Annotated in this window: 93 protein-coding genes and 1 pseudogene; 51 read left to right on the top strand and 43 right to left on the bottom strand. The window is 70.5% G+C overall.

What is annotated here, in order from left to right; translation table 11 throughout:
- Positions 1-96: 96 nt before the first annotated feature.
- A complete protein-coding gene (locus ACWEPG_RS06160) occupies positions 97-555 on the bottom strand; it encodes a carboxymuconolactone decarboxylase family protein (RefSeq protein ID WP_450112942.1) in 459 nt (152 codons plus the stop codon).
- A gap of 77 nt (positions 556-632) precedes the next feature.
- Between ACWEPG_RS06160 and ACWEPG_RS06165 the strand changes: the two genes are divergently transcribed.
- Genes ACWEPG_RS06165 through ACWEPG_RS06175 form a run of 3 tightly spaced genes read left to right on the top strand, consistent with a single transcriptional unit; the run spans position 633 to position 3,155 of the window.
- Positions 633-1,538, top strand: coding sequence for a sigma-70 family RNA polymerase sigma factor (locus ACWEPG_RS06165; RefSeq protein WP_452594078.1), 906 nt, complete (start codon positions 633-635; stop codon positions 1,536-1,538).
- 56 nt (positions 1,539-1,594) lie between these two features.
- Positions 1,595-1,978: a nuclear transport factor 2 family protein gene (locus ACWEPG_RS06170; protein WP_450112940.1), complete on the top strand. Its 384-nt coding sequence runs from the start codon at positions 1,595-1,597 to the stop codon at positions 1,976-1,978.
- A gap of 46 nt (positions 1,979-2,024) precedes the next feature.
- Positions 2,025-3,155, top strand: a complete 1,131-nt coding sequence (locus ACWEPG_RS06175) for a winged helix DNA-binding domain-containing protein (protein ID WP_452594079.1) — start codon at positions 2,025-2,027, stop codon at positions 3,153-3,155.
- Between the two features lie 267 nt (positions 3,156-3,422).
- On the opposite strand, the gene ACWEPG_RS06180 is transcribed toward ACWEPG_RS06175, so the two are convergent.
- A complete protein-coding gene (locus tag ACWEPG_RS06180; RefSeq protein ID WP_452594080.1) occupies positions 3,423-4,763 on the bottom strand; it encodes a WS/DGAT domain-containing protein in 1,341 nt (446 codons plus the stop codon).
- A gap of 143 nt (positions 4,764-4,906) precedes the next feature.
- Here ACWEPG_RS06180 and ACWEPG_RS06185 point away from each other — a divergent pair, with 143 nt between their 5' ends.
- Genes ACWEPG_RS06185 through ACWEPG_RS06195 form a run of 3 tightly spaced genes read left to right on the top strand, consistent with a single transcriptional unit; the run spans position 4,907 to position 7,455 of the window.
- Positions 4,907-5,566: a hypothetical protein gene (locus ACWEPG_RS06185; RefSeq protein ID WP_452594081.1), complete on the top strand. Its 660-nt coding sequence runs from the start codon at positions 4,907-4,909 to the stop codon at positions 5,564-5,566.
- Positions 5,563-6,747: a PrsW family intramembrane metalloprotease gene (locus ACWEPG_RS06190; RefSeq protein ID WP_450112936.1), complete on the top strand. Its 1,185-nt coding sequence runs from the start codon at positions 5,563-5,565 to the stop codon at positions 6,745-6,747. Before ACWEPG_RS06185 ends, ACWEPG_RS06190 begins: the two co-directional genes overlap by 4 nt.
- A gap of 36 nt (positions 6,748-6,783) precedes the next feature.
- Positions 6,784-7,455: an AIM24 family protein gene (locus ACWEPG_RS06195; RefSeq protein WP_452594082.1), complete on the top strand. Its 672-nt coding sequence runs from the start codon at positions 6,784-6,786 to the stop codon at positions 7,453-7,455.
- A gap of 60 nt (positions 7,456-7,515) precedes the next feature.
- Here the strand turns inward: ACWEPG_RS06195 and htpG are convergent, their stop codons facing one another.
- Positions 7,516-9,453, bottom strand: a complete 1,938-nt coding sequence (htpG, locus tag ACWEPG_RS06200) for a molecular chaperone HtpG (protein WP_452594083.1) — start codon at positions 9,451-9,453, stop codon at positions 7,516-7,518.
- A 196-nt stretch (positions 9,454-9,649) separates the two neighbouring features.
- Between htpG and ACWEPG_RS06205 the strand changes: the two genes are divergently transcribed.
- The 3 genes from ACWEPG_RS06205 to ACWEPG_RS06215 all read left to right on the top strand — a co-directional run bounded on the left by ACWEPG_RS06205 (position 9,650) and on the right by ACWEPG_RS06215 (position 11,159).
- Positions 9,650-10,270 carry a hypothetical protein gene (locus ACWEPG_RS06205; RefSeq protein WP_450112933.1) on the top strand — a complete coding sequence of 207 codons (621 nt, stop codon included), beginning with the start codon at positions 9,650-9,652 and terminating at the stop codon, positions 10,268-10,270.
- A gap of 68 nt (positions 10,271-10,338) precedes the next feature.
- Positions 10,339-10,680, top strand: a complete 342-nt coding sequence (locus ACWEPG_RS06210; protein ID WP_452594084.1) for an ArsR/SmtB family transcription factor — start codon at positions 10,339-10,341, stop codon at positions 10,678-10,680.
- A 2-nt stretch (positions 10,681-10,682) separates the two neighbouring features.
- Positions 10,683-11,159 (top strand): SRPBCC family protein, encoded by a 477-nt coding sequence (locus ACWEPG_RS06215; RefSeq protein ID WP_450112931.1) that lies wholly within the window; start codon positions 10,683-10,685, stop codon positions 11,157-11,159.
- Here the strand turns inward: ACWEPG_RS06215 and ACWEPG_RS06220 are convergent.
- Positions 11,156-11,713, bottom strand: a complete 558-nt coding sequence (locus tag ACWEPG_RS06220; protein ID WP_452594251.1) for an O-acetyl-ADP-ribose deacetylase — start codon at positions 11,711-11,713, stop codon at positions 11,156-11,158. The genes ACWEPG_RS06215 and ACWEPG_RS06220 overlap by 4 nt on opposite strands.
- A 66-nt stretch (positions 11,714-11,779) precedes the next feature.
- A pseudogene (locus ACWEPG_RS06225) lies at positions 11,780-12,622 on the bottom strand (ADP-ribosylglycohydrolase family protein); the annotation flags it as partial.
- 191 nt (positions 12,623-12,813) lie between these two features.
- Here ACWEPG_RS06225 and ACWEPG_RS06230 point away from each other — a divergent pair.
- A complete protein-coding gene (locus tag ACWEPG_RS06230) occupies positions 12,814-13,605 on the top strand; it encodes a 3-oxo-5-alpha-steroid 4-dehydrogenase (RefSeq protein WP_450112929.1) in 792 nt (263 codons plus the stop codon).
- Between the two features lie 18 nt (positions 13,606-13,623).
- On the opposite strand, the gene ACWEPG_RS06235 is transcribed toward ACWEPG_RS06230, so the two are convergent.
- Positions 13,624-14,436 carry a thioesterase family protein gene (locus tag ACWEPG_RS06235; protein ID WP_452594085.1) on the bottom strand — a complete coding sequence of 271 codons (813 nt, stop codon included), beginning with the start codon at positions 14,434-14,436 and terminating at the stop codon, positions 13,624-13,626.
- Between the two features lie 250 nt (positions 14,437-14,686).
- Between ACWEPG_RS06235 and ACWEPG_RS06240 the strand changes: the two genes are divergently transcribed.
- The gene (locus tag ACWEPG_RS06240; protein ID WP_450112927.1) at positions 14,687-15,316 is read left to right on the top strand and encodes a TetR/AcrR family transcriptional regulator; all 630 of its coding nucleotides are present in this window, start codon (positions 14,687-14,689) and stop codon (positions 15,314-15,316) included.
- A gap of 354 nt (positions 15,317-15,670) precedes the next feature.
- A complete protein-coding gene (locus ACWEPG_RS06245; RefSeq protein WP_452594086.1) occupies positions 15,671-15,814 on the top strand; it encodes a hypothetical protein in 144 nt (47 codons plus the stop codon).
- 12 nt (positions 15,815-15,826) lie between these two features.
- On the opposite strand, the gene ACWEPG_RS06250 is transcribed toward ACWEPG_RS06245, so the two are convergent.
- From ACWEPG_RS06250 to ACWEPG_RS06275, 6 genes are all read right to left on the bottom strand, one after another.
- A complete protein-coding gene (locus tag ACWEPG_RS06250) occupies positions 15,827-17,206 on the bottom strand; it encodes an MFS transporter (protein ID WP_450112925.1) in 1,380 nt (459 codons plus the stop codon).
- Positions 17,207-17,311: 105 nt separating this feature from the next.
- Positions 17,312-17,728, bottom strand: coding sequence for a YbaB/EbfC family nucleoid-associated protein (locus tag ACWEPG_RS06255; RefSeq protein WP_450112924.1), 417 nt, complete (start codon positions 17,726-17,728; stop codon positions 17,312-17,314).
- Between the two features lie 5 nt (positions 17,729-17,733).
- On the bottom strand, positions 17,734-18,306 hold the full coding sequence (locus ACWEPG_RS06260) for a hypothetical protein (RefSeq protein ID WP_452594087.1): 573 nt from the start codon (positions 18,304-18,306) through the stop codon (positions 17,734-17,736).
- The gene (locus ACWEPG_RS06265) at positions 18,303-20,000 is read right to left on the bottom strand and encodes an alpha/beta hydrolase (RefSeq protein WP_452594088.1); all 1,698 of its coding nucleotides are present in this window, start codon (positions 19,998-20,000) and stop codon (positions 18,303-18,305) included. The genes ACWEPG_RS06260 and ACWEPG_RS06265 overlap by 4 nt, the downstream gene beginning before the upstream one ends.
- Positions 20,001-20,002: 2 nt before the next feature.
- On the bottom strand, positions 20,003-20,287 hold the full coding sequence (locus tag ACWEPG_RS06270; protein WP_450112921.1) for a hypothetical protein: 285 nt from the start codon (positions 20,285-20,287) through the stop codon (positions 20,003-20,005).
- A gap of 79 nt (positions 20,288-20,366) precedes the next feature.
- Entirely contained in the window at positions 20,367-20,489 is a 123-nt protein-coding gene (locus ACWEPG_RS06275) for a hypothetical protein (protein ID WP_452594089.1), read from the bottom strand.
- 291 nt (positions 20,490-20,780) lie between these two features.
- Between ACWEPG_RS06275 and ACWEPG_RS06280 the strand changes: the two genes are divergently transcribed.
- Positions 20,781-20,969, top strand: coding sequence for a hypothetical protein (locus ACWEPG_RS06280; RefSeq protein WP_450112920.1), 189 nt, complete (start codon positions 20,781-20,783; stop codon positions 20,967-20,969).
- 9 nt (positions 20,970-20,978) lie between these two features.
- Here the strand turns inward: ACWEPG_RS06280 and ACWEPG_RS06285 are convergent, their stop codons facing one another.
- Both ACWEPG_RS06285 and ACWEPG_RS06290 read right to left on the bottom strand, forming a co-directional pair.
- Positions 20,979-21,191 (bottom strand): DUF4287 domain-containing protein, encoded by a 213-nt coding sequence (locus ACWEPG_RS06285; RefSeq protein ID WP_452594090.1) that lies wholly within the window; start codon positions 21,189-21,191, stop codon positions 20,979-20,981.
- 59 nt (positions 21,192-21,250) lie between these two features.
- Entirely contained in the window at positions 21,251-22,270 is a 1,020-nt protein-coding gene (locus tag ACWEPG_RS06290; protein ID WP_450112918.1) for a sucrase ferredoxin, read from the bottom strand.
- Between the two features lie 107 nt (positions 22,271-22,377).
- Here ACWEPG_RS06290 and ACWEPG_RS06295 point away from each other — a divergent pair, with 107 nt between their 5' ends.
- A complete protein-coding gene (locus ACWEPG_RS06295) occupies positions 22,378-23,313 on the top strand; it encodes an ABC transporter substrate-binding protein (protein WP_450112917.1) in 936 nt (311 codons plus the stop codon).
- A gap of 4 nt (positions 23,314-23,317) precedes the next feature.
- On the opposite strand, the gene ACWEPG_RS06300 is transcribed toward ACWEPG_RS06295, so the two are convergent.
- Positions 23,318-24,922, bottom strand: coding sequence for an MFS transporter (locus tag ACWEPG_RS06300; RefSeq protein ID WP_450112916.1), 1,605 nt, complete (start codon positions 24,920-24,922; stop codon positions 23,318-23,320).
- Positions 24,923-25,146: 224 nt separating this feature from the next.
- On the opposite strand from ACWEPG_RS06300, the gene ACWEPG_RS06305 reads away from it, so the two are divergent.
- Positions 25,147-25,569 (top strand): hypothetical protein, encoded by a 423-nt coding sequence (locus tag ACWEPG_RS06305; protein ID WP_452594252.1) that lies wholly within the window; start codon positions 25,147-25,149, stop codon positions 25,567-25,569.
- Between the two features lie 8 nt (positions 25,570-25,577).
- Here the strand turns inward: ACWEPG_RS06305 and ACWEPG_RS06310 are convergent, their stop codons facing one another.
- Positions 25,578-27,344: a GNAT family N-acetyltransferase gene (locus ACWEPG_RS06310; RefSeq protein WP_452594091.1), complete on the bottom strand. Its 1,767-nt coding sequence runs from the start codon at positions 27,342-27,344 to the stop codon at positions 25,578-25,580.
- Between the two features lie 58 nt (positions 27,345-27,402).
- On the opposite strand from ACWEPG_RS06310, the gene ACWEPG_RS06315 reads away from it, so the two are divergent.
- From ACWEPG_RS06315 to ACWEPG_RS06335, 5 genes are all read left to right on the top strand, one after another.
- On the top strand, positions 27,403-28,182 hold the full coding sequence (locus tag ACWEPG_RS06315) for an alpha/beta fold hydrolase (protein ID WP_452594092.1): 780 nt from the start codon (positions 27,403-27,405) through the stop codon (positions 28,180-28,182).
- Between the two features lie 53 nt (positions 28,183-28,235).
- Positions 28,236-28,505, top strand: coding sequence for a GlsB/YeaQ/YmgE family stress response membrane protein (locus tag ACWEPG_RS06320; protein WP_450112913.1), 270 nt, complete (start codon positions 28,236-28,238; stop codon positions 28,503-28,505).
- Between the two features lie 70 nt (positions 28,506-28,575).
- Positions 28,576-29,553 (top strand): pseudouridine synthase, encoded by a 978-nt coding sequence (locus ACWEPG_RS06325; protein WP_452594253.1) that lies wholly within the window; start codon positions 28,576-28,578, stop codon positions 29,551-29,553.
- Between the two features lie 63 nt (positions 29,554-29,616).
- Entirely contained in the window at positions 29,617-30,912 is a 1,296-nt protein-coding gene (locus tag ACWEPG_RS06330; protein ID WP_452594093.1) for an HNH endonuclease, read from the top strand.
- Positions 30,913-30,936: 24 nt separating this feature from the next.
- Entirely contained in the window at positions 30,937-31,506 is a 570-nt protein-coding gene (locus tag ACWEPG_RS06335; protein WP_452594094.1) for a YdeI/OmpD-associated family protein, read from the top strand.
- A gap of 16 nt (positions 31,507-31,522) precedes the next feature.
- Here the strand turns inward: ACWEPG_RS06335 and ACWEPG_RS06340 are convergent, their stop codons facing one another.
- The 10 genes from ACWEPG_RS06340 to ACWEPG_RS06385 all read right to left on the bottom strand — a co-directional run bounded on the left by ACWEPG_RS06340 (position 31,523) and on the right by ACWEPG_RS06385 (position 39,554).
- On the bottom strand, positions 31,523-32,509 hold the full coding sequence (locus ACWEPG_RS06340; protein ID WP_450112910.1) for a glycoside hydrolase family 43 protein: 987 nt from the start codon (positions 32,507-32,509) through the stop codon (positions 31,523-31,525).
- Positions 32,506-32,958 carry a DUF6389 family protein gene (locus tag ACWEPG_RS06345; protein ID WP_452594095.1) on the bottom strand — a complete coding sequence of 151 codons (453 nt, stop codon included), beginning with the start codon at positions 32,956-32,958 and terminating at the stop codon, positions 32,506-32,508. Before ACWEPG_RS06345 ends, ACWEPG_RS06340 begins: the two co-directional genes overlap by 4 nt.
- A gap of 21 nt (positions 32,959-32,979) precedes the next feature.
- Positions 32,980-33,471: a hypothetical protein gene (locus tag ACWEPG_RS06350; protein WP_450112908.1), complete on the bottom strand. Its 492-nt coding sequence runs from the start codon at positions 33,469-33,471 to the stop codon at positions 32,980-32,982.
- Positions 33,471-33,683 carry a hypothetical protein gene (locus ACWEPG_RS06355; RefSeq protein ID WP_450112907.1) on the bottom strand — a complete coding sequence of 71 codons (213 nt, stop codon included), beginning with the start codon at positions 33,681-33,683 and terminating at the stop codon, positions 33,471-33,473. Before ACWEPG_RS06355 ends, ACWEPG_RS06350 begins: the two co-directional genes overlap by 1 nt.
- Before the next feature lie 25 nt (positions 33,684-33,708).
- On the bottom strand, positions 33,709-34,089 hold the full coding sequence (locus tag ACWEPG_RS06360) for a hypothetical protein (RefSeq protein WP_450112906.1): 381 nt from the start codon (positions 34,087-34,089) through the stop codon (positions 33,709-33,711).
- Between the two features lie 32 nt (positions 34,090-34,121).
- Positions 34,122-34,559 (bottom strand): VOC family protein, encoded by a 438-nt coding sequence (locus ACWEPG_RS06365; protein WP_452594096.1) that lies wholly within the window; start codon positions 34,557-34,559, stop codon positions 34,122-34,124.
- Positions 34,560-34,714: 155 nt separating this feature from the next.
- Positions 34,715-36,535, bottom strand: a complete 1,821-nt coding sequence (locus ACWEPG_RS06370) for a DUF4209 domain-containing protein (RefSeq protein WP_452594097.1) — start codon at positions 36,533-36,535, stop codon at positions 34,715-34,717.
- A gap of 57 nt (positions 36,536-36,592) precedes the next feature.
- A complete protein-coding gene (locus ACWEPG_RS06375) occupies positions 36,593-37,699 on the bottom strand; it encodes a DUF4238 domain-containing protein (protein ID WP_452594098.1) in 1,107 nt (368 codons plus the stop codon).
- 138 nt (positions 37,700-37,837) lie between these two features.
- Positions 37,838-38,917, bottom strand: coding sequence for a redox-regulated ATPase YchF (gene ychF / locus ACWEPG_RS06380; protein ID WP_450112903.1), 1,080 nt, complete (start codon positions 38,915-38,917; stop codon positions 37,838-37,840).
- A gap of 55 nt (positions 38,918-38,972) precedes the next feature.
- Entirely contained in the window at positions 38,973-39,554 is a 582-nt protein-coding gene (locus ACWEPG_RS06385) for a class I SAM-dependent methyltransferase (RefSeq protein WP_450112902.1), read from the bottom strand.
- Positions 39,555-39,715: 161 nt separating this feature from the next.
- Between ACWEPG_RS06385 and ACWEPG_RS06390 the strand changes: the two genes are divergently transcribed.
- The 7 genes from ACWEPG_RS06390 to ACWEPG_RS06420 all read left to right on the top strand — a co-directional run bounded on the left by ACWEPG_RS06390 (position 39,716) and on the right by ACWEPG_RS06420 (position 47,849).
- Positions 39,716-40,282, top strand: a complete 567-nt coding sequence (locus ACWEPG_RS06390) for a LysM peptidoglycan-binding domain-containing protein (protein WP_450112901.1) — start codon at positions 39,716-39,718, stop codon at positions 40,280-40,282.
- Positions 40,283-40,370: 88 nt separating this feature from the next.
- Positions 40,371-41,948, top strand: a complete 1,578-nt coding sequence (locus ACWEPG_RS06395) for an FMN-binding glutamate synthase family protein (RefSeq protein WP_452594099.1) — start codon at positions 40,371-40,373, stop codon at positions 41,946-41,948.
- Between the two features lie 91 nt (positions 41,949-42,039).
- Positions 42,040-44,340: a carbon starvation CstA family protein gene (locus tag ACWEPG_RS06400; RefSeq protein ID WP_452594100.1), complete on the top strand. Its 2,301-nt coding sequence runs from the start codon at positions 42,040-42,042 to the stop codon at positions 44,338-44,340.
- A complete protein-coding gene (locus ACWEPG_RS06405) occupies positions 44,340-44,522 on the top strand; it encodes a YbdD/YjiX family protein (protein ID WP_452594101.1) in 183 nt (60 codons plus the stop codon). Before ACWEPG_RS06400 ends, ACWEPG_RS06405 begins: the two co-directional genes overlap by 1 nt.
- A gap of 76 nt (positions 44,523-44,598) precedes the next feature.
- The gene (locus tag ACWEPG_RS06410) at positions 44,599-46,080 is read left to right on the top strand and encodes a DNA-3-methyladenine glycosylase 2 family protein (protein WP_452594102.1); all 1,482 of its coding nucleotides are present in this window, start codon (positions 44,599-44,601) and stop codon (positions 46,078-46,080) included.
- Positions 46,077-46,580, top strand: coding sequence for a methylated-DNA--[protein]-cysteine S-methyltransferase (locus ACWEPG_RS06415; RefSeq protein WP_450112896.1), 504 nt, complete (start codon positions 46,077-46,079; stop codon positions 46,578-46,580). Before ACWEPG_RS06410 ends, ACWEPG_RS06415 begins: the two co-directional genes overlap by 4 nt.
- Positions 46,581-46,613: 33 nt before the next feature.
- Complete coding sequence (locus ACWEPG_RS06420) at positions 46,614-47,849, top strand: AI-2E family transporter (protein WP_450112895.1); 1,236 nt, start codon at positions 46,614-46,616, stop codon at positions 47,847-47,849.
- On the opposite strand, the gene ACWEPG_RS06425 is transcribed toward ACWEPG_RS06420, so the two are convergent.
- Positions 47,846-50,824 (bottom strand): AAA family ATPase, encoded by a 2,979-nt coding sequence (locus tag ACWEPG_RS06425; RefSeq protein ID WP_450112894.1) that lies wholly within the window; start codon positions 50,822-50,824, stop codon positions 47,846-47,848. The two genes, ACWEPG_RS06420 and ACWEPG_RS06425, sit on opposite strands and share 4 nt — an antisense overlap.
- A complete protein-coding gene (locus tag ACWEPG_RS06430) occupies positions 50,821-52,002 on the bottom strand; it encodes a metallophosphoesterase family protein (RefSeq protein WP_450112893.1) in 1,182 nt (393 codons plus the stop codon). The genes ACWEPG_RS06425 and ACWEPG_RS06430 overlap by 4 nt, the downstream gene beginning before the upstream one ends.
- Before the next feature lie 129 nt (positions 52,003-52,131).
- On the opposite strand from ACWEPG_RS06430, the gene ACWEPG_RS06435 reads away from it, so the two are divergent.
- Positions 52,132-53,100, top strand: a complete 969-nt coding sequence (locus ACWEPG_RS06435; RefSeq protein WP_450112892.1) for a DUF6542 domain-containing protein — start codon at positions 52,132-52,134, stop codon at positions 53,098-53,100.
- Here the strand turns inward: ACWEPG_RS06435 and ACWEPG_RS06440 are convergent.
- Complete coding sequence (locus ACWEPG_RS06440; RefSeq protein ID WP_450112891.1) at positions 53,091-54,095, bottom strand: 4-hydroxy-3-methylbut-2-enyl diphosphate reductase; 1,005 nt, start codon at positions 54,093-54,095, stop codon at positions 53,091-53,093. The two genes, ACWEPG_RS06435 and ACWEPG_RS06440, sit on opposite strands and share 10 nt — an antisense overlap.
- Positions 54,096-54,194: 99 nt before the next feature.
- On the opposite strand from ACWEPG_RS06440, the gene ACWEPG_RS06445 reads away from it, so the two are divergent.
- The 3 genes from ACWEPG_RS06445 to ACWEPG_RS06455 are packed head-to-tail and all read left to right on the top strand — an operon-like array spanning position 54,195 to position 56,304.
- Positions 54,195-54,815 (top strand): lipid droplet-associated protein, encoded by a 621-nt coding sequence (locus ACWEPG_RS06445; RefSeq protein ID WP_450112890.1) that lies wholly within the window; start codon positions 54,195-54,197, stop codon positions 54,813-54,815.
- Positions 54,812-56,098: an exodeoxyribonuclease VII large subunit gene (xseA, locus tag ACWEPG_RS06450; protein WP_450112889.1), complete on the top strand. Its 1,287-nt coding sequence runs from the start codon at positions 54,812-54,814 to the stop codon at positions 56,096-56,098. The genes ACWEPG_RS06445 and xseA overlap by 4 nt, the downstream gene beginning before the upstream one ends.
- Positions 56,095-56,304 (top strand): exodeoxyribonuclease VII small subunit, encoded by a 210-nt coding sequence (locus ACWEPG_RS06455; RefSeq protein ID WP_450112888.1) that lies wholly within the window; start codon positions 56,095-56,097, stop codon positions 56,302-56,304. The genes xseA and ACWEPG_RS06455 overlap by 4 nt, the downstream gene beginning before the upstream one ends.
- An 18-nt stretch (positions 56,305-56,322) precedes the next feature.
- On the opposite strand, the gene ACWEPG_RS06460 is transcribed toward ACWEPG_RS06455, so the two are convergent.
- A complete protein-coding gene (locus tag ACWEPG_RS06460; RefSeq protein WP_450112887.1) occupies positions 56,323-56,892 on the bottom strand; it encodes a DUF4245 domain-containing protein in 570 nt (189 codons plus the stop codon).
- 97 nt (positions 56,893-56,989) lie between these two features.
- On the opposite strand from ACWEPG_RS06460, the gene ACWEPG_RS06465 reads away from it, so the two are divergent.
- The 3 genes from ACWEPG_RS06465 to ACWEPG_RS06475 all read left to right on the top strand — a co-directional run bounded on the left by ACWEPG_RS06465 (position 56,990) and on the right by ACWEPG_RS06475 (position 60,930).
- Positions 56,990-58,270 (top strand): hypothetical protein, encoded by a 1,281-nt coding sequence (locus tag ACWEPG_RS06465; RefSeq protein WP_452594103.1) that lies wholly within the window; start codon positions 56,990-56,992, stop codon positions 58,268-58,270.
- Between the two features lie 113 nt (positions 58,271-58,383).
- On the top strand, positions 58,384-59,418 hold the full coding sequence (gene glpX / locus ACWEPG_RS06470) for a class II fructose-bisphosphatase (protein ID WP_450112885.1): 1,035 nt from the start codon (positions 58,384-58,386) through the stop codon (positions 59,416-59,418).
- 99 nt (positions 59,419-59,517) lie between these two features.
- On the top strand, positions 59,518-60,930 hold the full coding sequence (locus ACWEPG_RS06475; protein ID WP_450112884.1) for a class II fumarate hydratase: 1,413 nt from the start codon (positions 59,518-59,520) through the stop codon (positions 60,928-60,930).
- Positions 60,931-60,970: 40 nt separating this feature from the next.
- On the opposite strand, the gene ACWEPG_RS06480 is transcribed toward ACWEPG_RS06475, so the two are convergent.
- Positions 60,971-61,909, bottom strand: coding sequence for a glycoside hydrolase family 16 protein (locus tag ACWEPG_RS06480; protein ID WP_450112883.1), 939 nt, complete (start codon positions 61,907-61,909; stop codon positions 60,971-60,973).
- An 82-nt stretch (positions 61,910-61,991) separates the two neighbouring features.
- Positions 61,992-63,347 (bottom strand): ricin-type beta-trefoil lectin domain protein, encoded by a 1,356-nt coding sequence (locus ACWEPG_RS06485; protein WP_450112882.1) that lies wholly within the window; start codon positions 63,345-63,347, stop codon positions 61,992-61,994.
- Between the two features lie 324 nt (positions 63,348-63,671).
- On the opposite strand from ACWEPG_RS06485, the gene ACWEPG_RS06490 reads away from it, so the two are divergent.
- The 6 genes from ACWEPG_RS06490 to ACWEPG_RS06515 all read left to right on the top strand — a co-directional run bounded on the left by ACWEPG_RS06490 (position 63,672) and on the right by ACWEPG_RS06515 (position 71,378).
- On the top strand, positions 63,672-64,631 hold the full coding sequence (locus tag ACWEPG_RS06490; RefSeq protein WP_450112881.1) for an NAD-dependent epimerase/dehydratase family protein: 960 nt from the start codon (positions 63,672-63,674) through the stop codon (positions 64,629-64,631).
- A gap of 7 nt (positions 64,632-64,638) precedes the next feature.
- Positions 64,639-65,874, top strand: a complete 1,236-nt coding sequence (locus ACWEPG_RS06495; protein ID WP_450112880.1) for a hypothetical protein — start codon at positions 64,639-64,641, stop codon at positions 65,872-65,874.
- Between the two features lie 95 nt (positions 65,875-65,969).
- On the top strand, positions 65,970-67,994 hold the full coding sequence (locus tag ACWEPG_RS06500) for a glycosyltransferase family 2 protein (RefSeq protein WP_450112879.1): 2,025 nt from the start codon (positions 65,970-65,972) through the stop codon (positions 67,992-67,994).
- On the top strand, positions 67,991-70,249 hold the full coding sequence (locus ACWEPG_RS06505; protein ID WP_450112878.1) for a hypothetical protein: 2,259 nt from the start codon (positions 67,991-67,993) through the stop codon (positions 70,247-70,249). The genes ACWEPG_RS06500 and ACWEPG_RS06505 overlap by 4 nt, the downstream gene beginning before the upstream one ends.
- Positions 70,246-70,446 (top strand): hypothetical protein, encoded by a 201-nt coding sequence (locus tag ACWEPG_RS06510; RefSeq protein WP_450112877.1) that lies wholly within the window; start codon positions 70,246-70,248, stop codon positions 70,444-70,446. The genes ACWEPG_RS06505 and ACWEPG_RS06510 overlap by 4 nt, the downstream gene beginning before the upstream one ends.
- Positions 70,443-71,378: a glycoside hydrolase family 16 protein gene (locus tag ACWEPG_RS06515; RefSeq protein WP_450112876.1), complete on the top strand. Its 936-nt coding sequence runs from the start codon at positions 70,443-70,445 to the stop codon at positions 71,376-71,378. The genes ACWEPG_RS06510 and ACWEPG_RS06515 overlap by 4 nt, the downstream gene beginning before the upstream one ends.
- Before the next feature lie 7 nt (positions 71,379-71,385).
- Here the strand turns inward: ACWEPG_RS06515 and ACWEPG_RS06520 are convergent, their stop codons facing one another.
- Positions 71,386-72,699, bottom strand: coding sequence for a lipopolysaccharide biosynthesis protein (locus ACWEPG_RS06520; RefSeq protein ID WP_450112875.1), 1,314 nt, complete (start codon positions 72,697-72,699; stop codon positions 71,386-71,388).
- Positions 72,696-73,547, bottom strand: coding sequence for a glycosyltransferase family 2 protein (locus ACWEPG_RS06525; RefSeq protein WP_450112874.1), 852 nt, complete (start codon positions 73,545-73,547; stop codon positions 72,696-72,698). Before ACWEPG_RS06525 ends, ACWEPG_RS06520 begins: the two co-directional genes overlap by 4 nt.
- Before the next feature lie 201 nt (positions 73,548-73,748).
- Between ACWEPG_RS06525 and ACWEPG_RS06530 the strand changes: the two genes are divergently transcribed.
- The 9 genes from ACWEPG_RS06530 (at position 73,749) to ACWEPG_RS06570 (ending at position 84,396) form a co-directional block, all read left to right on the top strand.
- Positions 73,749-74,939: a 4-hydroxybenzoate 3-monooxygenase gene (locus ACWEPG_RS06530; protein ID WP_450112873.1), complete on the top strand. Its 1,191-nt coding sequence runs from the start codon at positions 73,749-73,751 to the stop codon at positions 74,937-74,939.
- A gap of 138 nt (positions 74,940-75,077) precedes the next feature.
- Positions 75,078-75,905 (top strand): 2-amino-3,7-dideoxy-D-threo-hept-6-ulosonate synthase, encoded by an 828-nt coding sequence (locus tag ACWEPG_RS06535; RefSeq protein WP_450112872.1) that lies wholly within the window; start codon positions 75,078-75,080, stop codon positions 75,903-75,905.
- Positions 75,906-75,953: 48 nt separating this feature from the next.
- On the top strand, positions 75,954-77,138 hold the full coding sequence (locus ACWEPG_RS06540) for a 3-dehydroquinate synthase II family protein (protein ID WP_450112871.1): 1,185 nt from the start codon (positions 75,954-75,956) through the stop codon (positions 77,136-77,138).
- A 6-nt stretch (positions 77,139-77,144) separates the two neighbouring features.
- On the top strand, positions 77,145-78,272 hold the full coding sequence (locus ACWEPG_RS06545) for an LLM class flavin-dependent oxidoreductase (protein ID WP_450112870.1): 1,128 nt from the start codon (positions 77,145-77,147) through the stop codon (positions 78,270-78,272).
- Entirely contained in the window at positions 78,265-80,775 is a 2,511-nt protein-coding gene (locus ACWEPG_RS06550; RefSeq protein ID WP_450112869.1) for an AMP-binding protein, read from the top strand. Before ACWEPG_RS06545 ends, ACWEPG_RS06550 begins: the two co-directional genes overlap by 8 nt.
- Positions 80,772-81,662 (top strand): beta-1,6-N-acetylglucosaminyltransferase, encoded by an 891-nt coding sequence (locus tag ACWEPG_RS06555; protein ID WP_450112868.1) that lies wholly within the window; start codon positions 80,772-80,774, stop codon positions 81,660-81,662. Before ACWEPG_RS06550 ends, ACWEPG_RS06555 begins: the two co-directional genes overlap by 4 nt.
- The gene (locus ACWEPG_RS06560; RefSeq protein WP_450112867.1) at positions 81,659-82,945 is read left to right on the top strand and encodes a lipopolysaccharide biosynthesis protein; all 1,287 of its coding nucleotides are present in this window, start codon (positions 81,659-81,661) and stop codon (positions 82,943-82,945) included. The genes ACWEPG_RS06555 and ACWEPG_RS06560 overlap by 4 nt, the downstream gene beginning before the upstream one ends.
- Positions 82,946-83,248: 303 nt before the next feature.
- On the top strand, positions 83,249-83,737 hold the full coding sequence (locus tag ACWEPG_RS06565; protein ID WP_450112866.1) for a hypothetical protein: 489 nt from the start codon (positions 83,249-83,251) through the stop codon (positions 83,735-83,737).
- Positions 83,738-83,982: 245 nt separating this feature from the next.
- A complete protein-coding gene (locus ACWEPG_RS06570) occupies positions 83,983-84,396 on the top strand; it encodes a Rieske (2Fe-2S) protein (RefSeq protein WP_450115858.1) in 414 nt (137 codons plus the stop codon).
- Between the two features lie 57 nt (positions 84,397-84,453).
- On the opposite strand, the gene ACWEPG_RS06575 is transcribed toward ACWEPG_RS06570, so the two are convergent.
- Positions 84,454-85,374, bottom strand: coding sequence for a TIGR03564 family F420-dependent LLM class oxidoreductase (locus tag ACWEPG_RS06575; protein WP_450115857.1), 921 nt, complete (start codon positions 85,372-85,374; stop codon positions 84,454-84,456).
- Positions 85,375-85,458: 84 nt separating this feature from the next.
- Here ACWEPG_RS06575 and ACWEPG_RS06580 point away from each other — a divergent pair, with 84 nt between their 5' ends.
- Both ACWEPG_RS06580 and ACWEPG_RS06585 read left to right on the top strand, forming a co-directional pair.
- Positions 85,459-86,292, top strand: a complete 834-nt coding sequence (locus ACWEPG_RS06580) for a TauD/TfdA dioxygenase family protein (RefSeq protein WP_450115856.1) — start codon at positions 85,459-85,461, stop codon at positions 86,290-86,292.
- Positions 86,289-86,849, top strand: a complete 561-nt coding sequence (locus ACWEPG_RS06585; protein ID WP_452594104.1) for a nuclear transport factor 2 family protein — start codon at positions 86,289-86,291, stop codon at positions 86,847-86,849. Before ACWEPG_RS06580 ends, ACWEPG_RS06585 begins: the two co-directional genes overlap by 4 nt.
- A 14-nt stretch (positions 86,850-86,863) precedes the next feature.
- Here ACWEPG_RS06585 and ACWEPG_RS06590 read toward each other — a convergent pair whose 3' ends face one another.
- The 8 genes from ACWEPG_RS06590 to ACWEPG_RS06625 form a co-directional block, all read right to left on the bottom strand.
- Positions 86,864-87,760: a glycosyltransferase family 2 protein gene (locus ACWEPG_RS06590; RefSeq protein ID WP_450115854.1), complete on the bottom strand. Its 897-nt coding sequence runs from the start codon at positions 87,758-87,760 to the stop codon at positions 86,864-86,866.
- Positions 87,757-88,740, bottom strand: a complete 984-nt coding sequence (locus ACWEPG_RS06595; protein WP_450115853.1) for a glycosyltransferase family 2 protein — start codon at positions 88,738-88,740, stop codon at positions 87,757-87,759. The genes ACWEPG_RS06590 and ACWEPG_RS06595 overlap by 4 nt, the downstream gene beginning before the upstream one ends.
- Entirely contained in the window at positions 88,737-89,729 is a 993-nt protein-coding gene (locus ACWEPG_RS06600) for an endonuclease/exonuclease/phosphatase family protein (protein ID WP_450115852.1), read from the bottom strand. The genes ACWEPG_RS06595 and ACWEPG_RS06600 overlap by 4 nt, the downstream gene beginning before the upstream one ends.
- Positions 89,730-89,738: 9 nt before the next feature.
- Positions 89,739-89,942 (bottom strand): phosphopantetheine-binding protein, encoded by a 204-nt coding sequence (locus ACWEPG_RS06605; protein WP_450115861.1) that lies wholly within the window; start codon positions 89,940-89,942, stop codon positions 89,739-89,741.
- A 57-nt stretch (positions 89,943-89,999) separates the two neighbouring features.
- Positions 90,000-91,262: an enterobactin transporter EntS gene (entS, locus tag ACWEPG_RS06610; RefSeq protein WP_450115851.1), complete on the bottom strand. Its 1,263-nt coding sequence runs from the start codon at positions 91,260-91,262 to the stop codon at positions 90,000-90,002.
- 2 nt (positions 91,263-91,264) lie between these two features.
- Positions 91,265-92,311, bottom strand: a complete 1,047-nt coding sequence (locus ACWEPG_RS06615; RefSeq protein WP_450115850.1) for an ABC transporter substrate-binding protein — start codon at positions 92,309-92,311, stop codon at positions 91,265-91,267.
- A gap of 92 nt (positions 92,312-92,403) precedes the next feature.
- Positions 92,404-104,613, bottom strand: a complete 12,210-nt coding sequence (locus tag ACWEPG_RS06620; RefSeq protein ID WP_452594105.1) for an amino acid adenylation domain-containing protein — start codon at positions 104,611-104,613, stop codon at positions 92,404-92,406.
- 73 nt (positions 104,614-104,686) lie between these two features.
- Positions 104,687-115,336, bottom strand: a complete 10,650-nt coding sequence (locus tag ACWEPG_RS06625) for an amino acid adenylation domain-containing protein (RefSeq protein WP_452594106.1) — start codon at positions 115,334-115,336, stop codon at positions 104,687-104,689.
- Between the last annotated feature and the right edge of the window lie 7 nt (positions 115,337-115,343).

A 115,343-nucleotide genomic window follows, 5' to 3' on the forward strand; every position in this document is an offset into this window, starting at 1 on the left:
GCGGTTCCTAGACAGCTCCACTTCACAACCGGAGGCTTTCACCTGTCAGCTCGACTCACCGGACAGAGTCCGGACCAACCTCCCTGGACATCACACCTAGCCCCAACTGGCCCCGGCGACCTGCTTGACCGAGGCGTTGAGCCGGTTCCAGACGTTGATCAACGAGATCTGCATGATCAGGGCCGCCAGTTGCTGCTCGTCGTAGTGGTCGGCGGCGTCGTCCCACACGTCGTCCGACACCGGGTCGGGCCGATCGGCGAGCCGCGTGACCGCCTCGGTGAGTGCGAGGGCGGCGCGTTCGGCGTCGGTGAAGTACGGCGACTCCCGCCACGCCGCCACCGCGAACAGGCGCTCGACCGTCTCCCCGTCCTTCATCGCCAGCTTCGGATGCATGTCGACGCATACGCCGCAGCCGTTGATCTGACTCGCCCGCAGATGCACCAGGTGCACCGTGCTCGCCGGGAGTCCGGTGTTCTCGGTCGTGTGCCCCACCGCCTGCAGCGCCGCCACGGCGCCGGGAAGGACCAGTGCGGGGTTGTTCATTCGTGCCTGCATCGTCGTCGCTCCTGTCACAAAGGTTGTTTCGTGTTCGTCATTGCACTGACGGATCGGCACGAGAGAATGTGACAGCAATGAGCGACGAATTTCTGGCCCGGCGTTTCGAGGAGCACCGCGAGCACCTGAGGGCGGTGGGATACCGCATGCTCGGCTCGAGCGCCGAGGCCGAGGACGCGGTGCAGGAGACGTGGCTGCGGCTGAGCCGATCGGACACCGACGCGGTGAACAACCTCGGGGGCTGGCTCACCACCGTGCTGAGCCGGGTCTGCCTGGACATGCTGCGCTCGCGCACCTCACGCCACGAGGTGGCCCTGGACGGGCCCGCGGTACCGGCCACACCCGAGACGCGCCCCGAATCGTCACCGGAGAATCAAGCGGTTCTCGCCGATTCGATCGGGATCGCGATGATGGTCGTCCTGGACACCCTGACCCCGGCCGAGCGTCTGACGTTCGTGCTGCACGACATGTTCGCGGTGCCGTTCGACGAGATCGCCCGGATCGTGGGCCGCACCCCCGCGGCTACCCGGCAACTCGCGAGCCGCGCCCGGCGCCGGGTCCAGGGCGCCAGTGCCCCGGACCCCGATCGGCTCCGCCGCCGTCGCGTGGTCGAAGCGTTCCTCTCCGCGTCGCGCGAGGGCCGGTTCGAGGATCTCCTCGCGCTGCTCGATCCCGACGTGGTGCTGCGCGCGGACGACGCCGCGGTCACCGCGGCAAGCGCCGCGCTGGCACACGGTGCACCGGCCCTGTCCGCCCGGCTGCACGGTGCGCACGCGGTGGCCGAATCGTTCCGCGGTCGCGCCCGGCACGCCCAGGTCGTCACCGTCGACGGCAGGGTCGGGGCGGCGTGGGCACCGGGCGGGCAACCGCGCTCGGTGTTCACGTTCACCATCGTCGAGGACCGGATCGTCGCACTCGACGTCGTCGCCGACCCCGCAGTGATCGCCGGATTGGACATCGATTTGGCCGCAGCGGACGTGTGACGCCACGTCCGGTGCCACGATGGAACGGACCGCGCCACGACCTGCGAAGGAGTGTCATGGAACCGGAGATGTCCGAATCCGATCCGTCGCTGTCGCCCAACAAACGGGCCGTCGCGGCGTATGTCGACGGTTTCCGCTCGGGCGACCACGAGGCGATCCTGTCGCTGCTCGCCGACGACGTCGTCTGGGAGATGCCCGGCGACTTCTCGATCACCGGCAAGGACGCCTTCGACCGGGAGATCGACAACGACGCGTTCACCGGCAAGCCGACGCTGACGGTGATCCGGATGGTCGAGGAGGACGACGTCGTGGTTCTTCTGGGCACCGTCGAGGCCCGGTTCGCGGACGGCGGCGAACTGCGGGGGATCTTCAGCGACCACTTCCACTTTCGCGACGGGAAGATCCAGCGGATCGAGTCGTACCAGGTCGACAACCGCTGAGCTGCGGGGCCCGGCGCCTGTCGGTGACCGCTCCTACACTCTCGCCATGGCCACCGAGGTGACGCGCGCGCAGGTGCTCTCGTATCGCTGGCACGCCCAGCAACTCGACCGGCAGCCGGGTGTCGCCGCCGACGCCACCGACTGCGACCTGCTCGACCTCGGCATCCAGAACACCGGTCCGGACGGCGCGGCCTGGGCGTTGCGGCTGCGGGGCACCCCGGACACCTCCCCCGGCGACCTCGCGCTCGCGTGGACGCTGCGCGGGGCGCCGCACTGCTACCGCCGGGCAGACCTGCCCGGGGTGGCGGTGGCGACGGCGCCGTTGTCGGAGGCGGACGCGGGCAAGCGCATCTTCGACGCGAACCGGCCGCTCAAGGCCGCCGGGATCCAGGCGATCGACGCACTGCGTGCCGTCGCCGACGCGATGCGCGACATCGTGCGCGAGCCCACCGTCAAGGGCGTCATGTCGACGGAACTGACCGCCCGGATGAGCGAGCCGTACCTGCGGTTCTGCCGACCGTGCAACACCACCCACGTGTACGAGATGCCGTTCCGGCTCGCGGCGCTGCATGCCGGACTCGAACTGCGTCCGGGCACCTCTCCGCCGGTTCTCGAACGCATCCCGGGTTGGCGGCGGAAACCGTATGCCCGTCTCGGCCCCGACGCGGACCCCCGCCTGGACGTCATTCGCGGATACCTGCGCTTCCTCGGGCCGAGCGACCCGCGGACCGTCGCCGCGTACGTCGACGCCCCGGTCAAGGACGTCACGCGGAACTGGCCGACGGACACCGTGGAGGTGTCGGTGGAGGGCACCACCCGGTCGATTCTGGCCGGCGACGCCGACGCACTGCTGGCCCCGCCGGCCGACGGATCCGTGCGCCTGCTCGGGCCGTTCGACCCGTACCTGCAGCTGAAGGATCGCGACCTCCTCGTCCCCGACGAGGCTCGGCGCAAGGCACTGTGGCCCACCCTCGGCCGGCCGGGTGCGATCGCGGTCGGCGGCGAGATCGTCGGCGAGTGGCGCCCGCGGACGTCGGGGCGGAGGCTGGCGATCGAGGTGACTCCCTGGCAGACGGTGGCGGAACCGTTGAATTCGGGTGTCGAGGAACAGGGGGCGGCGCTCGCCCTGTTCCGGGGCGTGGAGTTCGGCGGTGTCACCGCCACGGAGAGCCGGTGACCGGTGTGAACACGAACGGGCCCGGTGGACCATTTCGCTCCACCGGGCCCGGGGTGTCCGAGGCGCCGAACTCGACTACGGTCCGACGGCCAGCAGGTTGGCCAGCTCAGCAGCGGTCTTGTCCCCGATGTAGGGAAGCAGCGCATCGTAGATGAGGGTCGACATGTCGGACTCCGTTCGCTTGGTGCAGGTGCCGGGTCAACTCCGGCACCGGCCACAGTAGCGGGACGGCGGCGAGTTCGCCACGATTTCGCTGCCCTCGAAGCGTCACCGAACGGGTGTGTACCCGGTCAGCGCGGCGTGTACCCGCCCGACCGCCTCGCGCAGCAGACGGACGTATCGGTCCAGGTCGAGCACCGCGGGTGAGGTGGCGACCGAGATCGTGACCCGGTCCCCGATGCCGTGCACGCCGTGGGTCAGCCCCATGAAGTTCGACAGCGCCGGGAAACCGGCCGTGAACACCACCCGCCCGCCGCCGAGCACGAGGTCGGCGGGGCCGCGGTCGACGCTGGAGACCACCGTGTGGCCGGTGACCTCCTCGGGCACCGCGGTGAAGTCGAAGTGTTCGACGCCGTGCCGCAGCAGCGGAGCGGGGACGACGGCCAGCGCGCGGTCCTCCGCCGCGCCGGACGGGTGGTCGGCGCGCATCCGGCGCAGGCGCAGCGTCGTGGCGATCGCGGCGGCCCGCTGCGGGAGGTCCTCAATCTCGGGATGCAGATCCACCGAGACGTTGCGGAAGTGATTGCGGGCCAATCGCTCCCCCGGCTTCGCGACCGTCACCTCGGCGGCCGGTCCGGACCCGGGGTCGGATCCCTGCTCGCCCAGGTACTGCGACAGGGCCAGTGAGATCGCGGTCATCGCGCCGACGGTGACGCTGATTCCGGGGCCGCGCAGGTACTCCGCAGGGACCACCACCGTGTCGATGCTGCGTCGCTCGTCGGGCGCGCTGTTGGTGGGCAGCTTCGGCCGGCTCGGGGGCGGTGGCGGGACCAGTCCGGCCGCAGTGTCCTGTTCGAGTTGCCGGTGGGCCAGGTGGGCGGGCCGGGCCCGCCTCAGCATCTGCCCGACCTGGACGGGCAGGCGCAGCACCGCCCCTGCGCAGGCGAGGCGGGGGCGCCACGGCGCAACGGGCGGGCCGGTCACGAGCGGGGCCGCGCCGAACAGTTCGCGGGCCGCCGCGGACGCGCGCCGGCCGTCGCCGAGTGCGTGCGCGACCTGCAGCACCGCCACCACGGTGCGGGAGTCACCGCACTCGGGCGCACCGGTCACCGGACCGAAAAGGTGTAGCCGCCAGGGCGATTCGAGGGGATCGAGCCGGTCGGTGAGCAGTGCCGCCACGTCCGTGCGGCAACTGTCCCAGTCCGTCGGCCCCTCGTGCAGCCGGACGAGCGTGGCATCGGGGACCATCGGTACCCAATGCGGAAAGTCGACACGACCGGGGACCTCACGGACTCTCAGCCGCAGATCCGGGACCGCCGAGGCCCGCTCGATCACGCCCTCCCCGATCTCCGTGAGCGGCGCCGTGGCATCGGCGAAGCAGTACAGCAGGAACTGGTCGGTGGGAATCTTGTGGGAGATCCAGTACGACTGCGCATCGGGGGCGCTCATCCGCGGCACCGGCCGACGATAGCAGCGCGCGGGACCGCGCCGACCCGCCGGATGCAGTGGGCGAACCGTCGCGTGGTGTCGAATGCACGGAACGTCCGCCAACGCCTAACGTTGCAGCCATCTGTTCAGGTCACGGAGGCGAGATGATCCAAGGAGTCCACCCGAGTTCGACGCCGCCCCACGGCGGCTACGACCCCGGGGACAGATGGGTGCCGGTGGACCGCCGCCGGCTCGGCCTGGACGGGGCCACGTTCCTCCCGGCGTTCGTGGTGCTCGCCCTCGCATTCGTTATGGGAGCCGTGTTGCCCGCGATCAACAGCGCGGTCGCGTATGACGACAGGGTCGTCGCCGGCGACGTGATGGGAGTCGCGGGCGACATCACGTTCGTCCCCGCCGCCGGATGGGGCATCACATCCGGTGTCCGGGTCGGTGACGCCCCCGCCACCGGGTACCCCCGGTCCGCGAGGGTCGAGGACGGCGACCTGTCGTTCACCGTGCGCACCGGTGACTTCTCCGGTGACGCGCGTGCCCTCCTCCAGCAGATCAAGGACACCACCGAAGCACTCGACGAGAACATCCGCATCGACGGGGCACCGGTGGCGATCACCACCGACTCCGGCGAGCGCGGACTGGTCGCACGCTACGCGGGCCCCAAGCTCGACGGGGCGCTGGCGGCATTCGTCGTGAAGGGCCGCGGCATCGAGGTTGTCGCGGTCGGCCCGCCGGACACCGAGCATCATCAGGCCGAACAGATCGCCCAGATGATCTCGAGCATTCGACACACCGAGGAGGGCACCCGATGACCACCGTGATCGAGGATCTGCACGAACGACGTGCGGCCGCGATCGAGAACTCGGGTTGGGGCCGGGCGTTCACCTTCTACCAGCCGCGCAACGCGGCCTTCTGGGTGTACCTGCTGCTCGTGTCCAGCGGGGTGTTCACCTTCGTTACGGTGTTGGCGAGCGCCGCGGGCGCGTACGGGCGCGCGATCGTCGTGTCGGTGGTGCTGTTCGTGGTCTACGGGGCCATCTTCTGGTGGTTCACCCATCACATCGATCGCTACGCCCGGCAACCGGTGAAACTGGCTGTCGCCGCGTTCGCCTGGGGTGCGTTCGCAGCGACGTGGGTCCTGGCCGCCGGCGCCAACGACGCGCTGCGCGCGCTGTACGCGAAGGCGTTCGGGCAGTCCTGGGCGCTGGACTGGGGTGCCGGTCTGACCGCGCCCTTCACCGAGGAGGTCGCCAAGGGCATCGGCCTCGTCCTGCTGATCGCGTTGGCGCCGCGCCTGATCCGCACCGCGTTCGACGGCTTCATCGTGGGCGCCTTCCTCGGCCTCGGCTTCCAGATCGCCGAGGACATCGTGTACGCGCTGAACTCGGCGGGCACCCAGTTCGGCGCCAACCAGGTCGCCGCGGCGATGAGCACCGTGTGGCTGCGGATGGGTGTCGGTGTCGCCGCCCACATCCTCTACAGCGCCGTCTTCTGTGCCGGGCTGGTGTATCTGCTTGGCCGGCCCGCCGAACCACGGCAGGTCGGGCGCGGGCTCACCCTGATGGCCACCGCGATGCTGCTGCACGGGGTCTGGAACTCGATGGCGGTCCTCGTCCAGGGGAACGTCGCCCTGATGATTCCGGCGTGGGCGATCGTCATCGTCGTTGCGCTGTGCATCGTCGTCCGGGTGTTCCGGATGACCGTTCCCCGAGAACGGGAGTTCATGCGCGACGTCCTCGCACCCGAGGTCGACCACGGAGTGGTCACCGAACCGGAACGCGACGCGATGTGCGGTGACCACAAGGCGCGCAGAGCGTTCCGCAGATCCGGGGCCACCCGCCGCGACCGCAGGCGAAACGGGTACGTGCTCGAGTCCGTCGCAGACCTCGCGGACGCACTGGCGACCTCGCACGGCCGGGACACCGCCGCCGTCGAGTTCGCCCGCGCAGAGGTGGGGCGGATTCGTGCCGGCGTCCCCTCGACACCGCGCTGACCCCACTCACCGCTCACACCAACCCGGAGGCCAGACATGCGCAGTGACCTGATGAACAACGTCGAACGAAGCGGTGCGCCCGGTACCTTCGTGCTGCAGAACCAGTGGATGCTCAAGGTCGATCTGGCCGGCACCAGCGGGCACTTCTTCGCCCGACAGGGATCGATGGTCGCCTACCAGGGCGACGTCGACTTCGCTTACCAGGGCAGCGGCGGAATCGGAAAGCTGTTCAAGAAGGCACTCCCCGGCGAGGGCATGCCGCTGATGAAGGTGTCCGGCAGCGGTGACGTCTTCCTCGCCCGCGACGCCGATGTGATCTTCCTCGTCGAACTCGAGGACGAGTCGGTGACGGTCAACGGCGACAACGTGCTCGCGTTCGAGAGTTCGCTGGAGTGGGACATCCAGCGGGTCGAGGGCGCATCGATGCTCAGCGGCGGACTGTTCAACACCACGTTCAGCGGTCGTGGCACGCTCGCGCTGACGGTGTACGGCATGCCCGTCGTTCTGAACGTCGACCGGCCCACCTACGTGGACATGCAGAGCGCGGTCCTGTGGTCCACGTCGTTGAAGTCCGGGATCCGCAAGACCGCAAAGCTCGGCGCGGCGATTGGCCGGGGTTCCGGTGAGGCATACCAGCTGGAACTCACCGGGGACGGAGTCGTGGTGGTGCAGGCGTCGGAAGGGCATCCTCCGATCCCCAAGCAGTGACGCCCGGGGCCCAGCGGCGCGGGGCCGGCCGGTTCTCACCGACCGGCCCCGCGCGTGCGGTCACACGCTCGCGGCCAGCCGGTTCGCGAGCAGCGTGGTGAAGCGGGCCGGGTCGGCGAGTTCGCCGCCCTCCGCGAGCAGCGCCATGCCGTACAGCAGTTCCGCGGTCTCGGCGGCCGCGTCGTCCTCGGGACGCTCCGCCCGGGCCGTGCGCAGCGCCAGCACCAGCGGATGCTCGGGGTTCAGTTCGAGGATCCGCTTCGTGACCGGGACGGGCTGTCCGGAAGCCCGGTACATCCGCTCGAGCGCCGGGGACATGGAGAAGTCGTCGCCGACGATGCAGGCGGGAGAGGTGGTCAGCCGCGTGGACAGGCGCACCGACTTGACCTGCTCGCCAAGGGTTTCGGTCAGCCAGCCCAGCAGGTCCGCGAAGTCCTTCTCCCGTTCCTCGCGCGCGGCCTCGGCGGCTTCCTCGTCCTCCTCCGCGTCGAGGTCCACCTCGCCCTTGGCGACGGACTGGAAGGTCAGGCCCTCGAACTCCGGCACCTGCGAGGTCCACACCTCGTCGACCGGGTCGGTGAGTAGCAGGACCTCGAGCCCCTTGGCCTTGAATGCCTCGAGGTGCGGCGAGTTCTCCAGCAGCTGACGGGATTCACCGGCCGCGAAGTAGATCTGCTTCTGGCCGTCCTTCATCCGCTCGACGTACTCGGCGAGGGTGGTCTGCTCCTCGTCGCTCGCAGTGGACGCGAACGACGAGATCTGCAGCAGCACATCGCGATTGTCCACGTCGGCGATCAGGCCTTCCTTGAGTGCCCGGCCGAACTCCGCCCACAGCGCACGGTAGTCGTCGGGCCGGGTGGCCTGGATCTCCTTGATCGTGGTGAGCACCTTCTTGGTCAGGCGCCGCCGGATCGCGCGAATCTGCCTGTCCTGCTGCAGGATCTCGCGGGAGACGTTGAGCGAGAGATCCTGGGCGTCGACGACGCCCTTGACGAACCGCAGGTACTCGGGCAGCAGTTCGTCGGCGTCGTCCATGATGAACACCCGCTTGACGTACAGCTGGACGCCGGTCTTGCCTTCGCGCATGAACAGGTCGAACGGCGCGTGCTTCGGGATGAACAGCAGCGCCTGGTACTCGAAGGTGCCCTCCGCCTTCATCGGGATGGTCTCGAGCGGCTCGTCCCAGGCATGGGCGATGTGCCGGTAGAACTCGGTGTACTCCTCCTCGGTGACCTCGTCCTTCGACTTGGCCCACAGTGCCTTCATCGAGTTCAGGGTCTGGGTCTCCACCGTGACCTGTTCGGGTGCGTCGTCGGTGGCCGGGGTTGTGCGGGTGACATCCATCCGGATCGGCCACGCGATGAAGTCCGAGTACCTCTTGACCAGTTCCTTGATCTTCCACTCGGCGGTGTAGTCGTGGAGGTGGTCCTCGGTGTCGACGGGCTTGAGGTGCAGCGTCACCGACGTGCCCTGCGGCGCGTCGTCGACGGTCTCGATCGTGTAGGTCGCCTCGCCGCTGGACTCCCAGCGGGTGGCCCGCTCCTGGCCTGCCTTGCGGGTCAGCAGGGTGACCTTGTCGGCGACCATGAACGTCGAGTAGAAGCCGATCCCGAACTGGCCGATCAGTTCCTCGCTGGCGGCCGCGTCCTTGGCTTCCTTGAGCTTTCGGCGCAGTTCGGCGGTGCCGGACTTGGCGAGGGTGCCGATCAGGTCGACGACCTCCTCGCGGGACATGCCGATGCCGTTGTCACGGATCGTCAGGGTGCGGGCGTCCCTGTCGACGGCGATCTCGATGTGCAGGTCGGAGGTGTCCGCGCCCAGGTCCTTGTCCTGGAACGCGGCCAGCCGCAGCTTGTCCAGCGCGTCCGAGGCGTTGGACACGAGCTCCCGCAGGAAGGAGTCCTTGTTCGAGTAGATCGAGTGGACCATCAGGTCCAGCAACTGGCGGGTTTCCGCCTGGAACTCCAGCTGCTCACGTTCTCCGGTGTGCGCGTTCAATCCGATTCCCCTTACGACTGCCGACGGGCACATGTTCGCCGGGATTTTACGCTCAGGACCCGGTCGGCGGACCTACCGCCCGGTAGTGGAACAGGGGGCTCCGAACCCATTGCCTCGGGCATGGGTGGGGAGGAAGGTGAAGGTCGGGGGCAACCGGTGGCGCCGCCGGGGCGCCGCCTCAAGGAAGGGATAGACCGTGTACGCACGTTCAACCACGATCCAGGCGCACCCGTCCTTCATCGACGCCGGCATCAAGCACATGAGCGACACCGTCATGCCCGCACTCGCGGACTACGAGGGCTGCGCGGGGCTCTCCCTCCTCGTCGACCGCGACAGCGGCCGCTGCATCGCCACCAGTTCCTGGATGGACGAGGACGCACTGCGCGCGAGCGAGGGACCGGTCCGCGAACTGCGTGACCGTGCGACCGAGATGTTCCACGGCACCGCCACCGTCGAACGCTGGGACATCGCCGCCCTGCACCGGGACCATCACTCGAGCCGGGGCTCCTGCGTTCGCGTCGCATGGCTCAAGCTCGAGCCCGGTCACATGTCACGTGCGATCGACGTGTTCAAGCTGACGTCGCTTCCGATGATGGAGGACCTCGAGGGGTTCTGCAGCGCCAGCATGATGGTCGACCACGCCGCCGGCCGCGCGGTGGTGTCGGTGACGTTCGACAGCCGCGAGGCGATGGACCGGAACAGGGAGCAGTCGGAGTCGATGCGCGCCGCGGCCACCCGTGAGATGGGCGCGACCGTGCTCGAGGTGTGCGAGTTCGAACTGGCCATCGCGCACCTGCACGTACCCGAGATGGCCTGATCGGCATCTGCCCGCTTGTCGGCCCGAGGGGTTGACAGCGGGCAGGTTTCGGAAAGACACTGAACTAGATGGTTCAGTATCAGCCGCTCGACGCGACGTTCGCGGCACTCTCGGACCCCACCCGGCGCGGGATCCTCGAACGCCTCGACCGATCGGACGCGACGATCACCGAATTGGCGGATGCCTTCGAGATGACCCTCACCGGCATCACGAAGCACGTCCACCTCCTCGAGCAGGCCGGGCTGGTGGTGACGGAGAAGCGGGGCCGGGTACGGCACTGCCAACTCGGGGCCAACCCCCTCGACCTCGAAATCGCATGGCTCAACCGCCACCGCCGCGCTCTCGCCGGTCGCCTGGACCATCTCGGACAGTTCCTCGACCGTACGGCCGAGCCCAACCACGAGGAGTAGTCATGACCAGCACCCATCACGCCGCCGTCACCACGTCCGGCGACCGCGACTGCCGCGTCGAGCGGGTCTTCGACGCGCCCCGCGCCCGCGTCTGGGCCGCCTACACCGAACCGGACCTGATCGCGCAGTGGTGGGGTCGAGGCAACCCCCTCGACGTGGAGAAATGGGAACTCGAGGTCGGCGGACACTGGCGATTCGTCGAGCACCACGAGGGCGGCAGCGACGGCTTCGAGGGCCGGTTCCGCGAAGTCGTCCCGCAGGAACGGCTCGTGTACTCCTTCGAGTGGGACGGCATGCCCACCCACGCGTCCATCGACGCCGTCGACTTCGTGGATCTCGGCGACGGACGCACGAAGATCGTCGTCGAATCGCTGTTCCTCACCGCCGAGGACCGGGACGGCATGCTCGGGTCCGGCATGGAGGAGGGCATGAACGCCAGCTACGCGGCCCTCGACGCGCTGCTGGCGCGGACGGCTTAGTTCACGCGCAGCGCGCGGCGCAACCGTTCTGCGGTCGCGCGGTCGTAGGCGACCAGAAGGACCCGCTCGACACCGGTGTCCGCGCCGGTGACGGCGGCGACGGCCTGCCGGACCGCGTCCTCGAGCGGCCACCCGTAGGCGCCCGAGGAGATCAGCGGGAACGCGACGCTGCCGACCCCGAGGGTGTCCGCGACCGCGAGGCTGCGGGTGTACGCGGCCCGCAGCAACGCCGAGCGGTCCTCGTGGCCGGAGTACCGCGGACCGACGGTGTGGATCACGGCCTGCGCAGGCAGGCTTCCCGCGGTGGTCGCCACCGCGGCGCCGACCGGGAGACCGTCGGGCAGGGTGGTGGCACGCAACTGCCGGCACTCGGCCAGGATCCGCGGCCCGCCGGCGCGGTGGATCGCGCCGTCGACGCCCCCGCCGCCGAGCAGGGTCGAGTTGGCGGCGTTGACGATCGCATCCGCCGGCACCGCGGTGATGTCGCCCTCGACCACCTCGATCACCGGCCCGGACCGCCGGGCCGGCCCGCCGGCAACCGTCTCCTCGGTCATCCGCACCAGATCTGCCGCGGTGTAACCGGGCCAGCCGTGCAGTATCCGGCGCCACCGGTCCGGAACGGCGGAGGCACCCCACCGCGCGCCGAGCAGACCACCGGCAATCGCGGCCGTGGTGTCGGTGTCGCCGCCGGCCCGCACCGCCGCCTCCAGGGCGCGCGGGAGGTGGTCGGGGGCGGCGGGATCGGTGGAGGTGATCGCCCACCACGCGGTCTGCAGGGCGTGCACCACCCAGCCGTTCTTGGAAAAGTCTGCGGGCGAGCCGGTTTCGGACATATCGAGCAACGGACCCCACTCGGCGGCTACCTCGGCCGGCGCGGTCTTCAGGTAGCCACGGACGCCGTCGAAGCTGCCGTGCAGGACGGCGTGCCGGATGGCGTGCGTCCACATCCGGCACGCTTCGATCGCCTGCGGGTCGTCGTGGGTCAGCGCCGCGACGGCGGCCGCCGCGTCGACGCAGCCCCGCTCGTCTCCGAGGTGGGCCAAGGCGACGGGGGCGGTGCGCATCAGGGAACCGTTGCCGCCCTTGCGTCCGGGGATCGACCGGGCCCGGGCGCGCATGGCGTCCGCGCTGCCCGGCCGCGCCGACAGCACGGCGCGGGTCTGGTTCCCGACGTCCGGGGGATTCGAGTCGAACCAGGCGACGAACCGCGCGGCGACCGCGTCCAGCCCGGTGCCGCGGCCGATGTCCGCTCCGGTGGCGGCGACCTCGGCGATCGCGACCGCCATCGCGGTGTCGTCGGTCCACTCTCCCGGCGCCCAGGCGAATGTGCCACCGCCGATCATGTCGATCGGCGTCCCCGGAGCCGGATGGGTGAACTCGTATCCGGCGCCGAGTGCGTCGCCCGCGGCGGTGCCGAGCAGAACGCCCGCCGCGCGATCGGCCTGCTGCGTTGTCAGGTTCATGCCATCCCCTAGCCGTACCGAATAAATCAATATTGATCTAACCCTAGGTCACGGTCGCGCCTGCCCGCAAGCACCCGCGCCGGGACCGGCTATTCAGTTAACCGATTGCGACACCAACCCCCGTGCCACGTGGTAGAACACGTTACAAATTCGTCGGCCGATCCGCCCGACGTCACCACCGAAGGACCTCGATGCACTGGTACACCGGTAACACCGTCTACGACACCGTCCTGACCGCCGCGTTCGCGTTCGCCGCGTTCGTGATCATCGGCGGCTTCTTCGCCCAGAGTTCGTACGGGCGGTTCTCGTCGACCAACCTCGGGTTCAACCTCAACCCCAAGCTCGGCTGGTGGTTGATGGAGATCCCCGCGACCGTGGTGTTCCTGGTCTTCTACCTGACCGGGCCGAACCGGTTCGAGCCGGCGTCCCTCGTTCTCGCCGGAATCTGGTTGCTGCACTACGCGAACCGCGGCTGGTTCTTCCCGCTCGCCATCCGTCAGGTGCCCGGCAAGCGCAGCACCTTCAACGTCTCGGTGATCGTGATGGGCATGCTGGTGACTGCCATGCACGGCTACCTCAACGGCGCACTCTTCAGCCACGACTACTTCGGGCAGTACACCACCGACTGGCTGACCGACCCCCGGTTCCTGATCGGTCTCGCCGTCTACCTGTGCGGCTTCGCACTGCTGGTCAGCTCCGAGTCGATCGTGCGCAACCTGCGCGACAGACACAATCCCGGAGCCGCCGAGTACCGGGTCCCGTTCGGCGGCGGTTTCCGCTACGTCACCAGCCCCGCCTACCTCGGCGAGCTGATCGCCTGGTCCGGGTTCGCGCTGCTGACCTGGGCACTACCCGGGGTCGTCATCCTGCTCATCACCGCGGGCAACCTGATCCCCCGGGCACTGGCCACCCACCGGTGGTACCAGGAGAAGTTCACCGACTACCCCACCGACCGCAAGGCCCTCGTCCCCTACCTGGTGTGACGGGCGCCCCGCGTTCAGTCACCCCTGCAGCTCCGGCTGCGGACGAACAGTGAGGATCTGCTGGGCACATCCGACGGGTCCACGAACGTCGTGCAGGACCGTACTCGTGAGCCCCTGCCCGGTCCGCCCGAAGGTCACGCCGGTGTCGAGCCCCGTCCACCGCCCCTCCGGCTGGCGGTACAGGTGGATGGTCAGGTCCATGTTGGGGAACATCCAGTCCGCGGGATCCTGCCGGACGGCGATGCCGTTGGCGGTGTCGACCAGCGCGATGTAGGACGCCAGGTCACTCGCGTTCTCGCCGGCGACGAGATCCATGGGCGTGGACACCCACGCGGCGGCGCGCCCGGGCCGCGGTTCCCCGACCGCCCGGGTGTCGATCGAGGCGATGTAGCCCCCCTTCCACACCGAGGTGAGCGACCACACGGGCAGCGATTCGGGCGCCGGAAGCGGTTCCGGTTCACCGCCCGCAACCTCCGCGATGTCCTGGGCGGACAGGAACCATGCCCGAACCGCCAGCACGGAGCGGCCGCCGATGTCCACCGTCGCCTGGACGAGCTCGACCGTGCGGCCCGGCCGGACGACATCCACACAAATGTCGAACTCCTCGAATCCGATACGCCCGAGAATGTCGAAGCTGACGCGGCTCATCAGCAGGTCCGGCCGCGCCTGCTGCGCCCGCACCCTCTCGATCTCGTGCACGACCAGCCCGGCAAGGGGGCTGACGTGCTGTTCGTCGTCCGCCCAGGCCCCGCCCGCGTGCACGGTCGGCACGAAACGGTGGGCACCGACGCGCTCGAAATAGCTGGACCCGGGTCCTGTCGAATCGGTCACCGAGATCCCCTTCCGGTAAGTGGCTGCGATCCGGGCCGAACGTCCGGTCGGGTGTCGACCATCCAATTTCTCGACCCCGGGGTCGAACTCTAGCCTATCGGGTCGATAGAACGTCCCGACGGACGACAACCGGAAACGACGAACCCCAGCGAGAAGCGCACCGATGCGGCCTCGGGAGCGCGTCACCCACCCGGCCCCCGATGGCGTTCGCCGAGGATTGGCCCAGCACTCCCCCGGCTATGATCGGGCGGTGACTTCGACCGTGGACGCGCACGCCACCGCTCCGGGAGGGCGGGTGGCGCGCCGACGCGACCGGCGCAAGGCGGAGATGATCGCCGCGGCCCTGCAGATCCTGTCCGGCAGCGGCTATCAGGGCATGCGCTTCGAGGACGTGGCCGAGCGCACCGACATCGCGAAAGCCACTCTCTACCACTACTTTCCGAGCAAGGACGCCCTGGTCTCCGCAGCACTCGAGAAGCTCACCACCGATGTCCTGACGCGCCTCGGCGAGGCACTCGAGGCCGCGGCCGGCCGCACCGAGACCGACCGGCTGCGCGCGCTCGTCACCGAGCAGCTGCACATTCTGACCGTGCTCTACCCCGAGGTCGGCAAGCTGTTCTCCTTCCCCGCGCCCTGGCCGAGCGAGCACATCGAGGCGATCAAGACGATGCGGCACCGCCACGACCAGATCTTCCGCGACGTGGTCGACCGTGGACTGGAGGCGGGCGAGTTCGACTGCCCGGACCCGTCGGTGGCGCTGCACTGCCTGCACGGCATCCTCAACCATGCGTCGATCTGGCTTCGCCCGGACGCCGACCCGGACGGCCGGATCGGCGACGCCGTCGTCGACGAGGCGCTGCGACTGTTCGTCCGCGCCTGAACCATCACCCGCACCCGAACCACCAACAGCAGGGGCACCCCCGTGCCCACTCCCGCCCCGTTCAGCCCTTCGGCAACTTTCTCGACCCTAGGTTTGAATAGCCGAACTACCGGACGGTAACGTGCGCCTACAGAGAGGCAGCGCCGACCGGAGGAAGCAACATGAGTACGGCGTCCGAGGTAATGAACGAGCGGGTGGAATGGGCGCTGGAGGGACGCGTCGCACGGATCACCCTGATCCGGGAGTCGGGCAATGCGCTGGACATGGCTGCGGCACAAGCGATTCGAGAGGCCGCCTGGCGCATCGCACGCGGAGCCGACGAGGGCACCGTCCGGGTCGCGGTGATCGGGGCGCGTGGCGCGACGTTCTGCGTCGAGCCGCGACCTGGCCGCCCAACTGGACGACGAGGCGAGGACGGTCGCGGCGCTGTTCAGCGGAGAAGACGGCACCGAGGGCGCAAACGCCTTCCTCGCCAAGCGAACCCCGTCGTTTCGGTGACTCCTCCTGGCATCAGTCCTCGAGGGCGACGCCCCGGCGCTCCGGCAACACAAGCGCGGCCCCGGCGGCCAGCACGAAGGCCACGGCGAACACGGTGAACACCAGTGCGTTCCCGCCGGCGTCGAGCAGCCACGGCACCATGAGCGGTGACAGGATCGAGGCGATCCGACCGAAGGCTGCGGCCGCTCCAGTGCCCGAGCCGCGGACCGGCGTCGGGTAGAGCTCCGGCCCGATCGCGTACAGGGCGCCCCAGGCGCCGAGGTTGAAGAACGACAACGCCATCCCCGCCGCAACGATCTGGGTGGGCGTGTCCGCCAGTCCGAAGAGTCCGGCCGCCACCGCGGAGCCGGCGAGGAAGGTCGCCAGGGTGCTGCGTCGGCCCCAGGCCTCGATCAGCCACGCCGCGACCGCGTATCCGGGGAGCTGCGCGAGGGTGATGACGAGCGTGTACTGGAACGACTTGACCAGATCGAATCCCTGGTTCACCAGCAGGCTCGGCAACCAGATGAACGCGCCGTAGTAGGACAGGTTGACGCAGAACCAGATCGCCCACAGTGCGGTCGTGCGGCGCCGGAGCCGGGCCGACCAGATCGACTCGCGCACCGGTGTTTCCGTCGGTTCCGCGGGTTCGGGCGGTTGCGAGGTGTCCGGCGGTTGCGACGCGTCCGACACGGTTGCGGAGACCGGCGCCTCGACGCCGGCCGCGGCTTCGAAGTCCCGGACCGCGACCTCCGCCTCGGCGTCCCGGCCGCGGCTCTCGAGGAACCGCACCGATTCGGGCAGCCCGAGCCGGACCACCACCGCGTAGGCCGTCGGCACCAGGCCGACCGCCAGCGCCCACCGCCACCCGTCGTCGCCGAGCGGCACCACGAAGTAGCCGATCAGCGCGGCAAGCACCCAGCCGACCGCCCAGAACGCCTCCAGCGCAACGACCATGCGGCCGCGCAGTTTTCGCGGCGCGTACTCGCTGACCAACGTCGACGCGACCGGCAGTTCGGCACCGAGACCGAGTCCGACGACGAACCGCAGGGCCATCAGGACCGCCACCGACCCGGCCAGCGCGGCGGCACCGGTTGCCAGCCCGTAGACGAGCAGCGTCGCCGCGAACACCTGGCGCCGGCCCAACCGGTCCGCGAGCAGGCCACCGAGGCTCGCCCCGACCGCCATGCCGACGAACCCGATCGACCCGATCCAGGAGAGCTGCGTGTTGCTCAGATTCCACTGCACCGCCAACGCGGCCATCACGAACGAGATCAGGCCGACGTCCATGGCGTCGAGCGCCCACCCGATCCCCGACCCGACGAGCAACCGGCCGTGGCGGCGGGTGAAGGGCAGCTCGTCGAGACGCTCGCTGCGGGACTTCGCGCCGGGTGTGCTCGGGTCGGTGTTCATCGGGTCACGCCGATCTCGTCGATCCCGCATTCCGCCAGGTGGCGGTGTCTGTCGCCGCGTGCGCGACAAGGGCATTCGGCCATGCCGTCAGCGTACGGCCCGGTGCTACCGCTGCCGGTCCGGGTCCGTCCCGAACACCGAAAAGGTGGCGTAGTAGCGGTCGGGGTCCGGATCGGGACCCGGATCGGGTTCCGGTGCGCCCCGCCCCTCCAGCCGGGCGAGGACCCGGGCCACGCGACGGTCGGTGAGCAGCTGCTCCCGGAGCGGTTCGGCGGCGGCCACGGCCTCCGCCTGGGCGGCGGCGTGCACCTCGACGATCAGCCGCGCGAGCCGATCGGCGCCCAGGTGCAGTGCATCCGGGTGGATGTCCAACGCCGACATCCTGCCGTCCACCCCGGCTTCGACACGCACCGCGCCGTCCGGAGCGTGCGCTCGCCCGCGCACCCGCTCGACGGCCTGCTGCACCCGGCTCGCCGTCACGGCCAGCTCCGCCAACTCGCCGTCGGGTGACGGGGACACCATGCCGGTCACCGCCGTTCGATGACGTCGGGACCGGCCACGGGGCCGGGCTGCGCACCGTCCGTCCGCGGGAAACACGGCGAGACGACGGCGACCGCCAGGTCTCCGCGCGAATTGACGTCGGCGGTGAGCCGGAACCCGTCGGGGGACTCGCCGTTGACGCCGCGGGTGTCTGTGCGGGACCGGTCCGTCATGGGCCATCCCCGGTCGGTCCACAACCGCACCAGGATGTCGTGGTAGCGGTTCGCCTCACCCCGGGGAACCCCGCTCACCCAGTACGTGGCGGTGAGGAACAACGGCCCGTCCCTGACGGTGTTGGAGTCGTCGCAGGGGATGGTGTGCGCCGGCCCGAAGGTTCCGGTGCTCAGTTCGGGGTGCGCCCGGGTCAACGACGTCCCCGGGGGCAGCGCCGCGAGCGTGTCGTCAAGGTGCGCGAAGAGCCGCTGCTGCGCGACCTCCCGGGTCAGTGCGGTCTCCACCGCGTCCTCCGTCCTGTCGTTCCCTCCGCACCCGGCGATCAGCGCCAGCGCAAGCGCCGGCACCGCGAGCACGGCCCCGGCTCGCAGCCGATGTGTTGTCATGGTTCCTGCCCCACGATGATCCGTCCCATCGCTTCGAGCGACGGGTTGCCGCTGTCCCAGTAGTCGCTGTGGCTGCCCGGGTCGATGCCGATGTCCCCGAGGATCGGCAGATGCCACGGGGTGCCGGGATCGCCCTCGAACACCTGCGCGCCGAACGCGTCGCGCGCGGGATTCGGCCCATGCGCCGCGTTCCCGAACATGTCCCCGATCAGGGGCACCGGGTCGCCCTTCGCCGCGGTGACGTACACCCTGGCATGGTTGCCGGCCGGGTCGACGCCGTCGAGCCGTAGGTGGTCGACGTCCGGCACGGTGACACCCGGACTGCCGACGAACACGAGTTCGTCTACGCCCAGCGAACTTCCGTGCGCGGCGGCGGTGCCGATGACGGTGGTGCCGTAACTGTGCCCGATCACCACGGCATGTGCGGGCGGACCGTCGTGCGCGGCCCGCAGCCCGTCCTGGAACGCGTCCAGACGCGGCGCCCCGGCATCGGCGAAACTTCGCAGGGCGGCGTCGGGCACGATGCTCTGCGGCGCGTTGTAGCCGTACCAGGTGATCACGGCTGTCGCCGCGGGATCCGCCAGGTTCGCGGCGTCGAGCATGCTCTGGGAGCGCTCGACGTCGCCACCGATACCCGACAGTGTCGATCCGGTTCCGGGCACGAAGGTCGCGACGTTCATCGCGGTGTCCGGGTTGTTCACGGCGATCGCCGCTCGCCCCTCGTCGTCGATACCCAGCAGGTAGAGCGTGTCACCGCCCGCCTCGATCTGTCGGGCGACGGCGTCGTAACCGGCGACCTCGTCCGCCACGCCGTCCCGCGACTCACACCAGTCCTCGTACTCGCGCCGGCGTAGCTGCGTCGGCTCGTCGACCACTCCCTCGTCCGGCGGCACGTCCTCGCCGCGCGCCCAGTCCGGGTGCCGCCGGTCCAGGTCGTCGAGCCGGACCCGGGCACCTTCACGCAGGTCGTCGAGGTGGATCGAGTTGTAGTGGTGCTTGTCGACGGCGGGCAGGCCGTCCCGGTTGCCGATCGCCGGGTCGAGGGCGAACAGTCCGTCCTTCTCGGCGGGTGTCAGCGTCGCCCAGAGGTCCCGCAGGGCCCGCGGCTGGTCGGGCAGGGCGGCGCGGCCGTCGAGGATCGCGGCGATCCGGGTACCCGGCGCCGCGCCCGGGGCGGGGTCGAGCTCGGCGAGCGCCGTAGCGAGAGCGGCGGCGGCGCGGACGTCGGCCTCGCCGGCTGCGTCCAGCGCGGGGGCCAGCCGGGACTCGAGCACCCCGGCCTGCTCCCGGAGCTGCGCCTGGAACAGCAGATCGAGCACGGGGACGCCACTGGCGAATACCGGGGCGGTGACCCGCCCGTCGTCCGCGACCGCGAAGCCGGCGATCGTCGCGTCGTCCGCGATCGCGAGGGCAGTCGCAGCCGCCGGTCCGAGCGCGCCCGCCGCATCGGTGAGGGCGTCGGCGACGGCCCGAACGGCGGTTCCGGTGTGATCGCCCACCTCTCGTGCCGCGAGTACGTGTGCCGTCGCCGCCGTCGCCGCCGATCCCGACCAGTGGGTCGTGGCGGCGTCGACGCGGCGCCGCAGCGGCGCCACGGTGTCGTCGAACTCGCGGTTCACCCTCTCGATCCGGCCACCGGCGACAGCGAGGGCACCGGGTTGCCAGCGGCGCAGCTGCGTCAGCGTGGCGGCCACCGCTACGGGCCCGTTCCACTCAGCCGGTCCCGCAGTGCCCCATCCGCGGCCTCGTACCCGGCGGCGGTGTCGTCGGCAGTGGCCGCCATCGTCCGCATCCTGTCGGCGGTGCGCCGGTATCCGGCGAGGATCGGATCGGCCGCGCGGGCGAGAACCGCCCCGACCGCGGAGTCGGGCATCGCGGCGGCGGCATCGGCGCAGGACCCGGACGGGTCGAGGCCGACGACGGTGTCCGCGTCCGCCCGCAACGATGCCGCCAGCGCACGCAACGCCGCCACGTCGGCCACAAGAATTTCCCCCACGATCCCCCCGATCGCCCACCCCAGTGTTCGAAGGGTAGCAACCGGTTGTGGGGGTGGGGCGCGACTACGCGGCCTCGGCGACGGCCTTCAGCTTCGCGAGGCCCCTCTCGAAGTCCTTGCCGACCATCTTGTCCATGCTCATCACGAACCCGAACACCTTGAAGAACCACGATTTCGGGCCGGTCATCTGCCACCGGACGGTGGTTCCACGAGGAAGGTTTCGGCGGCCATGCGGAGAGTCAACCATTCCGACGCGGCCGTCCGGCGACGACACGACGACGGATTCCTGCACAGAGTGGACCGGCCGGTCTGGACGTCCGTTCATGAATACCCGCTGGTCGGGTACTCGCGAGTATTAAGGATCATCATTTACGCTCGCGTTGCGTCGTGTCGCCCCTCCGCGAGCGGCGAAGGCTCGCCGGCCCACCCTCCCCCTCCTGGGTCGGCGGGCCGTCCCTCGGCCCAAGGAGGAGTGTTGATGAGAATTCCGTTGTGGATCGGCGGTCCCGTGCTGATCGCCCTGTCGGCAGCCGACGCGGCGCTCGAACTTCAGGCCCGGACCGTCCGCGGCCTGACCCGGACGGTGATCCGCACCATGAGCGCGGACGCACCCGTCCAACTGATCACTCCGGAATCGGACGCGGGCCGCGCCTCCCGAACGGCCTGACCCGACGGCCTAACCGGCGGCGTCGTCCTTCAGCGTGTACGCGACGAGTGCGTTCGCGTGGCCGTGACCGAGCCCGTGTTCGGCCTTGAGCCAGTTCACCAGCTCCATGTGCTTGGTCAGGTCGCTGGCCCGGATCAACGCCTGCCATTCACCGATCGGACGCCCGTACTTCTCCTCGATCGACGGGAAATACGACGCGGGTCCCTTCACCTGCTCGCTCATGGTCGCCAACAGTAGGGCAACGGACCCGATCGCGAAGCACCTCGACGCATGCGGTCCGCCTATCCGACCGTGCGTTCGTCGAACCTGTCCACGATCCATCGGTGCCAGGTGGCCGCGGTATCCGGTATGCAGCCGTGCCGGAACGGCTGCTCCGGCGGTCCGGGCCGCACCACGACGCGGAAGTCCCGCGATGCGATGCGCATGTCGACCGTGGTGCCGGAGTCGGTTGTGGTTGCCACAGAGACGCTTTCGAGCGCGCCGAGGGCGAAGACACCCGTCGCCTCCCGGATCACGTGTTCGGCGACCTGCGCCGGCTGCGGCAACGCGGCCCGGCCCCGCAGGTGGGTCGGCGACATGCGACCGGCGAGATGGTCACGGACCGCGGCCCGTGCCGACTCCGCGCCGAGTCGGCTGAAGTACAGCCCCTCCGGCAATGCGATCATGTTGGCGGCGAACCGGTCTCCTCCGATGTGGGTGCACTCCCACACGTCCGCGCCGTCGACCTCGGACAGGGCGCTGACGATCGGCCGGCCCAGCTCGGCGCAGCAGGCGTCCTTCTTCCCGTGGGTGCACACCACGAACAGCGGACTGGTACGCGCCTCTCCGACGTCCGGTTCCGTCCCGGCGGCGCTCGTCTCGAACGACAGGTCGGCAAGGTCCTCGTAGCCGGCGACGACCCCTTGGCGCATCCAATGGCTCACCCCGTCGGACCAGGCGAGAATCCAGCGCGGTTCGGTGACGCGCCGACGGCGGGGGCGACGGATCAGCACGAGCCGGGCGGGGCCGTCGAGTGCCGCGATCCGGTCGAGCAGGGCGTCGGGCAGGACTCCGGTCGGTGCGGTCTTCGGCCACGGCCCGGGATGCTCGATCAGCACCCACAACCGGGTGAGGGTGGCGCGCGCGACCATCGGCTCGCCGACCGCGGACGACCGCCACGAACACGCGTCGGGCCGGCGACTCACCTGGGGATTCTCGATCACCGATCCCATTGCGGCAAGGTCGATGTCGGATTCGGCCCCGTGCGACCGGCCGCGCGAGGTGCACGGCACGGCGCAGGCGCCGTCGGGGCGAGCAGACACGGCATTTCCCCCACTCGGTAAGTTAGCCTTACCAATCTTAAGGGACGCCATTTCGGCGGCCGCGCGGCACCGACCGGGCGGGGCAGCGAGTGCAGTCAGGAGTGCGAATGAGACAGGATGCCACGCGGGCGGGTCGAGTGTTGATCGGCGTGCTCGCCGCGACAGTGGCACTGACCGCCTGCGGCAGTGCCGACGACGATTCGACCGATCAGGCGACCTCGGTGCGCACGGTGGCGCACGCCCACGGCTCGACCGAGGTCCCCGCCGATCCGCAGCGCGTCGTGGTCCTCGAACCAGTGCACCTCGACACCTCCATCGCACTGGGCGTGATCCCGGTCGGCGCAGCGGTTCTCAGCGAAGCGACCGGAGTGCCCGCATACCTCGGCGACAAGGCGTCGTCGGTCGCGCTGACCGGCACGGTCGCCGCACCCAACGTGGAGAAGATCGCCGCACTGAAGCCGGACCTGATCCTCGGCACCGAGACCCGGCACGCGGACCTGTACGACCAGCTCGCCGCGATCGCCCCGACCGTGTACATGGCGTCGCAGGCCGATCCGTGGCAAGACAATGTTCGCTTCGTCGCCGACGCCCTCGGCAAGGGGTCCGAGGCCCAGACGCTGCTCGACGGCTACACCGCGCGCTGCGAGGAGGTCGCGACCGAGCACGGCACCGCAGGCAAAGCGGCGCAACTGATCCGCCCCCGCGAGGACGTCCTGACCCTCTACGGCCCGACCTCGTTCGCGGGCAGCACCCTCGAATGCGCCGGGTTCACCATCCCGCCCCGTGACTGGCAGAACTCGATCTCCGTCGACCTGTCCCCCGAACTCGCCAGCGAGGCGAAGGCCGACCTGGTCCTGGTGACCAGCGCGAAGCCGGCCGACCCGACATCGGTCCCCGCGGTGGTGACCGACCGGGCACTGTTCCCGAACATGCACGTCGTCGACATGTCGTACTGGATCACCGGCGTCGGCCCGCTCGGCGGCATGACGGTCCTCGCCGACCTCGACGGCATCCTGTCGGCTGCGCCCACCAAGAGCAACTGAGCCGTCACGCCGCGCCGGACTCCCCGTCACCGCCAGTGGGTGACGGGGAGTCCGGCTCCCGCACCATGCGGAACGAGTTGAGCAGCCCGAGAAGGCCGGCCACGATCGGAACGAGCAGTGCCGCCTGCAGGGCGATGGGGCGCGCGTCGGTGTTGATGCGGACGATCTCGTCCTGGACCGCCGGGGGCTGGCCCACGAGCAGGGCCTCGAGTTCCGCGTTGCTCATGACCTGCGCGTCGTCCTCGAGCACCTTCGCCACGCGCTGTTGGTCGGCGGGCGGGAGCACGGTGCTCGACTGCGCCATCGCGGTGAAGGTGATCGACAGCGTCGCCAGCATGATGGCGCCCGCGAAGGCCAGCCCGAACGAGAGCCCGAACGACCCGGCCGCGGAGTTGGTTCCGGCGGCTTCGCTGACCCGCTCCTCCGAGATCGGGGCGAGCGTGTAGTTGTTCAGCTGAGACACCAGCATCCCCAGCCCCGAACCTGCCATGACGAGCGGCACCACCAGCGCCCACCCGAAGTCCGCCCTGGGCACCAGCGGGATCAGGATCGCGATGCCGACGGTGACCAGGACGAAACCCCACCGGATGATCCCGGCCGGGGGTCGATCGCCCGCCTTCTTCCCCACGAGCAGGGCCACCGCGAACATGCTCAGCGACAGCGGTGCGAGGGACAGGCCGGCCAGCATCGCGTTGTACTCGAGCACCATCTGCAGGTAGATCGGCAGCGCGATCATCGTGCCACCGAGGGCGATCTGCTGGAGCATCTGCTGCGTGACGCCTAGCCGGAAAACCTTGGACCGGAACAGGTCCGGATCCAGCAGGGCCGGTTCCCCACGCTGCTTCCGGCGGATCAGCCAGTACGCCAGAGCGCCCAATGCCGCGGCACCGATCACCAGGAGCGCGGCGACCGCCTCACCGCCCTCCTGCCACACCAGAATTCCCAGCACGATCCCGCCCATGCCCACGACCGAGAGCACCGCACCCCCGACATCAACACCCCGGGGACCGGTGTACGGCACGTCGCGGACGAGACCGATACCCGAGAGCACGACGACGATGATCACCACCTCGAGCGCGAACGCGATCCGCCACGACAGGTAGGTGGTGACGAAGCCGCCGAGCAGTGGTCCCACCGCGGCGGCGATCGCGGCCGCGGCGCCGACCAGTGCGTAGACCTTCTTCTGCATGTCGCCCTCGAAGTTGCCGTGCACGAGAGACTGCATCGCGGGCAGCAGCAGCGACGCCCCGATTCCGCCCACCACGGCCCAGAACACGATCACCGTGGTCAGGCTCTGTGCGAATGTCATCGCCGCCGCTCCCGTCGCGTAGCCGAGCAGGCCGAGGACGTAGGCGCGTTTGCGGCCGATGAGGTCGCCGACCTTGCTGCCGATCAGGATGAAGGCCGCCGACACCAGCGCCTCGAGCGCGATCGCCGTCTGCACCCCACTGACGGTCGTGTCGAGGTCGCGAACCACGGCCGAGATCGACACGTTCATCAGTGACGTGTCCACGACCAGGACGAACATTGCCATCGCGAGCAGGACGGCGAGCAATCGCGTGTGCCCGGACGCGCGATCGGAATCGCTGGCAATCACCCCATCGGTCATGGCACCCCACCACCTCGGCAGTCGTGAACTTCTCCGCAACAGGTACCGCGACATCCACCGCTGACGCCGGAGCGTATCGCAGCAGGCAGCGGAGCGCCGACCGCCGCCACGCCGCGTTCGCCACTCACCCTCCGATAGTGGCCGAACCGTGCAACGATCGGGTTCCAAGGGGAGGATGGGGTCGACACCGGGTCGGGCCCCCTGCACCACAGGAGGTCTCCATGATGAATCTCGCTCGCAGACTCGGCATCTGCGCAATTGCCGTTGCTGCATCGGGTTTGTCGACCGCAGGAGTTGCCGCCGCGGCGGTGACCATTCCGTTCCAGATCGACCCCGCGCCGTTCGGAAACCCGAACGGGAGCTTCGACGCGCCACCGGTTCGCTGCGCGGCCGTCGTCGGTGACCAGCCGGGCAGCGTGACGATCACCGGTGGGAAGCCGGGTCGGTGGGGCTGCCTGCTCTCGGCCGAGGTGTTCTGGGTGAACTTGTCGACCGGGACCTCCGGCACCGCTCGCTTGTCCGACGGGCTGAACGGCATACCCGCCGCTGCGACGGTGCACACGGGAACCGGGCAGGTGGCCATCGTCGTCAATTCCACGGTGCCGGGACCGATCACCCCCGGCGCCGCCACGTTCTTCGTGCCGTAGGCCAGGCGTCAGAGTGCCCGCTTGAGCCCGACGTGACTGTTGTCGTACCCGAGCCGCGCGTAGAAGGCGTGCGCCCGCTCGCGGGCCTGGTCGGTAGTGACCTGCGCGAGCGTCGCGCCGCGGTGCCGGCCGTGGTCGTGCGCCCACTCGAGCATTGCGGTGCCGACACCGCGGGAGCGTTCGGAGGCCGCCACCCGAACCCCCTCGATCTGCAGACGCGTGGTGCCGCCGCGGGACAACCCGGGAATGACGGTGAGCTGCATGGTGCCGACGATCCGGTCGTCCTCGTCGCGGACCACGGCCAGGTACTGCCAGGGGTCCCGTGCGACCGCGTCGTACGCCTCCTCGTACCGGGCGATCTCCGCACCTTCGCGGGTGCGTCCGATCTCGTCATCGGAGAGCAGTGCGACGAGCGCCGGCACGTCGGCGCGGCAGGCGCGCTGCACCCGATAGGTCCGGTCACCGAGTCGGAGCCGCCCACCGACCGATGCCCGTGCCCGCGAACGCAAGCGGGCCACGAGCGTGTCCAGCCAGTTGCCGACATGTCGCCGAGCCTCGGGGGTGTCGGGGTAGCGGCACCGCAGGTGCAGTCCGGACTCGTCGAAGATGAACCAGAGCATCACGCCGTCGGTCCGGATCGTCGCCCCGACGTACTGCGCCTCCAACCCGGTCGCGTCGACCCGGACCGGTAGCCGGCGCAGGTCCAGCCACGAAATCGCGAACATCCCTGGCGCCTCGGGCATCCCGCCCCATGGACGCAGAACGTCCTCCAATGGCCAGGACCCCATCCGGACGGCCTCCTTGACCGCCTCCGCACTGGCACGCGGCTCGGGAACGGTCGATTCCAGCACCGAGTTGGTGATGAACCAGCCGACGGAGTCGTGCCAGGTGGCGTCGTACCGGCTGTGCACCGGGAAGACCGCCCGCAATGGGCTGCCTGCCAACTCGCGGGTCACCTCGGTCATCGCGGCCACCACCAGTGCCAGGGTCGAGACACCGTCGTCCCGGGCCTGGGCCGAGAACGCGGCACTGTCGTCGACGTCAAGCACGTCGCGCACCTCGACCCGTTCCTCGTGCAGCGCCGCCGCGCCCAGCGGCAACGGGAACCGAGGCATCACATCACCGCTGGCAGCCAGCACCTCCGCCCACCGGCGGCGTACATCGTCGGGTGCGGACGGGCGGCCCCGCAGCGCACGGGTGTGCTCGGCGAAGGCGGGAACGGGCGGCAGCGACGGCACTCGGCCCTCCTGCACCGCGGCCAGCGCGGCGAGCAGGTCACGGGCGATCACCAGCATCGACCACATGTCGACGTGAGAGTGGTCGGCGGCGATCACCACCGTCGGCCCCACCGCGGTCTCGAGCACGCAGAGCCGGTGCGACGGACGACCGTAGGGCGAGCACGCGCGGTCGAGCACTTCCCGCAGCGCATCGTTGACGGCCTGCCCTGGGGCGATCGAGTGCTCGACCCAGTCACCGGGGAAGACCTCGACCTCGTGCAGCCGCGGCTCGCCGTCCTCGCCGGGCACGAACACGGACCGTAGCGTGCCGTGCCGCGCGATTACCGCCAGCCACGCGGCCGCGAGCTCGTCGGGCGGCACCGGCTCGGCGAGTCTGAGGGACAAGGCCATCCAGGATCCGGCCCGGTCCCCTGCTCCGACGTGTCGGCGCTGGTCGAAGGAGACGGGAAGGGATCGGCCCGGCTGTCCGACATTCACGTCGTAGCCCAGCAGCCGGCCGAACGGGAGGCGCAGGTGCGCGACGTTGGTCAGCCGCATGGCGGTATCCTAGGCGCCTTCCCAGCCACCGCGCCCTTCGAAACCCACAGGAGCCGCCGTGCCGACGTTCAGTGTTCCCGGCGCCGAGCTCGACGTGGAGCTGAGCGACGAGGGCGGCCACCCGGTCGTCCAACTCCACGGCCTCACCTCGAGCCGCCACCGCGACCGCCTGATGGACCTCGATCTCGGCCGCGGGCTCAGCGGAACCCGGCTGCTGCGGTACGACGCGCGCGGTCACGGCCGCTCAACCGGCCGTGCGGCCCCCGAGGACTACCGCTGGCCGGTTCTGGCCGACGACCTGCTGCGGCTGCTCGACCACTGGTTCCCCGGCGAGCAGGTCCATGGCGTCGGCCCTTCGATGGGCACCGGTACCCTGCTGCACGCGGCCGTGCGCGATCCCGGCCGGTTCGCCGGCCTCACCCTGCTGGTGCCGGCGACCGCCTGGCACACCCGCGCAGCCAAGGCCGACACCTACCGCCGAAATGCCGCGGTGATCGAGGAGCAGGGGCTCGACGCCTTCCTCGGAGCCGACCTCGCCGCCCCGCGTCCCCCGGCGACCAGCGGGGCGCCCGACACCGTGCCGGATGTCACCGAGCACCTGCTTCCTTCGCTGTTCCGCGGGGCCGCGCTGAGCGACCTGCCCGACCCGGACGACGTCGCGAAGATCGACGTTCCGACGACGATTCTCGCCTGGACCGACGATCCCGGTCACCCGGTGTCCACCGCCGAGGCGCTGCTGGATCTGCTGCCCAGGGCCACGTTGGAGGTGGCGCACACGCCGGCCGATCTCGCCCGCTGGCCGAGCATCCTGTGCGAGGACGTGGCGCGGCACGGATAGCGCGGGCGCCCGGCTACCAGGGATGGGCGGGTATTGCGCCCTATACTCCCGCCATGTTGATCATCGGGATGATCCTGTTCGGATTGCTCGTCGGCGCTGTCGCCCAGCTCATTCTGGGGAAGTCCAAGTCCGGAATCGATTGGACTCTGGCGTTTGCCGCAGGCGTCGGCGGTTCGTTCGTGGGCGGACTGCTCATCAGCCTGCTCGCCGGGGACGGCCTCGAGCTGCGCCCGAGCGGCATCATCGGCTCCCTCGCCGGCGCGATCATCGTCACCGCCGGGTGGCACTGGTGGAAGAGCCGGTCCGCGGCGCCGGTCGACTGAGGCCACCCGGGCGCACCAAGCGCGTCACGTCGCGGCCCGCGGCGCGGCCGTGCCAGCAGCCGGTGGAATGATGAAGCGCGTGCCGATGCCCTCACCGCTGCCCGTCAAGAACGGGGTCGGACCGACGCGGCTGCGCGTCCCGACGTCAGGGCCGTGGGCGACGGTCGCCGAGTACGTCGTCGAGAGGTTCGACCACCTGGACGCGGATGACCTGCACCGGCGGTTCGACGCCGGCGAGATCGTGGGCATCGACGGCAGCCCGGTCGGCCGCGGCACGGCGCTGGGCGAACACCGGTTCGTCTGGTACCACCGCGACCTGCCGGTGGAGGACCCGATCCCGTTCCACGAGGAGATCCTGCACGTCGACGACGACCTCGTCGTGGTCGACAAGCCTCACTTCCTCCCCACCACCCCGTCCGGGCGCTACGTGCGCGAGTCCGCGCTCGTCCGATTGCGGAATCGCCTCGACAATCCGGACCTGACGCCGATCCATCGACTCGACCGCGCGACCGCCGGCCTGGTGATGTTCTCGGCCCGTCCCAGCACGCGCGGCGCATACCAGTCGCTGTTCGAGAAGCGGCAGGTCCTGAAGGTCTACGAGGCGGTCTCGGCGCGACCGCCCGGGTGGGACCCGAGCGCGCCGGCGCTTGCCGGGCGCGCGGTCCCCGTCGTCCACCGCAACCACATCGAGGTCAAGCGCGGCGAGTTGCGGGTCGTCGTCGACGACGCCCGTGAGCCCAACGCCGAGACGTTGGTCGACGTGCACGGGACCGGCGTGAGCGTCTCCGGCCGCGCTGTGCTGCACACGATCCTGCGTCCGCGCACCGGCCGGACGCACCAGTTGCGGGTGCATCTGGCAGCGCTCGGCATCGGAATCCTCGGCGACCGCTGGTATCCGGACCTGCTCCCCGAGACGCCAGACGACCATTCCCTCCCACTCCAATTGCTCGCGCGGGAACTGGAGTTCACCGATCCGCTGTCGGGGACGCCGCGACGGTTCGTCACCCGCCGGACATTGAGCGAGGCACCCGTGTCGCCTGTCGCCTGAGGCCACCGCGAGAGTTCCACGGAACCGCCGAATCTGTCGGTGGCGCTCGATACAATCGAACACATGAGCGAACAGGGGCGCTTGACCGACACGGTGACCACCACCGACGTCGAACAGTGGGTCCAGTCCCTCGCCGCCGCGGCCTGCCCCGACCACCAAGCCGAGCGCATCGACCTGCTCCGCGCCCTCGAACGGCTCGCCTGCGCCGCGGCCGGCCTTCAGGCCCAGGTCACCGCCGATTTCGCTGCGCAACAACGCCGCACGGCCACCGATGCGCGCGTGGCACGCGAGCGTCGAGACCGGGGCATCGCCTCCCAGATCGCGCTGGCCCGCCGCGAGTCCCCGCACCGCGGCGGCATCCACCTCGGCCTGGCCACCACCCTCACCTCCGAGCTGCCCCACACCCTTCGTGCGCTGCGCGAAGGGCGGATCACCGAGTGGCGCGCCACCCAGATCGCACGCGAAACCGCTTGCCTCTCAATCGAAGACCGAGCCGAGATCGACCGGAAGCTCGCCGCCGATCCCCAACGACTCGAGAAGATGAGCGACAGGGACACCGTCGCCAGCGCACGCCAGATGGCGTACGAGGCGGACAAGCCGGTCTGGGTTCGACGGAAAGCCAAGGCGCACACCGAGCGGCGGGTCTCGATCCGCCCCGCCCCGGACACGATGGCCTACGTGACGGCGCTGCTGCCCATGGCGGAGGGCGTCGCCTGCCACGCCGCACTCTCAGCAGCGGCCACGTCGGCAACCGCCACCGGCGACGAGCGGACCCGCGGGCAGATCATGGCGGACACCCTTGTCGCCCGCATCGTCACCGCACCGACCGACGACACCACCGCGCCGGCGCCACCGGTTCGAGTGCATCTGACGGTGTCCGATCGCACACTCTTCGGCGGCGCCGACGAGGCGGCACAGGTGCGCGGCTACGGACCGATTCCCGCAGACGTGGCAAGGGAACTCGTCCACGCCGCCGCGACCGCCGGTCTCGCCGAACTTCGCCGCGTCTACACGCGGCCCGACACCGGCGCGGTGGTCGCGATGGACCGCAGCACCCGCCTGTTCCCCACCTCCCTGGCCGAGCTGATCCGGCTGCGTGACCCCGTGTGCCGAACACCCTGGTGCGACGCACCCGTGCGGCACACCGACCACATCCACCCCGTCGCCGACGGCGGACCGACCACGTTCGAGAACGGCCAGGGACTGTGCGAGGCATGCAACTACGCCAAGCAGGCACCCGGATGGGTCGCCGAAACAATCGACTCACCCGATGGCAGACACCTGGTCCGGATCACCACCCCCACCGGACACATCCACCACAGCCTCGCCCCGCCGGCACCAAGGCCGGCGGTCGCGTGACGGCCGGCGCTTAACCTTGTCCCCATGGCCAACTCGAACGCCGAACACCTGCATCCCGAATCCCTCGACGAGTGGCACGCGTGGCTGCGAGACAATCACGATGGATCCGAAGGCGTCTGGCTTGTGTTCTGGCGCAAGGAGTCCGGGAACACGCCCCTCGACTACGACCAGGTGGTGCGGGAGGCGCTCTGCTGGGGATGGGTCGACGGGCACACCCGGACCATCGACGAGCACCGGCGCGGTATGTGGTTCACCCGACGCGGCCGCAACAGCGCGTGGGCCGCCTCCAACAAGGCACGCGTGACCGACCTGCTCGCCGAGGGACGCATGCAGCCAGCCGGACAGGCCGTCATCGACGACGCCAAACAACGTGGTCTGTGGACCCTGCTTGACGACGCCGAGGCGCTCGTCGAGTCACCGGAACTCGCCGCGGCCCTCGACGCCACCCCGCAGGCACGTACCCACTGGGACGCATGGCCACCGAGTGTCCGCAAGTTCGCGCTCAGCCAGATCGCGTTCGCCAAGCAACCGGCGACCAAGACCCGGCGAATCGCCGGCATCGTCGAGAAGGCCGCCCGCGACGAGCGCCCGTGATGTCACCGAGTCGGTGTCATGCCGGCTCTCGCAACACGCCGACGTGACGCACCGTCCCGGACAGGCCGGGAAGCTCTTGCCGGGGCGACCAGGTGTTCAGCCCATCCGTGCTGTCGGAGTAGAAGTACTTTCCTTCGGTGTAGGCGTCGAAATACATCCGCCAGGTGCCGTTCGGCAACTGGACGACGGCCGGTCCCTCGACCAGCGTGCCCCAATCTCCGGGTGCGACGAACGAATAGGGTCCGGTCGGCGACGGCGCGACCGCATGCTCGATGACCTTCTTCGTCTCGTTCTTGGTGAACGCGTGGTAGGTCGATCCGACCTTGACCACGGTGGTGTCGATGTGGTCGGCGCCGATCCCGGCGAGCGGAACGGGCAGGCTCCACAACCGGAGCGACGGCTCGAGCGCCGTCATCAGATACGGCACGAAGCCGCCACCGGTCGACATGGACAGGATGACGTTGACGCGGTCACCGTCCACGAACCATTCGGGCGCCCAGGCCTTCGTGGTGAACGGCGACAGCGACGGTCCGTCGCTGAACCCGGCCGACCCCGAGAAGCCAGGCGGGCTCGCCGAACCGGTGCCGTCCCCCGTGCCCGGCAGGAAGGCGCAGCAGAACGGGACCGGCCAGTTCGCCAGATGCGTCCAGTTGACGAGATCGCTGCTGCGCGCGAAGCCGACGTTCGCCCCGTCCACTGTCGTGTAGGTGACGTAGTAGAACCCGTCCGTGTGCCGGAAGATGCTCGGGTCACGCACCACCCCTGACGGAGGCCGATACGCCGACAGTCGGAGGGGCTGGAACTGAGTGCCGTCCCCCGACTGGTACACATCCATGTCGCGGTCGCTGACGTTGCTGAACGCCACCATCGTGTATCGCCAGTCCGGCGGCGGTGCGGCGCCACTGCTCCCCGAGGCCGCGACCAACAAGCCCGCGACAACGAGCATCACCATCGATACGGCGTACAAGCTTCGCTTGGTGAGCGTCACCGGTGCAGTATTCATGACGTCGACTGGTGGCGCACTCCGAGTGGACGAGGGTCGACCGTGCCTTCCGGCGAAGTGACCTCCCAGCGAAGGCCGGGGGACGACGTCGGGATGAGCGGGGCGAGCCACTCGGCGACGACCTCGACGATGATCTCCTCGAGTTGGTCACGAGTCCATTCCCGCGGGCAAGGCGGCACCTCCGGCTTCCAGCCCCGCTCGCCCCAGGTCACCCCGAAGAGCTGTCGCTCGTCGTCGAGTCGACGGTCGAGTGTGAACCCGTCGGCACCTTCGAACCGCGCCCAGACGTCGAACGGGCCTTCGCCGTCCTGGCCGACGAAGACGTCGATCACGACCGCATCGGTCCGTTCGGTCGCGGCATCGTGGATCGTCACGAGCCGGGTGGCCACGTCAGCCGACGCCGCGCCCAGGATTCGTTTCACTTCAGCGCGGTACTCGGCTGCGTCCATGCCGCCAGCGTAGAGCCGTCGTCAGTGGCGCAGGAGCGGCACGTCGAGCGTCCGCTGCACGACGCCCTCCATCAGCGCGGTGAGACCCGACGCAACCACCGTAGCGTCCTCGAAGTCCGGTTCGGCGCCGTGGACGACGACACCGCTCGTCCTGCTGATCGCGAGGAACTCGTAGTCACCGGCGACGCTGACGAGAATCGGCAGGTACTCCGTCCAGAACGCCTCGACCCCCGCACGGTCGGCGGCAGTCCCTGCCGCGTCGAGTCCGATCGCGCGGAACTCGTCCCACGCGAAGGCACTGTCGGACAGACCCGCATAGTCGAGGGCCGAGAGGAACCAACGGGAGTCGTCGCCACTTGCGAGAACCGAGAATTGCCGGAAGAACTCGACGTGGCCGGCGGGAATCGCGACATCGGCCACCGCGGCGAGCGCGGACAGATTGTCGTCGCGTGGGGGCTCGAACGTCCACCCGGCCGCCACGAGGCGGTCGATGAATGCGCCTGCGATTGTCATCAGAAGTCGATGAATCCCGCGACGACGTCGCGAACGACGCCGCCCGCTTCGGGTGTCCCATAGAAGTACACCGATCCGTACCCCCACAGGTACTCGTCGAGCACGTCCTCCAACTCACCGTCGACGGGCCATCCTTCCTCGTCGATCTGGAAGAGGAAGCGGTGCCCACCGTCCGCGCGATCGGGGAGCGACGGCACGAGGAACAGCGACATGACCGCATCCTATGAGCGGCAGCTCCTACGGCTGAACAAGGAACGCGAGCTTGCGGATCTCGGCGTCCGCGTCGACGGTCTTGTCCTTGGCCGCGACCCGCTCGATCATCCGTTGCACCGCGCGATGGATCGTCTGCCGCAGGAATCCACGCAGGTCCGGCGCATCGAGGACGTCGGCGCGGTTGATACGAATCTGCGCGGTCATCCTGCGCTGCGCCACCGACACGCGCGGCGCGTACAGCCCGGTCGGGTCCGTGGTCGAGGAGATGGTCCCGCCCATGTGCAGGAGGATGTCGAGCTCGTATGGCAGCTCGACGTCACGCAACTCCTGCTTGATCGCGGTCGTTGCCTCCACCACGTCCGGATCCGGCCCGCCGTAGACGGTACGAAAGACGATCGCGCTCAATCCCGGAACCTCCGCCTCACCGATCGCCGCCCTCAGCTCTTCGTCAACTCCTCAGCGAGCATCACGATGATCCCGCTGGGACCGCGGACGTACGTGAGCTTGTAGATGTCCTGGTAGTTCGCGACGCCGCGGAGCGGATGGCAGCCGTGTCTCGCGGCGATCGCGAGGGCCTCGTCGATGTCGTCGACGGAGAATGCGACGCGGTGCATGCCGATCTCGTTGGGAAGGGTCGGGCTCGTCTCGATCGCCTCGGGATGGATGTACTCGAAGAGCTCGATGCGACCGTTCCCGTCCGGCGTCTGGAGCATCGCAATCTTGGCGTGGTTGCCGTCGAGCCCAACGGCGGTGTCGGTCCACTCCCCACTGACCGTGTCGCGTCCGACGACAGCGAGACCGAGGTCCACGAAGAAGGCGATCGCCGCTTCGAGGTCGTCCACGGCGATGCCGACGTTCTCAAGTTTGATGGCCATCCGCTCACGCTAGCGAGCAGGGCGGCCCCCTGCCGCCTCGCGGCGCTACGCGTTGAAGCGGAACTCCACCGCATTCAGGCACCTAGACATCTGGGTCACGAGACACCTGCGCCCGACGGAACGAAGTCGCCGTCGCCGCCCTTCGCCATCGAGTCTCAGCCAGACTCTGCTGCCTGCGTCCGAGCGCGGTTCATCATCTCGATGACCGGCACCGTCACCAGCCGCAGACAGAACCACCACATGTAGAGCGCCGAGTAGCTCCACGCCGAGTTGTCATCGATAAGGCCGTGCGCGACGTCGTTCCGCAGATTCGGACCACCTTGGACGACCAGCATCGCCTTCATCTCCATGACCATCCCTGCACCAAAGATGTCCTCGGTCTCGGTCATGTCGAGCAGTGCGTTCAAGCTCTTCTCGCTCTCAACGCCGTGCTCATCGACGTACAGCGTATGCACGTCGTGCCGCCTCAACATGACCCGCACGACTTGCTCCAACTGCGGGACCAGAACAGAGACCGCAGCGCCGTAGTTGCCACCCAAGCCGAGCGCCAGCCCGTCCCCCCACAACGTCTCGTGCCCTTCGGGCACCGTCGGCGACTCCACGCACAGCGACACAATGTACTGCCGGCTGAACCGGTGCTCAGTAGTCAGGACCTCTTGCGCAGGCTGAATGATGCCCTTTCCGAGCAGTTGGGAGTGAAAGTACACCGTGCGGACCATCTCGGCCCACACCGCATTCTCGTCGGCCTGACCAGAAGACCCCGGCCGCGATGCGACCTTCCGGAGGTCAGAGGAAAACGTAGAGGACCCGAAGATGTGGCTGATGGAGCCCTCCAGCACCTTCGAGGCGTTTTCGCGCGTACTGGCTTCGTCTAGCGGCGGTGCGAGCGTCGCGAACGCAGCGAGCGCGTCGAACTTGTCCGCATGACCCGAGACCTGCGACCGTGCGTAGGACACGGCGTCAGTCAGATCGACCGGGTCCGACTTGATGCGCGTCATCTGCTCCATCGCCGACTCTCGGCTGGCACGCAGGCGAGCGCGGAGGTCGTCGACGAGCTTGTCGAGTCCGTTCTCGAGCCGGTAGGAGCGCGGGATGGTTCGGAGGACTGCGATGGCTTTCTCCAGGAAATGGCCCTCGACCAGCGCGCCAGCCTTTGGGTCCGCCTGGATGCGGGAATCGGCTTCTGCGATGTAGGTCCGCGCGACGCGTTCGGTCGCAGCGTTCGCAGCCGCCACGTCCGAACCCCCAAGCCATGCGAGCGCCTCACGCTCGAGGTGGCGCGACAGGCGAGGGTTCACCGACGACGCCTGTGCCGCGAGCGCGAACAGCGCTTCGCGCACCTCAGCGCGCCCGGCCGCGTCGACACGACCGTGCTGGCGCAAGGTTTCCGCGAACCCGACTGTTCTGAAGTTGTCGGTCACCTGGCCGACCATGACCTGAGCCTTCAATGCCTCCGACATCTCCTGCACACGGCCCTGGCCGTCCGGGCCGCGCCGCGCTGCAAGCGCGAAGGCCCGAACCCACGCGTCCTTCCCCGCACTGAACCACACATCGCCCGTCAGCGGCGCGGCCCGGTAGGCATCGATGGCTCGGTCCAACATCGCGATGTCCGACCGATCCCCGTAGACCCAGGCGACATCAGCCACCCGAGCCCGCAGATCGTCACGTTCGACCAGGGGAGCGGTACGCGCCAGCAACGCCACCTGGTCAGGCCCCAAGTCCGCCGGTACCACCGTCCGTTTGCCACCGAACTGCATCGCGGGTGTGAACGGCTCCAACCAGTCCTCAGCGTTCAGCATCGCCGACGAAGCCATCGCCAACACCTGCAGCACTAGTCCGCGAAGCCCCATGGCAGCCGGATCGGCAGCCGCCTGTTCGAGACGTGTGGATAACAACTCTGGCGGCGCATATGGGGCGTCGTGCGACGCCGCCGCCAGCACGTCCTCCCACCACGTCGGGTCGATCGCGTCGCTCACCGAATCTCCCATGCTAATCCGCCACACTCCCCTACCGGAACATCATCGCCGACGAACCTAGACCCAGCCGTCCGAGGTCGTCATGTCTTGGCGCTCCGCACTTCCCCTCGTATCCCGTCGGCCCTCGTGTCCATTGGGCGCGAACAGCGGCTCACCGTCGAAGTCCATGTCGACGAGTCCTCCCATCGGTTTGATGATGACCAGATCCGGTTCGGGCAGATTTGCAGGGACGTACCGCTCGTCCTCGGGGTGGTGAAAGATGTACTCCCTGGCCGACTCCGCGGTGTGCAGGTTGAACAGTTTCTCCATTGCTGTGGTCCCGGACTGGATTCGGTCGACCTGTCCGGCAAGCACCATCTCGCGGAGCTGCTGGACACGCGGATCGTCCGCTCCGACACCCTCCAACATCGCCATGGGATCGCTCATGAGCAGCCCCAACTTGCGCGTGAGCGGGAACGTGACGCCCCATGCCGTCGCGAAGCCAACTCCCTCCCACGGCTCGTCGTCCGGTCGGCGCACCAGACTGACCGGAGCATCCGATGTGATGAGGGAGCGTCGGTCGAAGCGAACGAGTGCCCAGGGGCGGGTCGCAAGGTAGGGCGTCAGCTCGATCGCGGTCTTGACTGCGTTCTGGATGTGAGCCAGGTTGGAGAATCCGATCGGCGGACCGCCGGGCTGGGTGGCCTCGTCCCAGATTCGGTCCTCTTGCTCCGGCGTCGGGTCGAATCCGAGATTGTCACGGATCCAGGCACCGACGTTCTTGCGACCACCGGCACCCAGCTCCAGCCGGACCATGGTCGCGCGGAGGTGCTCGGTCGTCCTCCGTGTATCCGGCCCGCGCACGCTCTGCAACGCCGTGTAGTGGGCGAAGGACCACCTGATCTCCTCGGAGGGAGGAAACTCACCGTTGGCGAAGCCCTTGATGATGCCGAGGGCCTGGCCCTCGACCTCGCTCAGCACCTTCTCGAATGCATCCGGCTCCTCGAACTCACCGACCGTGTGGAAGTGGTTCTGCGCAGCCACGTTCTTCACGCTCGGCGTGTATGGCTGCCGGGAGCGGTCGAGGGGTACGACCCTGATGCGCTCTTGGCCCGTCGCGAAGCCCCGAAGGTACCCCTGCGGCACATAGTGATGGAGCTTGGCCGTGCTCTTCTTGCCGGTCATGCGCGCACCATCTCTGCGGTCGCTCCTCAGACGCGAGACCGGGACCGAAAGCAGATGTCAGACGGGCACGTGACTCGCATTTCGCCACCTACAGACCTCATACTGTTTCCGCAGTTCAGCAGCTATCCTTGGCGGTTTCTAGACATTGAATCTAAATTCGACGACGTCGCCGTCCTGCATGACGTAGTCCTTGCCCTCCATGCGCACCTTGCCTGCGGCCTTGGCGGCGTTCATGGAGCCGGCGGCGGCGAGGTCGTCGAAGGAGACGATCTCGGCCTTGATGAAGCCGCGCTCGAAGTCGGTGTGGATGACGCCGGCGGCCTGCGGGGCGGTGTCGCCCTTGTGGATCGTCCAGGCGCGCGATTCCTTCGGGCCGGCCGTCAGGTAGGTCTGCAGGCCGAGGGTGTGGAAGCCGGTGCGAGCCAGCGCGTGCAGGCCGGGCTCGGACTGGCCGATCGACTCCAGCATCTCCTGGCGATCTTCCTCGTCCAGTTCGAGGAGTTCCTGCTCGACCTTCGCGTCGAGGAACACCGCATCGGCCGGTGCGACGGACGCGCGCAGCTCGGCGACCTTCGCCTCGTCGGTGAGCACCGCCTCGTCGGCGTTGAAGACGTACAGGAACGGCTTGGTGGTCAGCAGGTGCAGCTCGCGCAGCAGACCGAAGTCCAGGGTGTCCTTGACGCTGAACAGGGTCTTGCCCTCTTCGAGGACGGCCTGAGCCTTGACGGCCTCCTCGTGCTGGGGCTTGAGTTCCTTGTTCTTCTTCGCTTCCTTCTCGAGACGCGGCAGCGCCTTCTCGAGGGTCTGCATGTCGGCGAGGACAAGCTCGGTCTCGATGATCTCGATGTCCGACGCCGGGTCGACGCGGCCGTCGACGTGCACCACGTCGTCGTCGGAGAACACCCGGACCACCTGGCAGATGGCGTCGGCCTCGCGGATGTTGGCGAGGAACTTGTTGCCCAGGCCGGCGCCCTCGGACGCGCCCTTGACGATGCCGGCGATGTCCACGAACGACACCGTGGCGGGCAGGATGCGCTCGGAACCGAAGATCTCGGCGAGCTTGACCAGCCGCTCGTCCGGCAGCTCGACCAGGCCGACGTTCGGCTCGATCGTCGCGAACGGGTAGTTCGCGGCGAGCACATCGTTCTTGGTCAGGGCGTTGAAAAGGGTCGACTTGCCGACGTTGGGCAGTCCGACGATTCCGAGGGTAAGGCTCACGGTCAACAGATTCTACGGACCGCGTCCCGCCCTGGTCACGCCGGTCGCCCCCACGTCACGCCGCGGGTTTGCGCGCGACGGTCACCGCCCACCCCGCATCGGGTCGCCAGGGACGCAGATCCCAGGTCGCGAAGCGGTGCTCGTGGACCAGTCCGGCGGCCGCGAGGTCGGCGTCGAAGTCGTCGACCGAGTAGCGGTAGTCGGTGGCGAACCCGGCGACCAGCACCCCGCCCGGGGCCAGCTGGTCGGCGAGCCGGCGGCACACCGCGGCCTCGGTGCCCGGCGCCAGGAAGATCATCACGTTGCCGGCGACGACGACGGCGTCGAACCCGGGACCCGGGAGGTCCAGCTCGGCCAGATCCGCCTGCACGACGGTCAGCACACCGGTCGCGCGTGCCGCGTCGAGCAGGACCGGGTCGAGGTCCACGGCGGTGACCCGGTGGCCGCGGCGGGCCAGTTCCGCTCCCACGCGCCCGGTTCCGCACCCCGCGTCGAGGACCCGCGAATTCGGAGCAATCAACGCGTCGACGGCCCGGGCCTCGCCGTGCAGGTCGACGCCGGACGCGGCCAACTCCTCGAACCGGCGGACGTAGTCACGCGCGCCCTCGACTCCTCGCTCGTCCTGCCATCTCGTCACGCCACCACCCTAGGCGTCACACCGAATGCTCCGGCGTGGCGCCCGCGCCGATCCGGCCCCGGACCGTAGGGTTCGCCCGGATGCACGCACCGGCTCCGCCGGTCACGGGCATTCCGAACACCATTGCTCCACGCAGAATTCACCATTCGAAAGGAAACACCGTGGCTGACACCTTGCAGGCCGGTTCCACCCTCACGGCCGGGCAGTCGCTGACGTCGAACAACGGCGCTTACACGCTCTCCCTGCAGGACGACGGCAACCTCGTGCTCAGTGAGGGCGGCAACGCGGTGTGGGCCACCATGACCAACGGCAAGTCCGTGGCCAAGGCCACCGTGCAGGACGACGGCAACTTCGTGCTGTACACCGGCGACGACGACGCGGTCTGGGCCTCGCAGACGTCCGGCAACTCCGGCGTCCGCCTGGTCGTCCAGGACGATCGCAACGTCGTGCTGTACGCCGGCGACAAGGCCGTGTGGTCGAGCGACACCGCCGTCGAGGCCGCCCCGGCGCCCGCCGCCGAGCCCGAGCCGGCCCCGGCCCCCGCTCCGGAGCCCGCCCCGGCCGCCCCGGCGCCGCGCACCCACACCGTCGCCTCCGGCGAGAGCCTGTGGGTCATCGCCGAGCAGTACTACGGCGACGGCAACCAGTACCAGCGGATCGCCGACGCCAACGGCATCGCGAACCCGGACCTGATCAACGCCGGCCAGGTCCTGAACATCCCGGCCTGATCTGCACCACTGAGCGGCCCCGACCCCGAACCGGGTCGGGGCCGTTTCGGTACCACCGTCCGACACACTCACCTGGAGGCACACAGTCATGACGAGGTTCCTGATCGTCGGGGTCATGTGGGCGGCCGGGCTCGCCCTGGCCGGTCTCGCCGTCGCCGCCGGCTGGGGGTGGTCGATCCTTGCTGTGATCCTGCTGGCCCTCGCGGCGGTCGGGACGCGGGACCTGACCCAGCGCAGTCACAGCATCCTGCGCAACTACCCGATCCTCGGGCACGCCAGGTTCCTGATGGAGAAGATCCGCCCGGAGATCCAGCAGTACTTCATCGAATCATCCACCGACGGAACACCGTTCGACCGGGAAACCCGGGACCTGGTCTACGAGCGCGCCAAGGGCACCAAGGACGACGAGCCGTTCGGCACCGAACGGGATGTGCACGCCCCCGGCTACGAGTTCATGGTGCACTCGCTGCGCGCCCGGCACGCCACCGACCTCGCGCCGACGGTGCGACTCGGGGGACCACACTGCACGCAGCCGTACGACATTGCGCTGCTGAATGTTTCGGCGATGAGCTTCGGCTCGCTGTCCCCGAATGCGGTCGAGGCGATGAACGCGGGCGCCGCCCTCGGCGGGTTCGCGCACGACACCGGCGAGGGCGGCATCAGCCCCTACCATCGCAAGCACGGCGGCGACCTGATCTGGGAGATCGGGTCCGGCTACTTCGGCTGTCGCACCCCCGACGGCAGGTTCGACCCCGACGCCTTCGCGGCGAAGGCCGTCGACCCGCAGGTCAAGGCGATCTCGATCAAGCTCTCGCAGGGCGCGAAACCCGGTCTCGGCGGCGTCCTTCCGGGCCCGAAGGTGTCCCCCGAGATCGCCGAGACCCGAGGGGTTCCGGTCGGGCAGACCGTCATCTCGCCACCCGCGCACAGCGCGTTCGGCACACCGATCGAGCTGGTCGACTTCGTCGCCACCCTGCGCACGCTCAGCGGAGGCAAGCCCGTCGGGTTCAAGCTGTGCGTCGGGTCCCGCAGCGAGTTCCTCGGCATCTGCAAGGCGATGATCGACCGCGACGTCGCCCCGGATTTCATCATCGTCGACGGATCCGAGGGCGGAACCGGCGCGGCCCCGGTCGAATTCGAGGACCACATGGGCATGCCGCTGACCGAGGGCCTGATGCTCGTGCACAACTCGCTCGTCGGCACCGGTCTGCGCGAGAGGATCCGGATCGGCGCGTCCGGCAAGGTCGCCAGCGGCAGCGACATCGTCAAACGCGTCATCCAGGGCGCCGACTTCACCCTCGCCGCCCGAGCGATGATGTTCGCGGTCGGCTGCATCCAGGCGCAGGCCTGCCACACCAACCACTGCCCGGTCGGCGTCGCCACCCAGGATCCGGCTCGGGCCCGCGCGCTGGTGGTGCCGGACAAGGCGGCCCGGGTGCACAACTTCCAGAAGTCCACCGTGGCCAGTGCCGCGCAGATGGTCGCCTCGATGGGGCTGGACGGCTTCCACGAACTGCGGCCGTCGATGCTGAACCGTCGGGTCGACGCGCACACCTCCAGGACCTACGCCGAACTGTACGAGTGGCTGCAGGACGGGGAGCTGCTCGACGATCCCCCTCAGAGCTGGCGCAGCGACTGGGTGGACGCCTCCGCGAAGCGCTTCTGAAGGCCGTGCGGTCGGTTTTCTCCACCGGGCGGCGTCGGCACCGGAGTCCTAGTGTGAGGACAGCCACATCCGCTCCGGAGGGAGGTCCGCCATGACGACGGCAACGAGTCCCGGCAAGCCGAGTGCCGACCCGAACATCGAGTTCCTGTACACCGATCCGGACCTGCCTCCCGTCGGTGTCGTCGATCGGAGTCCGATCACCCCGGCGAAGAAGCTGATCTTCGCCGCGATCGGCCTCCTCGGCGCGGTGGCCTGGACGATGATCGCGATCGTGCGGGGCGAGCACGTGAACTCCGTGTGGTTCGTCATCGCGGCGGTGTGCACCTACCTGATCGCCTACCGGTTCTACGCCCGGCTGATCGAGAACAAGATCGTCCAGCCACGCGACGACCGCGCGACGACCGCCGAGGTGCTCGAGAACGGCAAGGACTACATGCCGACCGATCGGCGGGTGCTGTTCGGCCACCACTTCGCCGCCATCGCCGGCGCCGGTCCCCTCGTCGGTCCGGTGCTGGCGGCCCAGATGGGCTACCTGCCGGGCACCCTGTGGATCATCATCGGCGTCGTCTTCGCCGGCGCGGTACAGGACTTCCTGGTGCTGTGGATCTCGTCGCGACGCCGCGGCCGCAGCCTCGGTCAGATGGCCCGCGAGGAACTCGGCGTCGTCGGCGGCACCGCGGCCCTGATCGGCGTCTTCGTCATCATGATCATCATCATCGCGGTGCTCGCGCTGGTGGTGGTCAATGCGCTCGCGGAGAGCCCGTGGGGCGTGTTCTCGATCGCCATGACCATCCCGATCGCGCTGTTCATGGGCGTCTACCTGAGATTCCTGCGGCCCGGCAAGGTCTCCGAGGTGTCGCTGATCGGCGTCGTCCTGCTCCTGCTGGCCATCGTCGGCGGAGGGTGGGTCGCCGAGACCGATTGGGGAACAAGCTGGTTCACCCTGTCGAAGGTGACCATCGCGTGGCTGATGATCGCCTACGGATTCGCCGCCTCGGTACTGCCCGTCTGGCTGCTGCTCGCCCCGCGCGACTACCTGTCCACCTTCATGAAGATCGGCACCATTCTGCTGCTCGCTGCCGGAATCCTGGTGGCGCAGCCCGCGATCCAGATGCCGGCCATGACCGAGTTCGCGAAGAACGGCGAGGGTCCCGCGTTCGCCGGCTCGCTGTTCCCGTTCCTGTTCATCACCATCGCCTGCGGCGCGCTGTCCGGATTCCATGCGCTGATCGCCTCCGGCACCACCCCGAAGCTGCTGGAGAAGGAACGACAGACCAGGATGATCGGCTACGGCGGCATGCTCACCGAGTCGTTCGTGGCGATCATGGCACTGGTCACCGCGTGCATCCTCGACCAGCACCTGTACTTCGCACTGAACGCTCCGGCCGCCCTCACCGGCGGCACCGCCGACGCCGCGCCCGCGTACCTCAACGGCCTCGGCCTTCCCGGCGCCGACATCACCACCGCGCAACTGAACGAGGCGGCCGCGGCCGTCGGCGAGGAGTCGATAATCTCGCGCACCGGCGGCGCCCCCACCCTGGCGTTCGGCATGTCCGAGGTGATGCACCAGGTCATCGGCGGCGAGTCGCTGCGGTCGTTCTGGTACCACTTCGCGATCATGTTCGAGGCTCTGTTCATCCTCACCACCGTCGACGCCGGTACCCGCGTCGCCCGGTTCATGCTCTCCGACTCGCTCGGCAACTTCGGCGGCGCGGCACGACGTTTCAAGGATCCGTCCTGGCGCCCCGGCGCGTGGCTGTGCTCCGCGATCGTGGTCGGGCTGTGGGGCGGGGTGCTGCTGATGGGCGTGACTGATCCGCTCGGCGGCATCAACACCCTGTTCCCCCTGTTCGGCATCGCCAACCAGCTGCTCGCCGCGATCGCGCTGACCGTGGTCCTGGTCGTGGTGATGAAGAAGGGCCTGTTCAAGTGGGCCTGGATACCCGCGATACCACTGGTGTGGGACCTGATCGTCACGATGACCGCGTCGTGGGAGAAGATCTTCTCCGACGTGCCCGCGATCGGATACTGGGCGCAGCACAACGCCTTCCGGGACGCGAAGGCAGCGGGCGACACGTCGTTCGGGACAGCGAAGACCCCAGAGGCCATGGACGCGGTCATCCGCAACACCTTCATCCAGGGCACGCTGTCGATCGTGTTCGCGGTTCTGGTCCTGATCGTGGCAGTGGTCGGAGTGATCGTGTGCGTCAAGGCGTATCGCGCGGGCGGCCTCCCCGACACCGAGGCGCCGACGGTCCCGTCGAAGATCTTCGGGCCGGCCGGGTTCGTCCCGACCAAGGCAGAGCGGCAGATCCAGCACGAGTGGGACACGCTGATCGCGGAGGGCAAGGTCCGCGCGCCCGGCGCCGCACACACGACGGGACACCACTGATGCCCGGCGTGGTACGCGGCGTGCTCTGGTGGCTCACGTCGGTGATGGGTGACCACGACTACCAGCGGTTCGTGGCGCACCACCACCGCGCGCACCCGGGCGTCCCGGTGCCGTCCGAACGCGAGTACTGGCGCGAGCGGCACGCGGCCGCCGACCGCAACCCCGGCGCCCGCTGCTGCTGACAGGAGAACCGGTCGCGCGACGGCGATGGCCGATTTCCGCTAGCGTCGGAGGCGGGGCGCTGACACCCTGGAGGACATGAACCTCGACTTCGACCGCTGCTACCGGGCCGTCTCGTCCCGGGACACGCGCTTCGACGGGCAGTTCTACACCGCCGTCCGCACCACCGGCATCTACTGCCGCCCGTCCTGCCCGGCGATCACCCCGAAGCGGGCCAATGTCACGTTCCTGCCCACCGCGGCCGCCGCGCAGCAGGCGGGCTACCGGGCCTGCCGCCGCTGCCGCCCGGACGCCGCACCCGGCTCCCCACAGTGGAACGTCCGCTCCGATCTCGCCGCCCGGGCGATGCGGCTGATTCGTGACGGCGAGGTGGAACGCGGCGGGGTGGAGGGGCTGTCTGCCGCGCTGGGTTACTCGGCTCGGCAGCTCACACGCACACTCACGGTCGAGCTCGGTGCAGGTCCACTCTCCCTTGCCCGGGCGCACCGCGCACACACCGCGCGCCTGCTGGTCGAAACCACCGCAATGCCGATGTCGGACATCGCCTTCGCCGCCGGGTTCTCCAGCATCCGCCAGTTCAACGACACCGTCCGCGAGGTGTTCGCAGCGACACCGACACAGATGCGGGCCGACGCCGCGCGCCGCGGCTCCGGCCCGCCCTCGGCCGCAGGCACCGTCTCGCTGCGGTTGCCGTACCGTCCGCCCCTCGACCGCGCCTGGTTCGGCTGGTTCCTGTCCGCCCATGCGGTCCGGGGCCTCGAACAGGTCGTCGGCGGGCAGTACCGGCGGGTCTTGCGGCTCCCGCACGGCGCCGGGGTTGCGGCGGCCCGGCTCGCCGACAACCACGTACGCGCCGACCTGACTCTGCACGACATGCGTGACCTCGCCCCCGCCGTCGCCCGGCTGCGGCACCTGTTCGACCTGGACGCCGACCCCCAGGCCGTCGACGACGCGCTGCGCCGCGACCCCGCGCTCGCCCCGGCGATCGTGACGACACCGGGCATCCGGGTTCCCGGATGCGTCGACCCTGGAGAGTTGCTGTTGCGCACCATGATCGGGCAGCAGATCTCGGTCTCCGCGGCGGCGACCCACACTGCGCGGCTGGTGGCGGAGCTGGGCGATCCGATCGAGGACCCACACCTGACGCACGCGTTCCCCTCCCCAGCGACGATCGCCGCACGTGGCCGAGAAGTGCTCACCGGGCCCGCTCGCCGGGTCGACGCAGTGATCGCGGTCGCGGCTGCACTCGCCGACGGATCGCTGACGCTGCACGCGGGCCGGACCTCGGCCGACCTGCGCGCGGAGCTGCTCTCCCACAAGGGGATCGGTAGGTGGACCGCCGACTACGTGGCGATGCGCACCCTCGCCGACCCCGACATCCTGCTCGACTCCGACCTCGTCGCCGCCCGAGGCGCACACCTCCTCGGTGTGGACCTCCGCGCCCAGGACCGCTGGACGCCGTGGCGCTCGTACGCCTCGATGCACCTGTGGCACACGGCACTCGCCGCCCGCGGCGCGCTCGCGGCCACACCCGACCCCGATCCGAAGGAACCCCGATGACCGCCCACCACTGCACCGTGCCCACCGCCGCGGGACCGTTCACCGTCGTCGCCGACCGCGACGGTGCGGTGCTCGCGTCCGGCTGGACGCCCCACGTCGACGTCCTACTCCCCCTGATCCACCCCAGCCTGCGGCCGACCAAATCGACGGCGCGCGCCGACCTCGGCGAGGTCACCCGCGCCGTCACCGACTACCACGCAGGAGACCTGCACAGCATCGATTCGATTCCCGTGAAACAACACTCGGGCGAGTTCCTCGAGGCCGCCTGGGAAGTGCTGCGGAAGGTCCCGCCCGGCGAGCCGGTGACGTACACCGAGTTCGCCGCGCTCGCCGGACGTCCGGCTGCGGTGCGCGGCGCGGCGTCGGCGTGCGCGCGGAACGCAGCAGCCCTGTTCGTGCCCTGCCACCGGGTGGTGCGGGTCGGCGGCGCCCTCGGCGGATTCCGCTGGGGATTGCCGACGAAACGCTGGCTCCTCTCCCACGAGCAGTCCGAGGGGTAGATTCGGCGCGTGCCCCGCCAGGAAGGACCGCCCGTGAGCGAAACGCCCACCACCGCCGACCCGAAACCGCCCCGGCGCCGCTTCATCGACCGCGGCGAGGTGCTCGGCGCCGGCGGCATGTGGCTAGCCAAGTGGTCGCTGTGCCTGGTCGCGATCGCGGCCGGAGCCTGGGTGGTGTGGGCGATCCTCGGCGAGCTGTGGGTCGTGGTGCTGCCGGTGCTGATGGCCATCGTCGTGTCCACCGTCCTGTGGCCGCCGACCCGCGCGATGACGAAGCGGGGCGTGCCGCCCGCCGCGGCCGCCGGCATCACGATCGCCGGATTCTTCGCCGTGCTCTCCGGAGTCATCGCGCTGATCGTGCCGTCGGTGGTGGACCAGGCCCCGGAACTGGCCAACAAGGCCAGCGAGGGCCTGCGGACGGTCCAGCACTGGTTGCAGGGCCCGCCGGTGAACCTGCGGGACGATCAGATCGACTCCGCCGTCCAGGCGATCATCTCCAAGTTGCAGTCGAGTGCGCAGTCCATCGCGACCGGCGTGTTCAGCGGCGTCAGCGCGACCGCCTCGATGCTGATCGCGATCGCCCTCGTCCTGGTGCTGACGTTCTTCTTCATCAAGGACGGGCCGCGGTTCCTGCCGTGGCTGCACTCGGTCAGCGGCGGCAGGGCCGGTCGCCACTTCGAGGCCGTGGCGGTGCAGGTGTGGGACACCCTCGGCGGCTTCATCCGCACCCAGGCGCTCGTCAGCTTCGTCGACGCGTTCTTCATCGGACTCGGCCTGGTGATCCTGGGTGTGCCGCTGGCGCCGGTGCTCGCGGTGCTCACGTTCATCGGCGGTTTCATCCCGATCGTCGGCGCCTTCGTCGCCGGCGCACTGGCGGTGCTCGTCGCCCTGGTCGCGAAGGGCTGGACCACCGCCCTGATCATCCTGATCATCGTGCTCGCGGTGCAGCAGCTCGAAGGCAACGTGCTCCAGCCGGTGCTGCAGAGCCGCAGCATGAACCTGCACGCGGCGATCGTGCTGCTGGCGGTGACCGCAGGCAGCTCGCTGTACGGCATCGTCGGCGCCTTCCTCGCGGTCCCGGTGGCCGCCTGCGTCGCGGTGGTGATCCGGTACATCGGTGAACAGATCGACCGGCGACTCGACGAACAGGACGCGGCCGACGCCGCCTCAGCCGGACCACCGGATGTCGGCGACGCGGCCGCCGACAACAGCGCCGGAAGCAACGGCACCGGCACCGGCAGCCTGCCCGGCCTCCCCGACCCGGCTTAGACCACCACCTCGAGCGTCGACCCGGCCCGGCCCCGCACCACGTGCAGCCGGCTCGGGATCCGCTGCCGCATCTCGTCGACGTGGCTGACGATCCCGACGACGCGGCCGCCCTCACGCAGCTCGTCGAGGACGCCCATCACCGACTCGAGGGTCTCGGCGTCGAGGGTGCCGAAGCCCTCGTCGATGAACATGGTGTCCAGGACCACGCCACCGGACTCGGCGGCGACGACGTCCGCCAGCCCGAGCGCCAACGCCAGCGACGCCAGGAACGACTCGCCTCCGGAGAGGGTCTTCGCGGACCGCACCACACCGGTGTAGTCGTCACGTATGTCGAGACCGAGACCGCCGCGTTTGCCTCGCGGACCGGCGCCGTCCTCGTGAACGAACTCGTAACGGCCGGAGGACATTCGGCGCAGCCGCACCGACGCCGACAACGCGACCTCCTCGAGCCGCGCCGCAAGGACGTAGGAGCGCAGCGACATCTTGCGCGCGTTCTGCCCGCGGCCGGCGATGACCTCGGCCAGCGCGGCCAGCTCCTCGTACCGGCGCAGCGCGGGTCCCAGAGCCTCGACCTCGGCGGCCAGTGCCTGTGCGTAGTGCTCGACCTTCGCGGCGCGGTCGTCCGCCGCGGTCGCGGCCTTCATGGCGTCGTCGCGGGCGGCGGCCGCGGCCGCGTGTGCCGCCTCGGCCGCAGGCACGTCGGCGGGGTCCAGGGAAAGTGCCTGGACGACCGCCGGTTCGGCGAGCACCGCCTCGGACCACACCCGCTCCTCGCGGGCGGCGGTCAGCACCGCCTCGATCTCGTCGATCCGCGACTGCGGGAGGACCGCGGCGCGGGCCTGCTCCGGGGTGTCGAAGCCGGCGTCGACGGCCGCGCGCGCGGCGTGCGCGCCGGCGTCCAGCGCGGCGGCCGCGGCACGGGACGCCGACGCCCGCTGGTCGCGCAGGGCCGTCGTCGCGGCGGCGAGCGCTTCGAGCCGGTCACGACGCGACTGCAGGTCCGTCTCCGCCCCGACGGCCTGCGCGATCTCCGCGTCCAGTTCGGCGAGGCGACGGGTCTCGTCGGCGATCCGCTGGTCCAGTGCGGCCAGTTCGGTGGCGAGCACCTCGGCGCGGCGGGCGAGGTTGTCGCTCTCCCCTCGCAGTCCGGTGAGTGTCTTCGCCGCCGCGGGCTCCGCGGCGGCCGCGGCCTTCGCAGCCGTGTGGGAGTCCTCCGCCGCGGCGACCGCGGCGAGCAGCGTGTCCCGGTCGGTGTCTCCGGCGCGGTCGGCGAGCACCTGCGCCCTGCGGTCCAGGTCCGCGAGCAGTGCACCCGCGTCGTCCACGTCCCGGCCGCACTGCTGTTCGACGGCCCGCGCGGCGTCCTCGTCGGCCTTGGTGACGGCCCCGTCCGCGGGGCGGGCGAGCTCGGGATGGTCCCCGGACCCGCACACCGGGCACCGGTCGCCGTCGGCGAGATCGGCGGCCAGTTCCGCGGCCATCCCCGCGATCCGCCGCTCCCGCAGGTCCGCAAGCGCCTCCCGCGCGTCGAGATGGGCGAGGCGGGCCCGCTCGTGTCGCTCGCCGGCGACGGCGCGCGCGGCACGCACCCGGTCGAGTTCGGTGGCCGCGGCGACCCGTTCCCGCGCCGCGTCGAGCTGTTCGGCCCGCAACGGCACCGTCGCGGCGACGTCGCGAACCCGGCTCAGGTCCGCCTCGCACCGCTCGATCTCCGCCGGAACCGCGGCCCGACGATCCGCGACCGCGGTTGCGGCAGAAGCCAGTTCGGCACGGCGGGCGCGTACGCCCTCGTGCTCGACACGCGCCGCGCGACGCTGCGCGTCCCGGTCGATCAGATCACGCAGGCGGGCGGCCTCCGCCCCCCAGTCCCCGACCGCCACCGCCAGGATTTCCGCGTCCCCCGGTCGGTCCGGCCAGGAGACGCGCCCGACCAGGGCCGCTCCCTCCGGCTCCCGGGCGACGGCGCGGGCGAGTTCGTCCACGCGGGTCCGCTCGGTCGCGGCCGCCCGGTCGGCGCGTTCGGCGAGCGCGTCGGCCGCCGTCACCGGCACCGCGCGCACGGCGCGGTCGTGTTCGAGGGCGAGCGCGTCCAGCGCTTCGCGTCCCGCGGCCACCTGGTCGAGTTTGGTCCGGGCCTGGGCGGCCCGGTCCTGCAGCTGCCGCACCTCGCGGGCGCGGCGCAGGGCGTTCTCGGTGCGGACCGCGGCCGACTGGGCCGCGGTGAGGGCGAGGGCCGCGGACTCGCCCACCTCTCGCGCCTCGTCGACCAGCCGCGCCGCCCACGCGACCGGATCGGCGTCCGCGCCGGCCTCGATGCCCGCCGCCGCCGACACCTGCGCCGCCAACCGGTCCACCGCGGCCTTCTTGCCGGACACCGCGGTCTCGGTCTCACGACGCCGATTCGCGAACCACTCCTCGACGGTGGCGAACCGCCCGGTGTCGAACAGCCGCTCGAGCAGCACGCCCCGCTCCTCGGTGTCCGCCCGCAGGAACCGCGCGAAGTCGCCCTGCGGCAGCAGGACCACCTGGAAGAACTGATCGGCGCTCATTCCGAGCAGCCGCCCCACCACCTCACCGATCTCGTCGAGCCGGGTCAGATTCTCGCCGTGACCGTCCAGCCATTCGAGGGTGGCCTTGGCGTTCTCCTTGGTGGTGCCGGTGCCGCGCAGCTTGGGCCGCTGGAACTCGGGGCTGCGGGTGATCCGCAGTCGCCGGCCGCCGATCGTGGCCTCCAGCACCACCTTCGGTGGCGTTCCGGGGGCGGCGTGGTCGGACAGCAGCCGCTTGCCCTCCTGCCGGGCGCCGGGCACCCGCCCGTACAACGCGAATGCGACCGCGTCGAGGATGGTGGTCTTGCCCGCGCCGGTCTGGCCGTGCAGCAGGAACAGCCCGTCCGCACCGAGCTCGTCGAAGTCGACGGTGACGGTGGAGCCGAACGGGCCGAACGCCGTCACCTCGAGTTCGTGCAGCCTCACGCGACGGCCTCCACGTCGCCGGAGGGCGGACCGTCGACCTCCCGGTCCGCCGCGCCCAGCGCCTGTTCCACCCACCGCAGCTCGCTCGCGGTCGGCTCGGCGCGGACGTCGGTGAGGAAGCTGGTCACGATCTCGCGGTCGGTGCGCCCGCGGACCTTGTCCCGATACTTGAGGTCCGAATCATCCTGCGGGCGTACCCATTCCACGTGCACCAGATGCGGGAATCGGTCCCGGAGCACCCGCATCGCGTCCACCGGGCGGACCGGGTCGGTCAGGACCGCCGACACGTAATCGCCGATCGCGGACGCGAACGCGTCGTCGCCGAGCAGTTCCTCGACGGTGCCGGTCAGCTGGCTCAGCCCGCGCACCACCGGAAGGTCGTGGCGGTCGACCCGGGCCAGCCCGTCCGCGTCCAGGTCGGCGATCCACACCGCCTTGCGGTGGGTCCGTTCGCCGAACGAGTACGGCAGGGGCGAACCCGAGTACCGCACGCAGTCGGTCAGAGTCTGGGGTGAATGGAGGTGACCGAGCGCGACGTAGTCGGCACCGTCGAACGCCGAGACGGAGACCGTCTCGACCCCGCCGACCGAGATCGACCGTTCCGATCCGGTCGCCTCCGCACCGACGACGAAGGCGTGGGCGAGCACCACCGACCGGGCAGGCGTGCCGGCACGTGACCGGTCGGCCAGGTCCTCGCGGACCCGGGTCATCGCCGCGTCCAGGATGTCGGCGTGGGTGCGTGCTGTCGGAACGCCGAGTTCGGCGCGGGTGGTCTCCGGTTCGAGATAGGGAATGCCGTAGAAGGCGACCGGGCCGTGCTCGTCGGACAGCACCACCGGCGTCGAGACCTGACCCACCCTCGTCATCAGGTGCAGGCCACCGGCCGCGGCGAACGCCGCGCCGGCACCGAGGCGGGCCGGCGAGTCGTGATTGCCGGATGTCGCGACGATCACCGCACCCGCGGCCCGGATCGCCTCGAACCCTCTGTTGCACACCGTGACGGCGTCCGCGCTCGGGACGGCCCGGTCGTAGACGTCACCGGGCACGACGACGACGTCGACTCCGTGCTCGGTCACCAGCCGCGCGATCGCGTCCAGCGCGGCGGCCTGGTCCGCCAGCAGATCGACGCCGTGGAAGGTGCGCCCGATGTGCCAGTCGGAGGTGTGCAGGATTCGCATGTGCCGACCGTAGACGAGGGCACCGACACCGCCGCCGACGCCAGGCCCCCGGCACGCGTCGACGGAGATCGTTCCCACAAACGGTCCCGCCAACGGTGGGATCGGGCCGGCAGCAGCTAATGTCTAGACGTGTCTGCAACCCAACGTGCTCGATCCGGGGTGCCGCTCGCGCAGCGATCGGCGCTGGCCACAGTCCCGGGCGTGCCTGCCTGGGGCGCCGTCGCGATCGCGGTGGCGGCCACGCTCGTCGGGTTCGTCATCGACGCGGTCCGTGGCAACGAACTGACCGCGGCGTTCTCCGTCTTCTTCTTCCTCGGTTGCCTCGCCGCGATCCTCGCGGTCCGCAACCGCGGACTGTTCACCGCGATGGTCCAGCCCCCGCTGATCCTGGTGGTCGCGGTGCCGCTCGCGTACCAGCAGTTCTCGCCCGGGGGCGGCGGCCTGAAGGATCTGCTGCTCAATGTCGCGATCCCGCTGGTCAACCGGTTCCCGCTGATGCTGGCGACCACGCTCGTCGTCTGCGCGATCGGTGCCGGACGCATGTACATCCGGCACCAGGCGGCCGGCATCATCGCCCGGCCCGCGCGCCGATCCGGCAGTGCGCGGCGCACCGAGACCGAACCGCGGACGGTGGCGGATCGGACCGAAACTGTCGCCGAACCCGACCGGCCACGCGAGCAGCAACGGTCCGAGCGGCCGGTCCGCCGCCCCGCCGGGCGGTCGGCGGACCCGTCCCAGCCCGCACATGCACCGGGCAGTTTCCCGACGGGCCGCTACCCGGCACGGGCGGCGCACAGCGAATCGTCCGAGGAGCGGACCGAATCGTTCGACCGCCCGCAGCAGTTCGCACGCCCCCACGAGCGGGCACCCCGCCCCGATCGGCCGGCGCAGCACGACCGGCCGGACCGCACCCAGGGACGCCGTTACGAGGCCGCGCCGGCACAGCCCGGTCCGGCGTACACCGGTTCCCGCCCGGCCGCCCGGGCCGAGGGCCACGAGTACGGATCGGAGCCCGAGGTCCCGCTGCACCCGATCCCGCAGGTGCGGTACCGGGACCGCGGTGACACCCCGCAGGACCCCCCGTACCGCTACCGCTGAGCGGGCTTGCGCAGCTCACGCGGCAGCGAGAACACCAGCGTCTCGTTCGCGGTCGTGACGGTCTGCACGTCACCGAAGCCGTGCTCGGCGAGCAGTTCGATGACCCCGCCGACCAGGATCTCCGGCACCGACGCCCCTGAGGTGACGCCGACCGTACGCACCCCCTCCAGCCATGCCGGGTCGATCTCGCGGGCGTAGTCCACCAGGTGCGACGCCTTCGCGCCTGCACCGAGGGCGACCTCCACCAGTCGCACCGAGTTCGACGAGTTCCGGGAACCGACGACGATCACCAGATCACACTCGGGCGCCATCGCCTTGACCGCGACCTGCCGGTTCTGGGTGGCGTAGCAGATGTCGTCGCTCGGCGGATCCTGCAGCTTGGGGAACTTCTCCCGCAGTCGGGAAACGGTGGCCATCGTCTCGTCGACACTCAATGTCGTCTGCGACAGCCAGATGACCTTGTTCTCGTCACGAACGGTCACCGCGTCGACGGATTCGGGGCCGTCCACCAACTGCACGTGGTTGGGCGCCTCACCGGCGGTGCCCTCGACCTCCTCGTGCCCCTCGTGGCCGATCAGCAGGATGTCGAAGTCGTCGCGCGCGAATCGCTTCGCCTCCTGGTGCACCTTGGTCACCAACGGGCAGGTGGCATCGATGGTGTGCAGGCTGCGGGCGTCCGCGGCCTCGTGCACGGCCGGCGAGACGCCGTGCGCGGAGAACACCAGCACCGACCCCTCGGGCACCTCGTCGGTCTCGTCGACGAAGACGACGCCCCGCTCGGCGAGGGTGTCCACGACGTGCCGGTTGTGCACGATCTCCTTGCGCACGTAGATCGGCGCGCCGTGCTTCTCGAGCGCCCGCTCGACCGTTTCGACCGCACGGTCCACGCCGGCGCAGTAGCCGCGAGGTTCGGCGAGCAGGACCCGCTTGCCGGTCGCCGAGTTCGACGCGCCGGTGCCGGTGATTCCCAGGTTCAGGGGGACAGCGGAAGACATGCCTCCAGGGTACGGGGGTCGGCGAGGTGGGGCCCCGCCAGCCGGGGGCGCCCCGTGTCCCGGCTACCAAATGACGCCCCGGTAGGGCACTCTAGGACCATGTTCCGTCCCCCTTTCGCCGCCCGCGTGGCTGCCGGTATCGCGGCAACGATCGTCGAAGAGGTGCAGAAACTGCCTGCCACGGCGGTCACGCTGCCGATGACCGCGGTCAGCACGGTGCTGCAGACGGGCATGCACGTGCAGCAGGCCGTCACCGCCCTGGCCATCAAGGGGGACGAGGCACTGTCGGGATTGTTCCCGCAGTCCGAGGAACAGCCCTCGTGGGCCACATTCGACGAGGACGCCGACGCGTCCCCGCAGCACAACGGCACCGGACGGTCCGCGCCGGCACCTGCCGCCCCGGCGAACCAGGGCCGATTCGAGCTGTACTCCATGACCCCGGCCGAGGGCGCCACCACGGCGGAGCCGAAAGCCCCCAAGGCGACGGCCACCGCCCCGAAGGCCGCGGCGACGAAGGAACCGGCCACCGACGGTGAGCGCCCCGAGATCGCCGAGTACCTGGACTACGACAACCTCACCCTCGCGCAGTTGCGGGCGCGCCTGCGCACCCTGTCCATCGAGGAATTGACCGCGCTGCTCGACTACGAGAACGGCACCCGGAACCGGGCCCCGTTCCAGACCATGCTCGGCAACCGCATCACCTCCGCCAGCGCCAAGTGACCGCTGCCAGCCCCACCCCGCCGAGCACCCGGCCCTCGGCCCAGACGTCGAACTCCGCCGAGAACCCGTGGCCGGTCCGGTCGGTGTCGACGAAGGTCGCGGCCTGGATCGACCGGCTCGGCAGCATCTGGGTCGAAGGTCAGATCACCCAGATCAACGTCCGGCCCGGCACCCGGACGGCGTTCCTGGTCCTGCGGGATCCGTCCGCGGACATGTCGCTGTCGGTGACCTGCTCCCCGACCCTGATCCGGGACAGCCCGGTTCCGCTGACCGAAGGCACCAGGGTCGTCATGTTCGGCAAGCTGTCGTTCTACACCGGCCGCGGCACCGTCTCCCTGCGGGTGACGGAGATCCGGCCGGTCGGGATCGGGGAACTGCTGGCTCGGATCGAGCGACTTCGGGGACTGCTCGCGGCGGAGGGCCTGTTCGACCCCCGGTTGAAGCGGCCGCTGCCGTTCCTGCCCCGCACCATCGGGCTGATCACCGGCCGTGCGAGCGCAGCCGAACGCGACGTGCTCAGCGTCGCCGGCGCCCGGTGGCCTGCCGTGAACTTCGCGATCCGCAACACCGCAGTCCAGGGTCCGACCGCGACCGCGCAGATCGTCGAGGCGCTCGCCGAACTCGACGCGGACCCGGCGGTCGAGGTGATCGTCCTGGCTCGCGGCGGCGGCAGCGTCGAGGACCTGCTGCCCTTCTCGGACGAGACGCTGTGCCGGGCGATCGTCGCGTGCACCACCCCGGTCGTCAGCGCCATCGGCCACGAGCCCGACAACCCGCTGTGCGACCTGGTGGCGGACGTCCGGGCGGCGACACCTACCGACGCGGCCAAGAAGGTGGTGCCCGACGCGGTCGCCGAGCAGGCGCTGGTCGCGGACTTCCGGGCGCGCGGCGCGGCGGCGCTGAGGAACTGGGTGGCGCGGGAGGCCCGGTCGCTGGCCGACCTGCGCAGCCGGCCGGTTCTCGCGGACCCGCTCGCGGCGGTGGAACGTCGCGCCGAGGACGTGACGCGCCTGCGGGAGGCGGGCCGACGCGACATCCGAAGGCTGGTCGACGGCCAGTCGACAGTGCTCGAACACATGGCGGCGCGGCTGACCACGCTCGGCCCGGCCGCGACGCTCGCCCGCGGCTACGCGGTGGTGCAGCGGGTCGTGCCGGGTTCGGATCCGGAGGTGCTGCGGTCGGTGGAGGACGCTCCGCCCGGCACCCAGCTGCGGGTGCGCGTCGCCGACGGCGCGGTGATCGCCGCGGTCATGGGCAGGGACAAGTCAGGAGAACAGAAGTGAACGAACCCGTGTCCGAGCTCGGCTACGAGGCCGCCCGCGACCAGCTGGCGGAGGTGGTCAAACTGCTCGAGCAGGGTGGCCTGGACCTCGATCACTCGCTGGCACTGTGGGAGCGGGGCGAGGCACTGGCCAAGAGGTGCGAGGAGCACCTCGCGGGTGCGCGGGCCCGGGTCGAGAAGGCCCTCGCGCACACCGACGAGGACTAGCCGCCGCGATCCGGGCGGTCAGGACAGCGGCTGGGCCTGTCCGACCGCGTCGGCGAGCTCGCCGAACTCCTCGGTCGAGCCGCTGCCGGTGATCAGCACCCGCACGTCCCCGAGATCGGTGACCCAGATCGGCTCGCTGCCCTCCTCGCTGAACTGCACCCAGGAGTTGCCCGCGAACTGCTCGGCGCCGCTCGCGGTACGCGGTCCACCGGCCACCCACGACACCAGGGGCTCTTCCGCGGCGGCCGACTGGCTCAACTGCAGGTAGCGGCCGGCGTCGGTGATGTAGCCAACGGTGCTGACGTCGCCGCCGTTGTCGCCGCTGACGGTGCCCCGGCTACCGGAGTTCGGCTGCCAGGCGTCGGGCACGGCGGGATTGCGGATCGGAAAGTCCAGTTCGGCCGCGTCGAAACCCAGCGCCGCCTTCACGTCGAACTGCGGGACCGGTCCGGCGGTCGGGCCGCCGGGGCTGAACGAGCACGACCGGGCGACCCCCGCGATGATCACCGCGAACAACACGAGCGGGATCAACGACCAGATGATGTCGCGGTTGTTCTGAAGAATTCGGGGTTTGTCGCCAGCTGCCACGACAACGAGTATCCCAGCATGCCGCGCGGTGACGGCGGTCGGGACCACCACCGAAACCCGTACGCGAAGTTACACACATGTGGTTAGTTGTCGGACCATGAGCCTTCGCAGCCGACTCCCCCGGCCACACCGTCTGGCCCTGGCGATCACCGGTGTGGCTCTGGCCGTGGCGGCGACGACGGCGCCGGCGACCGCGACCCCACACGTGCCGGGCGACGTGGGGTACCACGACCTGCTCGATCTCGTGCCCGCCAACGCCGACGCCGAGGATCCGGGCGGGCTGGACCCGCGACTGCCCACCGACTCCCGGGTTCTCGGTCGGGCCGTCGCCGCGGCCCGCGCCGACCGACTGGCGCCCGTCCGCTACGCGACGCTGCTGCACCAGTACTGGCTGGCGCGGGGCGCCGAGGCATCGGGCATCGACCTCGGCACCTGGGATCCCCGCACCGGTTTCGCCGCGAACTCGGAACTGGTGAACCGGGTGTACGCGAACTACGGCCGCTATCAGAAGGAGCGGGCCGAACTGAACTGGGCGGGCATGGCCGGGATGGCGGGAGCATCGTTCACCGCCGGCTTCCTGGACATCGACACCGGGCGGGGCGTGCTGTCCGTGGACGCGGTGCACCGGATCGGCGAGGCCGTCGCGGCGGCGGTCGGCACGCTGCCCACGGACGCGGCGGAACGACTGCCGGACGACGTGCGCGCCCTGGCCACCGTCGCGCCCACCCTGACCGCCGACGACCTGGACTGGTACCAGCAGCGACTGCTCGTGATGCAGAAGCACATCTACTTCGACATGGTGCCGATGCACGAGGCCTACCTGACCGAGGGGCGGCCCGCGATCGAGGAGATGCGCGCGGCCGGACTGCTCGACGCCAACACCGAGGCCGCCTGGGAGGCGATCTTCACCGGCTCGCCCGAGGGGCGCGCGGACGCGGTCGTACGGATGGCGGACCGTGAGCAGAACACGATCGTCGCCGACCAGTGGGACGCGACGGCTCGCGGCCGGGACGGCGCCGGGCGCGTGCTCGCTTACGTCACCACAGTCGCCGCGCAGCCGTCGATCCCCGGCACCCGCGCGCCGGGCGTCTTCGCACCGCTCACCGTGCACGCGGCGACGGCGCCCGGCGGGGCCGGCGTCCGGGTGCAGGCGCCGCTGCCCGACTTCAACTGGGCCGACCGGGGACCACGCTGGCGGTACATCGCAGGGGACACGGCGCCGGCCTACCGTCTGCTCGCCGAGCAACGGCCCGGCGAGATCGGGGCGCTCCTCGGCCTGCCCTTCGCGACCTTCGCCGATCAGCAGCGGGTGGTGGCGCGCGCACCGGCCCTGATCCGCGACCTGACCACCGGGTGGTCCGTGGTCGCGGGCCAGTAGACCGGCTCGGGTGGACGCGGGCGCCGGATGAGACAATTACGCCGCGCGATTCGTTTCGCGTCCACGAACACACCCAGGGCGGCTTTCCGGTCGCCAGCGAGGAGGCACCGCCCATGACGGCCAGCACGAGTCACCGCGAAGCACCGGACCGGAACCTCGCACTCGAGTTGGTGCGGGTCACCGAGGCTGCCGCGATGGCCGCCGGCCGCTGGGTCGGGCGAGGCGACAAGGAGGGCGGCGACGGTGCCGCCGTCGACGCCATGCGCCACATGGTCAGCTCGGTGTCCATGCAGGGCGTCGTCGTCATCGGTGAGGGCGAGAAGGACGAAGCCCCGATGCTGTACAACGGCGAGGAGGTCGGCAACGGCGACGGTCCGCTGTGCGACGTTGCGGTCGACCCGATCGACGGCACCACGCTGATGAGCAAGGGCGCGCCCGGCTCGATCGCGGTGCTCGCCGTGTCCGAGCGCGGCGCCATGTTCGACCCGTCTGCCGTGTTCTACATGGACAAGATCGCGGTCGGCCCCGAGGCCGCCGACGTGATCGACCTGGCCGCCGGTGTCGCCGAGAACATCCGCCGCGTGGCGAAGGCGAAGAACCGCGCGGTCTCCGACACGACCGTGACGATCCTCGATCGCCCGCGGCATGCCGACATCATCCGCGAGATCCGGGAGACCGGCGCCCGCATCCGGCTGATCTCCGACGGCGACGTGGCCGGCGCGATCGCCACGGCCCGCCCCGACTCCGGCGTCGACATGCTGCTCGGCATCGGCGGCACCCCCGAGGGCATCATCGCGGCCGCGGCGATGCGCTGCATGGGTGGCGCGCTGCAGGGCCGGCTGGCCCCGAAGGACGACGCGGAGCGGGAGAAGGCCCTCGCCGCCGGCCACGACCTCGATCGGGTGCTGCGCACCGAGGAACTCGTCACCGGCGAGAACATCTTCTTCTGCGCGACCGGTGTCACCGACGGTGAGCTGCTCAAGGGTGTGCGCTACTACGGCGGCGGCGCGACGACGCAGTCGATCGTCATGCGTTCCAAGTCGGGCACGGTCCGCATGATCGAGGCCTACCACCGCCTCGAGAAGCTGCACGAGTTCTCCTCGATCAATTTCACCGGCGTCGACGGCGCACAGCCGCCGCTGCCCTGACGAGTTCTCCCCGCAAACACTCCAGCTGAAGGGTCCCTTCGTGCGCCACGCGCGCAACAAGGGGCCCTTCGGTCGTTGCGGCGGTGGCAAGCTGGGTGCATGACTGAGAACAGCGAACCGCAGTTCCGCATCGAGCACGACACCATGGGCGAGGTCCGGGTTCCGGTCGACGCCCTGTGGCGGGCACAGACTCAGCGCGCAGTGGAGAACTTCCCGATCTCTGGCCGGGGGCTCGAACGCGCCCAGATCCGGGCACTCGGACTGCTCAAGGCGGCGTGCGCCCAGGTCAACCGGGATCTCGGTCTGCTGGACGCGGAGAAGGCCGACGCGATCGTCGCCGCCGCGACCGAGATCGCCGACGGCCGCCACGACGACCAGTTCCCGATCGACGTGTTCCAGACCGGCTCGGGGACCAGCTCGAACATGAACGCCAACGAGGTGATCGCCTCGATCGCGCTCGCGCACGGGGTCGAGGTACATCCGAACGACCACGTCAACATGTCGCAGTCGTCGAACGACACCTTCCCGACCGCGACGCATCTCGCCGCCACCGAGGCCGCGGTCAGGGACCTGATCCCCGCCCTCGATCATCTGCGACTTGCCTTGGTGGACAAGGCAACCGAGTGGCGCACCGTGGTCAAGTCGGGCCGCACCCACCTGATGGACGCCGTGCCGGTGACGCTCGGGCAGGAGTTCGGCGGCTACGCCCACCAGGTCGAGGCCGGAATCGAGCGGGTCATGGCCGCACTCCCCCGCCTCGGCGAACTGCCGATCGGCGGCACCGCGGTCGGCACCGGGCTCAACGCCCCGGACGGATTCGGCCCGAAGGTGGTGGCGAGGCTGGTCGACTCGACCGGAATCGATGCACTGTCCCCCGCCCGCAACAGTTTCGAGGCGCAGGCGGCGCGGGACGGACTGGTCGAGGCGTCGGGGGCCCTGCGCACGATCGCGGTGTCGCTGACGAAGATCGCCAACGACATCCGCTGGATGGGGTCGGGTCCGCTGACCGGCCTCGGCGAGATCCGCCTGCCGGACCTGCAGCCGGGCAGTTCGATCATGCCGGGAAAGGTGAATCCGGTGCTGCCGGAAGCGGTCACCCAGGTCGCGGCGCAGGTCGTCGGCAATGACGCGACCGTCGCCTGGTGCGGCGCCGCGGGCGCGTTCGAGCTGAACGTCTACATCCCGGTGATGGCCCGCAACATCCTCGAATCGATTCGGTTGCTGGCCAACGTGTCCCGGCTGTTCGCCGACCGCTGCGTCAAGGGGCTCGTCGCGAACACCGAACACCTGCGCACGCTCGCAGAGTCGTCGCCGTCGATCGTGACGCCGTTGAACTCGGCGATCGGCTACGAGGAGGCGGCCGCGGTGGCGAAGGAGGCGCTCAAGGAGCGCAAGACGATTCGGCAGACGGTCATCGACCGCGGGCTGGTCGGCGACGGCCTGTCCGAGGAGGAGCTGGACCGCCGCCTCGACGTACTCGCGATGGCAAAGGTCCCGCCCGCGAGGAAGTGACGCGGACGGGACCTGCGCGGTGGTGCGTGGCGATCGGGCGCTACCGCGCGCCGTCCCAGGCGTCCACACGCACCCAGTCGACGTAGAAGTTGCCGCTGCCGAGGTCGGGGTACAGGCTGGACTCGAGTTGCAGCTGCCAACGCATCGGGGTGTTGGGCACCCCGCGGTGGGACTCGAGCAGGACCCTGCCGTCGAGGATGAACCGGACGGTGTCCGGGGTCCACTCGGTTGTCACCGTGCGCCACTGACTGAAGTCGGAGTAGTCGTACTCCGAGATGACCTGCGAGTTCGCCGTCGCGTCGGGTTCGGCGAAGTGGTGGTACCCGCGAATCGGGCCGGTCAACTCGCCCTCGGGGAAGTTCAGCTCGCCCTCGCTCGGCCAGACCTCGGACGTCGGCCACAGCAGCATCGCGAGCCGGTAGCCGGTGATGTACGGGTGGCTGGTCTTGATGCGGGCGGAATAGCGGCCGTACAGCTGACCCTGCTCGTCACCGGAGATCACCGGGGACAGGTTCGCACCTGCCCGCTTCCCGTCGACCTCGTGCAGGTTGTAGTCGAGGGCGCCGTCGTGGACGCTGAGCACCTGGTCGGCCCGGTACGGGAAGCCGTTGAAGGTGTCGGTGTAGCACTCGGGGTAGGTGCGCCAGCGGGTGTTCTCGGTGCCGGTGTAGACGATCTTGCCGGGATTGTTGCACTCGGCGTTGGCGAAGCTGCCCACCGGCGCGTCGGTGGTGAAGTCGTCGACGAAGATCTGCTTCCAGCCCGCCAACTGTTCACGCGGTGCCGCCTGGGTGCCGGACACCGGAGTACTCAGGCTGCCGGTCACGTTGCTTCCGACGTCGGCACTGCCGACCCATTCGAGTCCCTCGGGCAGCGTGATCTGGGCCGAGGCGGCGGGCGCCGCGACCACCCCGAGTGCGGTGAGCGCGGCGACCGCTACGCCTACGCGGCGGCGGAAGTGGCGGGTTGAGCGGGACATCCGAAACTCCAAGAGGTGAGGGAAAGTTCGTTGCTCACCTTAAAGGTCCTGTCGGAATTTCCGGGATGTCAGGTTCGGATGCTCAGGCCGCCGGGTCGTACGCCCACACCGAGACCCAGTCGACGAGCAGGTTGCCGTTGCTGGTACCGGTTCCGTTCGTCTCGGTCTGCAGCTGCCAGCGCATCGGCGTCGACGGCACCCACGCGGTGCTGTCGAGGACCACCCTGTCGTCGAGCAGGTATCGGATCCGGCCGGGCGACCACTCGATCGTGTAGGTGTGCCAGTCGGTGAACCGGGCACCGATGTCGGCGGCGACGTCCTGGCACCCGCCGACACACGAACCCGCGCCGGAGTAGTGATGGAAGCCGCCGACGGTGCCGGCGAGGCCCCCCTCGGGGAAGTCGAATTCACCGTCGACCGGCCATCGCTCGGACTGCGGCCAGAGCAGCCACGCCACGTAGTACTCGTTCAGGTTGGCGTTGTCGACCTTGAATCGCGCCGAATACCGGCCGTAGGTCTGATATTGACCGACGCCGTCGATCAGTGGCGACGGATTCGCTCCGGCGGGAATTCCGTTCACGGGGTGCAGATGGAAATTCATCACCCCGTTGCCGACACTGAGCACCTCGTCGGGTCGATACGGACGTTTCTGATATGTGTCGAGATAGCAGCTGGGGTACGTGCGCCACTTCTGCCCCTGCGCGCCGGTGTAGACGATGCGGTCCGGGTCGCACGCGTTCGCCCATGTCCCCACCGCCGCGTCCTTGGTGAAGTCGTCGACGAAGATCTGCCGCCAGCCGGGCAGATTGCCCTTCGGGGCAGTCACTCCGGACGGAGAGACGGGCGCAGCGACCGTGGTCGTCGGGACCGCGACCGTCGTCGTCGGGGCGACGGTGGTCGTGGGGGCGACGGTCGTGGTGGGAGCGACCGCGGTGGTCGTCGGGGTGGTCGGCACGGATCCGGAGTATGCCCACCGTTGCGCGGCGGCGCCGCTGCACGACCGCATGGTCACCGGGTTCCCGTCCACCTCCCTGCCACCGGTGTTCTCCACACACAGGCCGCTGGCCTGCGACGACACCGATCCGTCGGCGCGCGGATTCCACCGCTGCGCGGCCGCGCCGGTGCACCCGGAGATGGTCAGTGCCGCACCGGGTCGGTTCGTCTTCGGGGTCAGGCACTTGCCCTGCACCCGCACGGTGCCGTCCGACTCGACGCTCCAGTTCTGCGCGGTCGACCCGTTGCACCCGTACACCTGCACCGGGTTTCCGTCGGTGGTGACACCCCACTTGTTGTCCAGGCACAGTCCGCCCGGGGTGCGGACGGTACCCGCGGTCGCGGCCGCGGCCTGGGATGTCGTCGCGATCCCACCGGCGGTGGCGCCCGCCGCGACGACCAGGGACAGCAGCAGCCGCGTCACGGAGCCGCGACGGGAATTCACGAATCGGCAGGAAGAACTTTCGGGACCGACGACTTCTCGAACGCCAGGAATTTTGCGCACACGACGATGAACCATTCTTTTCCCCATTCATGACGATGGGCACGGAGGACGGTTCGCATGCGGTACCGAAAAAGGTGTTCAGAAATGAACGCTAGCACGGCCCATTCCGGTTATCCGGGCGAGCGCGGCCACAAAACACGCACCAAATTCTCACCCTCCCTGCGGGCGGCGCGGACCGAGGGCGGGCGAACCTGACTCCCCCACGACGGCCTGCGTGTGCTTAAACTGCCGAACGACATCCGGGAAGTAAGGGAAGGCATACCTGTGCGAGTGGTGGTGACCGGTGGCGCCGGCTTCATAGGGTCGACGCTCGTCGACCGGCTACGCGGTGACGGCCACCGGATCCTGGTCGTCGACAACCTCAGTCGCGGCAGGGAACACAACCTCGCCGCAGCGCTGGCGACCGACGCCGTCGACCTCGAGACGCTCGACATCCGCCACGACGACCTCGGACCCACCTTCGAGGCATTCGCGCCCGAGGTGGTCTTCCATCTCGCCGCGCAGATCGACGTCCGGCGCAGCGTCACCGACCCGATCCTCGACGCCGAAACCAACATCCTCGGCACGATCCGGGTCGGCTCGGCGGCCGCATCGGCCGGGGTCCGCAAGGTCGTCTTCACGTCCTCGGGCGGCTCGATCTACGGCACGCCCGCGAACCTCCCTGTCACAGAGCAAGTTCCGGTGCAACCGGTGTCGCCCTACGCGGTGAGCAAGGTCAGCGGCGAGATCTACCTCGACAGCTTCCGGCAGTTGCACGGACTGGAGTGCTCCCACATCGCTCCGGCCAACGTGTACGGCCCTCGCCAGGACCCGCACGGCGAGGCCGGAGTGGTGGCGATCTTCGCTCGCGAGATGCTCGCCGGACGCCCCACGACCCTGTTCGGAGACGGCGGCAACACCCGCGACTACGTGTACGTCGACGACGTCGTCTCGGCCATGGTCGCCGCGTCCGGGCCGCTCGGATCCGGCCTGCGGTTCAACATCGGCACCGGGGTGGAGACCAGCGATCTGGAACTGAACCGCCTCGTGGCCCGCGCGACGGGCGCGACCACCGAGCCGGTGTGGAAACCCGAGCGACCCGGCGACGTCCGACGATCCGCGCTCGACGCCGGCCTGGCCCGCAGCGTCCTCGGCTGGCGCCCGTCGGTCGATCTCGAGGAGGGAATCGCCCGCACCGTCGCACACTTCCGGGCCACCGACCCGACCCGGCCGGTGTCAGTCTGAGGTGCCCGTGACCGACCGCTCCACCGTCCGGGTCGGCCACCTGGACGTGATGCACAGCCGTACCCGGGTCACCGCGATCATCGGGCCGGTCCATCTGCCGCCGGACGACGTCGTGGCAGCGAGACTGGCGACGATGACCGCGGTCGGGCCGCACGCCCGCTTGGGGTTGCGTCCCTCGTCGCGTACCAATCGCTGGACGTTCGATCCGATCGCCAACCGCCCCACCGTGAGCCGCATCGATCCGCCGTCGTCACCACTCGATCTGCTCGACCTCCCCTCGGATGCAGGCACTCCCGCCGAGGATCGTCCGACCAGCATCGTCCTGGCCGGCGACTACATGCGCACCGATCACAATCACGGTCTCGGCGAGGTGGCGCTCGGACTGACGATGCACGGCGTCATCCTGGGCACCATCGATCCGGCCGACCCGCACGTGTGGCGTTCGGCGAAGCGCCATGGAAGTGGGATCGCGACCGCCGCCGCCCGCACCTACGGCTCGGACCCGCGGCGGGTCTGGGCACTGCGCGACTCGGCCCGCCGGAAACCTGCCGCCACCGTTGCCCCGGAGGCGATGGAACCGTGGACACCGTCGCGCACCGGCGTCGTCACCACGATGCCCTCGGCGACAGTGGCGCAGTTGCGTTCCTGGCGGGATGCCCACGCGTCGGATGCGTCGATGTTCGCCGTGGTCGCCTCCGCACTGCACCGCGGTCTCGCGAGCGCCGGCCTGCCGATCGACGACGTCGCGACGGTGACCCTGGACGCCCGCAGGTACCTGCCGAAAGGGCGTGTCCCGCTGGGGAACTTCGTCTCCGGACTGGAGTTCGACCTGGGTCCGGCACCGACGCCGGAACGGATCCACCGGGCCAGCGCCGGCGCGATGGCGTCGGGACGCCCGGTGGCGAACCTGGCACTGAACGCGACCCGCACCCGCATCGGCCTCCGCTCGGCCGCCCCGCGGAACGCACCCCTCGAACGTCCCGGCAGCCCGAGGGCTCGACTGCTGTTCTCGAGCCTCGGGGCCGTCCCCCGAGTGGGCGCCGTCCCGTGGCTCGACTCCGCGGAACCGTTCTACGTCGCCCACAACGATCCCACCGGACCGGATGGCATCACCATCACCTGGGCACTGATCGAGGGCGCCGTGATCACGTCGGCCTCCTTCCACGGCACCGTGTTCGACCGGGAACAGGTTTCGGCCGGGCTCGCGCGGGCCGCCTCCGACCCGTTGGAACTGCTGCGGTGACCCCGTTCCGCGGCCGCCGATCAACACCGTAAGATAGGCAAGCCTTCCCTACTTAAGGGACGGACGTGCCCCAATGACGATCCCGGAGTTTCGCCTTGGCCTCGACGACCCGCCCCGACCCCGGGCTCGCCATTCTCATCAGCTGCTACACGCTCGACCGCCTGGACCTGCTGGTCGCCGGGATCGACGCGGCACGCGCGCAATTGCGACCCTGGACGAGCGGAGCGACGGGGGGTGTCCGTGACGAACTGATCGTCGTCGTCGACCACAATCCCGACCTCGAACGGGAGCTCCGCGAGCGGTTCCCGAGCGGGGTCACCGTGGTCGCCAACGAACACGAACGCGGGCTGTCCGGTGCCCGCAACACCGCGGTCGCGACCGCGGCCGCCGAGATCGTGGCCTTCCTCGACGACGACGCCGTGCTGCGGCCGGGCGCGCTCGATGCCGCGCGTTCGGCCTTCGCCGATCCTTCGGTCGTCGCCGTCGGCGGCGCGGTGATCGCGCGGTGGGAGTCCGGTCGACCGCCGGCGTGGTTCCCCGAGGAGTTCGGCTGGGTGATCGGTTGCGACTACCGCGGACTGGCCGGGGACGGCGCCGAGATCCGCAATCCGATCGGTGCCGCGATGGCGGTGCGACGCGCCGAGCTCCTGAAGATCGGCGGGTTCTCCGACCGACTGGGCCGGGTGGGCACCGTGCCCGCAGGCTGCGAGGAAACCCTGATGGGTATCGAACTGCGACAGCGCTTTCCTCGGTCGCGGATCGTGCGGGTGGCTGCGTTCGCGGTGGACCACACCGTGCCCGATTCCCGCGCCACTCTGCGCTACTTCACAAGTCGCTGCCGGCACGAGGGTCGGTCGAAGGCCATCTTGTCCGGCATGGTCGGCGCCGAGGCCGGGCTGTCCGCGGAACGGAGTTTCGTGGTGCGCACACTGAGCACCGGGGTGCTGCGCTACCTGCGTCAGGCCGTCACCGGTCAGGGACTCGCGTCGCTGAGCCGGATCCTGGTGCTGGTCCTCGGGCTGTTCGTGACGGCGGGAGCGACCGCCGTCGGATCGATCCGGTTGCGCGGGAAGCGGAGCGCCTCCGACGAGACTCCGGCCGCGCTCGTCGCGCACGAACCCACCATCCGTGAGGACGAACTGGTCACCGTCGTGATCCCGACCGTGGGACGCGAGTCGCTGCTCGCGACGGCACGCGCGGTGCTCGCGCAGGAGCACCCCAACATCGAACTGCTGGTCGTCGACAACCGCCCGCACCGCGCCGACGTGGCGCGGATCGTCGCGGACATCGACGATCCGCGGCTGCGGGTGATCGACCAGCCGGTGCCGGGTGTGTCCGCGGCACGCAACATCGGCCATCGCACCGCGTCCGGGCGGATCGTCGCGTTCACCGACGACGACGCCCTGCCCGACCCCGGCTGGATCACCGGAGTCGTCAACAGTTTCCGTGCGGACCGCGCCGGTGCAGTCGGTGTGGTGACGGGGCGCGTGCTCGGCACCGAGGCGACCAACCGTCAGCAGGAGTGGTTCGAGGAGGCCAAGGTCTTCGACAAGGGTGCGGCAGCCACCGTGTGGGCGTTGCGTCCGCACGAGAAGGACGCCGTCCTCGGCGAGTTCGGCACCCACGGCCCGTTCTTCCCCTACACGGCCGGCGAGTGCGGGTCGGGCAACAACATGGCGTTCCGGTCGAACGCACTGGAGTCCATCGGCGGCTTCGACGAGCGTCTCGGCACCGGGACCGCGACCCGCGGTGGCGAGGACCTCGACGCCTTCCGGGCCGCACTGCTGCGCGGCTGGTCGATCGCCTACAACCCGGACGCCGTGGTCCGGCACTACCACCGTGACAACATGGCCGACCTGCGCACGCAGAGTTACGGATACGGCACCGGCATGGCCGCGTCACTGACCAAGTTCGTACTGTCCGGGCATGTCCGGCCGATCCTGTCCCGATTCCCACGCGGACTGCACATGCTGCTGTCCCCCGCCTCCACCAAGAACGCCGACCTCCCCTCCGACTGGCCGCTGCACCTGCGCGTCCTCGAGGCGTGGGGCTACGTGACCGGTCCGGTGCTGTTCGTCCGCAGCCACCTGGCCGCACGGCGGACGGGGGCGAACCGGTGACCGCCACCGAGGTCGTCGCTCACCGGGCGCCCGAGCCCGGGACCGTCGGAACTCCGCGTGTGGTCCGGTACGGCTGGAATCCGCTCGCCGCGTTGCGCGTCGGCGCCGCCGTGTCGGTGGCGATGCTGCTGCTGAACCTGCTTGTCGCCACGGGAAGCCCGGAGATCGTCCCCGCACCCGTCCGGATCCTCGTCGCGCTGGCGGGCGCCACCCTCGTTCCGGGCCTGCCGGTCGCGGTGGCGCTGCGCATACCCGGGCGCGCACTGTTCGCCGCACTGGTCGTGTCGGTGTCGCTGGCCACCGTCATCCTCGCCGCCCAGTTCACGATGGTCCCGCAGTGGTGGAACCCGCTGACCGTGCAGACCCTGCTTGCGGCAGGATCACTGATCGGCTGTGTCGCCGCGCGCCGCACCCTGCCCGCACATCACGAGGTCCCTCACGGCGACCTGCACTACCTGCGGACCTGGAACCGCACGCGCGCACTGGGTCTCGGCGCGCTCGCCGTCGCGCTGGCGCTGTTCGCCGCCGCCGCGTCCGACCTGGACTTCATGGGTGCGGGGCACTACGGGATCATCACGCAGATCGGGGTGGTGTACCCGATCGGGCTGCTCGTCCTCTGCGGCACCGTCGTCGTCGCCCTCACCCGCTCGCGCGTCGACCACGTCCTGATGTCGGCGGCGACGTTGGTGTTGATCACCTACACGACGATGCTCGTCCCGGCCGCCAGCGGGGTGACCTCCGTTCCCACCGCATTCGTGCACCGGGGCTTCATCGCGACGCTGGGTGCCGGTGAACGCCTTCCGGACGCCATCGACGCGCGGTTCAGCTGGGCCGGGTTCTTCACCGCCGGTGCGCATCTCGTCGCAGTGGCGGATCTGCCCGATGTGTCCGCTCTCATGACATGGGCACCGCTCTTCATGGGTGCGCTCCTGGCGTTCCCGCTGTACGCGATCGCCATCGCCGTCACCGGCCGGGCCCGGCTGGCGTGGCTGGCGGTCGTGCTGTACCAGCTGTTCAACTGGTACCAGCAGGACTACTTCGCGCCCCAGGCGGTGGCGCTGGTGTTCTACACGACGATCGTCGCGACCCTGCTGTGGCAGTTGCGCCGGGCACCCCTCCCGGAAATCGGGCCCGGCATCGGCCGATTCCTGGTCACCGCGCCGCGGCGCACGCCAGGGCTGGTCCCCGGCTTCGACTCGGCTCGCACCCTCGCCATCGGCGCGGTGCTGCTGCTCCTGATCGTCGCCAACACCGTCACCCACCAGATCACCCCGATCCTGGTGATCATCGCCCTCGCGTTCTTCTCGCTGTTCGGGGTGACGCGCTACCGGACCCTGTGGCTCGCCGCCGGCCTCGTGTTCGCGGCCTGGTTCAGCTATGGGGCGACCGACTTCTGGACCGGTCACCTGCAGTCGATCTTCGGCGAAATCGGCCAGATCGGAAACTCCGTCAACCGCGGTGTCGGCGAACGGCTCTCCGGCGACCCCACGTACCAGCAGATGCAGTACCTGCGAATGGGTGCGTCCGGCCTGTTCGCCGGTGTCGCATTCATCGGATGGTTGTTCTCGCGCGGGCGCCGGACCTGGCTCGTGGCGGGGGCGGTGTGCGCCGCCCCGTTCACCCTGGTGCTCCTGCAGAGCTACGGCGGCGAGATGATCATCCGCTGCTTCGTGCTCGCCTCACCGGTGCTCGCCCCGTTCGCGGCGATCGCCGTGGCCCGGGCGGCGGCCTGGCTCCGCGGACGGCTCGGCCGCCATGCCGCCGCACCGACCGGGGGATGGACGACGGTGGCCGCCGGCACGCTGGCATTGGTGGCGCTCGGCACCCTGCTGACCACGAACCGCGGCCTGAACACCTCCTTCGAGGCGTCGACGCGCGAACAGGTCACCGTCACCGACGAATTCATCGCCGAGGTGCCCCCGGGCACGACCGTCATGTCGTGGTCACACGCGCCGCACAGCAACGGTGTCCGGCGCACACTGGACCCCCTCGGGCCCCGGATGATGTTCATCGACAGCTATCCGTGCCTCGACGACCTCGCCAACTGCGCGAAGACCCGAGATCCGTCGTACGTGTATCTCACCACCCAGGGCACCGGAATGCTTCGCCTGCAGTACGGCATGTCCCAGGAGTACCTGGACGCGCAGCTGGACGCCATCCTCGCCACCGGCCGGTACGTGCCGATGCTCGAGCGCGACAGCATCACCATCCTGCGCCGCGTCGATTCCCCCGTCATCGAATTCGAGAACTCATGAGCCTGACCGTATTCTTCTACCTCCTCGCCGCCGCCCTCCTGCTGGCGGGTGTGGTGATCCGCGAGCGCGAGGTTCCCGGCACCGGCACCATCGGGCGACGTCCACGCGCGCAACTGATCTCGCTGGCCCTCGCGGTCTGTGTGGTGACGGCGGCAGCGCTGACCTTCATCCGGCTGATCACGATGGCCGTTGGATGATCTCGCGCCCACTGCGAGCCGCGGTCGCGGCGCTGGCCGTCGCTGCCTGCGCCTCCTGCACCATCGCCACGGACCCGACCGAGAACCGCGATCCGACGCAGGCCGCGACGACCTCGGACGACTGCGGCCAGGCACAGTCGCCGGGCGGCACACCCGTTCCCACCGGCGACCTGGCCGGCTGGAAGCAGATCTTCACCGACGACTTCGACCGGTGCGATCTGGGTCGGCAGTGGGGCACGTACAGCGGTCAGCCGGGCGGCAACCCGCACGGCTGGTGGGACGAGGAGATGGTGCGGGTCGAGGGTGGGGCACTGAACCTGCTGTCGCAGCGCACCTCCGACGGGTGGGTCAGCGGCGGCGTGTCGAACTACCCGGTGACGCAGCAGTACGGCCGGTGGGAGATCCGGATGCGTGCCGACCGCAGCGACGACATCTCGTACCACATGCTGCTGTGGCCGCAACGCGAGAAGTGGCCCCCGGAGATCGACTTCGCCGAATCCGTCAGCGGTGACCGGACGCAGATGGACGCGTTCCTGCACTGGGTCGGCGACGATGCGGAGAACCAGAAGTCGCACGCGGCGGTGAACGGTGATTTCTCGCAGTGGCACACGGTCGGGGTGGAGTGGGGTCCGGGTATCATCCGCTACCTGCTCGACGGAAAGGTCTGGGCGGAGGCCCATTCCGACGCCATGGTCCCCGACGAACCGATGTGGCTCGGACTTCAGGCCGAGGCCGGCGCCTGCGAGCGCCGCGTCGACTGGGGTCTGGCACCGTGTTCCGAATCGGACGCGCTGCGGCCTGACTCGGTGCGTGTGCAGGTGGACTGGGTGACCGTCTACGAGCCGGTGATGCCGGATCTGGAGGCGATGCAGAAGCGCGGCGTGTTCGATCCCGACCCGAACGCCGTCCAGCTGACCGAAGGGCCCAGCTGACCGGAAGTCACCGAACGGGTTCGTTCTCCCGGCCGAGTGAACGAACCGCACGCAGCAGCGGCACCGCGAGAACCACCGCCGACACCGATTCGGCCACGATGTACGCCCAGCCCATCGCCGCCAGTCCATGGCCGTCGATCAGCGCCAGGCTCAGCCCGAGGACCAGTGCCGCGTTGAGGACCTGCACGACGATGGCCAGCCGCAGTCGGCGCCGCACCCGGGCGATCGCGTTGTAGGCGAACCCCACGATCGCGGGCAGCAGCGCGACCGCAGCGAGCCGCAGCAGCGGGATTCCGGTGTCCGCGTAATCCTCGCCGACGAACCCGAGGAGCACCGGACCGACGATCGCGAACAGCACCACCCCACCGGCGGTCACCACCGCGAGCACCACGAGGAACCGGCGGGTCAGCGCTCGCACCTGCATCGGATCTGCCGCCACACCGGCGACGTACGGTCCCATCAGCATGGTCATGAGCACCAGGACCGCGGAAACGAGCGACCAGGCGATGGCGAAGTACGCGTTGGCGTCCGCGCCCATGCGGGCGACGACGATCAGCGGCAGCATCAGTGGCGCCAACGCCGCCACCACGTAGATGCCGTACGACGCGGCGAGGAAGGAACCCAGTTCGCGCCGCGGCGGCAACTGCGGCACGGCACCGGCGAACTCCGGTCCCCGAAGCCGCCGCGCCACGGCGACCCCGAGCACCACCGCCCCGATCAGGGCGGGCACGGTCCAGGTCCAGACGACGGCGAGCCGGGATGCGGTGAATCCGAGGGCAACCGCGGCAACCAGTTTGACCACGGCATGGCTGACGTTCTTGGTTGCCGCCCAGCCGGCCTCCCGCAACCCCACCGACGTGTGATCGAGCAGTGCGAACGCCGAGAACACCGCCACGATCAACGGAAACGACGCGGCCTGAAGGGGATGATCGAACATCTCGTCGGTCGGACCCCACAGCAGGAACACCGCGCCGAGCAGCAATCCTCCGCACCCGCCGACCACGAAGCCTGCGCGCACCAGTGCGGAGGCACGGCTCCCGGCGAGGGGGAGGAATCGCTCGAACAGCGCACCGAGGCTGAGGTTTCCGAACGCCGACAGCATCGTGGCGGTGGTGATGATCGCCGACGCCGCACCGACCTCCCGAGCCGGATAGAGCCGCCCCAGCACCGCCCAGTAGGCGAGGCCCAGCACGCCGGTGAGGGCAGCGGAGACCGTCAGTGCGAGGCTGTTGCGCTCGAGGCTCTTGGCCCCTACACCTCCCCGCTCCGTCCCGCCCGGGGCGACCTCGGCCGGTGCACCGGGGTCGACCCCGGCCGTCACTGCGTCAGTTCACGCACGTCGGCGCGGACCGACTCCTTGTGAATGTGCTTGGCGGCGCGCCAGTGCTGCCATTCCTGGCCGATGGTGCGCAGCACCCGCATGCCGTCGCTGTAGGCGTTGAGGTTGCTCCGGCCGTGGATGCGCGGGCCCTCGAAGCTGCCGACCTCGACGATGTTCAGGCCGCTCGTGGCCAGACGCACGTTGATGACGGTCTCGATCTCGAATCCGTCGCCCCACTGTGCGCGCTGGTACTCAACCGGCGGCAGCTCGATCAGCGGAACGTGCTTGCGCCAGAAGGCGTTGTAGCCGTAGCAGAGATCGGAGAACTTGGTCCGGAAGATCAGGTTGACCAGGCCGTTGAGTCCCTTGTTCCCGACGTTGCGCAGCGCGGTGATGTCGGAGCTGCCGCCGCGGCCGACGAAGCGGCTGCCCTTGGCGAGGTCGGCACCGCCGACGAGCGCCTCGACGAACAGCGGGATCTCGGCCGGATCGGTGGACCCGTCCGCGTCGATCATCACGATGATGTCCTCGGTCGCCGCGGCGAAGCCGCACGCGAGTGCGTTGCCCTTGCCGCTGCGGGTCTGCGTGACGAACGTCGCGTCGGGCCACAGCTCGCGGGCTACCGGGACCGTGTCGTCGGTGGAATTGCCGTCCACGAACACGATCTGGTCGATGCCTGCGGGCATCCGCGAGGCGACGAACGGCAGGTTCTTCTCCTCGTTCATCGCGGGGATGATGACCGAGACCGTCGGCCGACCGGCGCCGCGCCCGGCGCGGTCCTCGACCGGGGTGAGGGCGGTGGTCCCGGCGTCGCCGCCGGGTCCGTCGGTCGGTGTGGGGGTACTCAAGTCGATCGCTCCAGTTGTGATCACGCGGGGACGGCCCCGCCATGCATCGACAGGCCGGGCAATCGCCTTGCCCACGAGCCGATTCGGGGGTCCCGCAGTTCGTCGAACTGCGTGTCATACAGTAGAAGGTAGGCAAGCCTAAGCAAAGCGCCAGGTGCCCCATGTGACGACTGTCACAAATCGGACGAGAATCGAGGCCCCGTGCACACCCAGGTAGCAATCATCGGCGCAGGACCGGCGGGGTTGACCCTCGCCCGGATGCTCGACATGCAGGGCATCTCGTCAGTGGTCGTCGAACGGTGCAGCCGGGAGTACATCGAGACCCGCACCCGCGCAGGCATCCTCGAGCAGCCGACCGTTGCGCTCCTGCGCGAACTGGGCGTCGCCGACCGGCTGGACCGGGAGGGGATGTCACACAACGGCTTCTACGTGCGCTTCGACCGCGCCACCCATCACCTCGACTTCCATCGGCTCGTGGGCGGTCACGCCACCGTCTATCCGCAGCAGGAACTGGTCAAGGACCTGGTCGCGAACCGGCTCGAGTCCGGCGAGCCACTGCTGTTCGAGGCGACGGTCACCGCGATCGACACCACCCCGGACGGCGCACGCCTGCTGGTCGACCAGGGCGGCGCCGAACTGGAGATCACCGCCGACTTCGTCGCCGGCTGCGACGGCTTCCACGGCGTCAGCCGGACCCACGTTCCCGCGGCACGACTGCGGGAGTTCAGCCGCACCTACCCGGCGGCCTGGCTCGGCATCCTCGCCCGCACCGCGCCGACCACCCCGGAGGGCATGTACTGCGCCCACGAGAACGGCATCTCGGTGCACAGCATGCGCGGGCCCGCGATCACCCGGCAGTACCTACAGGTTCCCGCCGACACGAACCTCGACGACTGGCCCGACGAGCGGATCTGGGACGAACTGGCAACCCGCAGCGCCAGCGACGACTCCCCCGAACTCGAGCGCGGCGAGATCTTCGACCGCTCACTGGCCCCGCTGCGCTCGTACGTGTGCGAGACGATGCAGGACGGCAGGTTGTTCCTGCTCGGCGACGCCGCACACATCGTCCCGCCCACCGGCGCAAAGGGTCTCAACCTCGCGGTCTCGGACGCGTGCACGTTCTCCCACGCACTGGGTGGGTACTACCGGGCCGGCGACCGCACACTGCTCGACGCCTACACCGAGACCTGTCTGCCCCGAATCTGGAAGGCGCAGCACTTCTCCTGGACTCTGACGACCACGCTGCACGCCCTGTCCGACGACCCCATGGACTGGCCGCTACGCCGCGCCCGGCTCCGCCGCTGGGTGGAGTCGGAGGCCGAGCAGGCCGCCCTCGGCGAGGTGTACCTGGGCCTACCCTTCCCCACACCCTGGCGCCATCCGGCTGCGTGACGGCCGGCGAGCTGGGGGTGGCACCAATCCGGGAGGCCCCCTACCCTTACCCCCAGGCGTTTGTGTAGCCTACCCTAATTATGCGTGGCCCCCGGGGTCGATCCACCGCATGCGTGCTGCCCGATTGGAGTTCGGTCGTTGTTGAGCTTTCCCGCCCCCAGCCGCGCTCATTCTCTGAGCGGGAAGGGCATTCGCCTGTCCCGCATCACCGACCACACCACCAGCCGGACCCTGATCGTGCCGATGGACCACTCCGTCACGATCGGCCCGCTCGGTCACGCCGACCACGCCGACACGACGGTCCGCACCCTCGCCAAGGCCGGCGCCAACGCGGTGGTCCTCCACCGCGGCCGAGCCAAGCTGGTCGATCCGTCGTGCTTCGCGCGAATGGGCCTGATCGTGCACCTGTCGGCCGGTACCACCCGAAGCATGGACCTGCACGCGAAGGTGCTGGTCTCCAGCGTCGAGGACGCGCTCCGGGTCGGCGCGGACGCCGTCAGCGTGCACGTGAACATCGGATCCCCCACCGAGCGCGAGCAACTCGCCGACTTCGGCGCCGTCTCACGCGAGTGCGAACTCCTCGGCATTCCACTGCTGGCCATGATGTACGCCCGCGGCCCCCTGCGCGCCGACGTCCCACCGGACGCGCGCGAACTCGCGCACCTCGCCGCGATCGCGACCGACCTGGGTGCCGACCTGGTCAAGCTCGACTACTGCGGCGACCCGGACGCGATGCGCCGCGTCGTCGAGTCCTGCCCGATCCCGATCTGTGTCGCGGGCGGGCCGAGCTCGGGAGGCAGTGACGACCAGGCGATCGCACTCGGTGCCGAGATCCTCGACTCCGGTGTCGCCGGGCTGAGCTTCGGCCGCAACGTGTTCGAGGCCAGGGACCCCTACGCGGTGACCTCCGCACTCGCCCGGCTGATCCATTCGCCCGCCCCTGCCATCGAACTCGAAAGCGCCTGACGGCACCCGATCCACCGCTCCACAACCCGAAGGGAAACCCGTCCGCACATGGACAGCACCATCGTCACCGACCAGATCGTCCCGGCCGCAGGCGCGGGATCGGACGCCCGTCGCACCCCGGTCAGCCGCGAGGGCCACTTCGCGTGGCTCGACGTGCGCGCACTCGACGCGGCACTGCTGCCCGCAGTCGTACAGGCGGCGCTCCACCACCGCATCGACGGCATCCTGTCCGACCGGATCGCGACGTTCGAGGGCCTGCCGCCGACGGTGCGCCGCATCCTCGCCGTCGACGCCCCCGTCGCCGAGGACTTTCCGTACGACAGCGTCGACCTGGTGATCGTCGCCGACCGCGAGGACGCGCGCTCCCCGCACATCGGGCACACCCCGGACGTCGGTGTGCACGTGGTGGTCTCCGACGCCCCGACACTCCAGGTCGCCTGCGAGGTCGTGCGCGAGGTGCCGTGGACACTGCTCACGTTCACCGATCCGACCAAGATCCCGCTCGAGATCGTGATCGCGGCGGCCGAGAACTCCGGTGGCCGCACGATCACCACGGTCTCCGACGTCGAGGACGCCGAGATCGTCAAGCTGGTGCTCGAGCACGGCTCCGACGGACTGCTGCTCGCCCCGCGCAACGCCGACGACGTGGTGAAGCTGGCCCAGATCGTCGATCACAAGCTCGAGGGCATGGAGCTGTCCGAGCTCGTGGTCACCAAGGTCGAGCACATCGGCATGGGCGACCGGGCGTGCATCGACACCTGCTCGCTGCTCGAACTCGACGAGGGCTGCCTCATCGGCTCGTTCTCGACCGGAATGTTCCTGTCCTGCAGCGAGACCCACCCGCTCCCCTACATGCCGACCCGCCCCTTCCGGTGGAACGCCGGCGCCGTCCACTCGTACGTCCTCGGGCCGGACAACCGCACCCGCTACGTCAGCGAGTTGCAGGCCGGCTTCCCGATCCTCGCCGTTCGCACCGACGGCAGCGTCCGTGAGGTGCGCATCGGCCGGGTCAAGATCGAGAAGCGTCCGCTGATCTCCATCACCGCGGTGGCCCCGAACGGCAAGAACGTCAACGTCATCGCCCAGGACGACTGGCACGTGCGGTTGCTCGGCCCCGGCGGCTCGGTCAACAACGTCACCGAACTGAAGCCCGGCGACACGCTGCTCGGCTACGTGCCGACCGAGGCCCGCCACGTCGGACTGCCGATCACCGAGTTCTGCGACGAGCGCTGACCGACCATGCCCAGCACGCCCGACATCCTCTGGTACATCGGGGCGAACGACGGTGAGGTGCCATGGGATCCACGGCACCGCTTCGAGCCGTCGTTCGCCGCGCTGCGCGAACAGGCCCGCACCCTGGACCGGCTCGGCTTCCACGGCGCGCTGACCACGGCACGGGAGGCGATCTCACTGGTCGCCGATACCGAGCGGCTGCGGTTCGTGGTACCGGAGTACCCGGGCGTCAAGCCTCCGGTGCTGCTCGCCGAGGAAGCACAGGTCTTCGACCAGTACTCCGGTGGCCGGTTGATCTACAACCAGGTGAACGGCGCCGACCCGGTGCTCGCCCGGTACGGCCGCTTCCACTCGAAGGCCGAGCGCTACGCGGTGTCCGAGGAGTACTGGACGCTGTTCAAGCGGCTCTACCTCGACGAGACGGACGCGTACTCGGGGAAGTACTTCGAGTACGGTCCGCGCTACAAGCCGGCGATCGCCGGACCACGGCAGCCGGGCGGTGTCCCGATCTGGGGCACGGGCGCCTCTCCGGAGGGCATCGCGCACGCCGCGCAGGTGCTCGACGCGTACCTGATGTTCATGAGCCCGGCCGACGCGATGGACGCGGTGTTCACGAAGGTGCGCAAGGCCGCGGCCGACGCCGGACGGGAGATGCGGTTCGGTGTGCTGGCGAGTGTGGTCGTACGCGAGACCGAGGACGAGGCGTGGGAACGCTTCGAGTGGCAACTCGCGCAGACGTCACCGGAGTCGGTGCTCGCCACCGCGGACCGCAACCTCACCAGCTTCGGGTTCCCCCCGCTGGCCCAGCTGACCTCCGACGACCAGCAGGTGCGGGCCCGGATCGCCGCACTGCGCGCCGGTCAGCTGCCCACCCGGGCCGAACTGGAGTACGCACCGAACCTGGCCGCCGGCCTGACCACGTGGACCGGCGCCGAGCCTCCGTTCGACGTGGCGGGCAAGGGCACGGGCAACTACCTGGTCGGCAGCGCCGACAACGTGGCCGCCCGCATCCTCGAGATGTCCTCCTCGCTCGGCATCGACATCTGGATCCTGTCCGGGTGGCCGTTGATCGACGAGGCGAAGATCGTCGCGGACCTGCTGTTCCCCCGGCTCGGGATCACCACCGGTGTCTGAGCTCTCGACCGCCCCCTCCGTCACGGGTCCGCGCGGCTATCCGCCCTTCGACGTGCCGTGGATGTCGATCCGGGAACGGTTCGAGGTGGTGGCCGCGGCACTGTCCGGCGAGACGGCGGTGGTGTGCCGCGGCGAGCAGATCACGTACGGCCGGCTGCGTGAGCGTGGCCTCGCCGGGGCCCGCGCACTCGTCTCCACCCTCAAGGGGGTCCGGCGACCGATCGCACTCGACACCGAGTGCAGCCTCGACTGCGTGGTCGCGATCGTGACGGTGCTACTGTCGGGAAATCCGTTGGTACTGCTCGACTCCCAGCTTCCCGAAGAACGTCGCGCCGACATCCTCGCGCGCAGTGGGGCCGTGCGGTACCGGCACGCCGACCTCGCCGCCGTGGCCACCGCACCCGACACACCGTTGCCCTTCGGCGCCCCCACCGACACCGCCGTGCTCCTGTTCACCTCCGGGTCGACCGGCCGGCCGAAGGCGGTGCGCCAGGGTCAGCGGCAGTGGCTGAACCAGGCGGCCGACTTCCACGCCACCCTCGGCATCGGCGCCGGGGACCGCGTGGGCATGGCGCTGCCGATCAGCTTCGGCGGCGGACTCGACGTGGTGATGAGCGCACTCCTCAACGGCGCCGCACTGCACGTCCTCGACCCCCGCGAGGCCGGGATCGACACCGTCCCGCAATGGATCTCGGGCGAGGCGCTGACCACGCTGCACGCCACCCCCTCGCTGCTGCGCGCGGTGACGAAGGTCTGCCACGGAACCACCGCCCTGACCCGTCTTCGGCTGGTCACCACGTGCGGTGAGGCCGTGCACGGCAGCGATGTGACCTCGCTGCGCGCCCTGCTCGGGCCACACGCGACCTACTGCAACCTGTCCGGATCCTCGGAGACCGGAAACCTGGCCTTCAACGAATTCCCCGCCGGGCGGGTCGTTCCCGATCGGATCCTGCCCGTCGGCGTCGTGGCCGCCAACAAGCGGGTCCTCCTGCTCGGTCCCGACGGCAGGCCGGTACCTGCCGGGGAGGTCGGTGAGATCGTCGTCGAATCCGACTACCTCGCCGAGGGCTATCACGTCGATCGCGACGGCGGAGCCGGTGCGGTCGTCGACAAGTTCGGTGTCACCGCCACCGGCGCCCGCTACTTCCGGCTGGGCGACCTCGGACGGTTCGACGAGGACGGGTTGCTGCACCTCGTCGGCCGCGGCGACGATGCGGTGAAGGTCCGCGGCTACCTGGTCGAACCCGCGGACGTCGAGTCCGCGCTGCGCCGCCTGCCCACGGTGGACGATGCCGTGGTGCTCGCCCGGCGCACGGACACCGGCACCGTCCTGGTCGGGTACGTCGCCGTCAGCCCGGACGGCCGCGCCCCGTCCGCCGCCGACCTGCGCCGCGACCTGCGGAACAGTCTGCCGGACTGGATGATTCCGGCCCACCTGGTACTGCTCCCGGTGCTGCCGCGCAACGAGAGGGGCAAGGTGGACCGGGCCGCGCTGCCCGCGCCGGCGTCCCGTCCGCCGCTGGTGCCGCCGGCGGAAGGCACCGAAACCGAGCTGGCCGCATTGTGGGGGCAGATCCTCGGTATCGAACAGGTCGGCCGCGACGACGACTTCACCGCGCTCGGCGGCGACTCACTGCAGACCCAGCAGATGCTCACCCGGGTCGGCGAACGGTTCGACGTGGCGCTCTCGTCCGCGACGCTGGCGAACTTCCCGACGCTGCGCGGGTTCGCCGCCAATCTCGACGACCATGCCACCGGAACCGGAGGCTCCGTGCTGGTGCCATTGCGCCCCGACGGCACCGGGTACCCGGTGTTCGCCCTCGCCGGGGCCGGCTCCACCGCGCTCGCACTGCTGCCGCTGGCGCGGGAACTCGACCGGCCCGTGTACGGGTTGCAGGCACACGGGCTCGAACGCCGCGGTCTCCCCGACTGGACGGTGGCCGCGGCAGCCCGCCGGTATCTCAAGGAGATTCGCCGGGTGCAACCACACGGCCCGTACACGTTCGTGGGGCACTCGCTCGGCGGCGTCATCGCCGTGGAGATCGCGCGCCTGCTCGAGGCGGACGGCGAGTCCGTCCGCGCGGTGGTCTGCCTGGACACCCTCCTCGGCGGCCCGCTGTCGGTCGGCGGACCCGAGCTGCCCCGCACCGCGGACGCTCCGCCCGCCGTCGCGGCCGCACCACCGTCCCGAACCGACCTGTGGCGCACCCGCTTCCAACTGCTGACCGCAGGCATCGTGCCGCGTCCCGCGCAAGAGCAGTGGGACCTGTTCCACGAGGTGGGCCGGCGGGTGGCACTGCTGCACAGGCTGCGGCCGTGGCACGGCCGCGTCGCGGTGGTGATGGCCGAGGACAATCCCGACGACCCGGCGTGGTGGCCGATCATCGCCCCGAACGTGGTGGCGGTGGACCGGGTGCCGGGCGACCACGTCGGGATGCTGCGCGCCCCGCACGTCGCCCGGACCGCAGCCCTGGTGCGGGCCGTGCTGGGGCACGAGGGATGACGGACCGGTTCGCGGTGCTGGTGCTCGCCCACCGGCAACCGCGGGTGCTCGCCGCCCTGCTCGAATCGCTGCGACATCCGGCCGTTGACGTCTACGTGCACGTCGACGCCAAGAGCGATCTCGCACCCTTCCTCGCCGCGGCACCCGAACGGGACGGGTTGACCTATCTTCGGGACCGACGTGAGGTCCGCTGGGGCGGGCTGCGCGTGGTCGACGCGACCCTGGATCTGGTTGCCGCGGCCCGTGATTCCCGACGCGGGTACACCCGCTTCACCCTGCTGTCCGGATCGGACCTGCTGATCGCCCCGCTCGAGGAGGTGCTGCGTGTGTGGTCCGGCCGCACCGAGTACCTGCGCATCGACCGTCGGGTGCGCGAACCCGGGACTCCCCGGGCCCGGCAGATCGCCCGCAGGCACTTCCCCGACGACCGTGTCCCGTGGCGGCGCCGTCTCGACGGCCGCATCCCGCGCCGTGTGGACGGCACCGTCGACCTGGTCCAGGGGTCGCAGTGGTGGTCGCTGACAGACGAGGCCGTCGAGCACGTGCTCGACTTCCTCACCGCGCACCCGCGGTGGTTGCGGTTCCACCGAAACACCCTGTGCCCCGACGAGATCGTCGTCCACTCGATCCTGGCGGCCTCACCGGTGGCCCACCGGATCGCCCAGCACGTCGACGGCACCGCCGACGTCGCGGCGTTCCGCGCCGATCCGGTGCACGGTCTGCACCACATCGACTGGTCCGACCCGACCGCGATCAGCCCCCGGGTCCTCGGCCCCACCGACGAGACGCTGCTGCGGACCTCGCGGGCGCTGTTCGCGCGGAAGGTCGACGAGTCGTCGTGGGCGCTGATCGAGGCGTTCGCGGCCGACCGGTCGGTGACCCGATGAGCCGGCGGCTCGGCGGGCCGGGCCTCGAGTCCAACGCCGCGGCACTGATGCTCTCGTCGGTGGCGACGGGGGCTCTCGGGTTGGTGTACTGGGCGGTCGCGGAGCGGTTCTTCGACACGTCGGAGGTGGGACGGGCCTCGGCGGTGATCAGCACCGCGACCATGCTCGCGTCGGTGTCCTGCCTGTCCCTCGGCGGTGCGTACCAACGGTTCCTGCCGGTCGCGGGCCGCGCGTCGCACCGGCTGATCCTCGGCGGCCTGGCACTGACCGCGACGGTGGCCCTGGCACTCGGTGGCCTGTTCCTGGTGGTGAACCCGTCCAACGACCGACTGTTCTCCTCCCCGGCCGAGTACGCCCTGTTCCCGCTGATCGTGCTCGCCTTCGCCGTATACGCATTGGCCGACCCGATCCTGACCGGGCTGCGGCTCGCGAAAGCCGTTGCGGTCAAGAACATCGCGCTGTCCGTCCTGAAGGTCGTCCCGATCGTGGCGCTCGCCGGGACCGGGTCCGCACTGGCACTGAGCGGGTCGTGGGCGGTACTCGCACTGGGGGTGACCGCCTTCTCGGTGAGCTACCTGCTGCGCGCGATCCGCGACCGCCGCGAGGTGCCCGCGCAGCTTCCGCCGGTGCGGGAGCTGTGGGCGTTCCAGGGCGTGTTCTTCACGATGACGCTGGTGCTGACGGTGACGCCGCTGGCGCTGCCGCTGATCGTGGTGTCCCAGTTGGGTACCGAGCAGAACGCCTACTTCAATCTGGCGTGGACGATGTGCTCGGCGGTCGGGCTGTTGAGATCCGGGGTGGGGTCCTCGTTCATCGTCGAGGCATCCGCGCCGGACGCGGACCGAGCCGCGCTGTTCCAACGCCTGATCCGCATGCTCGCGGCCGTCGCCCTCGTGTCCGCGGCAGGCCTCGCAGTCGGTGGACCGCTGGTGCTGTACGTCGTGAGCCCCGACTACTTCCACGCAGCGGCCGGACTGGTGCTGGTGATGGCGGTGGAGTCTCTCGTCGGGACCGTCGTCATCGTGTACTTCCTGGTCGCCCAGGTCCTTCGCCGCCTACGCCTGATGCTCGCGGTCCAGATCGTCATCGTCGCGACCACCCTCGGCGTGACGGCGACCCTGGTGCCGGAGGTCGGTCTGATCGGTGTCGCGTGGGGTTCCCTCACCGCACAGGTCAGCGCGCTGCTCATCGTCGCTCTGCCTCTACGCCGAGCGGTCTCCGAGATGGCGCGCCCTTCCGCCACGACCCCCGACGCCACCCCGGAATCCATCCCCGCCCGGTAGTCCAGGGATCCGGACAGGACCCGACGACGTTCCACGTCACCACGCCACAGCGTATCGAGATCGACACCCTGAAACCCGCCGGCCCTCGCGCCCTTCCGTGTCGGCTGAGGCGTCGATTCCCAGATCGGTTCACCAGCGCACTCAGCGTCCCTTAAGCATTCCCTCAGTAAGGTTTACCTCAGTCAACAAGCTTGGCTCACCAATTGCGCAGGGCGCGAGGGGACAACCCGGCGCCGCGCACGATGTCGATCACACGCCACGCCGCACGAGGCAGCGCGGTGTCCAAATCCGAAGGGACCCAACATGGGTGTTTCACGTAAGCTGGCCGGCGCCGGTGTCGTTGCCGGACTCTCCGCTCTCGCTCTCGTTTCCAGCCCCGCGCTGTCGTCGGCTCAGGTCACCGGCACCTGGACCGCGACCGTGTCCGGCTCGCAGATCACCACCACGGTCACGGGCCTGAAGACCACCCTGCCGTTCAACTACTGCGAGGGCTACGTGTACCGCGGCGACGCCACCGCCTTCGACCGGGCCAACATGGTCCAGGAGTACCTCATCACGGGCACGGACCTGGTGAAGAACCAGGTTCTCGCCGGCGTCGCCGGTTCGGGTACCTCGACGGACCTGGCCACCGGCGAGTACTGGGTGGTCACCAAGTGCAAGGAGATCGGCGACACCTCTTACCAGTCCGTCGGCACGCCCGTGAAGGTGGCGGTCACCGAGGGTTCGGCCGTTGATCCCGGAACCGGTAGCGCCGAGGGCCTCAACGGCATCCTCAGCCAGTTCGGCAGCTAGCCTGCAGGTTTCGTGATCCGGGTGCGGTCGGCGGGCTTCGGCCCGCCGACCGCACCCGGCATCGTTACCGGTGCTCTGCGCACGCCCCCGGGCACCGACGTCTGTCCTCGATCGACACTCCGGCACCTCCCCCGGCTCGTACGACCGGCCGATTGCCACACGGTCCGCTCGACACCACATCGGGGCCGGCCACCGACGTCGATAGACTGGCGAACCATGACCACCACCTGCACCAGGGCAAGCGAATGAGCACGACGGGCCGACCAGTGTCCCGCCGCGCGTTCGTCACGGGGGCGTGCGCGGCCGGGTGCCTCGCCATCACCGGTTGCGGGAGCGGCGGTGCATCCGAGTCGGCTCCTGAAGCATCCGGGCCGGTCCAGGTACCGGTCGGCGACGTCCCCGTCGGCGGCGGTGTCATCCTCGCGTCGAATCGGGTCGTGGTGACGCAACCGGAATCCGGGGTCTTCCGGGCATTCTCGGCTGTGTGCACCCACGACCGATGCCTGGTGTCGAGAATCTCCAACGGCCTGATCGTCTGCGGATGCCACGGGAGCGCGTTCTCGGTGACCGACGGCTCCGTGGTGCGCAGTCCCGCACAGAAGGCACTACCGCAACGAAGCGTCGAGCTGGTTGGAGACACCCTGACGATCGGTGCGTGACGCGAACCCCACGTTCGAAGGGGAGGGCGGTCGGCGCACCCGACCGGGGCATGCGTGCTATCCCTCGGCGACCAGGTCCTTGAGCAGGTCGGTGGTGCGCCGCACGGACGCCCGCGGGTCGGCACCGACGGGGAAGATCGCCGCCCAGATGTCGGTGGCCCCGGCGTCGAGGAGGCCCTGCAGTTGGGTCCGCACGGAATCCTCGCTGCCGAAGATCGCGACGTCCGCCGGGTTCGATGCGCCGCCGACGTCCAGGATGCGTTGGTAGTTGGGCATTCCCGCGTACATCGTTGCGGTGGCAGCGACCGCGTCGCGGGCCTCGTCCAGGTCGTCGTGGACGGCGACCGGCAACCCGGCGACGATGCGCGGGGCGGGGCGTCCCGCGTCGGTGGCCGCCGCCCGGATCGCGGGCGAGATGCGGGATTCGATCACCTTCGCGGACGCCATCCACAGGACGGTGCCGTCCGCGTACTGTCCGGCCACCCGCAACAGTCGGGGCGACATCGCCGAAAGCAGCACCGGGACCGGATCGGCGATCGCCGTCATCCGTCCGGCACTGCGCGTGGACCAGTCGTGCCCCCGGAAGTCCACCTCCTCACCACGCAGCAGTGCGGTGACGATCCGCAGATACTCCTCGGTGTTGCGTCCGGGTCGGTCGTAGGAGAGTCCGTACACGTCCCGGACGAGGGATTCGTGAGACGGTCCGAGGCCGAGGGTGAAGCCCGGTCTGCCCATCGCCTCGGCCACGGCCGCAACACGATTCGCCTGAAGCAGCGGGTGACACGGATAGGTCTGCAGGACCGCGGTTCCGAGTTCGATCGACGAGGTTTCGCGGCCCGCCACCGCCAGGGCGGCGAGGGGGTCACCGGCGACGGTGCTCGCGTACCAGAGCGAGGTGAAGCCGTCCGCCTCCGCGCGCTGGGCCTGTCGCACGATCTTCTCGGTCGACGAAGCGCCACCGGTCAGCCCGATCCTCATGAGAGATTCCCTTTCGTGATTGAGAACGCTATTCTCTGTTTGCGAGATTAACGATCTGCACACGGCTTGTCCAAGGAGGCACCCTTGTTCCCCACCGCCACGCCCATCAGCCCGGCCATCGGCGTCGAGATCACCGGAGTACCCGGTAACGAACTGGCCGGCGCCGAGTCGGCCGCCCGGTGCCGCGCGCTCCTGGACGAGCACGGCGTGGTCCTCTTCCGACAGGCCCACATCGGTGACGACGACCTGGTCACGCTGAGCCGACTGCTCGGGGACGTCGTGGTGGCACCGATGGGCGGCCAGGACGAGCACCCGGAGATCTCCGCAATCAGCCTGGACCCGGCGAAGACCGTACTGGCGTCCTACAACACGGGCACATTCCACTGGCACATCGACGGCGCTACCGACGAGATTCCCCAGAAGGGCACACTGCTCACCGCGCTCGAGGTGTCCGACGAGGGTGGCGACACCGAATTCGCCAACACCTACGCCGCGTACGAGGCGCTGCCCGACGAGGAGAAGGCCGAGCTCGCCGATCTGCGGGTCGTCCACAGCTTCGCGACGGCGCAGCTGCTCGGGAATCCCGACCCCACCGACAAGCAGCGGGCGGCGTGGGACCGGGTCCCGACCCGGGAACACCCCCTGGTGTGGACTCGCGCCAACGGACGCAAGTCACTGCTCCTCGGCGCGACGGCCGGCCACATCGTGGGCAGGCCGGAGGAAGAGGGCCGGGCGCTCCTGGACCGCCTGCTCGACTGGTCGACGCAACCGCGGTTCGCGCTGCGCCACCACTGGCAGCGCGGCGACCTCGTCCTGTGGGACAACACCGGGATGCTGCACCGCGCCGTGCCGTACGCCCCGACCTCCCCGCGCCTGCTGCACCGGACCACCCTCATCGGTGAGGAAGCCGTGGCGTGAACGACGACGAGGCCGTCCGGCTGAGCCGGGACGTGCGATACCTGCTGGACCGCACCGAGATCCTGGACTGCATCTCTCGGCACGCGCGTGGCTGCGATCGCCACGACAACGACCTGCTCGGCAGTTGCTACCACGACGACGGCGTCGACGAGCACGGTGCCGCCGTCAACGCCGGCCCCGACTATGCCGCCTGGGCGAACGGGGTCCACGCGGCCACGTCGACCTCCCACACCCACAACGTCACCACCCATACCTGCGAGATCGACGGCGACGTCGCGCATTGCGAAAGCTACGTCCTGGTGGGGCTGCTGCTCGGTGACGGTGCCACCGTCCAACTGATGAGCGGCAGATACCTCGACCGCCTCGAACGTCGCGGCGGGACGTGGCGGATCGCGGTGCGACGCTCGACCGTGGAGTGGTCCGCGACGGCCGACGGCTCCCTGCTGCAGTCACCGTTCTTCACGAAGCAGGCGTTTCCGAGGGGCACCCGAGACGCGAACGACCTGTCCTACCGGCGTCCGCTCCTGATGGACACCCCCGCACCCGAACGCTGGTGACTTCCCGGTCCCGGCTACCTCGCGGACCGCGCCCGGGCCAGCGCCTCGACGGCCTTGCGGCCGGTGAACCGGACCGTTTCCACGCCGGGTCGCCGGGTGACGGCCGCGACGGCGGGCCCGGCCATCGCGGCGACGGTGCGAGCAGCGGCCAGGGGCAGCGGGCCGGCCGGAACCCGCGGCCAGAGAAGGGTTTCCAGTGCCTCGTCCGGCAGCGGCCGGCGCCCGGCGGCGAGCGCGTGCTCCCGGGCGATCCGCAGGTGCGCCTGCCGCTGCGCGTCCGAATGCAGGGCGCTGACCTGTTCGGGATAGATCCGGTACCGGTACCCGACCATCGGCAGATTGCCGAGGCGGCCGAACTCGGACAGTTCCGAGAACATCCGGTAGTCCTCCGCATGCGCGAACTCGGGCCGGAACCGCAGCCCGCTGCGGGCGAGGACGGGTCTGCGGATCATCACCGACGCCCCGCAGTGGCAACTCGACAGGAGCAACCGCTGCCGGCACGCACTGTCGGTGCGTGGCATGCGGACCCGGCCGGTGAGCGCGCCGAACAGTTCGTAGTCGGTGCCGCACACGATCAGTCGCGGATCGTCGTGCATCGCCCGCATCTGCGCCGTCAGCCGGCCCGCCGGCATCAGGTCGTCGGCGTCCATCCGTGCGATGAAGTCGCCCCGGGCCTCGTCGAGGCCGCGGTTGAGCGCGCCGACCAGGCCGGTGTTCTCCTGCCGAACCACCCGCAACCGCGGATCCTCCACCGATGCCAGCACCTCGGCGGTGTCGTCGGTGGACCCGTCGTCGATCACGAGCAGTTCGAAGTCCCGAAAGTCCTGATTCAGCACCGAATCCAGCATCGGGCGCAGGTAACGCCCCGCGTTGTAGGCGGGGACGAGGACCGTCACCGGGGGCGTGCTCATCGGTACCTCAGAATCGTCGAGTAGAGCCCGGGCACCGTCCCGAGCATGGCCGCGAACACCGCCTCCCGCGGGTGCCCGGTGCGCAGCAGCGGGAGCACGTCGCGCGGTGACACCGCCGCCCGGACCCGATCGATCGCCTCGTCGTACAGCGGCGGGCGGGTCACGGACGCGTGGTCGGCCCGCATCGCGACGTGCGCGACGGACCGCAGGATCTCCCGGTACCGGAAGCCACGGACCTCGTCGCGCCACCGCTCGCCCAGGCCGGCCTGCGCGACCGCTGCACTCACGTCCACGTCCACCTTGAACAGGTCCAGGGTCCGCGGACTCAGCGACGTGCTGATCGACCCTTCCCGGTACAGGTACCGGTACAGAGGTTCGTCGACGAGCGCGACCCGCGCGGCGGCCAGCGACATCCGCACCAGCGGCGCCATGTCCTCGTAGCCCTGGTCCTCGTCCCACGGCCGGTCCCCGAGCAACTCCCGGCGGAACAGCTTGGTGCACGCGTACGCCTTCGCCCGCCCGGTGACGAGGCGATGGGCGAAGTCCGTGCCGGACACCACGATCGCCTCGAACGGCGGTTCGTCGATCTGCAGCACCAGTCCGGTGTCGTCGACGCGTTGCGTGCGGGTGCACGCGAAGTCCGCCGCGCCGTCCTCGAGCGCCCCCGCCAGCAACTCGACGAACCGCGGGTCGGCCTCGTCGTCGCTGTCGAGGAACCAGACGAGATCCCCGGTGGACGCCCCGAGCCCCGAGTTGCGGGCCCGGCCGAGGCCGAGGTTCCGGTCGTGCACGACGCGGTGGAACCGCGCGCCGCGCTCGGCGAGGTAGCGCTCGGCCACCGCCATCGACTCGTCGCCGCCGCGGTCGTCGACGAGCACGATCTCGTCGACCGGACGGGTCTGGGCGAGCACCGACCGCAGGCAGCCCTCGACGTACGGCAGGCAGCGGTACACCGGGACCACGACGCTGACCCGGCTCACTGAACCTCCTCCGGCGATGCGAATTGCGGTGTCACGGTGGCGAAGAGCCCGTGGTGGTCCGATCCGGGGAGGTCCACCCGCTCGTACTCCCCCACCACCGCGTTCTTCAGGGCGATCCGGTCGATCGCGATCACCGCCGGGTACCACCGGTCCGCCGGATACGTCGGCACCAGCCCGGCGCCGGCCTGTTCCCCGGCATCGGCGAACCCGTCGGACAGGATCGCCCGGTACCGGCTGTGCGAGTACGTCGAGTTGAAGTCGCCGCTGACGACCATCGGATCGCCGTCCGCGGCCCGCTCGTGCAGCAGCACCGCGAGCTTCTCCATCTCGGCGGCCCACATCCACGACGGCGACGGGTACGGCGGCATCGGGTGCACGGCGGCGACCGTCACGGTGCGCCCCTCCCCGAGGTCGACCTTGGTGACCAGATTCGCCATCGAGAACCGGCCGAGCTCCTCGGGATCGCGCATCGCGAACCGGCTGTAGATCCCGGTGCCGCCGCCCCCGGACTCCTTCGGCTTCAGGAAGGTGACCGGCAGCAGTTCCTCGAGGCCCGCCTCTCGCAGCCGGGCAACGGCCGAGTCGGTGAGCTCCTCGACGGTGAGCACGTTCACCGATCGCGATCGGACCAGGTCCACCAGTGCGTCGGCGTCGGCCTCACCGAGTCGAATATTGGCCTGCAACAACCGGATCTGGCCGTCTGCGGCGGTCGCGTCGGGGGCGTTCCGCAGGTACAGCGGGAGCTGGGTGGAGAGGCCGGCGAATACGATCACCGCGCCGACCACCAGCGTCCGCCAGGCACGCAGCGCCGCCAGCACCACCAGACCCGCCACCCCGACGGCCACCAGGACCGGCACGAACGAGGACGCGATGATCAGCTTGTTGCTCTCGGGTCCGACGTAGTGGACGAGCACACCGAGCGCTGCCGCCGCGACGGCGGCGATTCCGGACGCGTAGCCGACCCGGCGCACCGCCTCCCGCGGTGTCATCGAGCGATCTCAGCTCGCACCGACGACCTCGTACCAGGCGCCGAGTTCCGGGTCGGACGCGAGGTCGACGAAGTCGATGACCGCGCCCTCCGAACGCCACCGCTCGACCAGAGACATCAGCCGCACCGAGTCCAGTCCCAGGTCGAGCAGGTTCGCGTCCTCGGTGAGCTCGTCGGCGGGCAGGTCGAGCAGGGCGGCCAGGTCGGCGACCATGCGGTCCCGGGTCAGTGTGGTGCTCACAGGTGAAACCTTTCGTGGGTGGTGCGTGGATCAGGCGTGGACGGCGGACGGCGCGTCGGTGGGGCCGGCGACGGTGCGGCGCAGGGTGCCGAGGAGCAGCAGGGCGACCACCGCGACGGCACACATCGTGAGGCTGTAGGTGACCACAGCCGCCGATGGCGCGACGACGCCTCCGAACGCGCCGGCGATCAACGCGCCGATGGAGATTCCGGCGACCTCCTGCGCCGACCAGAGCCCGTTCACCCGGCCGAGCAGGTGCTCCGGGGTGTGGGTCTGGATGAGCGAGTACCGCAACACTTCCTGCACCGAGGCGATCGCGCCGACCACGACGAGCACCAGCAGCGCCACGACGAGGGTGCCGGTGAGCCCGACGAGGGCCTGCACCGCGAAACCGACCGCGAGGGCGATCAGCAGCACCGTCCCGGGCCGCGCCAGACGAGACATCCACCCGCTGGTCACCGTCGCGATGACCGCGCCGACCGCACTGGCCGCGTAGAGCAGACCGGCGGCACGGGAGTCACCGGCGAACCGCTCGTCCACCAGTCCGGGTACGAGGACGAGGACCCCGCTGCCGAGCATGGCGATCACCCCGGCAAGCATCACCCCGCCGATCACCTTGTGTTCGAGGACGAACCGCGTCATCGATACCGGTTCACCGGCCGCGTGTGCCTCGTGTTCGACGGGCGCCGGCGCGGGCAACGGCGGCAGTCCCGCCAGCAGGGCGATCGTGATCACGGTGCCGATCGCGGCCACCCAGTAGTTCCAGGACACCGAGAACGCCGCGATGACGAGGCCGCCGAGGGCGGGTGAGATGACGGCGCCGGCGCGGGCACCGAGGACGTTCAGCGCCCCGACCCCGACGAGTTGATCCCGCGGGACCAGGGTCGGCACGACCGCGAACAGTGCCGCGATGCTGATCGAGCCGATCAGGCCGTTGATCACCGACAGCACGAAGATCGCCACCCACGACGGGTCGGCGAGCATCGCGTTCACGGCGAGGCCGACGAAGGTGAGCCCGGACACGGTGCGCGCGAACAGGATCAGCTTCCTACGGTCGTAACGGTCGGCGAGGGTGCCGCCGATCAGCATGCCGCCCATGGACGCGGCGCCCTCGACCGCGGCGACGAGCCCGACCAGGAACGTCGACCCGGTCAGGTCGTACATCTGGAGGGGCACGCCGACCATCAGCATTCCGATCCCGAAGATCGAGATGGTCCGGGCGATGAACACCCGCCGGAACGCCGCGCTTTCGCGCAGCGGCCGCAGGTCGAGGAGTACGCCGCGTTCACTCATGATCAGCTCGCGTCGCCCTTGGCGACCGCGTCGGCGATCAGCGGCATGACCTGATCGGTGGCCCAGCCGAGCGAGAGCGCCGACGGGAAGCCGATCGCGTTCGGCAGACCGGTGTTGCGTGCCAGGGACACCACGGCGCCCTCCTTCACGGCGGGAAGCTCGTTCCAGGCCGCGAACTTGGTCAGGTAGCCGAGGTCACCGGTCGGCGAGACCACGAACAGCACATCGGCGTTCATCTCGCTGATGTTCTCGTAGGACAGCACGCCGCGACCGTCGGCATCGACGGGCAGCGTCGTCGCGTACGGGCTGAGCACCAGACCGAGCGAGGTGAGGAACTGGCCGATGCCGCGCTCATCGGAGGCGAGCACGGACAGCTGTCCGCCGGTGTCGCCGATCACCGCGTTGTAGGTCTTGCCTGCGATGGTCGGGTTGGCCGCCTTGGCGTCCGCGAGGCGCTTCTCGGCGTCCGCGATCACCTGCTCCGCCTTCTCCGGGATCCCGAGGGCGGTGGCGATCTTGCGGGTCGAGTTCTGCCACGGCTCGCCGTTGGCCTTGGTGTCGAAGTGCACGACCGGGAACTGCGCGTTCAGCTGGTCGAAGGTGGACTGGTCGAGTCCCCAGAATCCGGTGGACACGATGATGTCGGGCTGCAGGACGGCCAGCTTCTCGGCGATCGAGTCGGCTCCGGTGTCCATGTCGAGGGTCTCGGGGGTGGTGGCGCCGAACGCCTCCTTCTGCCACGGCCAGATCCCGGATCCACCGGTGGCGGCACGGTTCTGGGCGTCGACGGGGATCGCGACCGGCGTCACGCCGAGCGAGAGCAGGATGTCGGCGTCCTGCGGGGACAGCGGCACGGCACGGGTGGGCGCCGCCTCGACGGTCGAGTCACCGAACTTGCCGGACACCGTCACCGGGAACTGCGCGGCATCGGAGGCACCGGTCGTCGTGGTGTCGGTGGTGTCGGAGTCCGAACCGCACGCGGCCACACCGAGCATGACGGTCGCGGCCGCGAGCGCGGCGCCGATCCGTCGGGTCCATCGAGTGTTCATCTTCTTTCCCTTCGTCCTGCCCTTGATCGTGTGGTGACACGGGTTCGTGTGGTGACACGGGTTCGTGTGGTGATACGGGGTCGTGCAGTCGTTCACGAGTGAATTCCGGTCTGGTCCAGGTCGGCAGCGAGATCACCGAGCGACGCCGCCGCGAACACCTGTGCCGCCTCGGCGTCGATACCCACCGCCCGCAGGCGGCTCAGCAGTGCCATCACGCCGATACTGTCGCAGCCGAGCGCGAACAGGTCGTCATCGACGCCCACCCGCTCGACACCGAGCTGCTCGGCGACGAGGCGGCACAGCAGCTTCTCCGTCGCGGTGCTCGGTGCGCGGTGGTCACCGGCCGACCGGATCTCCGGGCGCGGCAACGCGGACCGGTCGAGCTTGCCGTTCGGGAGGGTGGGCAGTGCGGGCAGCACCACGAACGCGGACGGCACCATGTAGTCCGGCAGCACCGCGCTCACGCGGCGCCGCAGGGCCGCCACGTCGAGGTCCGGTCCCGCCGCGACCAGGTAGGCGACCAGCACCGCCGATCCGGTGTCGGTCCGGGCCTGCACCACGGCGTCGGCGACGGCCGGATCCGCGAGCAACGCGGCCTCAACCTCCGCCGGTTCGATGCGGTACCCGCGCACCTTGACCTGATCGTCGCTGCGGCCCCGGTACTGGATCGAACCGGCAAGGCCGTGCTCCTCGTCACCGGCCAGCCACCGTGCCCGGTCGCCGGTGCGGTACATCCGGGCGCCCGGCGCACCGAACGGGTCGGCGACGAAACGCTCGGCAGTGCGGCCGGATTCGCCCCCGTAACCGCGTGCCAGGCCGTCCCCGGAGAGGTACAGCTCGCCCTCCACGCCGATCGGAACCGGCCGCAGCCACGCGTCCAGGATGTGGGCACGGGTGTTGCCGACGGGCCGGCCGGCGACCGGGACGGCACTGTCGGACGATCGCGCCACGAGCGCGTCGACGGTGCTCTCGCTGGGTCCGTACAGGTTGTACGACTCGGTACCCCCGAGTGCGCGCAGGCGATCCCACAGCGGCTGGGCGACGGCCTCGCCGCCGAAGCCGAGCGAGGCGGGCACCCGGTCGCCGTCGAGCAGACCGGCGTCGATCAGCTGGGCCAGGTGCGAGGGGGTGACCTCGACGAAGTCCCATTCCTGGGTCTGCGCCTGCAGCACCATCTTCCGCGGGTCCCGCTGGGTCACCTCGTCGACGAGGCACAGCGCATGTCCGTCGAGCAGCCACAGTTGCGGCTGCCAGGACGCGTCGAACGCGAACGACCAGGCGTGTCCGACCCGCAGCCGCTCCCGCCCGGACCGGCGCTGGGTCGGCCGGTACAGGTCGGTGCGGTGGCTGTGGAACAAGGTCACCAGGCCGCGGTGCAGCGCGACGACGGCCTTCGGCACGCCGGTGGAACCGGAGGTGTGCACGACGTACGCGGGGTGCTCCGCGCGCAGCGGCGCGATCCGGTCACGGTCACTGACCGGCGCCGGGTCCTGCTCCGCCACTCTCGCAACAAGATCGGCGTCGTCGAGTTCCAGCACCGCGGCGCCGGTGGCCGGAACCTGCGCGGCCAGCGCCGCGGTCGTCAGCACCAGCACGGGTGTGCTCGTCGCGAAGATCGCCGCGGTCCGCGCGGCCGGGGCCTGCGGGTCGCACGCGAGGTACGCACCGCCCGCGGTGAGCACCGCCAGCATCGCGGTCAACGCATCATCGGTGCGCGGAAGCATCAGCGCCACCGGCACTTCCGGTCCGACACCGTGCGCGATCAGCAGGCGGGCGAGCCGGTTCACCCGCTGCGCGAGCTCCCCGAACGTCCACTCGTCGCCTCCGGCGAACAGGGCCGCCTCGGCGTGGTACCGCTGGGCGGCGTCGGCGAACAGGGCGGGCACGGTGGTGGCCGGTACGTCCATCGGGTTGGTGTTCCACCGCCGGGTCGTCGCCTCCCGGTCCGCGGCCGGGATCGCGTCGATCTGCGCGAGCCGGTGATCGGCGGGCCGGGTGGCCAGCTCCCGCAGCACCTGCGCGAGTCCGGCGGCGAGCCTTTCCGCGGTGCTCCGGTCGAACAGGTCAGAGCTGTACTCGACCATGCCGACGACGGTGTCGGTGCCTGCGTACTCCACGAAGTCGAAGGACAGGTCGAACTTCGCGGTGGTGACCTCGATCGGCTCCGGCGTCAGGCCGGCGTCCCCGCCGAATCCCTCTCCGGGGTTCGGCTCGGTGAGGTAGACGACCATGGTCTGGAACAGCGGATGCATCGACCGCGAGCGGGCACCCGCGCCGAGAACCGCGTCGGCGACCTGCTCGAACGGCAGGTCCTGGTTCTCGAACGCCTCCAGGTCGGTCTCGCGGATCCGCCCGAGCAACTCGCCCACGGTGGGGTCGCCGGACAGGTCGGTGCGCAGCACGAGGGTGTTGAGGAAGAAGCCGACCAGATCCTCGAGCCGGCTGTCCCCGCGACCCGACACCGGCGTGCCGATCGGAATGTCCGTGCCCGCACCGGACTTGTGCAGCAGCACCGCGACCGCGGCCTGCACGAGCATGAACATGCTCACCCCGTGGGCACGGGCGACCTCACGGAGTCCGGTGACCACATCGGGCTCCAGCGCGAGGTACACCGCACCGCCCCGATAGCCGAATCGCGCGGGCCGGGTGCGGTCGGTGGGCAGGGTCAGTTCCTCGGGCAGCCCGGCGAGGGTCTGCCGCCAGTACCCGGCCTGGCGGGCGGCGACGCTCTCCTCATCGGCGCCGTCACCGAGCAGGTCCCGCTGCCACAGGGTGAAGTCGGCGTACTGCACCGGCAGCGGTTCCCATTGCGGGGCGCGACCGGCCTGCCGCAGCGCATACGCGGTCATCAGGTCGGTCAGCAGCGCCCGGGTGGACCACTCGTCGGTCGCGATGTGGTGGATCACCAGCACCACAACGGTGGCCTCGTCGGTCTCGAGCACCGAGACCCGCACCGGTGCCTGCGTTTCCAGGTCGAATCGGTACCGGGCGGCCTCCGCGGTCGCGGCGGCGACGTCCTCGGCGCGGACGCTGCGCCGCTCCAGGTCCACCTCGACGTCGTCGGCGGGCAGGATCACCTGCTGCGGCTGTCCGGCGACCTCCGGGAAGACGGTGCGCAGCGGTTCGTGGCGGATCATCAGGTCCCGCACCGCTTCCGCCAGCGCGACGACGTCCACCGATCCGGACACCCGCCACGAGATCGGGACGTTGTAGGCGCCGCCGTCGGCGCCGAGACGGTCCAGGATCCACATGCGCTGCTGCGCGTACGACAGCGGCAGCACCGCGGGTCGCTCGCCGACGACCAGTTCCGGACGTCCGCCGCCCTGCGCGCGCTGCGCGAGCGGCGCCAGCCGGGCCACGGTCGGCGCCTCGAACACTGCCCGCACGGGCAGATCCACCCCGAGCTCGGAGCGCAGTGCGTTCACCAGACGGATCGCGGTCAGCGAGTGCCCGCCGAGCGCGAAGAAGTCGTCGTCGATGCCGACGGACTCCACACCAAGCGCCTCGGCGAACAGCGCGCACACCCGTTCCTCGAGCTCCGTGCGCGGGGCCCGCGACTCGGCGACGGCATCGAAGGCGGGCCGCGGCAGCGCCTTCCGGTCGAGCTTGCCGTTGAAGCTGACGGGGACGCTGTCGATCGCCACGATCACCGCCGGGACCAGGTGGTCCGGGATCACTCCGACGAGCTCGCCGCGCAGCGCGGCGGGATCGAGGGCGGCGCCGGTCGCGGGCACCACGTACCCGACGAGGACGGGCGCACCGCCTGAGTTCTCCGCCACCGCCGCGACGGCACGCGCCACCGACGGACGCGCCTCGAGTGCCGTCTCGACCTCGCCGAGTTCGATGCGCAGGCCGCGAATCTTGACTTGGTCGTCGATCCGGCCGAGGTACTCGAGCTCACCGGATGCCGCCCAGCGCACCAGGTCGCCGGTGCGGTACAGCCGGGTGCCCGGCTTTCCGTACGGGTCTGCAACAAAGCGATCGGCCGTCAGCGCGGGCCGGCCGAGGTAGCCGTCGGCGACCTGCACGCCGCCGAGGTACAGCTCGCCGGACACCCCGGACGGAACCGGTCGCAGCCGCGAGTCCAGCACGTAGAGCGCGACATTGGTGCCCGGTCCACCGATCTCGCAGGCGCCGACGGCGCCGGCGCGCGAGGACAGGTCCGGGGCGAGGGTGACCTCGACGGCCGCCTCGGTGGGGCCGTACAGGTTGTCGATCGTGGCGGCGGGCAGCGCGGCCGCGAACCGCTCGACGGTCCGGTACTGCAGCGCCTCACCTGAGCACACCACGCGGCGCAGGTTCGTCCCGGCGAAGCCGGATTCGGAGAGCACCTCCTCGAGCATCGACGGCACGAAGTGCGCGACGGTCACCGACTGCTCCTGCAGCAACCGCACCAGGGCGGCGGGATCACGGTGGTCGTCGGGCCCGGCCACCACCGTGGTGGCGCCGGTGACGGTGGGCCAGAACAGTTCCCACACCGACACGTCGAACGTCGCCGGCGTCTTGAGCACCACCCGGTCGGTGACCTCGAGCGGCAGCCGGTCCTCGACCCAGCGCAGCCGGTTCACCACCGACCGGTGGGCGACCACGACGCCCTTCGGGTTTCCCGTGGAACCGGACGTATAGATGACGTACACCGGATGTGCGGGGGTGAGCGGTCCGCGCCGGTCGGCGTCGGTCACCGGCGCATCCGACAGGTCCGCGAGGCGCGCCCGCACCGCCGGGTCGCCCAGGTCGGTGCGCGCGGACGCACCGGGCAACGTCGTGGCCGCGGTGGCCAGCACCCGCACCGGGTTCGCATCACCGAGGAGGTACTCGATCCGCGCGGCGGGCAGGCCGGTGTCGATCGGCAGGTACGCCGCACCGGACTTGACGACCGCGTGGATCGCGACGACCTGGTCGATCGAGCGGGGTACCGCGACCGCGACGAGCTCACCGGGGCCGGCGCCGTCGGCGATCAGCAGCCGGGCCAGGCGATTGGAGCGGGTGTCGAGGTCGGCGTGGGTCACCGCCTCGTCCCCGGACGTCAGGGCCATCGCGGTGGGGTCGAGTTCGGCTCCCCGCGACAGCATCTCGGCGAGGGTGACGTCCTCGTACGCCGCGGTCTCCCCGACGCCCTGCGTCAGCCTGCGCCGCTGCTGGTCCGCGTCGAGCAGGGACAGGTCGGCGAGCCGCACCGCCGGATCCGCAGCGACGTCGGCGGCGGCGCGCTGCAGCACCGACAGGATCATCTCGACCACCGGGTGGTCGAACAGGTCGGTCGCGTACTCCGCGACGACCGTGACGTCCCCGGTGTCGGGTGCCTCGACGAACGTGACGTTCAGATCGAACTTGGCCCGGACGTTGGACAGCTGCTCCCAGGTCGTGGGCACCCCGAGCAGGTCGGGCAGCACCGCCGGACGCTGGAGGTAGCTGACCATCACCTGGAACAGCGGGTTGCGGCCCTCCACGCGGGCCGGGGCGAACTCCTCCACGAGTCGCTGGAACGGCACGTCCTGATGCGACATCGCCGCGAGGTCGGCCTCCCGCACCCGGTCCACCAGGTCGCCGAAGCTCGGGTCGCCGGACAGGTCGGTGCGCAGCACGACGGTGCCGACGAAGAAGCCGACGAGGTCGTCGAGCGCGCTGTCGGACCGGCCGGACACGGGGCTGCCGACCACGACGTCGTCGCCGGCGCCGAGCCTCGACAGCACCGCCGCGGTGACCGCGTGCAGTGCCATGAACATGGTGCCGCCGTGGGATTCGGCGATCTCCCCCAACCGGCGCGCCACATCCGCCCCGAGGACGGCCGTGGCGTTGCCGGCCCGACCGGTCGGTGCCACCGGCCGCGGGCGGCTGGTGGGCAGCGTGATCTCCTCGGGCAGGCCCGCCAGCGCCGTGCGCCAGTACACGAGCTGTCCCTCGACCCCCTTCTCGCCGAGCACGTCCCGCTGCCACAGCGCGTAATCGGCGTACTGCACCGGCAACGGGGTCCAGTCCGGCGCCGCACCGCGGGTGCGGGCGAGGTAGGCCCGGGTGAGGTCGCCGAGCAGCGGCGCGTCGGACCACTCGTCGGTGGCGATGTGGTGCAGCACCACCACGATCACGGACCGCTCCGGCCCCTCCCTCAGCAGGCCGACCCGCAGCGGCACGTCGGTGCGCAGGTCGAAGTTCGCGGTCAGCCGCTCGAATGCGACGGCGTCGACCGTGTCGGCGGTGACGTCCACGACCTCGAGGTCACCACCCGCGGGCAGGATCACCTGGTGCGGCTCGCCGTCGGTGACGGCGACGACGGTGCGCAGGCTCTCGTGCCGGGCGGTCAGGTCGCGCACCGCGGCGGCGAGTGCGTCTGTGTCCACCGCGCCGTCCAGGCGTGCGACGTGCGCGTAGTGGTAGGCCAGGCTCTCGGAGACACCCCCCGTCGCTCCGCTCGCCCCACCGGAGACCTGCGCCAGCATCCAGAGTCGTTCCTGCGCCGCGGACAGCGGGATTCGGTCGGGGCGCGGGCCTGCGGTGATCGCGGGCAGCGCGCTCGCCGCGGCCGGGAGCAGGCGGGCGATCTGGGCGGGGGTCCGGGCGTCGAACAGGTCCCGAATGGTCAGCTGCACGTCGAACTCCGCCCGCACCCGGCTCACCACGCGCATCGCGATCATCGAGTGGCCGCCGAGCTCGAAGAAGTCGTCGTCGGCACCGACCTTCTCCAGGCCGAGCAGTTCGGCGAACAGGGCGCACAGCACCCGCTCCGCCTCGGTCTCCGGTTCGCGGCTGCCGGCGGTGGCCCGCATCTCCGGGGCCGGGAGCGCCTTCGCGTCCAGCTTGCCGTTGACGGTCATCGGGATCGCGTCGATCGCCTGCAGGCTGGCCGGCACCATGTAGTCGGGCAGCTGCGCACGCAGGTGGTCGAGCAGCACACCGGCGACGTCGCCGTCGCCGGATGCCGGAACCACGTATGCGGCAAGCCGTTTCATTCCCGACACCAGCGGGTCGTCGACCGCGACCACGGCCGCGGAGGCCGCCGCCGGGTGCGCCTCGATCACCGACTCGATCTCGTGCAGTTCGACGCGGTAGCCGCGGATCTTGACCTGGTCGTCGATGCGGCCGAGGTAGTCGATGACTCCGCCGAATCCCCCCGTCGCTCCGCTCGCATGGTCCGCGCGGCGGCGCACGAAGTCCCCGGTCCGGTACATCCGCTTGCCGGGCTCGAACGGGTTCGCGACGAACCGGTCCGAGGTGATGTCCACGCGACCGAGGTAGCCGCGCGCCAGTCCGGCACCGGAGATGTACAGCTCACCGGCGACGCCGTCGACGACGGGCCGGAGCCACGGGTCGAGGATGTGGCCGTGGGTGGCCCGGATCGGGGTCCCGACGGTGGGGGTGGCGCTGTCGTCGGTGCCGGCACCGAGGGTGTTGATGGTGTACTCGGTCGGCCCGTACAGGTTGTAACCGAGGGTTCCGTCGGTGTCGCGCAACCGGTTCCACACCGAGTCCGGTACTGCCTCGCCACCGAGCAGCACCAGCGGCGGCCGGTGCGCGGCGGCGCCGTCCGGACCGGGGCCCTCGTCGAGCAGGCCCTCCGCGAACAGTGCGGTGGCGTAGGTCGGTGTCACGTTGACGACGTCGATCCGCTCACGGTCGCAGTACCGCACCAGGGCCTGCGCGTCGCGGCGCAGGTCCTCGTCGCAGATGTGCACCTCGTGGCCCTCGACGAGCCAGAGCAGCTCCTCCCAGGACATGTCGAACGCGAAGGAGACTGTGTGCGCGACCCGCATCCGGCGGCCGTCGACGCTCGCGACGACCGGGTCGAAGATCTCGTCCTGGTGGTTGCGCTGCATGTTGGTCAGGCCCCGGTACGGGGTGACCACGCCCTTCGGCTTCCCGGTGGACCCGGAGGTGTAGATGACGTACGCCGGGTGATCGAGCCGGTGCGGCTTGCCGGGCGCGAACGCGCCGAGTTCGGCGTCCGTGAGCCCCTTCTCGTCCCAGTCGCGCGGCTCGTCGAGCCGGATCGCGGTGTCGGGGTCGAGGTCGAGCCGCACCGCGACCGCGGTGGTGGTGACGGCGAGGGCCGGCCGGGCGTCCGCGAGCACCACCTTCAACCGCTCGTCGGGCTGGTCCAGTTCGAGCGGCAGGTAGGCGGCGCCGGCGCGGAGCACCGCGAACAGGGCGACCACCATGTCGACGGTGCGCGGCAGCCCGAGTGCCACCACGACCTCCGGCCCGGCGCCGCGCCCGATCAGGTGCCGGGCCAGGCCCTCGACCCGGCGGGCCAACTGTCCGTAAGTGACCTGCTCCCCCTCGAACACGAGCGCGGTCTCGTCCGGGATCTGTGCCGCCTTCGCGATCAGCATCTCGGCGATCGTGGCGTCCTCGACGGCGGGCAGCGGCGTGGCCCACGCGGTCCGGGCCGCGGCCGTCTCCCCGGCGCTGCGGGCCGGGACCGACGCGACGAGCCGCTCACCTTCGCGGGCAACGATTTCCAGCAGGTTCACGAACCGGTCGTGCAGGCCGTGGGCCCGAACGGCGTCGACCACGTCGTGGCGGTAGTCGATCTTGACGTGCAGTCGCTCGCCCGGGGAGACCACCACCGCCAGCGGGTAGTGGGTGTGGTCGAGGCTGTCCTCGGCGACGATGTCGTGCTTGGCGGACTGCGCGGCCATCTCGGACGCGTTCTTGAAGTTCTGCAGCACGAACAGCGTGTCGAACAGTTCCGCGTGCCCGGTTGCGCGCTGGATCTCGCCGAGGCCCAGGTACTCGTGCTCCATCCGATCGACGTACTCGTCCTGCATCCGCCGCAGCAGCTCGGCGAGGGTCTCGTCCGGCCGCAGGGTGACCCGCACGGGCACGGTGTTCAGGAACATGCCGAGCACCCGGTCGAGGCCGACGATCTCGGTGGGCCTGCCGGCCACGGTCGAACCGAACACCACGTCGGTGCGACCGGATTCGGCCGACAGCAGCAGACCCATCACCGCATTCATCAACGCGTTCAACGTGACTCCGCTGGTGCGCGCTCGTTCGCGCAGCGCAGCGGTCAGGTCCTCGTCGACGTACGACTCGATCCGCGTCGGCACCACCGGGGACCGGCCCTTGGTCGATCCGGCGACCAGGGTGGGGGTGTCGAAGCCGGCGAAGGCGGCGCGCCAGGCGGCGGCCGCGGCGTCGGGCTCCCGGGCGGCCAGCCAGGTGAGGTAGTCGGTGAAACCGGCCTCGGGTGCGGTCACCTGCTCCCCCGCGTACCGGGCGAGCAGCTGGTCCACGAACAGGGCACCGGACCAGCCGTCCCACAGGATGAACTCCCGGTTGACCACCAGGCGGTCGACACCGCCGCCCAGGTGGATCAGCAGCATCCGCCACAGCGGCGGCGCCGCCAGGTCGAACGGCCGGGCGCGGTCGGCGGCCATCAGTTCCTGGGCGCGGGCCTCCTGCGCATCGGCCGGCAGGTCGGACAGGTCCGCCTCCGTGAACGGGACCTCGACGCCGGTGCCGATGAACTGCACCGGCTCCGCCAGCCCGTCGTTGGTGAAACCTGCTCGTACCGTGGGGTTCTCGTCCAGCAGTGCGGCGGCGGCAGCACGCATCCGGGAGATGTCGATGCGGTGCCCGAAATCGAGGGAGAACTGCGCGGTGTAGATGTCCTGGGCGGCGTCGAAGACGGACTGGAAGAATAGGCCCCGCTGCAGCGGGGACAGCGGCCAGATGTCCTCGACCAGCACGGGACTGACGGCCTCGATGCGGTCGATCTCGTCCTGACTCAGGTCGATGTGCCGCAGGTCGGACGGGGTCAGCCGGGCGGAACCGGTGCCGCCCTCGGCGAGCGCGACGAGGTCGGCCACCGCCTCGCCCCACAGCTCCGCCAGCCGCTCGAGTGCCGCGTCGCCGAGTCCGCGATCGGACTCGAAACGCACACGCGCCCCGCCGTTCCCGTCGGGCCGGATGCACACGTCGAGGACGCCACCGGCGATCCGGTCTCCTCCGGTGCGGATCGACACCTGTGGCGCGGGCAGCGCGGCCAGGGCGGGTCCGGCCTGGACGTTGGCGTACCGCAGCATCGGCCAACCGACCGAGCCGGCGGAGCGGATCCGTTCCTTCGCCGCCCGTAGGGCACCGAGCGGGTCGTCCTCGAGCACGAGGCGCGCGGGTGCGGTCCAGTCCAGCGGTCCGACGGTGCGGCTGAGGTCGTCGCCCTCACGTCCGTCGTGCCAGAGGTCGACGGACAGTTCCGTGGCGCCGGCGGCGCGCTCGTCCCAGCGGGCGACGGCCAGTGCGACGGCCGCGGCCCACACGTCGGCGGCGGCCCCCTTCACGAGGGCGGGCACCGCCGCGGTGGCGGCGGCGAACTCGGCGGCCGAGAGTGTCACGTCGACACCGGAAGCCGCGCCCGTCGCGGTCGTGGACACTGCCGTCGGGGACACCAGGTCGGCGCCGGGCGCGAGGACCGACATCCAGGTCGTCAGCTCGGCGAGCCGGGTCGGCGCAGCGGCCTCGGCGGCGAATCGCTGAGCGTGGGTCTTGAGCGAGACCGCGACGGCGGGCAGGGTCACCGGGCGGCCCCGGTGCATTGCCCGCAGTGCGGTGGCGACGTCCTCGGCGACGACGTCCCAGGATCGTTCGTCGATCAGGCCGGCGGGTGCGAGCAGCACCAGTTCGCCGGCCCCGCCGGTCGCCCAGGCCACGCTCAGGACGCGGCCGGCCGCCGGGTCGGGCACAACCCCGTCGAGCGCGGTCAGTTCGTCGATCGCCGCGCCGGGGTCCAGGTCGCAGGTGTGGACGAGCGATGCGGCGTCGACGGTGTCGGGCACCGCGAGCAGCCACAGGATCGGGGCCGGGGCGGTGAGCGTGGCGCGCAGGGCGTGGTGGTGGGTGACGACGGCGTCGACCGCCGCCACCAGCTGGTCGCGGGTCAGGTTCTCGGGCGCCGGGATCCGCAGGCTGCGCAGCGTCGCGGTGACCGGCACCTGCGCGTCGCGTCGCTTGGCGAGCGCGGTCGGCAGCGCCAGCGGTCCGGTGCCGTCCTCGTCGTGGGGTGTGGTGGAGACGGGCGCGCCTGCGGGCAGCGACCACACCGGCTCGTCGACGTCGGAGAGAAATGCGTCGACGAAATCGCTGAGCGCGTCGGCGATCTCGGCGCATCGCTCCGCGTTGCCGGGGTGGCTGCGGAGGCCGATCTCGATCGGCTGCCCGGACTTGTGCAGCAGCACGATGAACTCGAGCTCGCCGACCGGGCCGGAGGCGAGCATGTGGGCATCGGACTCGCGACCGATCACGTGCCGCGAGGTCGAGGTGGGCATGATGTTCACGCCGACGGCCGGCGGACGCCAGTGCGGATCACGGGCCGCGAGGGCCGCGCCGATGTGCTCGCCGCGGTAGCGGCCGTGCTTGAGCAGCGCCCAGGTCTTGGTGTCGACGGCGGCCGCGACGTCGGCGATGCGGGCGTGCGCGGGGACGTCGAACCGCATCGGCAGCACGCTGGCGACCATGCCGGGGATCGTCCGCAGGTCCCGGCTTCCGCGTGCCGTGGTTGGCATCGACAGCACCACGTCGGAGGTGTTCGTGGCGCGGGCGACGTAGGCGCCGAGCAGGCCGATCATCAGGACGGGCAGGCGCAGTCCGTGCGCCTTGGCGTAGGCGTCCAGGCGGGCGCGCTGGTCGGTGTCGACGGTGACGGTGGTGTGGGTGACGCCGGGGGCCGGCGGATGCTCGGCCTCGATCAGCCGCGGGACGGGCGGCAGGTCGCCGAGTTCGGTGAGCCAGTGCTCGCGGTCGGCGTCGATCTGCTGCCCGCCGGTGTACTCGAGGTCGGCCTGCACGAAACGCTCGAGCGCCCACTCGACGGACAGGTCCGGGACCGCCCCCTCCGAGTAGGCGCGGGCGATCCGGGCGAGGACCAGCGCGATACCGATGCCGTCGTTCACGATGTGGTGGTACTGCTGGTAGATCCGCATCTTCTCGTCGCCGAGCAGGTGCACGGCGAACGTGAACAGCAGATCCGTGGCGAGATCGACGGGGGTCGCCATCGCCGACTGCATCCATGCCGCCGACGCTGCCTCCGGGTCGGCCTCGGCGCGCAGGTCGAGCACCTCGACCTGCCAGTCCCGATCGGCGCGCGGGATCTGCACCAGGACGCCGTCGGGGTCCACGTCGAAGTTCACGTGCAGCGTTTCGGCCTGGTCGAGCACCCCCTTGATCGACGTCAGGACGCGATCGAGGTCGAACTCCCCGACCGTCTCGGTGTACATGCCGGTGTTGTAGAGGTGGCCGACGGAATCCAGCTGGTGGCCGAAATAGATGCTGCGCTGGGCCGCTGTCACCGGATACGCCGACTGCACTGTATTTCTCTCCACCATCTCGCGCCGCGCCGGACAGGTCGACCGGCCACAAATTCTGGTTAGCCTATCCAAACTAGTGGACGGTACTCAATCCCACCCGGTCGATCGCCCCGATTGCCGACGCCACCGCGTCTGCAATCGTGCGAGCGTCCACCTCGGTTACCTGGGCGGTGTCGTGGTCGACCCGCACCGTCGCGGTCGATTCGCCGAAGGTGACGACAACGTCCAGCACGCGGGGATCGACCACGGCCGGCGCCGGATCGGCGGCATCGACCACCCGCAGGCTCACCTCGGGGCGGGCCAGGGCCGCGAACACGGGCGCGGTCTGCGCATTGAGGTAGCGGAGCAGGGCGTACCCGGCGGCCGACGGCACTGCGGCGAGCGCGGCCCGCACGGATTCAGTTGCCGCATCCGCGACGCGCACCGGCACCCCGACCTCGAACGGGCCGACGGTACGCGCGCTGTCGGGCTCCTCCGCGCCGTCTGCGAGTGCCTCCCGCGGCAGCTCCACGGTCAGCTCTGCGCCTGCCCCGCGCCAGGACTCGACCGCGACGGTCAGGGCCGTCAGAGCGAGCGCCTCCCGATCGGGGTCCGGCACCGTCGTCGCCTCCGCGGCGACCACGACCGTCGCCCGGGCGCCCATCGGTGGCAGCGCGGGCGCACCGATGCGCAACGAGCCGCCCGGTGCGAGCACCTGGGCCCAGTGCGTGAGCTCGCCCATCAACGCGGGGTCCTGGGCCCGTTCGTTGATCCGGTGCGCGAGTCCGAGCGCGGTCGCCGCCGGACGCGCCACCGTGCCGCCGCGCAATGCGGCCTCGAGGTCCTCGCGCAGCACGGCCAGCGATCGACCGTCCGCGGCGAAGGCGTGCAACGCGACCACCAGCGTGCCGGTGCCGGCACCGCTGTCGAGCCACGCGGCCGCGAGCACCCGTCCGGCCTCCGGGTCCAGCCCGGCCACCAACTCCGTTCCGGCCGTGGCGATTCGCTGCTCCAGATCGTCGGCCGAGACCTCGTGGTGGCGCACCTCGACATCGGCCGCCGGGGCCGTGTCGAGCGACCACAGCACCGACGCCACCCGGGTCAGCCGCAGCCGCAGCGCGTCGTGTGCCGAGATCAGTGCGGCGACCGCGGCCCGCACGTCGTCGTGGCCGACGCCGGCCGGGGTGGCCACGGACAGGACGGCACCGATCCCCGTGGGCTCGGCCCCGGTCTCACGCGCCCGGTGCACCAGCGCGGTCACCGGGAGCGGCCCGACGTCGGCGGGGTCCCGGGGACCGCTCCCGGCCCCGTCGACGCCCGATCCGCCCGCCTCGAACGCGGCGACACGGGCCAGCGCCGCGGGCGTGCGCCACTGGAAGATCTCCCGTGGCCCGAAGGTGACGCCCCGCCGGGCGGCCGCGTTCACCACCTGGATGGAGATGATGCTGTCGCCGCCGAGCAGGAAGAAGTCGTCGTCGGCACCGACCTCGTCGAGACGCAGCGCCTCCGCGAACAGCTCGCACATCACCGTCTCGGCGGGGCCGTCCGGCGCGCGGCGCTCCGCAGCTTCGGGCAGGGCGGGTTCCGGCAGCGCCTTGCGGTCCAGCTTGCCGTTGGCGGACAGCGGCAGCGCGTCGAGCACCACGACCGCGGCCGGGATCATGTGGTCCGGCAACGAGATCGACGCCGCCGCGAGCAGATCCGGGACCGCCACCGCGGCGCCCGCGGCGGGCACCACGTAGGCGTACAGCCGGCCGGAGCGGGCCACGACGGCGGCCTGCCCGACGGAGTCGTGAGAAAGCAGGACCGACTCGATCTCCCCGAGTTCGACGCGCTGGCCGCGCAGCTTGACCTGCCCGTCGGCGCGGCCCAGATAGTCGAGGGCCGAGCCGTCGGGGGTGGCACGCCAACGCACCAGGTCGCCGGTGCGGTACAGCCGCTCCCCCGCCGGGCCGTGCGGGTCGGCGACGAACCGGTCGGCGGTCAGCGCCGGACGGTCGTGGTAGCCGCGGGCCAGTTGCACGCCACCGAGGTACAGCTCGCCGACGACGCCGGGCGGGACCCGGCGCAGCCGCTCGTCGAGGACGAGCACCCGGGTGTTCCACACGGGGCGCCCGATCGGCACCCACCCCGGCCCGTCCTCGTGACGCGCCTCGATCGACGCGGCGGTGACGTCGACCGCCGCCTCGGTCGGGCCGTACAGGTTGTGCAGCTGCGCGTCGATCAGGGCGTGGAAGCGGTCGCGGTGCTCGGGGGTGAGCGCCTCACCGCTGCACAGCACCCGCGTCGGCTTCGGGCGCGGACCGCCGGCCTCGGCGACGGCGTCGAGGAACGCCGCGAGCATCGACGGCACGAAGTGCACCGTGCTCACCGCGTGCCGGTCGATCACCTCCCGCAGGTACTGCGGATCGCGGTGGCCGTCGGGCCGCGCCATCACCAGGGTGGCGCCGGTGATCAACGGCCAGAAGAACTCCCACACCGACACGTCGAATCCGGACGGGGTCTTCTGCAGCACCCGGTCGGCGGGGGTCAGACCGTACTCGGCCTGCGTCCACGCCAGCCGGTTCGCGATGGCCCGGTGCGAGACCAGCACGCCCTTCGGGTGGCCGGTGGAGCCGGAGGTGTAGAGCAGGTAGGCGGCCGCGTCGGGACGGACCGACGGACGGGACCGGGCCGACGCCGGGTCGCGCAACGCGCGACCGTCGGCGTCGATCTCGAGTACCGGCGCGGCGCACTCGACGGGCGCCACCCCGGGGCCGAGCAGCACCAGCGCGGGCTTGGCGTCGGCGACCATGTACGCGAGCCGTTCCGCCGGGTAGCTGTCGTCGAGCGGCAGGTACGCCGCCCCGGCCCGGTGAATCGCGAGCAGCGCCACGACGAGTGCGGCGCTGCGGCGCACCGCCACCGCGACCACGCCACCGGCCGCGCCGGACAGCTGTGCCGCGAGCGCGTCGACCGCGGCGTCGAGCTGCGCGTACGTCAGCTCCTGCCCGGTCTCGTCGATGATCACCGCAATCGCCTGGGGTGTCGTCGCGGCCTGCCGCGAGAACAGCTCCGGCAGCGTCGAGTCATCCTGCGCGACGACCCGTCCCGACTCGGCCGCGAGGAGTGCCGCGCGGTCGGCGGCGGTCAGCGGGTCGAGTGCCGACAGGCGCGCGTCGGGGCGGGCGGCGATCTGCCGCAGCAGCGCGGCGAGCCGCTCCGCGAACGATTCGACGGTCGCGTGGTCGAACAGGTCGCTCGCGTACTCGATCCGCCCGCGGAAGCCTCCTGCTTCGGATGCGGCGAGCTCGAAGGTGAGGTCGAACTTGGAGGTACCCGTCTCCACGAACACCGGCGACGCGTCGAGACCCGCCATCGCGATCGGGTCGATCGCGTCGCGGTACTGCACCAGCACCTGGAACAGCGGCTGCCGCGACAACGACCGGGCCGGCGCCATCCGCTCCACCAGCTGCTCGAACGGAACGTCCTGGTGCGCATAGGCGTCCAGGTCCGCCGACCGGATGCGACCGAGCAGTTCGGCGAACGTCGGGTCGCCCCCGAGGTCGGTGCGCAGGACCAGGGTGTTGACGAAGAAGCCGACGACCCGCTCCAGCGCGGTGTCGGAGCGGCCCGCGACCGGAGAGCCGACGACCACGTCGTCGCCGGCGCCGAGTTCGCGCAGCAGCACCGCGACCACGGCGTGGGTGAGCATGAACCGGGTGACCCCGGCCGCAGCGGCCACGGCGTCGAGCGCGCGCACGGTGTCCGGCCCCACCTCGAACGCGACCGCGGAGCCGCGGTAGCTGGACACCGCGGGCCGGGACCGGTCGTACGGCAGCGTCAGTTCCTCCGGCTGCCCGGCGAGCACCGAGGCCCAGTGGTCGAGTTGGGTGGCCAGCGGAGACGTCGGGTCGGCCGGGTCGCCGAGTACCTCGGGCTGCCAGGCACTGAAGTCCCGGTACTGCACCGGAAGCGGCCCGGGCAGTGCGACGTCCGCACCCGACAGGTGCGAGTAGGCGGCGGCGAGGTCGGCGATCAGGGGCCTCGCCGACCACTCGTCGGCGGCGATGTGGTGCACCAGCAGCATGAGGTGCGCGTCATCGGGCGAGGTGCGCAACAGCACCGCCCGCACCGGCAGGTCGGCGGTGATGTCGAACGCGTACCCGGTCGCGTCGGCCAGGCGGGCGGGCACGTCTGCCACGTCCACGTCGGTCACCGTCAGCGGCACCTCGAGATCGGCCACCGGCAGCACCCGCTGATATCCGATGTGGCCCTCGCCGGAGGTGAAGACGGTGCGCAGGCCCTCGTGCAGGGTCAGCAGGTGCGTCAGCGCGCCGCGCAGCGCGTCCACATCCACCCGGCCGCGCAGTCGCATCGTGAACGGGATGTTGTAGGTCGCGCTCGGTCCCTCCAGCTGGAACAGGAACCACAACCGGCCCTGCGCCGCCGACATCGGGGACAACTCCTCGTGGTCGCGGCGGACCAGCGGAGCCCGAGTACCTGCCGTCGATGTCTCCGCGGCCAGGCGCGCCGGGGTGCGCAGGTCGAAGACCTCCCGGATACTCACCTCCCGGCCGATCCGGGTGCGGATCGCCGACGAGAGCCGGGTCGCGAGCAGCGAATTGCCGCCGAGCGCGAAGAAGTCCTCGTCCGGACCGACGGACGGCAGGTCGAGCAGGTCCGCCACCGCTGCGCAGAACGCCCGCTCGGTCTCGGTGGCCGGTTCCCAGCGCTGCTCGCTCCGGGTCGGCGCGGGCAGCGCGTCCCGGTCGACCTTCCCGTTGGGCAGCGTCGGCATCGCGTCCAGCACCACGAACACCGACGGAATCATGTAGTCCGGCAGCAGGTTCCGCAGATGCGCACGGAGCTCGGCATCGGTGACATCGCCGGCCACGCCGCGAAGCGAAGCGGAGCCGGCGACATCCCGGACGTGGCCGCGAGACGACCCGGCGCCTGCCCGCGACGTGTACCCCACGAGCTGGTCGGCTCCGGTCGCCCCGGCCCGCACCGTCACCAGCGCCCGGTCGACCGCGGGGTGCGTGGCCAGTGCGGCCTCCACCTCGCCCGGTTCGATCCGGAACCCGCGCAGGCTCATCTGGTTGTCGGCGCGGGAGACGAACGCCAGTTCGCCGGTGTTCGTGCGCCGCACCAGATCCCCGGTGCGGAACAGCCGTCCCCCACTTCCGGTGGGATCGGCGACGAACCGGGCGGCGGTCAGGTCGGGCCGGCCGAGGTAGCCGCGCGCGAGCTGCACACCGCCGACGTACAGTTCGCCGACCACCCCGTCCGGCACCGGGCGCAGGTGGGCGTCGAGCACGTGTTCCGCGACGCCGGGCACAGCCGCGCCGATCAGCACCCGCCCGGGATCCGTTGCAGCCCACACGTTCACGTCACCCGCAACTTCCGAGGACCCGTACGAGTTGTAGACGGTCACGTCCTCGCCGGCCAGGGCCTCGATCACCCGCGGCTCGAGCGGTTCACCGCTGAGGAACCAGGTCCGCACGCCCCGACTTGGCGGCTCGGCCACCTCGGCACCGTGTTCGCCGAGGACGGCGGCCAGGCTCGGCACCGCGGTCACCTGCGTGACGTGGTGGGCGGCGATCATTTCGGCGAGCGCGCGCGCGTCCCCGGCGCGCTCGTCGTCGGCGAGCACGAGGCGGGCCCCGGACAGGAGCCCGGCCAGTAGTTCGGTGGAACCGTCGATGAAGCTCAGCGAGCTCTTCGCCAGCCGCACGTCCCCATCCACCGGTGCGAAAAGGTCACGCTGCCAGGACAGCCGGTTGGTCAGCGCCTGGACGGTGCCCGGCACCCCCTTCGGGGTGCCGGTGGACCCGGACGTGTAGACGACGTAGGCGAGGTTCGCGCCGGCAACGGGGACCGCGCGCTCGGCGTCGTCGATCGCCCCGGCTGGCAGGTCGGCGGCCGCGAACTCCAGGTCACCGATCGACACGATCGGCGCACTTCCGGCCAGCGGCGCGATCAGGGATGCACTTGCGGCGTCGACGAGCACCAGCGCCGGCGCGGCGTCGGTGAGCATGTGCGCGATCCGGGCGGGCGGGTAACCGGGGTCGACCGGGAGGTAGGCGGCACCGGCGGCGATCACCGCACGCAGGGCCACCACCGTCGCCGCGGTGCGGGTGGCGGCGACGGCGACGACGGCGTCCGGTCCGATGCCCCGGCCGATCAGCGCCCGGGCCAACCGGTTCACGCGCGCGGCGAGGTCGCCGTAGGTGTGCTCGGCGCCGCCGGCGACGAGTGCCACCCGCTCGGCGAACGCGCGGTCGGCGTCGTCGAGCAGCGCGGGCAGCAGGGTGGTCGGCGCGGTCCCGACCGGCGCGGTGAGCGCGGCCCGCTCGGCGGGCAGCAGCACGTCCACCGCGTGCACGGCGGTGCCGGGATGGACGGCGAACGTCTCGAGCACCGCCCGCAGGCGCTGCGCGAGCGCCTCCGCGGTACCGCGATCGAACAGGTCGAGGGCGTACTCGACCCGGACGTCCAGTCCGTCCTCGAGTTCGACGAATTCGAAGGTGAGGTCGAACTTCGCGGTCCCGGTGGAGATGTAGGACGGGTCGACGTCGAGGCCGGGGAAGGTCGGGGCCACGTGCGGGGTGCGGTGCTGGACGAGGGTCTGGAACAGCGGGTGCCGAGCCAGGGACCGGGTGACCCCGGCTGCGTCGACGACGTGCTCGAACTGGGTGTCCTGGTGTGCGAAGGCGTCGAGGTCGGTGCGCCGCACCCGGTTCAGGACCTCGGTGACGGTCGGGTCGCCGCCGAGGTCGACCCGCAGGGCGACGGTGTCGACGAACAGGCCGACGAGGTCCTCCACCCCGGCGGCGCCGCGACCGGCGACCGGCGCGCCGAGCACGATGTCCTCTCCCCCACCGATCTTCGCGAGCAGCACCGCAACTGCGGCCTGCACGGCCATGAACATCGTGGTGCCGGTCGCTGCGGTCAGCGCTTGCAACCCGGCGAGCACGTCCGCGCCCGCGTGCAGCCACACGTCGTCGCCGCGCTGCGTCGGCACCGGGGGCCGCGGCCGGTCGTACGGCAGCGTCAACTCCTCCGGCGCACCGGCGAGTGCCGCCCGCCAGAAGTCCAGGGAGGTGGGGTTCTGCGGGGCCTCGTGCTGCCAGACCGCGAAGTCCGCGTACTGGACGCGGCTGGGATCGTCGGGCAGGTCGGCGCCGGCGTAGCTCGCGGCCAGGTCCGCCAGCAGCGGGCCCGCCGACCACTCGTCCCCGGCCAGGTGGTGGATCACCAACAGCAGCACCGAGTCCTCGGGTGCGGTGCGCAGCAGATGGGCGCGGAGCGGGATCTCGGCGGTCAGGTCGAAGGGCACCCGGGCGGCCTCGCGCAGTGCCGCGTCGAGATCGGCGGGGGCGACGTCGGTGACGGCCAGCGGCGCCGCGGTGCCGGGCGGCAGGATCCGGGCCGCACCCGATCCGTCGGCGTCGACGACGACGGTGCGCAGCACCTCGTGCCGGGTCACCACCGCGGCCAGCGCGCGGCCCAGCGCGTCCTCGTCGATCCGGCCGCGGATCCGCAGTGCGAACGGCACGTTGTAGGTGGCGGACGGTCCGTTCGCCGTGTGCAGGAACCACAGTCGCTGCTGCGCGGCCGACAGCGGCATCGTGTCCGCACGTGGCGCGACGGTCACCACCGGCGCGGCGGGCGCCGCCGACTCGACGAGGGTGGCGAGTCCGGCGACGGTCGGGGTGTCGAACACGTCCCGCAGGGACAGGTCGACCCCGAGCGTGCCCGCGATCCGTGCCAGCAGCCGGGTCGCGGACAGTGACGAGCCGCCGAGGGTGAAGAAGTCCGCGTCGACACCGGGGGCGTCGAGCCCGAGCAGGTCACCGAACATCGCCGACAGCGCCCGTTCGGTGTCCGAGTCGGCGCGACGACCGGTGTCGATTCCACCGAAGTCGGGTGCAGGCAGCGCCTTTCGGTCCACCTTCAGATTCGGGGTGAGCGGGAACTCGTCGAGCACGACCAGCACCGACGGCACCATGTAGCCGGGCAGGGCGTCGGCGAGGTGGGTGCGCAGCGCCGCGGTGTCCACGCTCGCGCCGTCCACGGCGGTGAGGTAGCCGACCAGGTGCATCGTCCCGGTGGCGTCAGGGCGGGCCACCGCGACGGCGGCGGCGACCGTGTCGAACGCGGCCGCGACGGTCTCGATCTCGCCGAGCTCGATCCGGTGTCCGCGTACCTTGACCTGGTCGTCGCCGCGACCCAGGTACTCGAGATGGCCGTCGACGCTCCAGCGCACCAGGTCGCCGGTCCGGTACAGCCGGCCCGAACCGGCCGGATCGGCGACGAAGCGCGCAGCGGTCAGGTCGGGGCGGCCCCGGTAGCCGCGCGCGAGTTGCGTTCCGGCGACGTACAACTCGCCGACGACGCCCACCGGCACCCGCTGCAGGAAGCGGTCGAGCACCACCGCAGCGGTGCCCGGGTAGGGGCGCCCGATGGTCCCGGTCCAGTCCCGGTCCCTGGGTACCGGTGCGCTGGTGCACCACACGGTCGCCTCGGTTGGGCCGTACATGTTGGTCACCGAGCGGGCGCGGGCAGCGAGACCGGTCGCGACGGGGGCGGGCAGCGCCTCGCCGCCGACCAGGACCGCGACGGCCGACAGGTCCGCAGCGGGATGGTCGAGGACCGCGCCCCACAGCGACGGCGTGGCCTGCATCGCGGTGACGGACTCGGTGGCGAGCAGGGACCCGAGCGCGGCGGGGTCGCGCGCGGCGTCCTCGTCGGCGAGGACCACCGTGCCACCGGCGCACAGCGGCACGAACAGTTCCAGGACGGCGATGTCGAAGGACAACGTCGTGACCGCGAGCAGCCTTGTGGCGGAGTCGATTCCGGTGAGGCCGGTGGCGGCGTGCACGAACCGGGCCAGTGCCCGCCGATCGAGCACCACACCCTTGGGGTTTCCCGTGGAACCGGAGGTGTAGATGACGTAGGCGGTGTTCGCGGGGATCGGGGCACCGACGCTCCGCGCGGAGCGACCGTCGCCCGTCCATGCTGGGACGCCGTCGGCGACGGTGCCGACCGTGGTGCCGGCGGGCACCGCGACCCGGTCCGTGAAGTCACCGGCGGTCAGCACGATCGCGGGCCGGGCGTCGGCGAGCATGTACTCCAGTCGCGCCGTGGGGAACTGCGGGTCGAGCGGCACGTAGCCCGCGCCGGTGCGCAGCACCGCGAGCAGCGCCACCACCACGTCCGCGGTGCGGGGCAGGGCGAGCGCGACCAGCGACTCCGGTCCGGCGCCACGGGCCGCGAGTTCGGCGGCCAGTGCGTCGACCCGGTCGGCGAGGTGGCGGTAGGTCAGCCGCTCGGCGCCGGCGACCAGTGCCGGGGCGTCGGGTCGGGTCGCGACCTGCTCGTCGAACCGCGTCAGCACGTCCGGGCATTCATCGGCGGCGACCATGCCCTCCCAGTCGACCGGAACCGACTGCGGCGACGAGGGTTCGAGGAGCGACACCCGGGCGACGGCGGGGTCGGCACCGACCGCGGCGTCCAGCATCCGGGCCAGTCCGGTGGCGTGCCGTTCCACGTCCGCATCGGTGTACCGCGCGGCGTCGGCGTCGATCTGGATCTCGAGCTCACGGCTGTCGTCGAGCCGGCGGACCACGAACGTGATGTCGCGGACCGGCCCGCGGGCCAGCGAATGCACCGTGGCGGTGGCGCCGGTGAAGCGCAGCGAGTCGCCGAACGGCTTGATGTTGACGGTGGGGCCGACCGGGCCGGCTGCGGTCGCGGGCAGACGCAGGTCGCGGTGGATGTCCTCGGCGCGGTAGCGGCTGTGCGGTGCGGTCCGGGCGATCGCCGCGCGCACCGCCCCGGTCAGCGTCGCCACCCCTGCCCCGGGGTCGACCGGAACCCGCAGTGGGGCGATGTTGACCGCGGTGGTCAGCACCTTCGCCGCGGCCGTTCCCATCCGGTTCATCGAGGGGAAGCCCAGTGTCACATCGAGTTCCCCGGTGGTCCGGGCCAGGTAGGCGGCGATCACCGCGGTGACCGCGTCCACCCAGCCACCTCCGGCGGCGCGGCCGATCTCGTCGAGCCGGTCCCCGACCTCGGCGCCGACGGTGACGGCCCGCTGCCGCAGCTGCCACGCCACCGCAGAGGCGGGTGGAGCCGGGGCGAGCGCGGGGGTCGGCGCGTCGGGGGCGCCGCGCAGTTCGGCGGCCCAGAAGTCGCGGTCGGCGTTCGCCCGCTCGGCGTAGGCGGCGTCCTCGGCGACGACCTTCGCGATCGGGTCCAGACGCGGCGCCGGGGGCTGCGCTCCGGCCGCGAGCGCGTTGTACACCGCGGCGATCCGCCGCCCGAGCAGGCTGTACCCGTAGACGTCGAGCAGCAGGTGGTGCGCGCGCAGGAACAGCGCGTGATGGTCCACGCCGAGAACGTGGACGGTGGCGCCGAATGCGGGCGCCGCGGCGGGGTCCATCGGTTCCCGCAGCCGGGCGCGCATGTCGGCGAGTGCCGCGTCCAGCCCATCGGTCGTCGCGATGCCCGTCGGCGCGCCCGGCCATCCGCCGGGCACCTGGACCACCTCGCCGGCGACGCTGTCGATGCGGGTGCGCAGCTCCGGCGACTCGTCGACGACCCGGTCCACGGCCCGGGCGAGGAGATCGGGGTCGAGGGGGCCTGCGATCTCGATGCACTGGCCGGTGACGAAAGTCGGGTTCTCCGGGTCGAGCTGCTGTGCGAACCACATACCGGCCTGCGCGCACGACAGCGCGTACTGCACACTCGACTCCACCGACGGC

This window comes from Rhodococcus sp. NPDC004095 (assembly GCF_053604015.1).

Excerpts from the sequence above, each read along its gene's own strand:
- ACWEPG_RS06160 (WP_450112942.1), bottom strand. The coding sequence starts at position 555 with ATGCAGGCACGAATGAACAACCCCGCACTGGTCCTTCCCGGCGCCGTG.
- ACWEPG_RS06165 (WP_452594078.1), top strand. The coding sequence starts at position 633 with ATGAGCGACGAATTTCTGGCCCGGCGTTTCGAGGAGCACCGCGAGCAC.
- ACWEPG_RS06170 (WP_450112940.1), top strand. The coding sequence starts at position 1,595 with ATGGAACCGGAGATGTCCGAATCCGATCCGTCGCTGTCGCCCAACAAA.
- ACWEPG_RS06175 (WP_452594079.1), top strand. The coding sequence starts at position 2,025 with ATGGCCACCGAGGTGACGCGCGCGCAGGTGCTCTCGTATCGCTGGCAC.
- ACWEPG_RS06180 (WP_452594080.1), bottom strand. The coding sequence starts at position 4,763 with ATGAGCGCCCCCGATGCGCAGTCGTACTGGATCTCCCACAAGATTCCC.
- ACWEPG_RS06185 (WP_452594081.1), top strand. The coding sequence starts at position 4,907 with ATGATCCAAGGAGTCCACCCGAGTTCGACGCCGCCCCACGGCGGCTAC.
- ACWEPG_RS06190 (WP_450112936.1), top strand. The coding sequence starts at position 5,563 with ATGACCACCGTGATCGAGGATCTGCACGAACGACGTGCGGCCGCGATC.
- ACWEPG_RS06195 (WP_452594082.1), top strand. The coding sequence starts at position 6,784 with ATGCGCAGTGACCTGATGAACAACGTCGAACGAAGCGGTGCGCCCGGT.
- ACWEPG_RS06210 (WP_452594084.1), top strand. The coding sequence starts at position 10,339 with ATGGTTCAGTATCAGCCGCTCGACGCGACGTTCGCGGCACTCTCGGAC.
- ACWEPG_RS06215 (WP_450112931.1), top strand. The coding sequence starts at position 10,683 with ATGACCAGCACCCATCACGCCGCCGTCACCACGTCCGGCGACCGCGAC.
- ACWEPG_RS06220 (WP_452594251.1), bottom strand. The coding sequence starts at position 11,713 with ATGACCGAGGAGACGGTTGCCGGCGGGCCGGCCCGGCGGTCCGGGCCG.
- ACWEPG_RS06230 (WP_450112929.1), top strand. The coding sequence starts at position 12,814 with ATGCACTGGTACACCGGTAACACCGTCTACGACACCGTCCTGACCGCC.
- ACWEPG_RS06250 (WP_450112925.1), bottom strand. The coding sequence starts at position 17,206 with ATGAACACCGACCCGAGCACACCCGGCGCGAAGTCCCGCAGCGAGCGT.
- ACWEPG_RS06255 (WP_450112924.1), bottom strand. The coding sequence starts at position 17,728 with ATGGTGTCCCCGTCACCCGACGGCGAGTTGGCGGAGCTGGCCGTGACG.
- ACWEPG_RS06260 (WP_452594087.1), bottom strand. The coding sequence starts at position 18,306 with ATGACAACACATCGGCTGCGAGCCGGGGCCGTGCTCGCGGTGCCGGCG.
- ACWEPG_RS06275 (WP_452594089.1), bottom strand. The coding sequence starts at position 20,489 with ATGACCGGCCCGAAATCGTGGTTCTTCAAGGTGTTCGGGTTCGTGATG.
- ACWEPG_RS06280 (WP_450112920.1), top strand. The coding sequence starts at position 20,781 with ATGAGAATTCCGTTGTGGATCGGCGGTCCCGTGCTGATCGCCCTGTCG.
- ACWEPG_RS06285 (WP_452594090.1), bottom strand. The coding sequence starts at position 21,191 with ATGAGCGAGCAGGTGAAGGGACCCGCGTCGTATTTCCCGTCGATCGAG.
- ACWEPG_RS06295 (WP_450112917.1), top strand. The coding sequence starts at position 22,378 with ATGAGACAGGATGCCACGCGGGCGGGTCGAGTGTTGATCGGCGTGCTC.
- ACWEPG_RS06300 (WP_450112916.1), bottom strand. The coding sequence starts at position 24,922 with ATGACCGATGGGGTGATTGCCAGCGATTCCGATCGCGCGTCCGGGCAC.
- ACWEPG_RS06305 (WP_452594252.1), top strand. The coding sequence starts at position 25,147 with ATGAATCTCGCTCGCAGACTCGGCATCTGCGCAATTGCCGTTGCTGCA.
- ACWEPG_RS06310 (WP_452594091.1), bottom strand. The coding sequence starts at position 27,344 with ATGCGGCTGACCAACGTCGCGCACCTGCGCCTCCCGTTCGGCCGGCTG.
- ACWEPG_RS06320 (WP_450112913.1), top strand. The coding sequence starts at position 28,236 with ATGTTGATCATCGGGATGATCCTGTTCGGATTGCTCGTCGGCGCTGTC.
- ACWEPG_RS06325 (WP_452594253.1), top strand. The coding sequence starts at position 28,576 with ATGAAGCGCGTGCCGATGCCCTCACCGCTGCCCGTCAAGAACGGGGTC.
- ACWEPG_RS06330 (WP_452594093.1), top strand. The coding sequence starts at position 29,617 with ATGAGCGAACAGGGGCGCTTGACCGACACGGTGACCACCACCGACGTC.
- ACWEPG_RS06335 (WP_452594094.1), top strand. The coding sequence starts at position 30,937 with ATGGCCAACTCGAACGCCGAACACCTGCATCCCGAATCCCTCGACGAG.
- ACWEPG_RS06340 (WP_450112910.1), bottom strand. The coding sequence starts at position 32,509 with ATGAATACTGCACCGGTGACGCTCACCAAGCGAAGCTTGTACGCCGTA.
- ACWEPG_RS06345 (WP_452594095.1), bottom strand. The coding sequence starts at position 32,958 with ATGGACGCAGCCGAGTACCGCGCTGAAGTGAAACGAATCCTGGGCGCG.
- ACWEPG_RS06350 (WP_450112908.1), bottom strand. The coding sequence starts at position 33,471 with ATGACAATCGCAGGCGCATTCATCGACCGCCTCGTGGCGGCCGGGTGG.
- ACWEPG_RS06355 (WP_450112907.1), bottom strand. The coding sequence starts at position 33,683 with ATGTCGCTGTTCCTCGTGCCGTCGCTCCCCGATCGCGCGGACGGTGGG.
- ACWEPG_RS06365 (WP_452594096.1), bottom strand. The coding sequence starts at position 34,559 with ATGGCCATCAAACTTGAGAACGTCGGCATCGCCGTGGACGACCTCGAA.
- ACWEPG_RS06375 (WP_452594098.1), bottom strand. The coding sequence starts at position 37,699 with ATGACCGGCAAGAAGAGCACGGCCAAGCTCCATCACTATGTGCCGCAG.
- ACWEPG_RS06395 (WP_452594099.1), top strand. The coding sequence starts at position 40,371 with ATGACGAGGTTCCTGATCGTCGGGGTCATGTGGGCGGCCGGGCTCGCC.
- ACWEPG_RS06400 (WP_452594100.1), top strand. The coding sequence starts at position 42,040 with ATGACGACGGCAACGAGTCCCGGCAAGCCGAGTGCCGACCCGAACATC.
- ACWEPG_RS06405 (WP_452594101.1), top strand. The coding sequence starts at position 44,340 with ATGCCCGGCGTGGTACGCGGCGTGCTCTGGTGGCTCACGTCGGTGATG.
- ACWEPG_RS06410 (WP_452594102.1), top strand. The coding sequence starts at position 44,599 with ATGAACCTCGACTTCGACCGCTGCTACCGGGCCGTCTCGTCCCGGGAC.
- ACWEPG_RS06415 (WP_450112896.1), top strand. The coding sequence starts at position 46,077 with ATGACCGCCCACCACTGCACCGTGCCCACCGCCGCGGGACCGTTCACC.
- ACWEPG_RS06430 (WP_450112893.1), bottom strand. The coding sequence starts at position 52,002 with ATGCGAATCCTGCACACCTCCGACTGGCACATCGGGCGCACCTTCCAC.
- ACWEPG_RS06440 (WP_450112891.1), bottom strand. The coding sequence starts at position 54,095 with ATGTCTTCCGCTGTCCCCCTGAACCTGGGAATCACCGGCACCGGCGCG.
- ACWEPG_RS06445 (WP_450112890.1), top strand. The coding sequence starts at position 54,195 with ATGTTCCGTCCCCCTTTCGCCGCCCGCGTGGCTGCCGGTATCGCGGCA.
- ACWEPG_RS06465 (WP_452594103.1), top strand. The coding sequence starts at position 56,990 with ATGAGCCTTCGCAGCCGACTCCCCCGGCCACACCGTCTGGCCCTGGCG.
- glpX (WP_450112885.1), top strand. The coding sequence starts at position 58,384 with ATGACGGCCAGCACGAGTCACCGCGAAGCACCGGACCGGAACCTCGCA.
- ACWEPG_RS06475 (WP_450112884.1), top strand. The coding sequence starts at position 59,518 with ATGACTGAGAACAGCGAACCGCAGTTCCGCATCGAGCACGACACCATG.
- ACWEPG_RS06480 (WP_450112883.1), bottom strand. The coding sequence starts at position 61,909 with ATGTCCCGCTCAACCCGCCACTTCCGCCGCCGCGTAGGCGTAGCGGTC.
- ACWEPG_RS06510 (WP_450112877.1), top strand. The coding sequence starts at position 70,246 with ATGAGCCTGACCGTATTCTTCTACCTCCTCGCCGCCGCCCTCCTGCTG.
- ACWEPG_RS06515 (WP_450112876.1), top strand. The coding sequence starts at position 70,443 with ATGATCTCGCGCCCACTGCGAGCCGCGGTCGCGGCGCTGGCCGTCGCT.
- ACWEPG_RS06540 (WP_450112871.1), top strand. The coding sequence starts at position 75,954 with ATGGACAGCACCATCGTCACCGACCAGATCGTCCCGGCCGCAGGCGCG.
- ACWEPG_RS06545 (WP_450112870.1), top strand. The coding sequence starts at position 77,145 with ATGCCCAGCACGCCCGACATCCTCTGGTACATCGGGGCGAACGACGGT.
- ACWEPG_RS06555 (WP_450112868.1), top strand. The coding sequence starts at position 80,772 with ATGACGGACCGGTTCGCGGTGCTGGTGCTCGCCCACCGGCAACCGCGG.
- ACWEPG_RS06560 (WP_450112867.1), top strand. The coding sequence starts at position 81,659 with ATGAGCCGGCGGCTCGGCGGGCCGGGCCTCGAGTCCAACGCCGCGGCA.
- ACWEPG_RS06565 (WP_450112866.1), top strand. The coding sequence starts at position 83,249 with ATGGGTGTTTCACGTAAGCTGGCCGGCGCCGGTGTCGTTGCCGGACTC.
- ACWEPG_RS06570 (WP_450115858.1), top strand. The coding sequence starts at position 83,983 with ATGAGCACGACGGGCCGACCAGTGTCCCGCCGCGCGTTCGTCACGGGG.
- ACWEPG_RS06575 (WP_450115857.1), bottom strand. The coding sequence starts at position 85,374 with ATGAGGATCGGGCTGACCGGTGGCGCTTCGTCGACCGAGAAGATCGTG.
- ACWEPG_RS06590 (WP_450115854.1), bottom strand. The coding sequence starts at position 87,760 with ATGAGCACGCCCCCGGTGACGGTCCTCGTCCCCGCCTACAACGCGGGG.
- ACWEPG_RS06600 (WP_450115852.1), bottom strand. The coding sequence starts at position 89,729 with ATGACACCGCGGGAGGCGGTGCGCCGGGTCGGCTACGCGTCCGGAATC.
- ACWEPG_RS06605 (WP_450115861.1), bottom strand. The coding sequence starts at position 89,942 with ATGGTCGCCGACCTGGCCGCCCTGCTCGACCTGCCCGCCGACGAGCTC.
- entS (WP_450115851.1), bottom strand. The coding sequence starts at position 91,262 with ATGAGTGAACGCGGCGTACTCCTCGACCTGCGGCCGCTGCGCGAAAGC.
- ACWEPG_RS06615 (WP_450115850.1), bottom strand. The coding sequence starts at position 92,311 with ATGAACACTCGATGGACCCGACGGATCGGCGCCGCGCTCGCGGCCGCG.